The following is a 115343-nucleotide window of genomic DNA, read 5'->3' as shown; positions in this document are numbered from 1 at the left end:
CGGGTACGGCTGCCACGCCCCCGGGTCGGTGTGCGGCTGCCAGCGCAGCTGGTTCATCAGGTACCCCGCGCCCGGCACCGCCACCGTGTACCCGACCAGGCCGTGCAGCCCCGGAGGGGTGCCCGTCCCGACCGAGGCCAGCGAGGTCGCCGTGGTCGACGGGAAACCCGCGGTCAGCGGGCGGCCCGAGCCGCCCAGCGAACCGGCCGCCAACGAGGACAGGAACGGCGCGTACTCCGGGTGCCGCAGCAGCAGCTCCCAGCCCAGGCCGTCCACCAGGAACACCACCACGCGGTCCGCCGGGGCGATCGGCAGGGTGGCGGTGAAGCCCGGAACCCCCAGCCCCGCCGCCACCGAGGGCAGCAGGTCGCAGAGCGAACCGCTGCCGTACGGGGGCGCGGGAGCCGCGGCCGGGTCAAGGATCTCGAAGGCGTCGTAGCCGTCGGCGGGTGCGAAGGACATGGAACCGGATTCAGTAGCGGACGGAGGCGGCGGCGCTCAGACCCGCGGGCCGTTGCTGATCGTCGCGTCGGACAGCGCACGGGCGAACACCAGAGCCTGCGCGACCGTCTCCGGGCCGTCACCGGCCTCGCTCACCCGCAGTGAGAGGTCGTCAGCCGTCGCCGACCCCGTGTAGCCGTGATCCGCCTCGCAGTTCGGGTCCGAGCAGCCCGCCGGCTCCAGGTCCAGCCGCTGCACGGCACCCCAGCCGATCGTCAGCACCACCTCGCGCGGCAGCGTCCCCGGCGTGTACGTCTCCGGGTTCGCCACCATCCGGCTCAGCACGACCGAACCGATCCGGTCCAGCCGGACACTCTCCGTCGACGTCGTCGCGAACGGCACCGCCGGACTGCCGCCGTCCCCCGACTGCTCGTCGGTGTGGCTCACCACGAACCGGGTCGGGGTCAGCACCAGCACCGTCACGTGCCGGCGCACCTCGTTGGCGTCGAAGGTCGTCTCCTGGTGCACCAGGTACGAGCTGATCGGCTCCGGGCCCACCGCGGCCTCGACCGCCTCGGACACCAGGGCCGGGTAGTAGCCGCTGCGCTCGATCGCCGAGCGCAGGTCCTGAGTGGTGGTCGTACCGGTCTTCGCCATAACTCCATCCTGGCATGGTCCGCCGACGAAGCGGGCGGCACGGCGCCGAGCTTCGGACAACAGCGCCCGAGGGCCGGGCACAACCAAGGAAGGTTACAGGGTGCTCATGGCGCGCGGGCCCAGATCGCTGCGGACGGGCAGTGGCGCGAGCCGCACCCGCGCCCCCAGGATCGCCAGCCCGTACGGGGCCACGACCACCGGTTCGAGATCCACCGAGGCGACCTCCGGCACGTCGTCCACCAGCTGCGACACCCGCAGCAGCAGCTCCTCCAGCGCGCCCGTGTCCACCGCCTCCGCCCCCCGCCAGCCGAACAGCAGCGGCGCCGCCCGCACCTCCCGAACCAGCCCCGCCACGTCCTGGTCGGTGGCCGGAACCAGCCGGTGCGCCACGTCGCCCAGCAGCTCCGCCGGCGCCCCGGCCAGGCCGAACGACAGGATCGCGCCGACCGCCGGATCCACCGTGGCACCGATCACGGTGTCCACCCCGCGCGGCGCCAGCCGCTGCACCACCAGCTCCGCCTGCGCCGCACCGCCCAGCAACGCGTCCAGCTCGCGGTGCGCCCGGCGCAGACCCGGCTCACCGGTCAGGTCCAGCCGCACGCTGCCCAGGTCGGGGCGGTGCCGCAGGTGCGGGGCCGTCGCCTTCAGCGCCACCGGGTAACCGAGCGCCTCCGCCGCCCGCACCGCGGTCTCCTCGTCCGGCGCCGGCAGCGTCGGGGAGACGTCGATGCCGTAGCGGGCCAGCAGCTCACGGGCCCCGACGTCCGGCAGCGTGATCCGGGCGCCGCCCGGCTGGGTCCGCGCGGCGATCGCGGTCCGGGTGCTCAACGCCGCCTCGACCAGCGCACGGGCCCCCGGCTCGTCGATCCGGTCCAGCTCCGGCACCCGGGCCGTCTCCTCCGCCACCGCCGTCCGGCGGCGCCACTGCGCGTAGTGCACGGCGTTCGCCAGCGCGCGCACCGCCCGCTCGGGGGCCGCGAACGCCGGGACGCCGCCCGGACGCAGCCGGGCCGGCAGATCCGTCAGCGCCAGGTGCGCCAGCACCAGCGGCTTGCCCAACTCCCGCGCCCGCACCCCGGCTTCGAGCAGCGCAGTGGCGATCTCCGGATCGTCCGAGCCCATCTCCGGGTCGTCCGGGCCGGTCAGCCGACCGCCCATGAACGCGTGCGCGGACGTGCCGATCGGCGGGATCGCCACCGCGATCACCGCGTCCACCGCCGGGTCGCTCAGCGCCACGTCCAGCGCGATCCGGAAGTTCTCGCCGGTCGCCGCGGTGGTCAGGTCCACCGGGGTGCGCGGCCGCAGCCCCGCGCTCAGACAGGCGTCGTACGTCAGCAGTCCCATCGAGTCCGAGTTGCCGACCACCGCCACCCGGTCCCCCGGGGGCAGCGGCTGCAGGCCCAGCAGCTCCCCGGTGTCGTACAGCTCGGTGATCGTCTCCACCCTGATCACGCCCGCCTGCTCGAACAGCGCGTCCACCGTCGCGTCGCGCAGCCCGGTCGCGGTCGCCGGCACCGCGTGGCCCGGCGGCAGGCTGCCCGTGTGCCGGGCCCCCTTCACCACCACGATCGGCTTCACCGCGGCCAGCCGCCGCGCGATCCGGGTGAACTTGCGCGGATTGCCGAAGGACTCCAGGTAGAGCAGCACCACCTCGGTGGCGTCGTCCTCCGCCCAGTACTGCAGGAAGTCGTTGCCGGAGACGTCCGCCCGGTTGCCGACCGAGGCGAACGAGGACACCCCGAGACCCCGCCGGTGGGCGGCCTCCAGCAGCGCCACGCCGATCGCGCCGGACTGGCAGAAGATCCCGAAACCGCCGCGGCCCGGCAGGTGCGGCGCCAGCGAGGCGTTCAACGGGACGGCCGGATCGGTGTTGATCAGGCCGAACGCGTTCGGGCCGACCACCCGCATCCCCGCCGCCCGGGCCTGCCGCACCAGGGCGCGCTGGCGGTCCCGCCCGTCCACCCCGGTCTCCGCGTAGCCGGCGGTCACCACCACCAGGCCCTGCACCCCGTGCGCACCGCACTCCGCGACGGCCGCGGGCACGGCGCCCTCCGGGACGGCGATCACCGCGAGGTCCACCGGGCCGGGGATGTCCAGGACCGAGCGGTGCACCGGGACGCCGTCCAGCACCGTGCCGGGCGGGGCGTTGCGGTTCACCGCGTACACCGGGCGGGGCTGCGCCCCGACCTGCTGCTCCCTGCCCTGCTCTGCCCCGGCCTGCTGCTCCCCGGCGTCGGCCCGGTCGGCGGGCTCGGGGGCGGCTTCGGGGGCGGCTTCGGGGGCGGCGGGCTCGGGTTCGAAGGTGCCCAGCAGGTCCCGCAGGATCGCCCGCCCCACCGTCTGCGGATGGCGGGACGCCCCGATCACCGCCACCGACCGCGGCGTCAGCAACCGCTGTACCGACCGCGCCTCCGCGCGGTGCTCGCGGGCCCGCATCACCGCCAACGAGCGGTCGGTCTGCTCCAGGTCGAAGTCCAGGTGCACCACGCCGTCGGCGAAGCTGCGGCGCTGGGTGTAGCCGGCATCGGTGAAGACCTTCACCATCTTCCGGTTCTCCGGCAGCACCTCCGCCTGGAAGCGGCGGATCCCGCGCTCCTGCGCCACCGCGGCGATGTGCTCCAGCAGCGCCGAGGCCACCCCGCGGCCCTGGTGGGCGTCCTGCACCAGGAACGCGACCTCGGCCTCCGTACCGGTGTCGGACGGGCGGCCGTCGGCGTCGATCCGGTCGTAGCGGACGGTGGCGATGAAGTGGTCCCGGATCACCACCGCGAGGCCCACCCGGTTCACGAAGTCGTGGTGGGTGAAGCGGCGGACGTCCTTGTCGGACAGCCGGGGGTAGGGGGCGAAGAAGCGGAAGTACTTGGACTGGTCCGAGACCTGCTCGTAGAACTCCACGAGCCGCCCGGCATCGTCCGGCGTGATCGGCCGGATCCGGGCCGTGCCGCCGTCGCGCAGCAGGATGTCGGCCTCCCAGTGCTGCGGATAGTCCGGTTGCTCGGGGTTCGCCACCGCGGAGTCGTCCACATTCGTCAGGTTATCCGGCAGCGGGCCGAATGGCGCCGGACAGGCGCTCGCGGCAGGGTGGACAGGGCCACTGGCCGGGCCTTATGCCCCGAAAAGAAACAATCACAAGTCCTGAACGCGACGGTTCGCGGGGGCCGGCTGCGTGCAACACTGGTCTAGACAACATGGCCGTCCCCCCGCTCCTCCGAGCACGGCCGTGACCAGCTTCACCGGAAAGGCACGTCTCATGGCCGAGCGCCGCGTCACCATCGGTTGGGCCGAGGGCCTGCACGCCCGTCCCGCCTCGATCTTCGTCCGGGCCGTCACGGCCACCGGCGTGCCGATCACCATCGCCAAGCCCGGCGGCACCCCCGTCAACGCCGCCTCCATGCTCGGCCTGCTCGGCCTGGGCGCCCAGGGTGGCGAGGAGGTCGTCCTCGCCTCCGACGCCGAGAACGCCGACGAGGCCCTCGACCGCCTCGCCAAGCTCGTCCAGGAAGGCCTCGACGAGCTCCCGGCCGCGGCCTGAGCCCACCCCTCGCCCGACAGGGGTGCACCACCACGCGTGGTGCACCCCTGTCGGCGCTCATCGGCTGTCGGCGTTGATCAGCCCTTCACGCAGACGACCTGCTTGAGGTGCGCGACCACCTCGACCAGGTCCTTCTGCTGCTCGATGACCTTCTCGATGTTCTTGTAGGCGCCCGGGATCTCGTCCACCACGCCGCCGTCCTTGCGGCACTCGACGCCCTTGGTCTGTTCGACCAGGTCCGCCGTGCTGAACCGCTTCTTCGCCGCCGTGCGGCTCATCTTGCGGCCGGCGCCGTGCGAGGCGGAGTTGAACGACGCCTCGTTGCCCAGGCCGCGGACGATGTAGGAGCCGGTACCCATCGAGCCCGGGATGATCCCGTAGTCACCGGAACCGGCCCGGATCGCGCCCTTACGGGTCACCAGCAGGTCGACCCCGTCGTACCGCTCCTCCGCCACGTAGTTGTGGTGGCAGCTGATGACCTCGTCGAAGGCGACCTTCGCCCTGGGGAACTCACGGCGCACGACGTCCTGGAAGAGCGCCATCATCACCGCGCGGTTGTTCTTGGCGTACTCCTGGGCCCAGAAGAGGTCCTGGCGGTACGCGGCCATCTGCGGGGTGTCCGCGATGAAGACGGCGAGGTCCCGGTCGACCAGGCCCTGGTTGTGCGGGAGGGACTGCGCGACGCCCATGTGGTGCTCCGCCAGTTCCTTGCCGATGTTGCGCGATCCGGAGTGCAGCATGAGCCAGACCGAACCAGTCGTATCGACACATACTTCGATGAAATGATTTCCTCCACCCAGCGTCGCCATCTGCTGCATCGCCCGCTCGCGGCGCCACTTGACCTCCTCCGCCACCCCGTCGAAGCGGTGCCAGAAGTCGTCCCAGCCCGCCGCCCGGAAGCCGTGCAGCTTGGCCGGGTCGACCGGGTCGGTGTGCAGGCCGCGGCCGACCGGGATGGCCTGCTCGATCTCGGAGCGCAGCCGGGACAGGTCGTCCGGAAGGTCCGCGGCGGTGAGCGAGGTCTTCACCGCGCTCATCCCGCAGCCGATGTCGACGCCGACCGCCGCCGGGCAGACCGCGCCCTTCATCGCGATGACGGAGCCGACCGTCGCGCCCTTGCCCAGGTGGACGTCGGGCATCACGGCGAGGCCGTGCAGCCAGGGCAGCGAGCTGATGTTGCGCAGCTGCTGCAGGGCCTGGCCCTCGACCGTGGCCGGATCGGTCCACATCCGGATCGGGACCCGGACGCCGGGGACTTCGGTGTACGACATGGGTGAACGACCTCCAGGGGTCGGGTGGTCACGCGAAGGCGTGGTTCACGTGAAGGGTGGGGTGCCGCGCGAAGGATCCCGGTGCGGCTCGGGGAAGTCAGGGGTGGGGCTCAGCAGCCCTGGGCGGTACGGGGGAGGTACGGCCTTGGGGAGCGTCGTCGTATGGCTCGCTCGACCCGCATGGTGCCGCCTCCCTTCCTCCGTCGCCGTTCGCACGTCTGTGCCGGGGACGATTCACCCACGGAACGGCGTGGGCCCGCAAGGCATTTAACGACGCGACGGGCCCGGTGGAGCGGGTGCTCCACCGGGCCCGTGCGGGAGGCCGGAGGCGTCAGCTGACGACGGTGACCTCGCCGATGCCGAGGGCCCGCACGTCCTCGGCGATGGCGGCGGCGTCGCCGACCAGGACGGTGACGAGGCGGTCCGGCGGGAAGGCGGCGACGACGGCCTCGGTGGCGGCGGCCGTGGGCAGTTCGGCGAGCTGCCGGTAGACCTCGGCCTGGTAGTCGTCGGCCAGGTGCTGCTCGACCTGGTCGGCCAGCGTCCCGGCGACGGAGCCCGCGGTCTCGTACTTCAGCGGCGCCACGCCGACCAGGAACTGCACGGCCTCGTCGCGCTCCGCGTCGGTGAGGCCCTCGGCGGCGAGGAGGCGCAGGATCTTCCAGGTGTCCTCGAGCGCGGGGGCGGTGGAGGCGGTGTCCACCGATCCGCTGATGGCGAGCAGCGAGCGGCCGCTGCCGTCGGCGGCGGAGCGCAGCGGCTGGGCGAAGGAGCGGACGCCGTAGGTGTAGCCCTTCTCCTCGCGCAGGACGCGGTCGAGGCGGGAGGTGAGGGTGCCGCCGAGGCAGTAGGTGCCGAGGATCTGGGCGGCCCAGACGGGGTCGTGCCGGTCGGGGCCGATGCGGCCGATCAGCAGCTGGGTCTGGACGGAGCCGGGGCGGTCGACGATGACGACGCGGCCGTGGTCGTCGCCGGTGACGGGCGCGTGGACGGAGGCTTCGGCGGCGCTGCCGGTCCAGGTGCCGAGGGTGCTCTCCAGGAGGGCGGGCAGGTCGGTGCCGGTGAGGTCGCCGACCACCACGACGGTGCTGGTGGCGGGGCGCACGTGGGCGTCGTAGAAGGCCTTGACGGCGGCGCGGTCGATGGACTTGACCGTGTCGGCGGTGCCGCTGCGGGGCCGGGAGAGCCGGTCGGCGGCGTCGAAGAGCTCGGCGTAGAGGGCCTTGGCGGCGCGCCGGGCGGGGTTGGCCTGCTCGTGGACGATCTCGTCGAGGCGGTTGGCGACGAGGCGCTCGATCTCGTCCTCGGGGAGGGCGGGGGCGCGCAGGGCGTCGGCGAGCAGGGAGAGGCCGCGCTGCAGCCGGGAGGCGGGGACCTCGAGGGAGACCCGGATGCAGGGGTGGTCGGCGTGGGCGTCGAGGGTGGCGCCGGCGCGCTCGAGCTCGGCGGCGAACTCCTCGGCGCTGAGGGTGTCGGTGCCCTCGTTGAGGGCGCGGGCGAGGATGGCGGCGACGCCGTCGAGGCCCTCGGGTTCGGCGGCGAGCGGGACGTCGAGGAGGACCTCGACGGCGACGAGCTGCTGGCCGGGCCGGTGGCAGTGCAGCACGGTGATGCCGTTGCCGAGGGAGGCGCGCTCGGGGGCGGGGAACGCCCACGGGCTGGGGGTGCCGGGCCGGGGCTGGGGGTGGAAGGTCATCGCGGGGGCGTGGTCGGTGCTCATACGGCGGCACCCTCCTGGGAGGCGTCGGTGGCGGTGTCGTCGTCGGTGTCGTCGGTGTCGTCGGCCGTGGTGGGCTCGTAGACGAGGACGGCCCGGTTGTCGGGGTGGAGCCGGGCCTGGGCGACGGCCTGGACCTCCTCGGCGGTGACGTCGAGGACCTTCGGGAGGGCGTCGTTGAGCAGCTTGGGGTCGCCGAACAGGACGGCGTAGCGGCAGAGTTCGTCGGCGCGGCCGGCGACGGTGGTGAGCCGGTCGAGCCACTCGCGCTCGATCTGGGCCTGGGCGCGCTCGAGTTCGGCGGCGGTGGGGCCCTCGGCGGCGAAGCGGGCGAGCTCCTCGTCGACGGCGGCGTCGATCTGCGCGATGGTGGCGTCGCCGGAGGTCTTGACGTCGAGCCAGCCGAGGCTGGGGGCGCCGGCGAGGCGGAGCAGGCCGAAGCCGGCGGCGACGGCGGTGCGGTCGCGGCGGACGAGCCGGTTGTAGAGGCGGCTGGACTCGCCGCTGCCGAGGATGGTGAGGGCGAGGTCGGCGGCGTCGGCCTCGCGGGTGCCGTCGTGCGGGAGGCGGTAGGCGGCCATCAGCGCGCGGGAGGGGACGTCCTCGTGGACGGGCTCGCGCAGTTCGCGGCCGATCGTGGCGGGGAGTTCCCCGGAGCGCGGGGGCTGCTTGCCGTCGTGGCCAGGGATGCTGCCGAAGTACTTCTCGACCCAGGCGACGGTCTGTTCGGGGTCGATGTCGCCGACGACGGAGAGGACGGCGTTGTTGGGCGCGTAGTAGGTGCGGAAGAACGCGCGGGCGTCCTCGAGGGTGGCGGCGTCGAGGTCGGCCATGGAGCCGATGGGGGTGTGGTGGTACGGGTGGCCGTCGGGGAACGAGAGCGCGGTGAGCTTCTCGAAGGCGGTGCCGTACGGGACGTTGTCGTAGCGCTGGCGGCGCTCGTTCTTGACGACGTCGCGCTGGTTCTCCATGGACGTCTCGTCGAGGGCGACGAGCAGCGAGCCCATGCGGTCGGCCTCCAGCCAGAGGGCGAGCTCCAGCTGGTGGGCGGGCATGGTCTCGAAGTAGTTGGTGCGCTCGAAGCTGGTGGTGCCGTTGAGCGAGCCGCCGGCTCCCTGGACGAGCTCGAAGTGGCCGTTGTTGGACACGTTCGCGGAGCCCTGGAACATCAGGTGCTCGAAGAGGTGGGCGAGGCCGGTGCGGCCCTTGACCTCGTGCCGGGAGCCGACGTCGTACCAGAGGCAGACCGCGGCCACCGGGGTGAGGTGGTCCTCGGAGAGGACGACCCGCAGGCCGTTGGCCAGGCGGTGCTCGGTGATGGCGATGCCTCGGCTGGAGGCGGGGGCCGGGTTGGCCATGCGCTCGGGTCCTTCCCGTCGTCGATGTCGGGGTTGGTGTGGCGTCCCCCATTGTGGTGCAACGCGTGGGAGGCGCGTTTGTGTCCGCGCGGACGGGGCGTTCGCCAGGGGCGGAAGAGGGGCGCTGGCCGGGAGTGTCGGCGGGAGGGTCCACAATGGGGGCGCCGCGCCCTGTTGACGGGGGCCGGCGGATGGACGACAGAGCAGACCGAGACACTGCAAGCGAGACGTAAGGGAGCCCCGCCGCGATGGCCCGCCGCAGTTCGCAGACCCCGCCGCCCGGAGACTTCGAGGAGCGGATCCTCGACGTCGACGTCGTGGACGAGATGCAGGGCTCCTTCCTGGAGTACGCCTACTCGGTGATCTACTCGCGTGCGCTTCCCGACGCGCGGGACGGTCTGAAGCCGGTGCACCGCCGGATCCTGTACCAGGCCAACGAGATGGGCCTGCGTCCGGAGCGCGGGCACGTGAAGTGCGCCCGTCTGGTGGGCGAGGTGATGGGTCGGCTGCACCCGCACGGCGACGCGTCGATCTACGACTCGGTCGTCCGGATGGCGCAGCCGTTCTCGATGCGGTTGCCGCTGATCGACGGGCACGGGAACTTCGGTTCGCTGGGCAACGACGACCCGCCGGCCGCGATGCGGTACACCGAGTCGCGGCTGACGGCCGCGTCGATGGCGATGGTGGAGTCGATCCACGAGGACACCGTCGACTTCGGCCCCAACTACGACGGCAGCGAGCAGGAGCCGCTGGCGCTGCCGGCGGCGTTCCCGAACCTGCTGGTGAACGGCGCGACGGGGATCGCGGTCGGCATGGCGACGAACATGCCGCCGCACAACCTGTCCGAGGTGGTGGCCGCGGCCCGGCACCTGATCAAGCACCCGAACGCGGACCTGGACACGCTGATGCGGTTCGTGCCCGGTCCGGACCTGCCGACGGGCGGGCGGATCGTGGGCCTGTCGGGGATCCGGGACGCGTACGAGTCGGGCCGCGGCACGTTCAAGATCCGGGCGACGACGACGGTGGAGGCGGTGACGGCCCGCCGCAAGGGCATCGTGGTCACCGAGCTGCCGTACAACGTCGGCCCGGAGAAGGTCATCTCGAAGATCAAGGACCTGGTCAACGCGAAGAAGCTGCAGGGCATCGCGGACGTCAAGGACCTGACCGACCGCGAGCACGGGCTGCGGCTGGTGATCGAGGTGAAGAACGGCTTCGTGCCGGAGGCGCTGCTGGAGCAGCTGTACAAGCTGACGCCGATGGAGGAGACCTTCGGCATCAACAACGTGGCGCTGGTCGACGGCCAGCCGCTGACGCTGGGTCTGAAGGAGCTGCTGGAGGTCTACGTCGACCACCGCTTCACGGTGGTGCGCCGGCGCAGCGACTTCCGCCGCCGCAAGCGGGAGGAGCGGCTGCACCTGGTCGAGGGCCTGCTGGTGGCGCTGCTCGACATCGACGAGGTCATCGCGATCATCCGGTCGAGTGACAACGCGGCGCAGGCGAAGGAGCGCCTGATGGAGCGCTTCTCGCTGTCGGACACGCAGACGGCGTACATCCTGGACACCCCGCTGCGCCGGCTGACCCGCTTCGACCGGGTGGAGCTGGAGCAGGAGAAGGCGAAGCTGAACGCGGAGATCGCGGAGCTGACGGAGATCCTGGAGTCGGACACCCGGCTGCGCAGCGTGGTCTCCTCCGAACTGGGCGCGGTGGCCAAGCAGTTCGGGACGGAGCGGCGCACGGTGCTGCTGGAGGCCGGTGCGGTGCCGTCGGCGGCGCTGTCGGTGCCGCTGGAGGTGGCGGACGATCCGTGCCGGGTCCTGCTGTCGTCGACGGGCCTGCTGGCGCGGACGGCGGACGGCGAGCCGTTCGAGCTGTCGGAGTCGCGTGCGAAGCACGACGTGATCGTGTCGGCGGTGCCGGCGACGGCGCGGGCGGACGTGGGCGTGGTCACGTCGGCGGGCCGGGTGCTGCGGCTTCCGGTGATCGACCTGCCGGCGCTGCCGCCGACTCCGTCGCCGACGCTGGCCGGCGGTGCGGCGGTGGGCGAGTTCCTGCGGCTGGAGGCCGGGGAGCGGGTGCTGGCGCTGACCACGCTGGACGAGTCCTCGCCCGGGCTGGCGCTGGGCACGGTGCAGGGCGTGGTGAAGCGGGTGGTGCCGGAGTGGCCGGCGAACAAGGACGAGTTCGAGGTGATCGCCCTCAAGGAGGGTGACGAGCTGGTGGGCGCGGTCGAGCTGCGCACCGGCGACGAGGACCTGGTGTTCATCACCTCGGACGCGCAGTTGCTGCGCTACCCGGCGGGGCAGGTCCGTCCGCAGGGCCGCCCGGCGGGCGGCATGGCGGGCATCAAGCTGTCGGACGGGGCGCGGGTGCTGTCGTTCACGGCGGTGGATCCGGCTTCGGACGCGGTGGTGGTGTCGGTCGCGGGGGCGTCGGGGACGCTCTCCGGCGGCGAGCAGACGTCGTGGAAGGTGACGCCGTTCGAGCAGTACCCGCGCAAGGGCCGGGCGACGGGCGGCGTGCGCTGCCAGCGCTTCCTGCGCGGCGAGGACGCGCTGACCTTCGCCTGGGCGGGGGCGGCCCCGGCCCGGGCGGCCACCGACAAGGGGGCGCCGGTGGGCCTGCCGGAGCGCGACCCGCGCCGGGACGGTTCGGGTACGCCGGTGACGGGCGCGATCGCGGTGGTGGCCGGCCCGGCGTAGCGTCCGAGCCGCGCCGGAGCAGGGCCGGCCCGGCCTCTCCGGAGCAGGGCCCGGTCGATCCGGAGGGGGTGCCCGAGTGGGCGCCCCCTCCGGCGTTTTGGTGAGGGTAGCCTTGCCCGGGTGAGCACCTGTGCGACCGTGTCGCGTGAACTGTCGGAGCCGCTGACCGCCACGGCGGCGGTGGCGGCCACCTGGTTGCTGGTGGAGCAGAACGGGCCCTGGGGCGCGAAGGCGCTCGGGGAGAGCCACCTGGATCCGCGGGTGGGCCGGGCGCTGGAGGCGGCCGCGGCGGGCACCGGGGTGCGGGTGGCGCTGGTCCGGCGGCCGGGCCGGCACGCGGACTGCCTGCCGACGGCGCGCCGCGAGGTGATCGTGGCGCACACGGTGCCGGGTCGCGGCTGGGTGCGCCGGGCCGGGGTGGCGGATCCGGAGGAGCTGCTGGGGCTGGACTTCGCGGCGCTGGGCGTGGGTGACCACGGCGGTTTCGGGGCGGAGCACGTCGGCGGCCCGGTGGCGCTGGTGTGCACCAACGGGCGGCGGGACCGCTGCTGCGCGCTGCTGGGCCGCCCGTTGGCGGCGGAGCTGGCGGCGGCCGGGCACAGCGAGGTGTGGGAGGTGACGCACCTCGGCGGGCACCGCTTCTCCCCCACGATGCTGGTGCTGCCGTACGGGTACGCGTACGGGCGGCTGACGGCGGAGACCGCCAAGGAGGTGCTGGCGGCGACGGCGGCCGGGCACATGGTGCCGGAGTGGTCGCGGGGCTGTTCGGGCTGGGACCGTCCGGGCCAGGCGGCCGAGCACGCGGTGCGGCTGGCGACCGGGGAGACGAGGGTGGACGCACTGACGCTGGTGCAGCGGCCGGACGGCGACGGCCGCTGGCTGGTCGCGGTGATGCACGGGGACGGCCGTGCCTGGGAGGTGGACGTCCTGGAGGGGGCGAGCGAGCCGCCGCGTCCGGAGAGCTGCGGCAAGGCCGCCGGGTCGCCGTCGCGGATGGACGTGCTGTCGGTCCGGGGGCTCTGAACCGGGGTCGCCGCCGGTCCGTGGGCCCGCGGCACGGCCCCGGACCACACAGCACCGGACTGCGGGGCCCCGGACTGCGGGGCCCCGGACTGCGGGGCCCCGGACCACGGGCGCCCGATACGCCGCACCGGGCGCACCGGCCCGGGACGCGGCGCGGCCCCGCGCCCGTGGGGGTGGGCGCGGGACCGTGGCGCGTGGACGGCCCCCGGCCTGCTGTCCACGGGGTGCCGGGGCCGTCACGTACCGGTCGGGTCAGCCGGTGGCGGCCTTTCCGACGAACTCGGTGGTGTACGTGCGGGCGAGGTCGATGGTGCCCTCCTTGCCCTTGACGTCCGGGTGGAAGGCCGCGAGCACGGCGAGGACGGTCTTCGGGCCGTCGACGGGCATGACGCCGTCGGTGGTGAACATCGGCAGGGTGGCCTTGATGGCGGCCGCGTACTGCTCGACGCCGCCCTGCGCGTAGTCCGCGGGCATCTTCGCGGCGATCTCCTCGGGGCTGTGGCCGGACATCCACCGCAGGGTCCGGACGAAGGCGTCGGCGAGCTTCTGGGTGGTGCCCTTGTTCTTCTCCACCCAGTCGGTGTTCATGTAGAGCGACGAGGAGGGGTAGAGGCCGCCGAGCGCCTGGCGGGAGCCCTCGGGGGTGCGCATGTCGTAGAGGACCTTGCCGAGGCCCTTGTCCAGGATGGTGGCGACGGTCGGGTCGGTGGTCATCCCGGCGTCGATGCTGCCCTGCTGGAGCGCGGCGATGAAGGTCTGGCCGGCGCCGACGGCGATCGGGCTGAAGTCGCTGACGGCGGCGCCGTTCTTGACGGCGAGGTACTTGGTGAGGAAGTCCGTGGAGGAGCCGATGCTGGTGACGCCGAGCTTGCGGCCCTTGAAGTCGGCGCCGGACCTGATGGCGTCAGCCTGCTTCGTGGAGACGATCTCGACCTCGCCGGGGGCCTGCGAGAACTGCACGACGGACTCGACGATCTTGCCCTTGGCCTGCAGGTCGATGGTGTGGTCGTAGAAGCCGACGGCGCCCTGGACGTCGCCGGCGAGCAGGGCGGTGGTGGCGTTGACGCCGGCGGGCTCGCTCATCAGCTCGACGTTGACGCCGGCGTCGGCGAAGTAGCCGAGCCGCTGGGTGAGCATCGCGGGCAGGTAGATGACCTTGTCGAGGCCACCCACCATGATCTTGACCTTGGGTCCGTCGACCTGCCGGTCGGCCGGTGCGGCGGCGGCGCCGTGGGTGGAGGTGGCGGCGTCGTTGGCGCAGGCGGTGAGCGGCAGGAGGAGGGCGGCGGCGAGGGCGAGGGCGGTGGATCTGCGCATGGGTGGGGGTGCCTCTCTGGGGTGGGAGGGGGTCAGCGGCCGTCGCCCGCGTCGGCGGGCTTCCAGCGGAAGAGCTTCTTCTCGGCGAAGGTCAGCAGGCCCTCGGTGAGCAGCGCGACGACGGCGAGGATGGTCATCGCGGCGTAGACGCCGGCCGCGTTGAAGGTGCCCTGGGCGGCGGCGACGAGCAGTCCGAGGCCCTTGGTGGCACCGATGTACTCGCCGACGATGGCGCCGATGAGGGCGAAGCCGAAGCTGACGTGCAGGCTGGTGAAGATCCAGGTGGTGGCGGCGGGGATGACCACCTGGAGGGTGACCCTGCGGTTGTCGGCGCCGAGGATGCGGGCGTTGGCGACGAGGTTGCGGTCCACCTCGCGGGCGCCCTGGAAGGCGTTGAAGAACACCGGGAAGAACACCAGGACCACGGCGGAGGCGACCTTGGAGGCCGGGCCGAGGCCGAACCAGATCAGGAAGATCGGGGCGAGCACGATGCGCGGGATGGCGTTGAGCACCTTGATGTAGGGCCCGAACACGTCGGCCAGGAAGCGGATCCGGCCGAGCGCGATGCCGAGCAGCACGCCGCCGGTCACGCCGATCACCCAGCCGGTGAGGGCCTCGTAGAGGGTGTAGCCGATCTGCTCGCCGAGCGAGCCCTGCGCGGTGCCGTGGGTGACCCACTGCCAGATCTGGTCCCAGATCCTCGACGGCTGCGAGAAGTTGAAGGGGTCGATGACGTCGGTGCGGGCGCACAGCTCCCAGAGACCGAGGAAGGCGACGAGGACCGCGATGCGGGCGCCGTACACGGTGAGTCTGCGGTTGCGGGCGGCCCGTTCGCGGGCCTCGGTCCTGGTGGTGACGGCCGGGGCGGTGGCGGCGGCCGGTGCGCTCTCAAGCGGCACGACCCGCTCCTCTCTCCCTGGTGATGCGCACCTCTTCGCCGAGCGAGGCCCAGATCTCGCGGTACAGCTCGACGAACCTCGGCTCCAGCCGGACCGCCTCGACGGTGCGCGGCCGCGGCAGGTCGACGGTGAAGACCTCCTTGACGGTGGCCGGTCCGGCGGTCATGACGACGACCCGGTCGGCGAGCGCGATCGCCTCGTCCAGGTCGTGGGTGACGAAGACGACGGAGGAGCCCGTCCCGGCCCACAGCTCCAGCAGCTGGTCGGACATCAGGGCACGGGTCTGCACGTCGAGGGCGGAAAACGGCTCGTCCATCAGCAGGATGGCCGGGTCGTTGACGAAGGTCTGGGCGAGGGCGACGCGCTTGCGCATGCCGCCGGACAGCTGGTGCGGGTAGCGGTCCTCGAAGGCGGCGAGGCCGACCCGGCCGAGCCAGTCCCGGGCCCGTTCCCTGGCCTCGGCGACGGGCACCCCGCGGAAGCGCGGCCCGGCCATCACGTTGGACAGGACGGTGCGCCAGGGGAAGACGGCGTCCTGCTGGAAGACGAAGCCCACCTTGGGGTCGATCCCGCGGACGGGCTCGCCGTGGACCCGGACCTCCCCCTCGGTGGGCTCCTCCAGGCCGCTGACCAGGGTCAGCGTGGTGGACTTCCCGCAGCCGGTGGGCCCGACGACGGCGACGAACTCGCCCTGGGCGACGGTCAGATCGAGATCGTGGACGGCGGTGTGCAGGGCCCCGGAAGGGGTGCGGAACCGTTTCGTCGCGCCGGTCAGCTCGATCGCCGGGGTGTTGCTCATGTTTCCTCCCGGGTCTGTGCTTGCCCCAGGACGGTAGGAGCGGGCCCGGCCCCGGCGGGAGGCTTCTCGGCGTACTGCGGTTTCTCCGCATTGAGGGGTGTTCTGCTCGTTTTGCTTGCGCTACAACTGCGGGGACGCGGCTGACAGAAACAGGCCGGAAACATAGGGTGTCCCAACCCCCCACCCGGCCGGACCGCCCCGGCCGACTCGCCGCCCCGCTGCCCCGCCGCCCGACCCGCCCTGCCGAACGATCCGCCCTGCCGAACGATCCGCCGACGCACCGACCCGCTGCCCCGCCGCCGAGAGGAGGCCCGGATGAAGCTGCCCCACTGGCCCCGCCGGGTCTTCGCACAACTGCTGCTGAGCCAGACCGTCGTCACGGTCGGTGTCACCGCGGTGACCGCCGGGCTGTTCCTGGCCCCGGTCAGCAGCGAGCTGGACCACGACGCGATGCAGCGGGCGCTGTCGATCGCCCAGGCCACCGCCACCCACGAGGTGATCGCACGGGCCGCCGACGCCCGGGACTCGGCGACCGCCCAGCGCAACGCCGAACAGATCCGGCTGGCCACCGGCGCCAGCTTCGTGGTGGTCACCGACCTGGAGGGCATCCGGCTCTCGCACACCGACCCGGACCGGATCGGCCAGCGGGTCAGCACCGACCCGGAGCCGGCGCTCAGCGGGCGCAGCGTCACCGCGATCCAGCAGGGCACCCTGGGCCGCACCGCCCGCGGCAAGGTGCCGCTGCGGGTCGCGGACGGCCGGATCGTCGGCGAGGTGTCGGTGGGCATCAGCGACGACTCGATCCGCCGCCGGCTGCTGAAGATGCTCACCGGGATCCTGCTGTGCGCGGGGGCCGGCCTGGCCGCCGGGACGGTCGCGACGCTGGCGCTGGCCCGACGGCTGAAGCGGCGCACCCACAACATCGCGCTGGCCGACATCTCGGCGCTGCTGGTGGAGCGGGAGGCGATGCTGCACGGCATCCGCGAGGGCATGGTGGCGCTGGACGAGCGCGGGCGGATCCGGCTGGCGAACGACGAGGCGGTGCGGTTGCTCGGCCTGCCCGCGGACTGCACCGGCCGGCCGATCGACGCGGTGCTGCCGCCGGGCCGGCTGGCGGACGTGCTGGCCGGGCGGATCACCGGCACCGACCTGCCGGCCGTCCGGGACGACCGGGTGCTGGTGGTGAACCGGACGACCACGGCCGAGGGCGGCGCGGTGGTGACGCTGCGCGACCGCACCGAGCTGGAGTCGCTGGTCCGCGAGCTGGACACCACCCGTAGCCTGACCGAGGCGCTGCGGGCGCAGGACCACGAGCACGCCAACCGGATGCACACCCTGCTGGGCCTGCTGGAGCTGGGCCGCCACGAGCAGGCGGTGGCGTTCATCTCGGAGCAGTCGGGTTCGCACGCGGCGGTGGCCGCGCGGATCGCCGAGCAGGTGCAGGACCCGCACGCGGCGGCGCTGCTGGCGGGCAAGTCGGCGGTGGCGGGCGAGCGCGGGGTGCGGCTGGTGCTGGCCCCGGCGGCGCACCTGCCGGACGCGGTGGTGGACGCGCGGGCGCTGGTGACGGTGCTCGGCAACCTGATCGACAACGCGGTGGACGCGGTGGCGCCGGGCGGGGGCGGCCGGGTGGAGGTGACGCTGGCGGCGGCCGGCTCCACGCTGCTGCTGCAGGTCGCGGACAGCGGCCCGGGGGTACCGGAGGAGCTGCGCGAGCAGGTCTTCGAGGAGGGGTGGACCAGCAAGGACGCACCCGCGCACCGTCCGCGCGGGCTGGGCCTGGCGATGGTGCGGCGGCTGGTCGAACGGACCGGCGGCCGGATCGTGCTCGACGCGGGGCCGCTCGGCGGCGCCCGGTTCACCGTCGAGCTGCCCGAGGCCCTGCTCACCGCTCAGCTCGTGGAGGCGTGATGATCGACGTACTCGTGGTGGACGACGACTTCCGGGTCGCGGACGTGCACGCCGCCTACGTGGCCAGGGTGCCGGGCTTCCGGGTCACCGGCACCGCCCACTCGGCCGGGGAGGCGCTGGCCGCCCTGGAACGCCGCCCGGTGGACCTGCTGCTGCTCGACCACCACCTGCCGGACGAGACCGGCCTGGCCCTGGTGCGCCGGCTGCGGGAGCGGCAGGTGGCCTGCGACGTGATGATGGTGACGGCCGCCCGGGACGTGTCCACGGTGCACGCCGCGATGCAGCACGGCGCCCTGCAGTACCTGGTCAAGCCGTTCACCTTCGCCGGCCTGCGGGACAAGCTGGTCGCGTACGCGCAGCTGCGGCACGCGCTGGCCGCGCCGGCCCGGGAGGCGGGCCAGGACGAGGTGGACCGGCTGTTCGCGACCCTGCGCAGCGCGGCCTCCCCGGCCGGCCCGTTGCCGAAGGGCCATTCGGCGCCCACCACCGACCTGGTGCTGGGGGTGCTGCGGCAGGCGGGCCGGCCGCTGTCGGCGCAGGAGGTCGCGGAGGCCACCGGGCTGAGCCGCTCGACCGCGCAGCGCTACCTCAAGCAGCTGGAGCGGGACGCCCGGCTGCGGCTCACCCTGCGCTACGGCGACACCGGCCGGCCCGAGCACCGCTACGGCCTGGCCGCCCGACGGTGAACGGGCCCTGCCACCGGTGAACGACGCCGACCGCCCGGCGGTGAACGACGCCGGCCGCCCGGCGGCGGACAGGGGGGAACCCCGGCGGCCCCAGGCCCGCCGGGGTTCCCCGGGACGCGGCGCTCAGGCCGCGCCCGCACCGGTGAGGGCACGCACCTCCAGCTCGGCGAAGCGGTCCGCGTCGGCGGGTTCCGGCGAGGTGAGCGTCCCGATCCAGCCGGCCAGGAAGCCGAGCGGGATGGAGACGATGCCGGGGTTCTCCAGCGGGAACCAGTGGAAGTCCACGCCGGGGAAGAGCGCCACCTTGGTGCCGGACACCACCGGGGAGAACAGCACCAGCACGATCGCCGGGACGAGCCCGCCGTACACCGACCAGACCGCGCCGCGGGCGGTGAACCTCGACCAGAACAGGCTGTAGAGCAGCACCGGCAGGTTGGCGGAGGCCGCCACCGCGAAGGCCAGGCCGACCAGGAAGGCGACGTTCAGCTGCTGGGCGAAGAGGCTGATCGCGATGGCCGCGGCACCGATCCCGACGGCCGCGATCCGGGCCACCCCGACCTCCTGGTCGGTGGCCAGGTCGGTGGCCCCGTCACCGGCCGGCCCGGCGCCGGGCCGGGACGCCGGCACGGCCCCGCGCCGCAGCAGGGACCGGCGGCGCGGGCGGCCGCGCCAGGCGCCGGCCCAGATGTCGTGGGCGAAGGCCGCCGAGGAGGCCAGGGTGAGCCCGGCGACCACGGCGAGGATGGTGGCGAAGGCGATCGCCGAGATCAGGGCGAACAGCACGACCCCGCCGGTGCTGCCGTTGCCGCCGCCCAGCACCAGGGCGAGCAGCGGGACGGCGGTGTTCCCGGCCGAGTTGGCGTGCCGGACCTCGGCCGAGCCCACCAGCGCGGTCGCACCCAGGCCCAGGGCGATGGCCATCAGGTAGAAGCCGCCGACCAGGCCGATCGCCCACATCGTGGAGCGGCGGGCGGCCCGTGCGGTGGGCACGGTGTAGAAGCGGGACAGGATGTGCGGCAGCCCGGCGGTGCCGAGCACCAGGGCGAGTCCCAGGCTGAAGAAGTCGAGCCGGCTGGTGAAGGTGGCACCGTACTTGAGACCGGGTTCGAGGTAGCGGTGCCCGGCCCCGCTGTGCTGGGCGGCCTGGCGCATCAGCTCGCCGACGTCGCCGTGGAAGCGGACCATCAGCAGCACCGTGAGCAGCACCGAGCCGGCGATCAGCAGGACGGCCTTGACGATCTGGATCCAGGTGGTGGCCCGCATCCCGCCGACCGTGACGTAGACGATCATCAGGGCGCCGACGGCGACGATGGTCCAGGTCCGGGCGTGCGGGCTGCTGGTGCCGAGCAGCAGGGCGACCAGCGAGCCCGCGCCGACCATCTGGGCGACCAGGTAGAGCAGGGTGACGACGACGCTGGCGCCGCCGGCCGCGGCCCGCACCTTGCGGCGGCGCAGCCGCAGTGCGAGCACGTCGGCGAGGGTGTACCGGCCGGCGTTGCGGACGAGTTCGGCGACCAGCATCAGCACCACCAGCCAGGCGACCAGGAAGCCGATGCTGTAGAGCACGCCGTCGTAGCCGTACAGCGCGATCAGTCCGGCGACGCCGAGGAAGGAGGCCGCGGAGAGGTAGTCGCCGGAGAGCGCGAAGCCGTTCTGCAGCGGGGTGAAGTCGCGGCCGCCGGCGTAGAAGTCCTCGGCGGCGCCGCCCTTGCGGCCGACCCAGAGAGTGATCGCCAGGGTGACCAGGACGATGACCGCGAACAGCGCGATGGCGAGGTCGTGGTGGTCGCCGGTGGGGGCGACGGGGGGCGGGGTGGCGGTCGTCATCGCAGCTGGTCCTGGGTGTCCCAGCGCAGGCCCAGGGCGGCGCGGTCGCGCTTGGTCCGGGCGTTGCGGGCGTAGAGCCAGGTGAGCACGAAGGTGGTGGCGAACTGCAGCAGGCCGAGCAGCCAGGCCACGTTGACCGGGCCGGCCACCTGGCTGCGCATCACGCCGGGAGCGGCGGCCTGGGCGGCGACGTACATCAGGTACCAGGAGAGGAAGGCGCCGCTGACCGGGAAGACGAAGCCCCGGTGGCTGCGGCGGATGTCCTGGAAGGCGGCGCTGCGCTGGACGGCCCGGTACACCTCGGTGCTGTCGGTGGTGGTGGCCACGGCGCGGGAGGGCTGCGGCGCTTCGACCGGCCCGGCACCGGACGGCCCGGCGCCCGACGACCCGGCGGCGGTGGACGGCCCGGCGGCCGGGGCTGCGGCCGGGGGCACCGCCGGGGCCGGCGGGACCTCCCGTGCGGGGGTCGGCCGAACGGGTACCGCCGACTGGCCGGGTACCGCCGGTCGGCCGGGTGCCGCCGTCCGGTCGGAGGCGGTGGCGGCAGCCGGAGCGGCCCACCAGTCGAATCGCTGCCCCTGCCCGGGACTGCTGGTCTGCTGCTGTGGCACTGCTGCTCCTGGACCGGCGGGCACTCTGACCCGAACCATCATGGGGGCCACCGGGCAGCGCCTCTGACCATTGCAGATACGTTCACTCGATGAGGTGATCGATGATCCGACAGACACTCATCCGACTACTGCTGCGTACCGGTGATCCCGTGTCGGAACGCGTACGCGACGGCCTGCGCCCGGTCCCGCACCGCGGTCTTCGCGAACAGGTTGTTGATGTGCGTCTTCACGGTGGCCTGGCTGACGAACAGCCGCTGGGCGATCTCGGCGTTGGAGAGCCCGTCGGCGATCAGGGCGAGCACCTCGGCCTCCCGGGCGGTCAGCCCGTCCGGCAGCGCCCCGTGTCGGCCGACCGGCTCCCGGGGCGTCGGCGCCGGCGCCCCGGGGTGCTCCGAAAGCCTTTCCAGCAAACGGAGTTGGATCTGCGGCGAGAGTCCGGCCGCGCCCGAGCGGACGTCCGCGATGGCCCGGGCGATCTCCTCGCCGCCGGCGTCCTTGGTGAGGTAGCCGCGCGCCCCGGCCTGCAGCGCCGGGAACAGCGAGTCGTCGTCGGCGTAGGTGGTGAGCACCACCACCTCGGTCTCCGGGTGCGCGGTCCGGATCCGCCTGGTCGCCTCGACGCCGTCGCAGCGGGGCATCCGCAGGTCCATCAGCACCACGTCCGGGTGATGCCGCTCCACCAGGGCGACGGCCTCCTCGCCGTCCGCCGCCGCGCCGACCACCTCGATGCCGGGCAGCAGCCCGAGCAGCATCACGATGCCCTCGCGCACCACCGTCTGGTCATCCGCCACCAGCACCCTGGTCGTCCCCGTGCCGCTCATCCGCCCGTCCCGCCGCATCCCGTCGCCGCCCCGCGGCGCCCACGCCCTCCGCGGGCCGGCCCGCCCCGCCCGCTCACCCCGGCACCCGCAGCTGCACGCGCCACCCTCCGTCCTCGGGGCCCGCCAGCAGGGTGCCGCCGAGCAGTTCCGCGCGTTCGCGCATCCCCAGCAGACCGTACCCGCCGCCGCTGGCCGCGCGCCCTCCGGGCGTCTCGCCGCGCGGGGCCCTGGAGTTGCGCACCTCCAGCTCCACGGCGTCCGCCAGGTAGCGCAGTTCGACGGAGCACCGGGCGCCGGGCGCGTGCTTGCGGACGTTGGTCACCGCCTCCTGCGCGGTGCGCCGCACGGCGAGGGCCGGTTCCGCGGCGAGCGGCCGGGGGCTGCCGGTGACGGTCAGCGCGGCGCGCTCCCGCTCGGTCAGCTCCACCAGGAACTCCCCGACCGGGGTGAACTCGCCGCGCAGCGCCGACAGCGCCTGCCTGGTCTCGGCCAGCCCGTCCTGGGCCATCCGCCGCGCGGCGACGACCCGTTCGCGGACCTGCTCGCGGTCGGTGCCCGCGTCCAGCATCAGCCGGGCCGCCTCCAGGTGGACGAGCTGCGCGGACAGGCTGTGGGCGAGCACGTCGTGGATCTCCCGGGCGATCCTGGCCCGTTCGGCGAGCGCGGCGCTCTCCGTCTCGGCGGCCCGGGCGGCGCGCTCCTGGACCAGCAGCCGGCGGGCGGTGCCGCGCGCCTCGAGGTCCAGCCGCATCAGGTAGCCCAGCATGACCAGCCCTCCGACGGTCGCGATGATGCTCAGCCAGCTCGCCCAGCTGACGGCGGTGTACGAGCCGAGCGCGGCGGCGGCGACGAGGACCGCGGGCGCGGACGGCAGCCGGACCAGCGCGGTCACGGCGAGCCCGTACCAGAGCACGTCGGCGAGCAGGATGGCCCCGCCCCAGTTCGCCAGCCAGGCCGCGCCGACGACCGCCGCGGACAGGGCGAACGCGGGCACCGGGTGCTGCTCCCGGCTGGCGTGCAGGTAGCCGGCGCTGAGGCCGACGGCGGCGGCCAGCCCGGCCACCGCCACCACCACCGCCCAGCCCGCGTACCTGCCGTCGGCGAAGGTCCCCCAGCAGACGGTGATCAGCAGGACGGCCCGGCCGAGCCCGGTGAGCAGCCGGCGCGGTCCGCTCTCGGCGTCGCGCTCCAGCCCCTCGCGGGACGGCCAGCGGGTCCAGTACCACCCGGCCACGGGTTCCTCCTCGGAGCTCGGTGCGGTCGGTCAGCGGTCGGTCAGCGCAGCCCGGCGACCCGGTCCGGGGCCTCCAGCATCCGGGCCCTCCAGTTCACCACGAGCGAGCGCACCAGCAGCAGCACCGCCAGGCTGAGCAGCAGCGCGCTGCTCGCCTGGTGGACGTGCAGGACGGCGCCGGTCTCGTAGAGGCTGAGCCGGATGAAGATCATCCCGGCCCAGGCGGCCATCGTGGCCTTGGTGCCCTTGGCCCAGAGCGCGCCGTCCTCGGCCCGCCAGAGCCGGACGGTCCAGCCCCAGACGGAGCCCATCGCGAGCACCGCCGCGAGTCCGCAGCCGAGCAGGGTGGCGGAGAGCACGGTGTGCTCGTGGTCGATCAGCCGGGGGTCGCGCAGCGCGAGCGCGCCGAGGACCACCGGCAGCACCCAGAAGCGGCGGTCGCCGTCCAGCCGCTGCGGGCGCATCTGGCGCCGGATGACCAGGGCCATCACCGCGACGACCACGAGGAGGTTGACGAGGGCCGACATCGGACTACTCCGTCCCGGGGGGAGACTTGAACTGACCTCCCCGACGCTACGGATCCGGCACCCCGCGCTGATCGGAGCCGGGGTGGACCGCGGGTGGAACCGGCAGCACGAGGGCCCTCCACCCGGAGGTGGAGGGCCCTCGCCGCGCGGGGCGCGTCAGGCGTCGATGCGGGAGCGGTCCAGGGTGGCCGCCGAGTCCACGATGAACTCCTTGCGCGGGGCGACGTCGTTGCCCATCAGCAGGTCGAAGACCTTCTCGGCCTGCTCCAGGTCGCCCAGGTTGATCCGGCGCAGCGTGCGGTGGCGCGGGTCCATGGTGGTCTCGGCCAGCTGGTCGGCGTCCATCTCGCCGAGGCCCTTGTACCGCTGCACCGGGTCCTTCCAGCGCAGCCCCTTGCGCTGGAACTCCAGCAGGGTGGAGCGCAGTTCGGCGTCCGAGTAGGTGTAGTGGTACTTCTCCTGGCCGCGCTTGGGGTTGGTGAGCTCGATCCGGTGCAGCGGCGGCACCGCGGCGAAGACCCGGCCCTGCTCGACCATCGGCCGCATGTAGCGGTGGAAGAGGGTCAGCAGCAGGGTGCGGATGTGCGAGCCGTCGACGTCCGCGTCGGCCATGAAGATGACCCGGCCGTAGCGGGCCTGGTCGATGTCGAAGGTGCGGCCCGAGCCGGCCCCTATCACCTGGATGATCGCGGCGCACTCGGCGTTCTTGAGCATGTCGCTCACCGAGGCCTTCTGCACGTTGAGGATCTTGCCGCGGATCGGCAGCAGCGCCTGGAACTCGGAGTTGCGGGCGAGCTTGGCGGTGCCGAGCGCGGAGTCGCCCTCGACGATGAAGAGTTCGCTGCGGTCGACGTCGTCGCTGCGGCAGTCGGCCAGCTTGGCCGGCAGCGAGCTGGTCTCCAGCGCGGTCTTGCGGCGCTGGGCCTCCTTGTGCTGGCGGGCGGCGACCCGGGTGCGGGCGGCGGCGACGATCTTCTCCATGACCGCCCGGGCCTGGAGCTTGTGGTCCTTCTTGGCCGAGGTGAGGAAGGCCTTGAGCTCCTTGGCGAGGACGGCGGCGACGATCCGGTTGGCCGCCGAGGTGCCGAGCACCTCCTTGGTCTGGCCCTCGAACTGCGGCTCGGCGAGCCGGACGGTGACCACCGCGGTGAGGCCCTCGGTGGCGTCGTCCTTGGTGATGTCGTCCTCGGCCACGCGCAGCAGCTTGGCGGAGCGCAGCGCCTCGTTGACGGTCTTGGCCAGCGAGCGCTCGAAGCCGGTGACGTGGGTGCCGCCCTTGGGGGTGGCGATGATGTTGACGAAGGAGCGCAGCGTGGTGTCGTAGCCGGCGCCCCAGCGCAGCGCGATGTCCACGCCCAGGTGGCGGGTGACCTCGGTGGGGGTCATGTGGCCGAGCTCGTCGAGGACGGGCACGGTCTCCTTGAAGGTGCCCTCGCCGCGCAGCCGCAGCACGTCGCAGACCGGCTTGTCCGGGGCGAGGAACTCGCAGAACTCGGCGATGCCGCCGTCGTAGCGGAACACCGACTCCTCGACCTGCTCGCTCTCGGTGAGCCGCTCGTCACGCACGACGATGGTCAGGCCGGGGACGAGGAAGGCGGTCTGCCGGGCGCGGCTGTGCAGGTTCTCCAGGGAGAGCTTGGCGTCCTTGAGGAAGATCTGCCGGTCGGCCCAGTAGCGGATCCGGGTGCCGGTGCGGGTCTTCGGCACCTTGCGGCTCCGGGTCAGGCCGTTGGCCGGCTCGAAGGGGGCGTCCGGGCTGGTCTCGGTGAAGATGCCGGGGGTGCCGCGGCGGAAGCTGATCGCGTGGGTGTGACCGCTGCGGTCCACCTCGACGTCGAGCCGGGCGGAGAGGGCGTTCACCACGGAGGCGCCGACGCCGTGCAGACCGCCGGAGGCCGCGTAGGAGCCGCCGCCGAACTTGCCGCCGGCGTGCAGCTTGGTCATCACGACCTCGACGCCGGACAGCCCGGTCTTGGGCTCGACGTCGACAGGGATGCCGCGCCCGTTGTCGCGCACCTCCACGGAGGAGTCCGGGTGCAGCAGGACCTCGATGCGGTCGCAGTAGCCGCCCAGCGCCTCGTCGACCGAGTTGTCGATGATCTCCCAGAGGCAGTGCATCAGACCGCGGCTGTCGGTCGAGCCGATGTACATGCCGGGGCGCTTGCGAACCGCCTCCAGGCCCTCCAGGACGAGCAGGTGCCGAGCGGTGTAGTTGGAACCGTCGTCGCCGGCCAGCAGTGCGGACGGCACGGTCGTTTCGGCACTCACGCGGCACTCTCCTCGGTGAAGTTCTGTCTCATCGGTCACATCCGGCACGCGTCCGGCCCGCCCGCCAGTGCAGCACGCCGCACCGACAGTCGTCGCCCAGGGTGCCCGAACCCCTCCGGCGGGTGCCCAGCACGGCGGGCCGCCTCCGCGCAGCTTGTACGCGCTGCGCGAACAAGGACCGTACCGGCACCCGGGGCTCCGGGGCGCCATCTCCTCCCGGTACCACCGGTCCTGGCGGATCGTGGGGTCTGGTGCAGGCTCCGGAACTGCCGTTATGCAGGCTACCGGGGCCCGGGACGGGGCTTATGCTCCAACCCGGCAGAGGATTATGCTACGCGGACCTCGCACCCCGTCCCGATCGGGCGTTCGAGCGACGGGCGGATCCTGGGAACCGGCACGCATGAACCACCGGCCCCCGGGGCACGTCCTCATCAACACAGCAGAATCCTCAGAGAAGAAAAGCCACGAGCGGGAACGTTTTCGGCCTGGTTGGATGTTGACCCTGGTACGACAGCTCGTCGAGCTAGAGAAGAGGCGACGTGACTACTGTTCTGACACCTGCGAGCCCGCTCACCGCGGCTGACCGCTGCGACCGATGCGGCGCCCAGGCCTACCTGCGCGTCGTACTCGCCAGCGGCGGAGAGCTGCTCTTCTGCGCCCACCACGGCCGGAAGTTCGAGCCCGAGCTCAAGAAGATCGCCGTGGAGATACAGGACGAGAGCGGCCGGCTCGGCACCACCAACGCCACGGCCTCCGACGACGAGCGCTGATCCCGGGCGCCACACCAGCAGCCAGCGTCGAGCTGTGTCCGGCCATGCACCGCGCGTGACCGGTGAGCCGGGCGGCAGGTCCCCCTCGGGGGCCGGTCGCCCGGCTCTGCTGTTGCCCGGGGCAGGCACGCTGCGCACCGACGCCGCGTCAGAACGTGACCGGCCGGTCACCCGCGGCGCACGGCGCGCACCTCAGAGCACCGAGCGCACCGCGTCCGCGACCGAGGCCACCCTGGTGTAGACGCCGGGGTGGGCCGCCTCGGCGCAGCCCGTCCCCCAGGAGACCAGGCCCACCAGCCGCCCGGCGACGACCAGCGGGCCGCCGCTGTCGCCCTGGCAGGCGTCCCTGCCACCCTTCTCCTCGCCCGCACAGACCATGCCGCGGGCGTCGAACTTGCCGTCCTGTCCGCCCGGGTAGGCGTGCGCGCAGGTCTGGTCCGCGATGATCGGCACGTCCACCCCGCGCAGCACGGGCGAGTAGTTGCCCCTCCCGGTGGTGTCGCCCCACCCGAAGACCCGGGCCGTCGTGCCGGCCGCGTACGGCTCGGTCTCGCCCTGGCCGACCAGGTCGATCACCGGGCGGGAGCCCTGGGAGTCGGTCAGCGTGACCACCGCCACGTCGTTCATGTTGGCGCTGAAGGCGTAGTCGGGGTGGATCCACACCGACCGGACGGAGACTTCGCGCCCGACCGAGCCCCGCATGTCGTCCCGGCCGACGATGACCTTGAGGCCCGGCCGGTCCACCCTGGCACCCCTGGACTCGTCGTAGAAGCAGTGCGCGGCCGTCACCACCTTGGTCGGCGTGACCAGCGCTCCCCCGCAGAACTGACCGGACCGGCCGGCACCGAACTGCTGGCGGCTGGAGAGCGCCACCACCCACGGGTGGTCGGCGGTGCTCTCGGCGGCGCCCCCGACCACCCGGCGCTGCGCCCCGGCGGGCCCGGCCGTGCCGAGCGCGACCAGCGGGACGGGCACGGCGGCCAGCAGCGCCAGCACCGCGGCCCGTCGACGCCGGCCCGGACGGGCGGCGGCGGGGAGGGCGGCCGGCGGAAGGGCGGCGGCCGGACGGGCCGGGGGCGGGGCGGTGGTCGGCAGGACAGCGCGGTCCGGAATGGGCGGCACCGTGACTCCAGTCGGCTCGGCGGCAGGCAACCGGCACAGCGTAGGTGATCGACTACGCTCCGCGTCCGGTTCCCGGCACACCGCCACCCGGACGAGGGACAACCGGCACCCGGACGCTGACCCGCCCGGCCCGGGGAAGCACGGAGGCCCGGAGCCGTCCGGCTCCGGGCCTCCGCCACGCACTCACGGCCTCGTCGGCCGGGTCGGATCAGTCCAGGTAGTCGCGCAGCACCTGGGAACGCGACGGGTGGCGCAGCTTCGACATGGTCTTCGACTCGATCTGGCGGATGCGCTCACGGGTGACCCCGTACACCTTGCCGATCTCGTCGAGCGTCTTCGGCTGACCGTCCGTCAGGCCGAAGCGCATCGAGACCACGCCGGCCTCGCGCTCGGAGAGGGTGTCCAGCACCGAGTGCAGCTGCTCCTGGAGCAGGGTGAAGGAGACCGCGTCGGCCGGGACGACCGCCTCGGAGTCCTCGATCAGGTCACCGAACTCGCTGTCGCCGTCCTCGCCCAGCGGGGTGTGCAGCGAGATCGGCTCGCGGCCGTACTTCTGGACCTCGATGACCTTCTCGGGGGTCATGTCGAGTTCCTTGGCCAGCTCCTCCGGGGTGGGCTCGCGGCCCAGGTCCTGGAGCATCTGGCGCTGGACGCGGGCCAGCTTGTTGATGACCTCGACCATGTGCACCGGGATGCGGATGGTGCGGGCCTGGTCGGCCATGGCGCGGGTGATCGCCTGCCGGATCCACCAGGTGGCGTAGGTCGAGAACTTGTAGCCCTTGGTGTAGTCGAACTTCTCGACCGCACGGATCAGACCGAGGTTGCCCTCCTGGATCAGGTCCAGGAAGAGCATGCCGCGACCGGTGTAGCGCTTGGCCAGCGAGACCACCAGACGGAGGTTGGCCTCCAGCAGGTGGTTCTTGGCCCGACGGCCGTCCTCGGCGATGATCTCCAGCTCGCGCTTGAGCTTGGGGGCGAGCTTGTCGGCGGCCGAGAGCTTGTCCTCGGCGAACAGGCCGGCCTCGATGCGCTTGGCGAGCTCGACCTCCTGCTCGGCGTTGAGCAGCGGGACCTTGCCGATCTGCTTCAGGTAGTCCTTGACCGGGTCGGCGGTGGCACCGGCGACGGCGACCTGCTGGGCCGGCGCGTCGTCCTCGTCGTCGTCGGAGAGGACGAAGCCCTCCGACTCCTCCTCCGGGGCGCCCTCGGTCTCGGTACCGGCCTTGTCAGCCGGCAGCGCGACGTCCTCGAGGAGCTCCTCCTCGCCGATCAGCTCCTCGTCGCCCTTGCCGGCCTTGCCGGCGGCGGTCTTCTTGGCGGCGGTCTTCTTGGCGGGCGCGGCGGTCTTCTTGGCCGCGGCCTTCTTGGCCGGAGCAGCCTTCTTCGCCGCGACGGCACGCGCCTCGGCGACGACGGTGGTGCCCTCGGCGGTGATCTCGGCGGACACCGTGGGCGCGGGCGCCGCGGCGGCCGCGACGGCCGGGGCCGCGACGGGAGCGCCGGGCGCGATGCGCACGGGCGGCTTGGTCGGGGCCGACGGAGCGGCCGGGGTCCGGGTGGTGACAGCCTTGGTGGCGGTGCGCTTGGTGGGGCTCTTGGCGGCAACGCTCTTGCGCTTGGCGCCGGCCGGCTCGGCCGCGCTGACCATCAGGTCCACGCCCTCCTCAATCAGCACCTGATTGAGGCTGCGCATGACGTTCTTCCACTTGGTGACCGGGATCTGGTCCGCCTCGAACGCCTGGCGCACGTCGTCACCGGCGATCTGCCCCTGGGCCTTGCCCCGCTCGATGAGCGCCAGCAGAGCCGCGGACTCGGCGATCTCGGGGGGAAGCGAACGGGATGTGCTGGCCGACACGAACAACCTCTCGGACGATGAGTGGACTCGAACCCGTACCGGCCGCCCGAGCGGGCGGGGAAGGAGATCGCGCGTCGCACGCGCGGTGTCGATTCCGACCGACTCGGGCTTGAGGACTGGGTTTGCAGGACGGCAGCAGCGCCGCGGACCAACACAGCATTCTGACATGTTGGAGTATTCCGGAGCTGCTCCCGCTCAGGAGACATCGCTGCTACTCGTCAAGTGTTACGCATGGCCTTCGTGTCGCGGGTCACACCACTCGGCGTCCGCGGCCACCGGGCCGGAGTCCATCATCGCGCACTCGCGCCGAAACCTGTTGTCATGGGCGCTACATTTCGGGTTCCGGTCGGGCCACCGGTGTGCAGAGGCCCTCCGGCTGCACCGCACGGGCGCGGCCGGAGGGCTCTGGAGGAGCGGTGGACGCCCGGGGCGCCCCGGCTCGTCGGAACAGCCCGCTCAGTGCTCCCGGGGAGCCGGCACGGACGGCTCGATCTCGGGGTGCGCGGTGAGCAGCGCCCGCATCGCGACCTCGCCCGCGGTGCCGTCGCCGGTCCCCAGCGCGTCCACCAGCCGGGCGTGCAGGCTGACCGAGGCCTCGGACGGCCGCTCGCAGGAGGTGGCCGGACCGCCCGACACCTGCAGCGCGCCGGCGACGATCGCGGACAGGTGCTCCAGCATCCGGTTGCCCGCCATCTGCAGGACCAGGCCGTGCAGCTCGGCGTCGGCCCGGGTGTAGGTGGAGAGGTCCGCCTGGGCGGCGGCGTGGCCCATGATCTCGACCAGCTCGACCAGCCGCTGCTGGACGTCCTCCCGGCCGTGGCCGGCGGCGAGCCGGGCGGCCAGCGGGTCGATCGCCCAGCGGAGCTCGAACAGCTCCCGGCGCTGCTCGTCGCGCTGCGGGCCGAAGGCGCGCCACTCGATGATGTCCGGGTCCAGCAGGTTCCAGTCGCCCACCGGGCGGACCCGGGTGCCGACGTTCGGCCGGGCGCTGACCAGGCCCTTGGCCTCCAGCACGCGCAGCGACTCGCGGACGACGGTCCGGGACACCTCGAACCGCTGGCCGATCTCCTCGGGGACGAGCGGGCGGTCGGCGCCGAGGTCGCCGGAGACGATCATCTGGCCGAGCTGCTGGACCAGCTGGCCGTGCAGACCGCGGCCGCGGCTGCTGGTGGTCTTGCGGCCGACCCGCACGAGGTCGGACTCGGCGCCCTCCCAGCGGGGGGCCGGCGGGGTCGGCCGGTCGGCGTACGAGAAGCGGTCCAGATCGCCGGGGCCGTGGATGGGCCCTTCGGCGGAACGGGCGGGGGTCATGGTGGGGTGCGCAAGGGTACTCACAGCTCCTTTGTCGGCGATCGGCAGGCGCAGCTTGAGAATTCTCGTGAAAAGCACACGAAAGGGTGATCGACCGCGACTGGATAATTGACTTCTTATCAGGAAGAACCGCTCATTACGGTCACTGCTGGTCGATCTTGGTGCTTCGGTGCGACAGCCGTCCGGCGGACGGCGACGCCGGCCTCAGAGCGCTCGCCGCCGGACCTGGACCAGCAGGGCCGCCAGCAGCAGCACCACCGCGGGGGCGGCCACCGCCGCGAGCAGGGCCGGATCCGTCAACGCCGTGCCCCCGGCCGCGACCTCCCGGCCCCCGCGGTACACCCAGCCGTAGGCCCACTCGATGCCGGACTGGAACGGCAGCAGCCCCGCCGCGCGGGCCGGCCACGGCCGGCCGGTCTGCCGCAGCAGCAGCGCCACCCCGGACTCCAGCAGCGGGGGCAGCGCGCACAGCAGCAGCAGCAGCCCGGCCGCCGCGCTGCGGGTCAGCGAAGCCGTCAGCACCCCGGTCCAGCCCGCCACGACGGTCAGCAGGACGAACGCCAGCAGGGCGGCCGGCACGCCGTGGCCGACCGCCGGGCCGACCGGGGCGAAGACCCCCGGGAGGTCCGCCAGACCGTCCAGCCCGGCGGCGGCCAGCGCCCCGGACACCCGGCCCGACACCGCGGAGGGCTGCGCCCAGGCGGCCACCGTCACCCCGGCGGGCAGCGCGAGGTGCACGGCGACCGCGTCGAGCAGCAGGGTGGCGAGCGCCAGCAGCCCCGCGACCGGGCCGATCACCAGCAGCTTGACCAGCAGCAGCCGGACCCGGCGCGGGTAGGACACCAGCGAGGCCGGCAGCCCCGGGTGGCGCACCTCGTGCCCGTACGAGAGCGCGCCCAGCACGCCCGCGCCGAGCGCCGCGAAGGGCAGCGGGACCAGCGGCACGGCGGCGGTCAGCAGCCGCACCCCGGCGGCCGCGGGCAGCGGGCCGGCAGGGGTCTGACCCGCCAGGACGGCGGCCACGGCGGCGTCGCAGAGCAGCACGGCGGCCAGCAGCAGCCAGGTGGAACGCAGGCCGCGCAGGCGGCGCAGCTCGTAGGCCAGGACTCGCACGGTTCACTCGCTCCGGTGGTCGTCGGTGGTGGCGGGGGCGGCCGGCGCGGCGGGGGCCTCGGTGGCGGCCGCCTCCGGGGACCGGGCCGGGGGCGGGGTCAGGGTGAGGCGTCCGAGCCGGACGGTGTCCTCGGTCAGCAGGTCCGCGGCGTTGGCGCGGGCCGCGGCCGGGGTCGCGGCCGGGGTCGCCGGGAGGGGCGGCACGGGGTCCTCGGCCGACCCGTCGGCCCCGACCGATGCGGTGGGCTCGGAGCGGTCGGTGCGGTCGCGGCGGGCCGGACCGCCGGGGCCGTTGCGGAACAGCCGGTCCACGGCGACGGTCGGGGGGACGTCCTCGGGATCGGCGGAGTCGCCGGGCCCGACGGGCCCCGCAGGCTCGGGGGGCCCCGCCGGCTCGGCGGGTGCGGCCCGGCGGGCGGCGGCGAGGGCCGAGAGGGCCGTCGCGGCCGAGACCACGGGCAGTGCGCGGGTGGGCAGCACGGCCGCGTCCCGGTGCCGCGGCACCTCGGCGGCCGGGGCGGCCGGGGCGGTCGGGGTGTCCGCGGCGAGGGCGGGGCCCGGCTCGACGGTGGTCACCGGCCGGACGCCCGGGTGACCGGCACGGCCCGAGGCGACCGGCAGCACGGCCCGGGGGGCCGGCTGCTCGACCACCCGGTCGGCCAGTTCGTGCAGCAGGATGCCGTGGCGGTAGGCGAGTTCACCGATCTCGGTGCGCTCGACACCGGCCACCGCGAGCCCCGCGCCGCCGTCCCGGCGCACCTCGGCGCCCTGGCTGACCAGCAGGTCGGCCAGTCGCGCCATCTGCGGCCCGCGCACGGCGACTTCGGGGCTGAGGCGGGTCCGCCGGAACTCCGACACCGGCTGGTCGGCCACCAGCCGGCCGCGGTCCAGGGTGACGACCCGGTCGGCGAGCTGGGCGGCCTCCTGCGGGGTGCGGGTGGTCACCAGGACCGTCCCGCCGGCCACGGCGAACGAACGCAGGAAGGAGTGGAACCACTCGACGTTGCGCGGCGACAGGCCCTCGGTCGGCGCGTCCAGCAGGAGGGTGCCGGGGTCGCCGAGCAGCGCGGCCGCCAGGGAGAGCCGGCGGTGCATGCCGGGCGAGAAGCTGCGCAGCCGCTGCCCGGCGACGGCGGCCAGCCTGGTCTGCTCCAGCAGCTCGTCGGCCCGCCGGGCGGGGACGCCGACGGCCGCGGCGAGCATCCGCAGGTGGCCGTGGGCGCGGCGGCCCGGGTGGCCGGCGACCGCGGCCGCCCCCTGGCCGGGGCCCGGCAGCAGCACGCCGACCTGGCGCTCTGGGCGGCGCAGTCGGCGGTAGGTGCGGCCGCCGAAGAGCGTGACGCCCTGGCCGCGTTCGAGTTCGAGCATCAGCCGCAGCGCGGTGGACTTCCCCGCCTCCTCCGCGCCAAGCAGCGCCGTCACCAGGCCGGGTCGGGCGTCGAAGGTCAGGTCGAGGACGGCGGGCGGATCGCCCTTGCGATAGACCTTGGTCAGTCCGGTGATCTGGATCATCGCTGCCTGCTCCCATGCCCTCGGCCGGCCTGCTGGAAGCGGAGCGCCCCCGGTGCTGTCGGCCTGTGCCCGCACGGCTCCGCGCCAGCACACTAGGGGGAGGCGGCGGCGATTCCGGGCATTGCGGGAGCGGCGCGGGCCCGCCCGCCGTCCACCTCACCCGATCAGGGGACAATCCGATCCCGGGGCCCGCCGGGACCGTCCCGGCGGGTACGCCGCCCGGTGGGCGGCGCGGCGGGCCGGGCCGACGACAGGGGGCCGCGGCCGGGCCCGGTCAGGACTCCGGGCGCAGCATCGGCGGGTTGAGGACGGTCGCGCCGCCGGCGGTGAACAGCTGCGCCGGACGACCGCCCTGACGGGTCGTCGTGCCGCCGGAGGGCAGCAGGAAGCCCGGCGTGCCGGTGACCTTGCGGTGGAAGTTCCGCGGGTCGAGGGCCACGCCCCAGACGGCCTCGTAGACCCGGCGGAGCTCGCCGACGGTGAACTCGGTCGGGCAGAAGGCGGTGGCGAGGGAGGAGTACTCGATCTTGGAGCGGGCGCGCTCGACGCCGTCGGCGAGGATCAGCCCGTGGTCGAAGGCGAGCGGGACGCCGTCGGCCGGGCTCTGGCCGAGCAGTTCGACGACCGGCGCCCAGCGGGCGCTGCTGGCGTCGCCGCCGGCCCGCGGGGTCGGCAGGTCGGGCGCGAGGACCAGGTACGCGACGCTGACCACCCGCATCCTGGGGTCGCGCTGCGGGTGGCCGTAGGTGGCGAGCTGCTCCAGGTGCGCGCCGGCCGCGCCGGGGCCGACGGCCTCGTGGCCGGGGGCGGAGTGCGCGCGCAGGCCGGTCTCCTCGGCCAGCTCCCGGGAGGCGGCCTCGGCCAGGCCCTCGTCCGGGCGGACGAAGCCGCCGGGCAGCGCCCAGTACCCCTGGAACGGCGGCTCACCACGTCTGACCAACAGGGCGCAGAGCGCGTGGTCGCGCACCGTCAGAACCACCAGGTCAACCGTGACAGCGAACGGGGGGAAGGCCGACGGATCGTAGCGCGACATGGCGACGATCATAGTCGTCTTTCTGACGATAAGCACAGGCCCGTGCACGGACTGCGGCCGGGCGGCTACGCACCCGCCGGCCGCGGGCCGCTCCGCCCTCCGCCTCCCCTCACCTGGGCCCCGCCCCGCCCCGGCGACCGGGCGGGGCCGGTCAGCGGGCGACCAGCTGCAGCTCCGCCGAGGCCTCCTCGACCATCGCCACGCCGATCCGGCTGACCCGCACCGAGAAGGGCTCACCGGCGACCCGCAGGCCGGTCAGCTCCAGCTCGCCCAGCGGCGCGGTGCTGGCCGGCCGGACCAGCACCCGGCCGCCCGGGACGTCCGGACGGACCCCGGCGAGTGCGAACACCGCGTGGGCGGCGCCGGCCGCCGAGACGGCCGCGGGGCGGCACGCCGCCGGATGGGGCACCGGCGGGCAGCCGGCGGTGCGCTGCTCACCCGCGTACATCTCGGGCAGCCGGCCCTCGAAGTGGGCGGCGGCGGCGAGCAGCCCCTCCAGCAGGGCGCCGGCCTCGTTCTCGTGACCGGCCTCGGCGAGACCGGCGACCGCCAGCGCCGTCTCGTGGACGCGCACCGCGCCGCCGCGGTGGCCCAGCGGGTTGAACCGGGGGGACTTGGCGCTGAGCGTGCGCAGACCCCAGCCGCTGTCCAGCTCCGGCGCGGCGAGCCGCTGGGCGAGCAGCCTGGTCTGCTCGCGGTCCAGCAGGGTCTCGTGGCGGCCGCCGTCGGCGGCGAGCCCGGTGTCGAGCAGGTGGACCAGGGAGGAGGCGACGGCCGGCAGCGGCTGGCCGCCCGGGGCGAGCCCGGCGGCGGGCCGGCCGCCGGAGAGGTCGTCGATCCAGAACCGCTCGCGGAAGCGCCCGCGCAGGTCGGCGGCCCAGCTGCGCCACTCCTGCGCGCCGGGGCGGCCGAAGGCCTCCAGCAGGTCCGCGCCGTGCAGGGCGGCGCGGTGGGCCTGGGCCTGGACCTCGGTGCGGGCGGCCACCGGGTGCGCGGCGCGGTCCTCCGCCGGGCGGCTGAGGTCGGTGACGAAGCCGTCGACCAGGCCGTCGCGGAGCGCGGACAGGGCCCGCTCGGCGGCCGGGAGGAGGTCGGCCGTCTCCGCCCGGGGCAGGCCCCAGCGCCAGGCCTCGGCCAGCACCGTGACGAACAGCAGGGTGGCCTCGGTGGCGGTGCAGGTGGGCGGCAGTTCGGGGCCGCCGTGCCGGAGGGCGCCGGGCAGCAGGCCCTCGGTGCGGCCCGGGGCGGGGGCGAGCTGCTGACGGCGGGCCAGTGCCCGCAGGGTGCCGGCCGCGAGGCGGGTGCCGAGCGGCAGGGTGAGCCGGGCGGCCCAGAGCGCGTCGGCCGGGGCGAGGCCGAACCGCCAGGGCGCGCCGGAGGCCGGGTAGAGGTCGGTCGGGCGGTCCGGATCGGCGAACAGCAGCCCGCCGAGGGCGTCCAGCGAGCGGGTGACCAGCTGGGCGGCCCGGGCGTCGTCGCAGCGGACCCCGGGCTCCGCCCAGGGCAGCGGCACACCGGTGCCGCGGCCGCCGGGCGGGCGCGGGCCCGGGGCCGCGCTCTCCAGCTCGACGCGCAGCTCGACCGACCAGCGGGCGCCGGGCTGGACCTCCAAGTCCCACCGGAGCACTCCGGCGCCGGCCAGCACCGCGTGCGGGGAGGGCTTGGCGCTGACCACGGCGCTGTGCGCGGGGCCCGCCCAGCGCAGGCCGGCGGACTGCACCTGGCCGGGCAGGTCGGGCGGGCGGTGCCCGGCGGCGATCTCGGCGACCGGGCCGAGGTCGGTGCCGAGGGCGATCTCCATCGGCAGCCGGGCGGGCCGACTGCCGGTGTTGCGGACGATGACCGTCTCGACGCCGTCGGCGTGCCGCAGCCGCTCGACGGTGAGCGCCGGATCCGGGTCCGGGTCACCGGGCAGGCGCACGGCGCCGAGGAAGCGGGCCTGCGCCGTGCTGGTCGAGGTGCCCTGGAGCGGCAGCGGCTCCATGCCGCCCAGGCGCAGCTCCATCCGGGCGAGCACCCGCACTCCGTGCCGGTAGAAGCCGTGCAGGCCCTGGCCGCGCAGCTGGCCGTCCGGTCCGGAGGCGGCCATCCCGGGGGCGTTGACGCAGAGCACCGCGTGGTGGACGGCGGGCGGCTGCGGCCGCGGCGGGGCCGCGGGTCGGCCCGGCCCGGCGGGCGCTCCCGCCGGCCCGCCGGCCGGGACCTGGTCGGCGCGGCCGCCCGGTCTCGGCGGCGCGCCGACCACGCTCTCGGCCGGCATGGCCTGTGGTGGCCTCATGGCGGTCACCGGACTCTCCTCCCCTCGGCGGTCCGGTGGCCGGGTCAGGCCGGTGGGCCGCGAGCATGCTCGATCGCGTGCTGGTGGTGCGGGCCGACGGGGTGTCCCGTCGGCGGCTGTGCTTGTCCGGCCGTACCCGGTGCCGGGTCGTGCCAAGCGGTGCGCGGTACCGGACGGGTACCGGCGCGACGCCCCTCGCCCGCCCCGGCCCGCCACGGTGCCCGACGGGTCGTCGGTCCTGGCGCCCGGGCCCGCCGGGCGGCCGGGCGCAGGGCCCCCGGGGTCAACGCCGCGCACCGCCCCCAGGTCACGGCCGACACCGGGTGCGGCCTCTCACACCGGGCCCCTCGGGCGGTCGTACCACCGCTGTCGGGCCGTCACCGGCCGCACCGTCAGCGTCCGGCCGTCACCGTCGCTCCGCCGGGGCGGCCTCGTGGGTCCGCCACCGGGCGGCGGACGCCGCGCTCCGGCCCGTGGACCACGCCGGAGCCGGCTCCGGTGCGGTGCCGTACTCCTGGTCGAGTGGACGGCCGCCGTCGAACCGGCGCCCGACCGCGGCCAGGATACGGTGCGGAGGTCGCGGTGCCCGCACCCGGTGACCCCGTGAGCCGCGACCCCATCGCTGTGACCAGCAGAGACCGAGGAGTTGCATGTCCACCGTCAGCCGGCTGCCCGGGATTGTCACGACCGACCACGTCTTCCAGGTCCCGCTCGACCACGCCGCCCCGCAGGGCGAACAGATCGAGGTCTACGCCCGCGAGGTGGTCGCCGCCGGCCGCGAGCAGGCCGACCTGCCCTGGCTGCTCTTCCTCCAGGGCGGCCCCGGCGGCAAGGCCAACCGCCCGCTGGGCCGGGACGCCTGGCTGGACCGCGCCCTCGACGACTACCGGGTGCTGCTGCTCGACCAGCGCGGCACCGGGCGGTCCACCCCCGCGAACCGGCAGACCCTCGCCCGGCGCGGCGGCCCCCGGGCGCAGGCCGACTACCTGGCGCACTTCCGCGCGGACTCGATCGTGCGGGACGCCGAGCTGATCCGGCACCGGCTGCTCGGCGCGGAGCGGCGCTGGAGCCTGCTCGGCCAGAGCTTCGGCGGCTTCTGCACCCTCACCTACCTCTCCCTCGCCCCCGAGGGTCTGACCGAAGCCTTCATCACCGGCGGTCTGGCCGGACTCGGCAGTTCGGCGGACGACGTCTACCGCGCCGCCTACCCCCGGGTCGTCCGGAAGAACGAGGACCACTACGCACGGTTCCCGCAGGATGTCGAGGCGGTGCGGCGGATCGCGGCGCACCTCGCGGCCGCCCCGGCGCCGCTTCCCGACGGCGGCCGGCTGACCGTCGAGGCCTTCCAGGCCCTCGGGATGATGCTGGGCGGCGGCAGCGGCTCGGGCGCCCTCCACCACCTGCTGGAGGAGGCCTGGGTGGACGGAGTGGACGGCCCGGAGCTCTCCGACACCTTCCTGGCCGGTGTCCAGGCCAAGGCGTCCTTCGCCGAGGGCCCGCTGTACGCCGTGCTGCACGAGTCGATCTACGGCCAGCGCTCGGTGGACACCGGCGGCACCGCCTGGGCCGCCGAGCGGGTCCGCAAGGAGTTCCCGCAGTTCGACGCCCGGGCCGCGCTGGACTCCGACGCCCCGGTGCTGTTCACCGGGGAGATGATCTACCCCTGGATGTTCGACACCGATCCGGCGCTGCGCCCGCTGAAGGAGACCGCGGACCTGCTCGCCGCCCGCGCGGACTGGCCGGACCTGTACGACCCGGCGCGGCTGGCCGCCAACACGGTGCCCGTCGTGGCGGCGGTCTACCACGACGACATGTACGTGGACACCGCCGACTCGCTGGAGACCGCCCGCGCGGTGCGCGGCCTGCGGACCTGGGTCACCAACGAATGGGAGCACGACGGCCTGCGGGTGAGCGGCGGGAAGGTCCTCGACCGGCTGATCAAGATGGCGCACGGCGAGGCGTAGCGGCCCCCGGCCGAGCCGGGCGGCCCGGCTGCGGGCCGCCCGCGGCGGCCCGCAGCCGAGGTCACTGCGCACGCCTGACCCCCCTCGCCGCCCTCCGCACGCCCCGGCACCGGTGGCGCCCGCCGGCGTGCGGCGCGGCCGCCGACCCGCCCGCCGACGCCCGGCCGAGCCGCAGGCCCCGGGAGGACCTCTCCCGGAGTCCGCCCGGGGCGCGCCCGGGCACCGGGAGCAGGGCGAGCGCCCCCGGGCCCGCCTGCTCCGGCGCCGCCCCGGAGGGGCCCGGGTCGGGAGCGGACGGACCTGCGGCGCCGCGCCCGCCCTCCGTCGACGCGACCCGGGCGGCCCGACCGGCCCGGGCCGCCTTCCGCCTGGCGCCGCGGCGACCGCGCCCGGCACCCGAGGGACCGGGCCCGCCGCCCGGGCCCGTGGCGGCCGGCGGCTCCCCGTCGAGGTCCGGATCCCGGGCGGGTGTCGGCGCCGGCGCGGGGGTCCGCGCGGGCTCGCCGACCGGCGCCGGGGCGGGCCCGCCCGCCTCGCGCCGCCGGCGCTGCGCCTCGACGGCCGCGAGCAGGCCGTCGGGCGCCATGCCGTCGTTCAGGGACTCGTACAGCAGCTCCGCCAGTAGGTAGGAGGGGTCGAGCCGGAGGACGTGGCCGAGCACCACGCGGGCCGTCGCGGTGTCCCCCGCGACCCAGGAGGCCCAGGCCAGCAGAGTCAGCGGGGCCACCGCGCAGCCCTCGTAGGGCGGCACCGCGCGCCGGGCCAGGAAGCGCCAGAGCCGCTCGGCGGGCGCCAGCTCGGCGGGGCGGCTGTACTCCACACCGCGGTCCCTGGTGCGCCGGTCGCGCAGGGCGACCAGCAGCCGGGCCGCCCGCTCCTCGTCGACCTCGCGGGCGCCGGCCGCGAACTCGGCGAAGACCTGGTCGAGCAGCTCGCCGCCCCGCTCCCGGGACGCGGCAGCGGCCGGACCCCGGCTCTCACCGGCCGCGGCGGCCCCCGCGCCGGCCCGGGCGAGCGCCGCCCGCTGGGCCTCCGCGGCCGGCGGCCCGACCGGCGCCAGCCCGCCGATAATCGCCTTGCGGCTGCCGCGCGGGGCGAGTCCGGCGAAGGCCGCGGCGGCGGCCGCCGCGCCCGGGCCGGGCACCCGGTGGACCGGGTTGCCCGCCGGATCGCAGCAGCCCTCGCGGCGGCAGAGGAAGGACCACCAGCGGCCGTCGGAGACGCAGAGCGACTCCTTGACCGCCACTCCCCTGCGCGCGAAGGCCGCGCGCAGGGCGTCCGCCAACGGACGCAGGCCCTCCACGGCCGGCGGGGCGTGCGCGGCGGTGGAGTCCCGGCAGAGGTAGAGGAGCACCTGGTGCGGGCGGTCCCCGTGGCGCTCGGAGAGGGCGAGCAGGAGTGCGGCCGTCTCGTCCGCGGCCGCCGGCCAGTGCTCGGGCGAATCCGGCACGTCCGCCCGGATCACGCCGCCCTGGCGCAGGCCGGGGCCCTGGAGGCCGACCGCCACGATGCTGTCGTCGGGGTAGAACCCCAGGAGGTAGGGGAGCAGCTCGGCCATGTCGGCCGGGCCGCGCAGGGTGACCGGCCGGTGGCCGGAGGCCGGGCCGAGGGACAGGACGACGGGGTCGTTGTTCATGGCGTTCATGACCGGAAGGGTCGCGCAATCCGGAAGACCCGTCGGATCTTTCTCATTTCCTGTGGATAACTCCGCCCTCTTTTTTCGCTTCACTCATTCGGCGCTCATCGCGGCCACTCCTGCGGGTGAAAGTCAGCGCCCGTTCAGCGGAAGAGCGGATGAAATACATCCCGGCTCCACCACCTCCGCCACCCCGGCATTCGCCCCTTGTCGGCGGCTCGGGGTTACATGGACGCCATGCAGCAGCCCGAGAACCACACCACCGCCACCGCCGACGACCGCGCCGAGGTCCGGGCGCGGGCCGAGGCCGTCCTGCGCGAGCTCGCCGGGCCCGGGGCCGCCCTGCGCGAGGACCAGTGGACGGCCATCGAGGCCCTCGTGGTCGACCACCGGCGCGCCCTCGTCGTGCAGCGCACCGGCTGGGGGAAGTCCGCGGTCTACTTCATCGCCACCGCCCTGCTCAGGGCCCGCGGCGCGGGGCCCACCGTGATCGTCTCCCCGCTGCTCGCCCTGATGCGCAACCAGGTCGACTCGGCGGCCCGGGCCGGCATCCACGCCCGGACGATCAACTCCGCCAACACCGACGAGTGGGACGAGGTCCAGGCCGAGGTCTCCGCCGGGAAGGTCGACGTCCTGCTGGTCAGCCCCGAGCGGCTGAACAACCCCGACTTCCGCGACCAGGTGCTGCCCAAGCTCGCCGCCTCCACCGGGCTGCTGGTGGTCGACGAGGCCCACTGCATCTCGGACTGGGGCCACGACTTCCGCCCCGACTACCGCCGGCTGCGCACGATGCTCGCCGAGCTCCCGCCCGGCGTCCCCGTGCTGGCCACCACCGCCACCGCCAACGCCCGGGTCACCGCGGACGTCGCCGAGCAGCTCGGCACCGGCGGCACCGACGAGCGCGCCCTGGTGCTGCGCGGTCCGCTCGACCGGGAGAGCCTGACCCTCGGCGTCCTGGCCCTGCCCGACCCCGCGCACCGGCTGGCCTGGCTGGCCGACCACCTCGACCGGCTGCCCGGCTCGGGCATCGTCTACACCCTGACGGTGGCCGCGGCCGAGGAGGTCACGGCCTTCCTGCGCGAGCGGGGCTTCCCGGTGGCCTCGTACTCCGGCCGCACCGAGGACGCCGAGCGCCGCACCGCCGAGGCCGACCTGCTGGCCAACCGGGTCAAGGCGCTGGTCGCCACCTCCGCGCTGGGCATGGGCTTCGACAAGCCCGACCTCGGCTTCGTGGTGCACCTCGGCTCGCCCAGCTCGCCGATCGCCTACTACCAGCAGGTCGGCCGGGCCGGGCGCGGCGTCGACCGGGCCGAGGTGCTGCTGCTGCCCGGCCGCGAGGACGAGGCGATCTGGCGCTACTTCGCCTCGCTGGCCTTCCCGCCCGAGGAGCAGGTCCGCCGCACCATCGACGCGCTGGCCGGAGCCGGCCGGCCGCTCTCCACCGCCGCCCTGGAGCCCCGGGTGGACCTGCGCCGCACCCGGCTGGAGACCATGCTCAAGGTGCTCGACGTGGACGGCGCCGTCCGCCGGGTCAAGGGCGGCTGGACGGCCACCGGCCAGAGCTGGGCGTACGACACCGACCGGTACGCCAAGGTCGCCGCCTCCCGCGAGGCCGAGCAGCGGGCGATGCGCGAGTACGCGTCGACCACCGGCTGCCGGATGGAGTTCCTGCGCCGCCAGCTCGACGACGACCAGGCCCGGCCCTGCGGCCGGTGCGACAACTGCGCGGGGCCGCTGCACACCCCGGAGGTCTCGGCCGCGGCGCTGGAGGCGGCCCGGGCCGCGCTCGGCCGCCCGGGCGTCAGCTTCGAGCCGCGCCGGCTCTGGCCGACCGGGATGGACGCGGTGGGCGTGCCGCTGAAGGGCCGGATCCCGGCGGGCGAGCAGGCGGAGAACGGGCGGGCGCTCGGTCGGCTCTCCGACATCGGCTGGGGCACCCGGCTGCGCACCCTGCTCGCCGAGCAGGCCCCGGACGCGCCGGTGCCCGGCGAGGCGGTGGACGCCCTGGTGGCGGTGCTGGCGGACTGGGCCCGCGGCCCGGGCGGCTGGGCGGGGCCCGCGACGGCGGAGGGCACCCGGCTGGAACGGCCGGTGGGCGTGGTGACGATGGCCTCGTCCACCAGGCCCCGCCTGGTGGACAGCCTCGGCGCGCGCATCGCCGAGATCGGGCGGATGCCGTTGCTGGGCCGGATCGAGTACGCCGACGGCCGGCCGCCGCACGGCGCCCGCAGCAACAGCGCCCAGCGGCTGCACTCGCTGGCCGGCGCGCTGGTGCTGCCGCCGGAGGTCGCCCAGGCGGTGGCCGCGGCCGGCGGGCCGGTGCTGCTGGTGGACGACCTGGTCGACTCGGGGTGGACGGTCACGGTCGCCGCCCGGCTGCTGCGCCGGGCCGGGGCGAGCGCGGTGCTGCCCCTGGTGCTGGCCGTGCAGGGGTGACACCAGCGGTCGCCCACCGACACGCCCTCACTCGAATGGCCTAACGAAGGGAGAAAGTCGGAGCCTCACGGACCCGCCGGACGGCGTGATCGGAAAAAGGAGTGGTCACCGCACGGACGGCGGTCCACCGGGCGCTCACGCGACGCCCGGATCATGGTCCGGCGCCGCCTGAGCGAGGCTCGGGCCGCCCTGGAACATATCCGGCAGAACATGGGCTTTCGGGTGGCGTTCATCATTTCATCGTTGCCGCTCCGGCCCCACTACCGCGAGAATTGGCGCGTACCCGAAATCCGGTCCGCTGGACCCGGCCTTCGTCGTACCCAGGCGCCCGCATGCCCGTGGGTCAGGAAGGAGGATCGTGATCAACGGTATCGGCCGAGGTCAGCATCCCCTCGCCCGGAGTTCGTCGCCCAGACGGCTCCTGGACCTGGAGACCTGGAGCGCCTCGGGGATCCCGTTGCTGCGCGACCCGCGCGACTTCGTCCTGGAACTGCACCAGCGCCACCTGCCGCAACCGGGCACGGTCGTGGTCGCCGTCCTCGACGCGTTGCACCACCTGGCCGCCTCGGCCTCGTTCGCGCCCTGGCCGCACGACACCGACGGCTGGCAGCACCGCAACGCCCTGCTCACCCAGCTGCGCCAGATCACCCCGCACGACCTGCGGCTGGCCCGGCCGGCCCGCACGGCCGTACTGCTGCGCTGCCGCGAGGGCGCACCCGGCTGGACGGAGCAGGACGGCGCCTGGATGTGGGCGCTCCGCGACGCGTCCGCGCTGCACGGGCTGCGCTGCGGCTCCTACGTCGGCCTCACCCCGGCGGGTTGGCAGGTCCTCGGGGACGGCCGCAGCGGGCGCGATCCGCACGCGGGTTCATGGGCCGACGGGCCGGTGCACACCGTGACGGAGCTGCCCCCGCGCTCGGCCCTGGAGACGCCGCGCGCCCAGCGCGCCCGGCACCAGGCGCCCGAGCGGGCCCAGCGGAGCGACCGGTCGCAGCACTCCCGCCAGTCCGAGCACCCGTGGACCCCGGCGCGGGTCACCGCCGTCGAACCGGCCCGCCGCACCGGCACCCGCTGACCTCCCGACACCGCTCGCGCCGCCCCGGGCCGGCCGCCCGCGACTCCGGCGCGGCCGACGGCGCCCCACCCGACAGGACGACCGCGGCACGGCAGAGCCGACGGGGCGACGACGGGAGGGGGCGGTCCGCCACGGGCTCGGCCGGTCCGGGCGACGACGCCCGGTACGACGGTCCCGGAAGACGGACCCCGGGTACGACGGACCCCGGGTCCGGTGCCGTGCGGCACCGGACCCGGGGTGGATCGGTCGGTTCAGGCTCTGCCCGGGCGTCCGGCCGCGGCGGCCGGACCGGCCTCCCCGCAGACCACGAGCAGGGCGGTCGCGCGGCCGAGGGCCGCGGTGTAGGCCTCGGCGGCCCGGGCGGCCGGGCCGCCGTTGGCGACCAGGACGACCACCTCGCGGCTCACCGGCCGGGCCAGCCCGGCGTCGGCGTAGAACACGTCACCGCCCTCGGCGAGTTGCGCCCAGTAGCGCTCCTCTCCGAAGGAGAGCTCGTGCTGCTGCCAGGGGTGCGCCTCGCCGAGCGTCAGCACCAGGATCTGGCCCGGGTCGCGGCCGGCGTCCAGCAGCCGGTCGACGGCCTCGTCCGCGCGGTCCAGCGCCTGGGCCGGGGCCGCGGCGACCCGCTGGACCTCGACCTGCGGCACGGCCTCGGCGGGACGGCGCGGCGCCGGCCCAGGCTTGGGGATGAGCCGCGGCGGACCGGGGCGGTCGGAGCGCGAGGGTGCCGCGCGCGGCGGTGCCGGACGGGGGCCGGGCACCGGCACGGCGGCGACGGTGGTGGGTGCGGTGGCGGTGGCGCCGCTGCTGGCGGGCGTGTGGAGGGCTTGTGCGTCCGACTCGCGGGGGAAGGGAACGCCGGGGCCCGGGAGGCTCTCGTGAATCTCCGGCTCCTCGGGGAAGACAGGCATACCCGGATATCTATCAAATGCCGGTCGAACGCGCACGGGCGCCCCACCCATCGGGCACCACGGAGTCGGCACCCCCACCCGGGGCAATTCCGACGGACCGTCAGAAACCGAGCGTCAACTGTTCGTCGGCGGAGTCTTCGCGCGCACCCGGAACCTCCCGGACGCGCTTCAGGTGACGCCACTTCGGCAGCCCGTCCAGGTACGCCCAGGAGAGCCGGTGCTGCTCGGTGGGGCCGTGCTCCTCCAGGGCCGCCCGGTGCACCGGGGACGGGTAGCCGGCGTTGTCCGCGAAGCCGTACTCGGGGTGCGCCTCGCCGAGTTCGGCCATCAGGCCGTCGCGGTGGACCTTGGCGAGCACCGAGGCGGCGGAGACGCAGATGCAGGACTGGTCGCCCTTGATCACGGTGCGCACCCGCCAGGGGCCGCCCAGGTAGTCGTGCTTGCCGTCCAGGATCACCGCGTCGGGCTCGACCGGCAGGGCCTCCAGGGCCCGGACGGCGGCCAGCCGCAGCGCCGCCGTCATGCCGAGCTCGTCGCACTCCTGCGGCGAGGCGTGGCCGAGCGCGTACGCGGTGACCCAGTCGGCCAGGACCGGGGCCAGCGCGCGGCGGCGCAGCTCGGTGAGCAGCTTGGAGTCGGTCAGCCCCTCCGGGGCCCTGCGCAGACCGGTGACGGCGGCCCCCACGGTGACCGGGCCGGCCCAGGCGCCGCGCCCGACCTCGTCCAGGCCGACGACGATCCTGGCGCCGGCGCGGCGGAGCGAGCGCTCGACGGAGTGCGTCGGCGGGACGATGGGCATCGGGGGCTTCCGTTCGGCGGGAGGAGGGGTGGACGGGCTCGCCGGGCCGGACCCGACGAACGGACCCGCCGGGAGAGCGGACCCGCGGGGAGAGCGGGCCGCCGGGAGAGCGGACCCGCCGCGAACGACTCGTCCGCCCTGGCGACATCCAGCCTAAGCCCGCCGCAGGACCCACCGGCCCGCTGCTCCCGCTGCTCCCGCCGCTCCCACCACCCCCGCCGCCTGCCGGTCCCGCCCGGCCCGCCGGTCGCGCCGCTACACCCGCCGCTCCCGCCCGTCCCGCCGCTACTCCCGCTACTCCCGCTACCCCCGCCGTCCCCGCTCAGACCCGGATGATCGGCAGCAGCACGTCGTCCACCAGCCGGGCCACGTACTCCGGCCCGAGGTTGCGCCGACCGCAGATCTTCACCTGGTAGAGCAGCATCGCCGGGACGACGTCCGCGACGACCGGGGTGGCCGCGCCGGGCCGGACGTCACCGCGTTCGGCGCCCCGGCGCAGGATCGCCAGGATGGTCTCCGTGGTCGGCTCGATCACCCGCCGGGTGATGAACTCCTTGAACACCTCGGCCCGTTCATGGTCGATCTCGCCCATCAGCACCTGGATGGCGGCGCCCGGCCGCGAGCCCATCGCCCCGGTGAACCCCTCGATGAGCTGGAGCAATTCACGATGGGCGGACCCGAGGTCCGGGGTGTCGTAGGGGCGTGGCAGAGTGGCGTCCAGGGCGTCGATGACCAGCTCGTCCTTGGACGCCCAGCGCCGGTAGAGCGCGGCCTTCCCGGTCCGCGCCGCGCCGGCGACCCCTTCCATCGTCAGCCGCGCGTACCCGCCGGAGGTGAGCTGGTCGAGCGCGGCCTCGAAGATCGCGTTCTCCAACTCCTTCCCCCGCCGCCGGCCCGGCCGCGCGAGGGCCTCGCGGGCGACCTGAACCGGGCAGTGGGGCACGGGTACAGGGGCAGGCTGCGCCGCGGGCCGCGGGGGCGACTCCCCCGCCTCCGGCGCGCGGGAGCCCGCCCTCCCGGTCGCCCGGTCCGCCGTCAGGCGCCGCACAAGCCGCTCCATCGCCACCACCCTTAGAGAACGCTTGCGTTCACAATTGGAACCAGGATATCGTCCAGATTAGTGAACGATCCCGTTCCTTCCTAGCCCGCGCCAGCCCGCACCCAGAACGCGGGACACGCGGGACACGCCGGACCACTCGGTCCGCAGCGGACGCAGCACCCAGCACACAGCCAGGCACATAGCCAGCAGGGGGCAAACACGTGGCTATCTCCGACACACTCAGCAAGACCTCACCACCGCAGAGCGGGAAGGGCCGGGGCAAGGGCATCACCCTGACCGTCATCGCGGCCACCCAGCTGATGGTGGTGCTCGACGCCACCATCGTGAACATCGCGCTGCCGCAGATCCGGGACGCGCTGAACTTCTCCACCACCAACCTGTCGTGGGTCATCAACGCCTACACGCTGACCTTCGGCGGGCTGCTGCTGCTCGGCGGGCGCGCCGGCGACATCCTCGGCCGCCGCCGGGTGTTCATCTTCGGCACCCTGCTGTTCGGCTTCGCCTCCCTGCTCGGCGGCTTCGCCCAGGACGGCGGCATGCTGCTCGCGGCCCGCGCGCTCCAGGGCATCGGCGGCGCGATCTGTTCACCGACGGCCTTCGCACTGATCGCCACCAACTTCGAGGAGGGGCCGGAACGCAACAAGGCGTTCGGCGTGTTCTCGGCGGTGGCCGGCTCGGGCGCCGCGATCGGCCTGCTGGCCGGCGGTCTGCTCACCGAGTACCTGGACTGGCGCTGGGTCTTCTTCGTCAACGTGCCGATCGCGGCCCTGATCGCGCTCGCCGCACCCCGCTACATCGCCGAGTCCGAGCGCACCGCGGGCCGCTTCGACCTGCCGGGCGCGCTGACCTCGACGCTGGGCCTGGTCGGTCTGGTCTACGGGTTCATCCGGGCCGCCTCGGACGGCTGGTCGGACAGCGTCACGCTCGGCTCGTTCGCCGCCGGCGCCCTGCTGCTGGCCGCGTTCCTGGTGATCGAGCGGCGCACCGACCAGCCGATCACCCCGCTGCACCTGTTCGCCGACCGCAACCGCACCGGCGGCCTGGTGATGATGCTCTGCCTGGCCGCGGCCATGTTCGGCATCTTCTTCTACATCACGCTCTTCGTGCAGGGCCCGCTCGGCTACAGCCCGCTGAAGGCCGGCGTCTCCTTCCTCCCGATCAGCGTGGCGATCATCATCGCGGCGCAGCTCGCCTCCTCCCTCCAGGCCAAGTACGGCCCGAAGCCGTTCATGGCGGGCGGCGCGCTGCTGGTCACCGTCGGCCTCACCTGGCTCACCCAGATGAGCAAGGACAGCGGCTACGTCGACGGGGTGCTCGGCCCCACGGTGATCTTCGGCTTCGGCATGGGCCTGATCTTCGTCCCGGTGATGCTGCTCTCGGTCGCGGGTGTGGCCGGGGAGGAGACCGGCGCCGCGTCCGGTCTGCTCAACTCGATGCAGCAGATCGGTGGTTCGCTCGGCCTGTCGATCCTGACCACGGTCTTCGCGCACTACGCCACCGCCGAGGGCAAGGCCCAGGCGCCCGGCTTCATGTCGTCGGCCACTCCGGACCAGCTGGCCTACTTCCAGCAGCACCACGAGTTCCCGAAGGGCACCGAGGCCGCCAACTCCGTCCTCGCCCAGGGCATCTCGCACGGGTTCATCGTGGGCGCCGTGCTCGCCGGGCTGGCGCTGATCGTCGCGGTCTTCGTGATCAAGGCCAAGGCCAGCGACCTGCCCAGCCAGACCGCCGGCGTCGCGATGCACTGAGCCCCGCCGCACCGCACCGCGGGCCACCACCCGCCGCGGCACACCGCCACCGGGCCGGCCGGGAGCACCACGCTCCCGGCCGGCCCGGCCGTTTCCCCCACCCTCACCGGCGGTGCGGGCCCCGGCGTCAGTACCAGATGTCCTCGAACGGCATCCCGGCCTGCTCGCAGGCACTACGCCCGCCCGTCGGCCGCTCCACCGCGGGCCGCTGCGCCAGGATCTCCCGGGCCCGGGCGGCCGAGGCGCCGGCGGCGTACCAGGGCTTCGGGTGGTCCGCGAGGTCCGCCGCGATCACCTGCAGCGCGCAGGTCCGCTGGGCGCCGGGCAGCCGGTCCAGCGCGGGCACCGCGTCGGCCGAGAGGTCGCGGACGTTGCGCAGGTCGATCCGCGCGGTCTGCGGGTCGGCGGCGAGCGCCCGCTCGTACCGGGAGACGTTCTGCTCCGCGATGATCGCGTCCGGGCCGGCCAGCCCGTAGGCCGCGACCGACAGCATGCCGCTGAGGAGCACGGCGCGCGGCAGCCAGCCGGCCCCGCGGGTCAGGCCCGCGGTGATCAGCAGCAGGAAGACGACGCCGAGCCAGCCCTCCACCACCAGGACCCAGAGCCGCAGCCTGGTCAGCCCGGAGGCGTCGACGTAGAACCACATCCGGCCGAGCGCCGAGGCGACCACGACCAGGGCGAGCAGGCAGAGCGCGCCGAGCAGGATCCGCGCCACCCGCCGGTCGGCCGGGGTGGCGCGCGGCGCCCAGCGCTTGGCGACCGCCACCACGGCCAGGGTCAGCACGGTGATCGCGCTGAGCTGCCAGAAGCCCTGCCGGGCGTACTCGGAGCGACTCATCCCGGTGTTGCGCAGGACGGCGTCCGCACCGCCGAGCACGACCACGGCCTGGATCACCGCGAAGACGCCGAACATCAGGTTGAGCGCGACCAGCGGCAGGGCCCACTCCAGCCGGCCCCGGGCCCGGCCGGGCCGGACGACCGTGCGGTCCCAGCGTCGCGGGCCAGCCGCGATGTGGGCGAACCCGAGCGCGGTGAGCGCCCCGAGCACGAACAGCACGAAGCGCAGCGGCACCCGGTCGAGGTCGAGGCTGGGGCTGAGCCCGGAGAGCAGGTCCGCCATGGCGGCGTCGGCGCCCGCGAACAGCACGCCGAAGACGGTGAGCAGGACGGCGGCGACCGCGAGCGCCTTGAACACCGGCACGATCCGGCCGCGGCCGGGCAGGCTCCGGCCGCGCAGGCCGTCGACGAGCCAGAGCACCCCCGGCGGCAGCTGCCAGAGGATCGCGGGCAGCGGGAGCAGGACGCCCGGCCAGCGGCGGCCGCCGTGCAGCGCGAGCGAGGCCAGTCCGAGCGCGCACACGACGGCCAGCGTCACGGGCCAGCCCGCCTCCCAGAGCGCCGGGACGACGAGCAGGGCGGCGGCGAGCAGGCTCCACACGACCGTCCAGGGCCGGATGCGGCGGCCCGCCGCACGGGCGGCCAGACCCGCCGCGGCGGCGGTGCCGGCAGCGCAGACCAGCAGGTTGGCGCCGAGGCCGTCGTTCAGCAGCCAGGACGTCAGCAGCCCGGTGAGCAGCGCGAGGAGGAGGACGCGGGGCGTGGCGGCCGCCTTGCGCCCGGGGTCGCTCGGGCGCAGCCAGAGGGAGGAGGACGGGACGGGTGCGCCAGCCCCCCAGTGCGGGCCGGGCACGGAGGCGCCGACCGGGCCGGACGCCGGACCGAACGGCTGGTCGGGCTCGGACGCGGGCGTGGACGCGGACGGCCGGTCGGGCTCGGACGCGGGCGTGGACGGACCGGACATGAGTCCCCCTCAGTGGTCGGTGGGCATGCGGAAGCCGCCCCGGGGGCAGCCCGCCGGCGGCGCTCCCGGCACCGCGGATGCAGCCGACTGTAGACCATTCTGAACAAGTTCAAAAATCACTTCTGAACGCGTTCAGAACCCCCTGACCACCCGTCCGCCCCCGGCTACCCCTTGACCGATCCGGCCAGCAGCCCCCGGACGAAGTAGCGCTGCAGGCTGAAGAAGACGATCAGCGGCACGATGATCGACAGGAACGCCCCGGCCGTCAGCAGCTCCCAGCGCCCGCCGAAGGACCCGGACAGCTGCGCCAGCCGGACCGTCATCGGCGCCACCTCCGGCGTGCCGCCGGCGAAGGTGAGCGCGACCAGCAGGTCGTTCCAGACCCAGAGGAACTGGAAGATCGCGAACGAGGCCAGCGCCGGGGTGCAGAGCGGCAGCACGATCGACCGGAAGATCTTGAAGTGCGAGGCGCCGTCCACCACCGCCGCCTCCATCAGGTCGCGCGGCAGCTGGGCGATGAAGTTGTGCAGCAGGAACACCGCGAGCGGCAGCGCGAACATGGTGTGCGCCAGCCAGACCGGCGCGTAGCTGCCCTTCAGGTCCACCGCCGGGACCAGCGTCAGCGAGCCGAGGTGCGCGCCCCCGGAGAACAGCCGCAGCAGCGGGATCAGCGCCATCTGGATCGGAACCACCTGGAGCGCGAACACGGCGAAGAACACCGTGTCGCTCCCCCGGAACCTCACCCAGGCCAGCCCGTAGGCCGCCATCGCGGCCAGCACCAGCGGGAAGAGCGTGGCCGGGACACTGATCGCCAGCGAGTTGACCAGGAAGGGCATCAGTCCGGTCGAGACGCCGAAGCCGCCCTCGAACAGCACCGTGTGGTAGTTGTCGAGCCCGAGGTCCGGGTGGAGCAGGGCGTTCCACCAGCCGTTCGCGGTGACGTCCTGCTTGGGGCGCAGCGAGGTCACCAGCAGGCCCAGGGTCGGGATCGTCCACAGGACGGTCACCGCGATCACGAAGACCGAGGCCAACGGGCTGCTGAAGGCCTTCCGGACCGGGCTGCCGTGCGGGGCGCGCACGCGCTTGTCGGTGATGCGTCCGCTCATCGGACCCGACGCTCCTTCCGCAGCTGGACGATGTTGTAGGCCACCAGGGGCAGCACTGCGAGGAAGAGGATCACCGCCAGGGCGCCGCCCCGGCCGGTGTTGAACTGCACGAAGGACTGCGAGTACATCTCGTTGGCCAGCACCTGGGTGCCGAAGTTGCCGCCGGTCATGGTGCGGACGATGTCGAAGGCCTTCAGGGTGATGATCATGATGGTGGTCAGCACCACCACCAGCGTGGTGCGGATCATCGGCACGGTGACGTACCAGAACAGCCGCACCCCGCCCGCACCGTCCAGCCGGGCCGCCTCGGTCACCTCGTGCGGGATCGCCTTGATCGCCGCCGACAGCACCACCATCGCGAAGCCCGTCTGCACCCAGACCATCACCGCCATCAGCAGGAAGGTGTTCAGCGGCTGCGAGAGCATCCAGTTCGGCGGATCGTCCCAGCCCGCGGCGATCGCCAGCTGGCTGAGCAGGCCGATCTGCGGCTGCCCCGCGCCGCGCGACTCGTAGACGAACTTGAAGATGATCGAGGCGCCGACCAGCGAGATCGCCATCGGCATGAAGATCAGCGACTTGTACACCGCCTGGCCGCGCATCCGGTCCACCAGCAGCGCCAGCACCAGCCCCAGCCCGGTCGCCACCAGCGGGGCGACCACCAGCCACAGCAGCGTGGTGACCAGCACCTTCTGCACCGAGTCGGTGCTGAGCGCCCACCCGAAGTTCTCCCCGCCGACGAACCGGGTGCCGTCGTCGTTCTGCAGGCTCAGGTAGACGGTCCGGACCAGCGGCACCACCAGGCCCACCGACAGCAGCACCACGGCCGGGCCGAGGAAGACCGCCACCGCCAGCGGGCGGGAGAGCCGGCCCCGGGCCCGGCCGGCCGCGAGGAACACCAGCAGCAGGATGCCGAGGAAGCCCGCCACGGCGCCGAGGCTGTTGCCGAACTTGACCGCCGCGTCGCCCCACGCGCCGGAGGCGAGCGCGGCGGACGGTGACGGGGTTGCGGGTACGGACATGGCTGTGCGTCCCTCCTGGTGCTCGGGGAAGGGGGCGGGCGGTGCGGGTGGGTGGCCCCGCACCGCCCTCGACAGGTGGTCCTGGTGGCGCCCGGTCGGGCCGGCGCCGGTGCGGCCGCCGCCCGCCGGTGCGCCGGCGGTGCTGTGGCGGGACGCCGGTGTGGACGCCGGTGTGGACGCCGGTGCGGGACGCTGGTGCGGCGGCCACCACCGGCCTCCGCACCCCGGCGGCTACTGCGGCCAGGCGGCGTCGATGTCGGCCGCGGTCTTCTGGATCGACTGCCCCTCCGCGAACCAGGCCGTCAGCGACTTCCACTCCTGCCCCGCGCCGACGGCGGCCGGCATCAGGTCGGAGCCGTCGAAGCGGAAGGTCGCCGCCGGGTCGGTGAGCGCGTCCGCCGACAGCCGGTCGACCGGATCGGTGTAGAGGCTCTTGTCCACGCCCTGGTTGGCCGAGACCCAGCCGGTCGCGGTCCGCACCCGGCTGCTCGCCCACTCCGAGCTGGACAGGTAGTTCTGCACCGCCTGCACCTCGGGCCGGTTCGCGAACGCGGCCAGGAACTCGCCACCGCCCTCGACCGGGTTGGGGACGGCCGGGTTCACCGCCGGCAGCTGGAAGGCGAAGACGTCGCCGTCCGGGCCGACCTTGGTGTCCTTGGGCCACTGCGCCTTGTAGAACGAGGCCTGCTGGAGCATCGCGCACTTGCCGCTGAGGATCGGCGCGCCCGCGTCCTGGAAGGTCGTGGTGGCGATCGACTTGACGTCGCCGTAGCCGCCGTTGACCCAGGCCGGGTTCTGCATCCAGTCGGCCACGGTCCGCATCGCCGTGGTGATCTTCTCGTCGGAGAACTTCACCTTGTGGCCCACCCACTGGTCGTAGACGTCACCGCCGTACGTGCCCAGCACCACCTCCTCCAGCCAGTCGGTGGCCGGCCAGCCGGTCGCAGTGCCGGAGGCGATGCCGCCGCACCACGGCTTGGTGGCGCCGGCCTTGGCGATCCGGTCGCTGAGCGCCATCAGGTCCGCCCAGGTCTTCGGCACCTCGTACCCGGCCGCCCGGAAGGCCTTCGGCGAGTACCAGACCAGCGACTTCATGTTGGCGCTCATCGGCGCCGCGTAGAACGTGCCGTTGACCGAGCCGTAGGTCTTCCACACCGGGCTCCAGCGGTCCTCGTTGCTGACCGTCTGCGCGGGCGGCTTCACCACCTTGCCGCTCTTCACCATCTGCGCCAGCAGGCCGGGCTGCGGGACGATCGCGAAGTCCGGGGTGTTGCCGCCGGCCACCCGGACCGGCAGCTGGGACTCGAAGTCGTTCGAGCCCTCGTAGCTGATCTTGATGCCGGTGCATCTGCTGAACTCGGCCCAGGACTTCTCCAGGTTGTCCGACTCCGGGCTCAGGATCGAGGCGAACATCGTCACCGTGGTGCCCGAATGCCCCGCGTACGGCTGGTACTTGGCACAGTCGCCGGTCAGCGACGGGGCGGCTCCGTCACCGCCGCCACCCGAACCGCCGGAGCTGTTGGAGCAGGCCGCGGTCAGGGCCAGGGCCGCCAGCAGGGCGGGCACGGCGACCAGGCGGCGGCGTGAACTCGTGGACGGCGCGGTCGGGTTGAGGGTCAATGCGGTCCTCCTCGCCAGGGCGTGCTGCCGGGCTGTGGGCTGAACGACATTGCGCTGTACCGGAGATGGTTCCGCCGAGATCTCGGACGAGCGTCCGAGCAATCGATTCGACGACGTTAACGCAGCCACCGGCCCCCGCCAAGGTCCACGCCCGACCTTCACCCGGTCGTGACCACGACACGCCCGGCGGCACCCCCGGCGCACCAGCACCCCCGGGAACACCCGCGGCCCCGCCCGGGGACCCGGACGGGGCCGCTCGCGGCGCGCCGTCAGTACAGCCGGACCGGCAGCTCCAGCAGGCTGTTCACCACCAGCGACGGACTCGGCCGCAGCTGCTCGTCCGGGACCGCCAGCGACAGCCCGGGGAACCGCTCGAACAGCGCCGGCAGCGCCACCCCGGCCTCCAACCGGGCCAGCGGCGAACCCGGGCAGACGTGCGGGCCGTGGCCGAAGGACAGGTGGCGGATCGGGTCCCGGGTGACGTCGAACAGCTCCGCCGTGACCCCGTGCTGCGACGGGTCCCGGCCGATCGCGTTGTACGACACCAGCACCGGCTCGCCGGCCGGGATCACCACGTCGCCGACCGCGATGTCCTCCGCCGCGAAGCGGAACAGGAAGTTGCTGGTCGGCGGCGTCCAGCGGAGCGACTCCTCCACCACCGCGTCCCAGGACACCCGGCCCGAACGCACCAGCTCCAACTGGTCCGGGTGCGTCAGCAGGGCCCGCACCGCGTTGCCGATCAGGTTCACCGTGGTCTCGTGGCCGGCCGCGATGATCACCCGCAGGGTGGCCGCCGCCTCCGCGTCGGTCAGCGCCCCGCCCTCGGTGTCCGCCGCCAGCAGCACGCTCGCCAGATCGTCCCCGGGCACCGAACGGCGCTGCGCCACCAGGTCGTTCACGAAGGCGTTCAGCCCCGCGATGGTCGCCTGGATGCCCCCCGGGTCCGGCTTGATGCCGAAGAACCGCTCGTACAGGTCGCGCAGCACGGCGTGGTCCGACTCCGGAACGCCCAGCAGCGAGCAGATCACCGTCATCGGCAACGGGAAGGCGAACGCCGACTTGAGGTCCACCAGCGGCTCCCCCGCCGCCAGGGCGTCCAGCAGCGCGCCGGTGATCCGCTCGACCCGCGGGCGCATCAGCTCCACCCGGCGCGGGGTGAAGGCCTGCGCCACCAGCGCCCGCAGCCGCCGGTGCGCGGCGCCGTCCGTGGTCACCATGCTCGGACCCGGCACCGCCAGGCCGATCAGCGGCCAGGTCTTCGGGACCTCCCCGCGCTGGAAGGCCGCCCAGTGCGCGGCGTCCTTCACCAGCCGGGCGTCGGTCAGCAGGTCGCGGGCCTCGGCGTGCCGGGTCACCGCCCAGGCGGAGACCCCGCCGGGCAGCACCACCGGCGCCACCGGGCCGGCGGACCGCAACAGGGCGCCCTCGGTGGCGGAGTCACGGGCCAGCGGATCGAGGGCTATCGGGGCCGGGGCAGCGGTCATCGACGGGGATCTCCTTGACTGGGGCGGGACGTGGGGATGCGATCAGGCCGGATGGCCGGGGGTGAACGAGACCGGCAGCGCCACCAGCCCGCGCACCCAGGCCGACGGCCGCCACACCAGAGCGTGCTCGGCCACCGCCAGCCGGAGGTCCGGCAGCCGGTCCAGCAGCACCTCGATCGCCGTGGTGGCGATCACCTCGGCCGCCTCCTGCGCCGGGAACGGGCAGCCGTGCTCACCGTACGAGTAGCTCATGTGCGCGCGGTTGCCCTCGGCCGGGCGGCCGTCCGCCTGACGCACCGACGGGTCCGCGTTCGCCCCGGCGAAGCCCAGCAGGACCATGTCCCCCGCGGCGATCCGCTGACCTCCCAACTGGGTGTCCCGGACCGCCCAGCGGCCCGCGAAGATCTGCGTCGGGGTGTCCTCCCAGAGCGCCTCGTTCAGCGCCTGGCTGATGCTGCGCCGGCCGCCCGCCAGTGAGGCGGCGAACCGCTCGTCGGTGAGCATCAGCCGCAGCGCGTTGGAGATCCAGTACGACGAGGGCTGGTGACCGGCGATCAGCAGCACCCGCAGGTCGCGCATCACCTCCTCGTGCGTCAGCCCGGCCGGGTGCGCCAGCATCCGCGAGGCCACGTCCCCGCCCGGGTGCTCGGACTTCTCCCGCACCAGGTCCAGCATCAGCTCCAGCAGCCGCTGCGCACCCGCCGGGGCGTCCGGGCCGCCGTCCAGCATGGCCAGCAGCGCCGCGATCAGCTGCGGCGCCTGCTCCTCGTCCAGACCGAGCACCCGGCACAGCACCAGCAGCGGCATCCGGTGCGCGTACTCGGCGACCAGGTCGGCCTCGCCGCGACCGGCGAACCCGTCGATCAGCCGGTCCGCGATCTCCTCGGAGTGCTTGCGCAGCTCGTACGGGTCGACCTCGGCCAGCGCGTCGGTCACCGCCCGGGAGCGGCGCACGTGCTCCTCGCCCTCGGCGTACAGGATCGACGGCACGGGCGCCATCATCGGCTTCAGCGGCCAGTCCTCGGGCAGGGTCTCCCAGGCGTTCCAGCGGCTGGAGTCGCGGCCGAACAGCTGCGGCTGGCCGGTCACCAGCTGCAGCTCGCGGTAGCCGATGACCAGCCAGGCGGGCACGCCGCCGGCCAGCTCGACCGGGGCGACCGGGCCGTGCGCGGTGCGCAGCTCGCGGTACAGCTGGGCCGGGTCGGTCTGGAAGCGCGGCCCGTACAGCGGGGCGGCCCCGGCGTGCGCCGGGCAGCCCGGGGGCGGGGTGGCGGCGGGCTCGGTCACGGGGTGCTCTCCTCGTACTCCGGGGTGACGGGGGCTTCGGGGGCCTCGACGGCTTCGGCGGCTTCGGCGGCTTCCGCGGCGGGGGCCTCGCCGGCTTCGAGGCCGGCCGGGGCGCCGACCGGCACCGGGGGCTCGCCGGCGGCCTCCGCCAGGGCGGTCAGATGGCGGACCAGCGCGATCAGCACCTGCTTGCCGGACTCGCGGTCCCGGGCGTCGCAGTCCACCAACGGCACCTCGGCGGGCAGGTCGAGCGCCTCCCGGACCTGCTCCAGGGAGTGGGTCTGCTCGCCGAAGTTGTTGCGGGCCACGATGAACGGCGTGCCGTGGTGCTCCAGCCGGTCGATCGCGTACCAGGACTCCTCCAGCCGGCGGGTGTCCACCAGGACGACCGCGCCCAGCGCGCCGCTGAAGAGACGGTCCCAGAGGAACCAGAAACGTTCCTGCCCGGGGGCACCGAACAGGTACAGCACCTGGCTCGCCGACAGGGTGATCCGGCCGAAGTCGAACGCCACCGTGGTGGAGCGCTTGCCCCAGGCCCCGGCCGGGTCGACGCCCTCACCCGCCCTGGTCATGACCTCCTCGGTGTTCAGCGGACGGATCTCACTGACCGAACCCACCAGGGTCGTCTTGCCCACCCCGAACCCGCCGACCACGACGATCTTCAGCGCGTTGTCGGCCGTCGCCCGCAACGGGGTGCGACCGGCGCCGGGGGCCGGGTCCGTGCCCGCGGGGGCCGGGTCGGTGCCGGGGGCCGGGTCGGGGGCCGTGGGGGCCGTGGGGGCCGTGGGGGCCGTGGGGGCCGGGTCGGTGCCGGGGAGCACCGGGTCAGAGCCGTTGGAGGCCATGCAGCACCTGCTTCAACGTGTCGAGATCGGGCAGCCGGGCCTTGGTCGGCGCGAACCGGGGGTGGCGGGCGGTGACCGCCCCGGACTCCAGCAGGTCGCCGAGCAGGATCTTCACCACCGAGATCGGCAGCGCCAGCTCCGCGGCCACCTCCACCAGGGCCGTCGGGGCCTCGCACATCCGCAGGATCCGGGCGTGCTCCGACTGCATCCCCGGCGCCGGCACCCGCTCGGCGACGATCAGGGTGACCAGGTCGAAGGCGTTCTCCGGAGCACGGCTGCGCCCCCGGGTGATCGTGTAGAGGCGGTCCGGATCGTCGTCACGACCCGGCAGGACCGGCCCGGCGTTCATGCCCCGGCGCTCTCTTGCGGCACGGCGCCCACTTCCTCCGGCTCCGCCCCGTCACGGGCCGGGGCACTCAGGTGGACGCCGATCTGCTCGATCAGGCCGTGCATGTTGTGGCCGACCACGCCGACGTCCGCGTCGTCGTCCGTGACCACCGCGAGGTGCGCGCCCTCGCCCGCCGCCACGATGCACAGGATGCCGCCGTGGAACTCGGTCATCGACTGCCGGACGCCGCCGCTGCCGTCACCGAACTCGATCGAGGCGCCGTGCGCCAGGCTCTGCAGACCGGAGGAGATCGCGGCCAGCTGGTCGGCCTGGTCGGTGCTCAGCCCGTCGGTGTGGCAGAGCTTGAGACCGTCGGCGGAGAGCACCAGGGCGTGCCGGGTGCCGGGGGTCGCCGCCAGCAGGTTTTCCAACAGCCAGTCGAGGTCACGGTCAGTGGCGCTGCTCATCAGGAGTCCTTCTCGGTGACGGGGGAAGCGTCGGGCGTGGTGTCGGTGTCGGTGTCGGTGTCGGTGTCGGGGGCCGTGGGTGCCGGGGCCGCGGAGAGCTGGTCGGCGGCCTGCCGGGCGGCCTTGCGGAAGGCGCCGAACCTGGCCGCGGCGGTCGCCGCGTCGGCCGGCACGGGCTTCACCGCGGGCGCCGGGGCCACGGCGCTCCGGGCGGAGGCCCGGGTGGGGGTCGTCGCGGCGGCGGGGGTGGTCGTGGTGAGGGTCTGGCCGCGGCGGCGCTGCGGCAGACCGCTCTCGGTCAGGCGGGCCGGGGCGGCCGGCGCCGGGGCGCCCTGGGCGGGCACGGCGGGCACGGCCCCGACCGGCACCGCGACGGCAGGCACCGCGACGGCAGGCACGGGGACGGCCGGTACGGGCACGCCCACCGGGGCCGACGGCCCGGCCGGCACCGGCGGCAGCGGTGCGGGCGCCGGGCGCGCCGGGGTCAGCGCGGGGCGCACCTGCTCCCCGGCGGGCGGGCGGACCGCCACGGGCGCCGGCTCGGACGCCGGAGCCGGGTGCGAGACCAGCTGCTGCGGGATCAGCATCACCACCCCCGTACCGCCGCGCGCCGACGGCCGGAAGGAGATCTGCAGGCCGTGCTTGCGCGCCAGCGAGCCGACCACCGCGAGCCCCAGCCGGGTCCCGGCGGACAGCGTGGCCAGATCCAGGGGCTCGGCGGAGACGGCCCGTTCGGCCCGGCGCAGCCAGCTGTCGCTCAGCCCCAACCCGCTGTCCTCGACGGTCACCGCCAGACCGGCCGGCACCTCCTCGACGTACACGTGCACCTCCGCCGGCGGGGCGGAGAAGTTGGTGGCGTTGTCCAGCAGCTCGGCCAGCGCGTGCATCACGCCCTCGGCCGCGAACCCGGCCACCGCGGCCGAGCTGGCGTTGTGCAGCCGCACCCGCTGGTACGCGCCGATCCGGCCGAGCGCACCGCGCAGCACCGACTCCACCGCGATCGGCTTGGCCCAGCGCCGGCCCGAGCGGGCGCCGGTGAGCACCGCGATGCTGTCGGCCATCCGACCCGCCTGGGCGGTCGAGTGGTCCAGCCGCAGCAGGTCCCCGAGGACCTCCTCGTCGTGCCGGTGCTGCATCTCGCGCAGCTCGGCATGCATGCTCGTGGCCAGCGCCTGGACCCGGCCGGCAGCCGTCGCGCAGACCGCGAGCGCGGCGGCGCGCAGCCGCTCGCCCCGGCCGACCTCCTCGGCGACGGCGCGCAGCAGCGCGTGCTGGGGGTGGCCCCGGTGGGCGGCCAGCGCGCTGTCCACGGACGCGCCGCCGCGCAGCCGCTCCACCACGTCCGGCAGCACGCCCCCGGTCAACCGCTCCAGCTCGACGCGCTCCGCCTCGACCTTGTCCCGCTCAGCCTCGAAGCCGGCCCGCTCGGCCGCGATCTCCTCCCGCAGCCGGGTCAGTTCCCCGTGGACGGCGGTGACCTCGTCCTCGGCCCTGACCCGCTCGGCCCGGGCTGCGTCCCGTTCGGCACCGGCCGCTCCGGCCCGGTCCAGGGCCGCCACCTCGGCCTGTCGGGCGGCACCGGCGGCGACCAGCGCCGCCATCGTCTCCTCGTGCTGCGCGGCGAGCTCCTCGGCCAGTCGGCGGGAGCGTTCGGCACCGGCCGAGGCCAGTCCGACCGCGATCAGCCAGAGCACCGTGACCGCGGCCACCGCGAGGGCGGTGAGCGGCTGGTGCGCGCCCAGCGCCCGGGTGACCCCGACCGGTGCGGCGGCGACCGCCAGCAGGACGGCCGCCGCGGTCAGGGCGGCGGTGCGCGGCGCGGGCCGTCGGCTCGGCCGGCCGTCGGGGCTGGTGGCTTCTCTCATCGGTGCGATCCTCGGCAACGTCGGCGGCGGCGCGGGCGGCGGGTCGGCAACGGATACGGCCGCCGACTGCTGGTCGGGCGCATACGAGACCGCCCGGAGACGTCGCGAAACGTCTCCGGGCGGCTGATCGGTTCACGCTTTGGTCCGATCATATCGATTCAGACATTGGCCTCAACCGGCCAGTTGACGGCCAATCTCCTTCATTCACGTCGTACACACCGATTGGCGACGCAACCGACGCACCGTCGAAGCCCGCGCTTCACCCCAGCTCCGCCTCGACCGCCCGGCGCACCGCCCGCGGATCCAGCCCGTGGTCGACGATCACCCTGGCCCCGAAGCCCTCCCCCTCCCGGAGCACCCCGAGCAGCAGGTGCCCCACCGCGATCTGACCGGACTTCAGCCGCAACGACTCGCGCAGCGAGAGCTCCAGCACCTTCCTCGCCCGGGCGCTGAACCGGGCGCGGGCCGGCTTCGACTCCGCCGCCCTGAACCAGCCGCGGCGCCGCGGCCCGTCCCCGGCCGGCACGTCCAGCGCCCCCTCCCCGAACTCCGACTCCACCGCCGCCCGGACGGCGTCCAGATCCACTCCGATCGAGGCCAGCGCCTCGGCGTCGCCGCCCGGCCCGACCAGCCGCACCACCGCCCGCCGCGCCGTCTCGCGGTCCAGGCCCATCCCGATCAGGACGCCCGCCGCGGGGTCGTCCGGCTGCGCCAGGATCGCGAGCAACAGGTGCTCCGTCCCGACGACGGCGTGCCGCAGCTCCCTCGCCTCGCCCTGGGCCAGCAGCACCACCTGCCGCGCCGATTCGGTGAACCGCTCGAACATCTCTCAGCCTCCGTCCTCGCCCTTGCCGGGCCCGCGCCGGGCGTACTTCTTGTGCACCGCCTGCCTGGTCACTCCCAGGCACACCGCGATGTCCTGCCAGGACCAGCCCAGCGACCGGGCATTGCCCACCTGCAACCCCTCCAGCCGGTCCGCCAGATCACGCAGCGCACGGACCGCCCGGAGCCCCACCGCGGGGTCACGACTGCTCGCCGCCGCCGCGAGTTCTCCGCTCTCGCTCATACGTCAACTCTGGTTGACACCGCCGCCCATGTCAACCCCGGTTGACACCACCGCCCCGAAACACCTCCCCCACCCCCCGGGAACGACGAAAAGAGGCGGGGCGAGGACGTGAAGTCCTCGCCCCGCCTCAGCGGGTGCTCACCCCCGCGGGGTGGCGACCGGTGTCAGCTGCAGCCGCTGGTGGAGCCGCAGCCCTCGCAGAGGTAGCAGCTGCCGGCGCGGCGCATCTTGGTGCCGCAGGAGAAGCAGAGCGGCGCGTCGGCGTTGAGGCCGAGCTGGATCTCCATCAGCTCCGTGGAGTTGTGGGCCTGCTTCGCGGCCGGCTTGGGCGCCTCGACGGCCGGAGCCGGCTTGGCGACCACCGGGGCGGACTGGGCGAGCGACTCGGTGTCGAGCTCCTCCGCGTCCAGCGGCTCGTAGGACCCGGTCTCCAGGTGGCGCTGGCGCTCCTCGACGGAGTGGATGCCGAGCGCCGAACGGGTCTCGAAGGGCAGGAAGTCCAGCGCCAGGCGGCGGAAGATGTAGTCGACGATCGACTGCGCCATCCGGACGTCCGGGTCGTCGGTCAGGCCGGCCGGCTCGAAGCGCATGTTGGTGAACTTCGAGACGTACGTCTCCAGCGGCACGCCGTACTGCAGGCCGACCGAGACGGCGATGGAGAAGGCGTCCATCATGCCCGCGAGGGTCGAACCCTGCTTGGACATCTTGAGGAAGACCTCGCCGAGGCCGTCGTCCGGGTAGGAGTTGGCGGTCATGTAGCCCTCGGCGCCGCCGACCGTGAAGGAGGTGGTGATGCCCGGGCGGCCCTTGGGCAGGCGCTTGCGGACGGGGCGGTACTCGACAACCTTCTCGACCGCGGCGACCGGGGTCGCGGACGCCTCCTCGGACGTGGCCCCGGAGTCCCTCTTCTTCGCCGAGAGCGGCTGGCCGACCTTCGAGTTTTCCCGGTAGATGGCGAGCGCCTTGACGCCCATCTTCCACGCCTCGAAGTAGATCTCCTCGACGTCCTCGACGGTCGCGGCGGCCGGCATGTTGACGGTCTTGGAGATGGCTCCGGAGATCCACGGCTGGATCGCGGACATCATCCGCACGTGGCCCATCGGCGAGATCGAGCGCTCGCCCATCGCGCAGTCGAACACCTCGTAGTGCTCGGCCCGGAGGCCGGGGGCGTCGACGACGTTGCCGTGCTCGGCGATGTGCGCGACGACCGCCTCGATCTGCTCGTCCTGGTAGCCGAGGCGCTTGAGGGCGCGCGGGACGGTGCCGTTGACGATCTGCATCGAGCCGCCGCCGACGAGCTTCTTGAACTTGACCAGGGCGAGGTCGGGCTCGACGCCGGTGGTGTCGCAGTCCATCATCAGGCCGATGGTGCCGGTGGGGGCGAGCACCGAGGCCTGGGCGTTGCGGAAACCGTTCTGCGCGCCGATGCGCAGGACGTCCTGCCAGGTGTCGTTGGCCGCGGCCCAGACCGGGGCGTCCAGCTCGTCCAGCGAGACGGCGGCGAGCGAGGCGTCCGCGTGCTGCTTCATGACCCGCTGGTGCGGGGCCGCGTTGCGGGCGTAGCCGTCGTACGGGCCGACGACGCCGGCGAGTTCGGCGCCGCGGCGGTAGGCGGTGCCGGTCATCAGGGAGGTGATGGCGCCGGCCAGGGCGCGGCCGCCCTCGCTGTCGTAGGCGTGGCCGGTGGCCATCAGCAGGGCGCCGAGGTTGGCGTATCCGATGCCGAGCTGGCGGTAGGCGCGGGTGGTCTCGCCGATCTTCTCGGTGGGGAAGTCGGCGAAGCAGATGGAGATGTCCATCGCGGTGATGACCAGCTCGACGACCTTGGCGAAGCGCTCGGCGTCGAACGAGTCGTCGTCGCGCAGGAACTTCATCAGGTTCAGCGAGGCGAGGTTGCAGCTGGAGTTGTCCAGGTGCATGTACTCGGAGCAGGGGTTGGACGCGTTGATGCGGCCGGACTCCGGGCAGGTGTGCCAGTGGTTGATGGTGGAGTCGTACTGGATGCCGGGGTCGGCGCAGGCCCAGGCGGCCTCGGCCATCTTGCGGAACAGCTTCTTGGCGTCGACGGTCTCGATGACCTCGCCGGTCATCCGGGCGCGCAGGCCGAATTCGGTGCCGTTCTCGACGGCCGTCATGAATTCGTCGGAGACGCGGACGGAGTTGTTGGCGTTCTGGTACTGGACGGAGGTGATGTCGTCCCCGCCGAGGTCCATGTCGAAGCCCGCGTCGCGCAGGGCGCGGATCTTCTCCTCCTCCTTCACCTTGGTCTCGATGAAGGCCTCGACGTCCGGGTGGTCGACGTCGAGCACGACCATCTTGGCCGCGCGGCGGGTGGCGCCGCCGGACTTGATGGTGCCGGCGGAGGCGTCGGCGCCGCGCATGAAGGAGACCGGGCCCGAGGCGTTGCCGCCGGAGGAGAGCAGCTCCTTGGAGGAGCGGATCCGGGAGAGGTTGAGGCCGGCGCCGGAGCCGCCCTTGAAGATCATGCCCTCTTCCTTGTACCAGTCGAGGATCGACTCCATGGAGTCGTCGACGGCCAGGATGAAGCAGGCGCTGACCTGCTGGGGCTGCTTGGTGCCGACGTTGAACCAGACCGGCGAGTTGAAGCTGAACACCTGGTGGAGGAGGGCGTGGGTCAGCTCGTGCTCGAAGATCTCGGCGTCGTCCGGGTTCGCGAAGTAGCCGTGCTTCTCGCCGGCGGCGCGGTAGGTGAGCACCACGCGGTCGATGATCTGCTTGAGGCTCCACTCGCGCTGCGGGGTGCCGACGGCGCCGCGGAAGTACTTGGACGTGACGATGTTGACGGCGTTCACCGACCAGAAGTCGGGGAACTCGACGCCGCGCTGCTCGAAGTTGATCGACCCGTCGCGCCAGTTGGTCATGACGACGTCGCGGCGCTCCCAGCGGACCTCGTCGTACGGGTGCACGCCAGGAGTGGTGTAGATGCGCCCGATCCGAAGACCGCCCTTGGGGGCCTTGCCGGCACCCTTGGCCGCGGCCTTGTCGGACTTCGACCCGCGTGCGGAACCGCTCGTGGTGTCTGTCACTTCTTCCTCCTCCTGGGCAAACGCCCGAAGTGCCCTGAAAAGTCCGGGCACCGCTGGTTCGTTCTTCCGGTGTGCGGGCAGCGGGGAGTCCTCGCCTGCTTGCGCACGGTTTGTTGTGTTCTGCGCCCTTTTTCAGGGCGTGCGTGGGCCCCGGGGGGCCGGTGTGGTGCGGTAGGCCCGCTGGGGGCCGGGGTGCGGCGCCTCCTAGGGCGCGGCGGCGACGACGGGCACGCAGGTGCCGTCCGCCTCGGGGACGGGCCGCTCGGCGCGGAGCTCCGCGATGGCGGCCTCGAAGTCTTCCAGTCCGTCGTAGGCCTGGTACACGCTGGCGAAGCGCAGGTAGGCGACCACGTCGAGGTCCTTGAGCGGGCCGAGTATGGCCAGCCCGACGTCGTGGGTGGTCAGCTCGGCGTTGCCGGTGGCGCGCACGCACTCCTCGACCCGCTGGCCGAGCTGGGCGAGGGCGTCCTCGGTGACCGGGCGGCCCTGGCAGGCCTTGCGGACGCCGCTGATGACCTTTTCCCGGGAGAAGGGCTCGGTGACCCCGCTGCGCTTGATGACCATCAGCGCGGCCGTCTCCACGGTGGTGAAGCGGCGGCCGCAGTCCGGACACTGCCGGCGCCTGCGGATGGAGCTGCCGTCTTCGGTGGTCCGGCTGTCGACAACGCGGCTGTCGGAGTGCCGGCAGAAGGGGCAGTGCACCTGAGGATCCCTCCGTGGCAGAACGTGCGGACCTGTTGAGTCTATGCGATGCGACCCCGGCCTCGGCAAGCTGATCATGCACCGTAACCACTAGTACTGGGCCCAGAGAGGACTGTAGCCACTACATGTAGGTCTCCGGGGGGATGCGGCACCCCTGGCGTGTCGGCGCCGATTAGACTGCCGAAGTCGACGTCCGGTCGAACATTTAATCGATGTACAACAAAGCCTTGATCGAGTCAGCCAACTCCCGAATAATTCACTCGAACGTGTGTTTGGCGCAACCTTTCGATAGGAGGTGCGTTGGGCTGGAAAAGGGAGAGGACAGCCGTCGAGAGGGGCCGCCGTGAACACCATTGAAAGCAACACCATCCCGGTGCAGGAACACTCCCAGTTCAAGGTGGGGCAGCGCACCACGAATCAGCAGGGTGTGGACATCAGCATGGACCGTAGCGAAGACCACCGCCTCTCCGGCCCGGCAGTCTCCGGCGCGAGCCGCGTCCCCGACCAGCCGATCGAACACTCGCCCGCACTGGACGACGCCCATCCGTCGCCCACCCGCGCGATGCCCGGCCGCCCCCCCGGAATCCGGACGGACGAGGCCGGCCTCACCGAGCGCCAGCGCCGCGTGATCGAGGTCATCCGGGACTCCGTCCAGCGCCGGGGGTACCCGCCGTCCATGCGCGAGATCGGCCAGGCCGTCGGCCTGTCCAGCACCTCCTCGGTCGCCCACCAGCTGATGGCCCTGGAGCGCAAGGGCTTCCTGCGCCGCGACCCGCACCGCCCGCGCGCCTACGAGGTCCGCGGCGTCGAGGTGGCCCGTCCGAACACCGCCGAGACGGCCGGCCGGCCGTCCACCTCCTACGTGCCGCTGGTCGGCCGGATCGCCGCCGGCGGGCCGATCCTGGCCGAGCAGACGGTCGAGGACGTCTTCCCGCTGCCCCGCCAACTGGTCGGCGAGGGCGAGCTGTTCGCGCTGACGGTGCGCGGCGACTCGATGATCGAGGCGGCCATCTGCGACGGCGACTGGGTCACCGTGCGCCGCCAGCCGGTCGCCGAGAACGGCGACATCGTGGCCGCGATGATCGACGGCGAGGCGACCGTCAAGCGGCTCAAGCGCGAGGACGGCCGGATCTGGCTGATGCCGCACAACCCGGCGTACGAGCCGATCAACGGCGACAACGCGACCATCCTGGGCAAGGTCGTCGCGGTCCTGCGCCGTCTCTGAGCGCCCGCCGCGGCCCGCACCGGGAAGGGGCTCCACCGCACGACTGCGGGGAGCCCCTCCGGCGCGTCCGGGGCCGGGGTCGGCGTCGGGGCCGGGGCTGGGGACGGGCTCCGCGGCCCGGGCCGGCCGTCAGAACCCGCCCGGCCGACCGCACCGACCGGCCGACCGCACCGACCGGCCGGACCGCCCGAACCCAGCCCGGCGGCTCAGCCCCTCTTCACCACCGGCCGGACCGGCACCGCCGAGGCGTCGATGGCCGCCAGCGAGCGGCGCACCTGGTTGCGGTCCGTGGTGTACCAGAACTCCGGCATCGAGGACCGGAAGAAGCTCCCGTACCGCTTCGTCTCCACCCGTGGGTCCAGCACGGCCACCACGCCGCGGTCGTCCGCCGCGCGCACCAGCCGGCCCGCGCCCTGCGCCATCAGCAGCGCCGCGTGCGTCGCCGCGACGGCCATGAAGCCGTTCCCGCCGCGCTGTTCGACGTCCTTCTGGCGGGCGCTCATCAGCGGGTCGTCCGGCCGGGGGAACGGGATGCGGTCCATCACGACCAGCTGGCAGGCGGAGCCGGGCACGTCCACGCCCTGCCAGAGCGACAGGGTGCCGAACAGGCAGGTGGTCGCGTCCGAGGCGAACTCGCGGATCAGCTCGCCGAGGGTGTCCTCGCCCTGGAGCAGGATCCGGTTGTCCAGCCGCTCCCGCATCGCCTCGGCCGCCGTCTGGGCGCCGCGCATCGAGGAGAACAGGCCGAGCGTGCGGCCGCCGGCCGCGCCGATCAGCTCGGCCAACTCGTCCAGCATGTCGGGCCGTTCGGGGTCGCGGCCCGGTTCGGCGAGGTGCCGTGCGACGTACAGGATGCCCTGCTTGGGGTACTTGAACGGCGATCCGACGTCGATGCCCCGCCAGTGCGGGGCGGCGTCCTCGCCGAAGCCCGGCTCGGGGTTGTCCCCCTCGGTGCGCTCGTCCGGCAGCCGGGCCTCGGAGGGCAGGCCGACGGAGGCGGCGACGCCGTTGAAGTCCCCGCCGAGCTTGAGGGTGGCCGAGGTGAGCACCACCGAGCGCTCCTTGTACAGGCCCTCGCGGAGCAGCCCGGAGACGCTGAGCGGCGCGACCCGCAGCGAGGCGGTGCCCATCCCGAAGCGGTCGCTGCGCTCGATCCAGACCACGTCGTACTCGGAGTCCTCCAGCAGCCGCTCGGCCGTCTCGTGCAGGGACTCCGCGGAGGCCATCGCCTGCTTGCGGACGGCGTCCTCGTCGCTGAGCGCCTTGTCGCGGGTCTCACCGAGCGAGGTGATCACCTGGCGGGAGGCGTCCCGGATGGCGGTGACGGCGTAGGCCAGGTACTCGGGCAGTTCCTCGACCCGGCCGGGCTGGGCGGTCTCCATCAGGCCGTGGAAGTTCTCGGCCGCAGCCTGCAGGGCGTCCACGGCCTTCTCGTTGGCGAGCCGGGCGGCCCGCTTGACCGCCCGGTTGACGGCGCCGACCGTCAGCTCGGCGGTGGCCGCGCCGGTGACCCGGTTGACCAGCTCGTGCGCCTCGTCGACGATCAGCAGCCCGTGTTCGGGCAGCACCGGCGCGCCCTCGATCGCGTCGATGGCGAGCATCGCGTGGTTGGTGACCACCACGTCCGCCAGCTTGGCCCGCTCGCGGGCCTTCTCGGCGAAGCACTCCTGCCCGTAGGCGCAGCGGGTGGCACCGAGGCACTCCTTGGAGGTCACCGCCAGCTGGGCCCAGGCCTTGTCGGAGACGCCGGGGCTGAGGTCGTCGCGGTCCCCGGTCTCGGTCTCGTCGGCCCACTCGCGCAGCCGCAGGACGTCCTGGCCGAGCTTGCTGGCGGGCCCGCCGAGCACCTCGGCCGCGTCGAACAGGCCCTCGCCCTCGTCGCTCGGGGTGCCCTCGTTGGCCCGGTGCAGGCACAGGTAGTTGGAGCGGCCCTTGAGCATCGCGAACAGCGGCCGGCGGCGCAGCACCGGGTGCAGCGCCTCGACGGTGCGCGGCAGGTCGCGTTCCACCAGCTGGCGCTGGAGCGCCAGGGTGGCGGTGGCGACCACCACGCGGTCGCCGTGGGCGAGCGCGGGGACGAGGTAGGCGAGGGACTTTCCGGTGCCGGTGCCGGCCTGGACGAGCAGGTGCTCGGCGTTGTCGACCGCGTCGGCGACGGCCTCGGCCATCCGGGCCTGCCCGGGGCGCTCCACACCGCCGACGGCCGCGACCGCGGCGTGCAGCAGTTCGGGGATGCGGGCGCGCGGGACGGCGACGGCCTCCTCGGCCCCGGGGGCCTCGGAGGCGTCGGCGTCGTCCTCGTCGGGGAGGTCGGGGAGCTGGGATTCGGAGTCGTTCGTCATGACCCTCCCACCCTACGGGGCGGGGGTGACAATCCGGCTCCGTTGCCCGGGTAGATCCGCCTCCAGGGTCACCAGGGCGTTCGGGACGGTGCCGTACCGGGCGGCGTGCGGGCGGTGCGGGCGGTCCTGGTAGCCGTCGAGGAGCAGCCGGTTGCGGTTGAGGCAGAGCCGGTCGATCCGGGGCCGGAAGAGGTCGAACAGCTCGAAGCGCTCGTGCAGCCCGGGGAAGCGCTCCTGGTAGCGGTGGACCTCGGCGCGCAGCAGGGCCCAGAACTCGGTCTCGGGGAGTCCGGTCTGCGCCTCCAGCAGCGGGGCGAGGTAGCGCAGGACGCCGATGAAGAGTCCGGAGTGGAGGAACTGGCAGAGCCCCTGGGGGCCCTCCCGGAGCAGCACGTCGTCGACCTCGGGGGGCAGGTCGCGCAGTTCGGGCAGGTCCTGGTCGCTGAGGTTGACGTCGTCGACGAAGTCCTTCACCGCGAGCCTGGTCGGCCTCTCGCGGCCGTCGAAGACGACGATGGCGTTCTCCCCGTGCGGGGAGAAGACCAGCCCGTAGCGGTAGAGGAAGTGCAGCAGCGGCGGCAGCAGGGCGCCGAACAGCCGGGCGGTCCAGGCGGCGGGGGTGAGGCCGGAGCGGGCGATCAGTTCGGCGGCGAGCGCCCGGCCGTCGGAGCCGGTCTGCAGCAGGGCGGCGAGGGTGCGGGCCCGTTCGTCCGCGGTCAGGGCGGGGCCGAGGGGTTCGCGCCAGATCGCGCCGAGGAGCTCCTTGTACTGGTAGGGCGCCTCGGGCAGTTCGCGGTAGAGGGGGTGGTCGACGGTGACCGAGGCGATCTCGCCGAGGAGGATCACCCGGCACTCGTCGCGCAGGTAGGGGTCGGCGTCGCGCAGGCCGTGGATCCAGGCGGTGACGGCGGGCGCGGCGAGGGTGCGTTCGGTGGGCAGGCCGCGCCAGACCAGGGTGTTGAGGATGGCCAGGGGCAGTTTGACGGTGCAGCGTTCGGGGTGGGCGGTGTTGAAGAAGGAGCGGATGGACTGCTGGGGCAGTCGTGGGTCGCCGTCGGAGGGCAGCGGGACGATCTCGCCGGAGGCGATCCAGGGCGCGAACAGCGGGAGGACGGTCTCGTCCCACTGCCAGGGGTGGACCGGCAGCAGCAGGTAGTCGTCGGCGGCCGGTCCGAGGGCGGCGCGCAGTGCGTCCGGGTCGTCGAGTTCGCGGGCGTACAGCTGCTCGGGCCGTTCCAGGCCCGGTACGCCGCGGTACTGGGCGAGCCTGCGGTGGACGGCGATCCAGGGCAGCGGGCGCGGGGTGCGGGCCTCGGGGGCCCAGCGGGCGGTGTCGCCGGCGGAGAAGCCGATCCGGCCCTTGTTGGGGACGATCCAGGGGTGGCCGTCCTGGCGGCCCTCCAGGCCGGGGTGGTCGAGGTCGGCGAGTTCGGCGGCGGTGAGCGCGGTGGCGAGCTGGCGCGCGTCGGCGGTGAGGGTGGCGGTGAGTTCGCGGATCAGGTGGCCGGTGGTTTCGCCGCGCAGGCCGAGGGCGTGCCGGGCGTGCGGGAGGAAGCGCAGCGGGTCGAGGCCCTCGGGGTCGGTGCAGCGGACGGAGTCCGGGTCGACCCGCCAGCTGCCGTAGGCGCCCCGGCGGGCGGTGAAGCGGTACTCGGCCGCGGGCAGCGCCAGCAGGTACTCGTCGGCCGCGGTGCCGGGGGTGGGGGTGAGCAGTTCCTCGTAGGAGAACTCGCCGATCATCTTGGCCAGCAGGGCGCGGCCGGCCCGCCGCCAGTGCCCGGCGGTCAGGTGCGGGGGCAGGTAGAGCGGCGGTTCAGCGGCCGGCGGTTGCGGCACGGGTCAGCTCCTGGGGGCGGGGGACGGTGGTGGTCCCGGGGGCGGGGGTGCCGGCGGCGGGTCCGGGGGCGGGCGGTGCGAAGCCGGTCCAGGCGGTGCGGGTGGGCAGCCGGTGGACGGTGCGGCCGGTGACGGCGTTGAGGATGACGGCGGCGCGGTGGGCGCCGAGGCCGAGGTCGGGGGTGCCGACGCCGTGGGTGTGCAGTTCGGCGTTCTGGACGTAGAGGCCGCCGGTGAGTTCGGGCCGGGTGGCGACCCGGTGGTCGAGGTCGACCCGGTAGCGCCCGGCCCCGTCCCAGTCGATCAGGTGGGCGAGCGGTTCGAGGGCGGCCGGTCGGGCGGCCCGGTAGCCGGTGGCGAGCACCACGGCGTCGGTGCGCAGCACGTGTTCGGCGCCGGAGTCGGTGTGCCGGCAGCGCAGTTCGAGGCCTCCGCAGGGGCCGGGCCGGGCGTCGGTGACGGCGGTGCCGGGGGTGATCTCGAGCGGGGCGGTGTCGATGGGGTGGCCGATGGTGCGCTCGTAGAGGTGGTCGTGGATCTCGGCGAGGGTCTCGGCGCTGGCGGCCTTGTGCAGCTGCCACTGGGCGGTGACCAGGGTGTCCCGGACGGCTTCGGGCAGGCCGTGGAAGTAGCGGGTGTAGTCGGGGGTGAAGTGTTCCAGGCCGAGCTTGGAGTACTCCATGGGTGCGAGCGCCCTGGTCCTGGTGAGCCAGCGCAGCCGGACGGCGTCGCCGTCGTGGCGGCGGAGCAGGTCGAGGAGGACCTCGGCGCCGGACTGTCCGCTGCCGATGACGGTGATGTCGCGGGCGTCGGCGAGGTCGGCGCGGCGGTCCAGGTAGTCGGCGGAGTGGAAGGCCCGGGGGTGGCCGGCGAGGTCGGCGAAGGCCTCGGGCAGGACGGGCCGGGTGCCGACGCCGAGGGCGAGGTTGCGGGCCCGGACGGTGCTGCGCCGCCCGGTCGCGGTGTCAGTGAGTTCGGCGCGGTAGCAGTCGCCCTCCCAGTGCAGGGCGGTGACCTCGGTGCCGAAGCGGCAGTTGGCGAGGCGTTCGGCGGCCCACCGGCAGTAGTGGTCGTACTCGCGGCGCGGCAGTTGGAAGCGTTCGGCGAAGTAGAAGGGGAAGAGGCGGTCCTGGTCGCGCAGGTAGTTGAGGAAGGACCACGGGTTGGTCGGGTCGACGAGCGAGACCAGGTCGGCGAGGAAGGGCACCTGCATCCGGGCGCCGTCGACGAGCATGCCGGGGTGCCAGCGGAACTCGGACCGCTGGTCGCAGAAGAGGGTGCGCAGGCCGGGGACGGGGTCGGCGAGCGCGGCGAGCGAGAGGTTGAACGGGCCGATGCCGACGCCGAGCAGGTCGTACGGCGGCGGGGGTGCTGGGGTGTCCACGGGACTGTCCTAGGCGGGGAGTAAGCGGGAGCGGACCATCAGGGCGGCGCGCTTGTCGGGCAGGTCGAGTTCGGCGGCCGTCCGGAACCCGGCCCGTTCGAAGGCCCGGACGGAGCGGCGGTTGCGGACGTCCGGTTCGGCGAGGACCCGTTCGCAGCGGGGCCGCCGGTGCAGGACGAGGTCCGCGACGGCGGCCAGCAGGACGGCGCCGAGGCCCCGGCCGCGGCTCTCGGCGGGGCCGAGCAGCAGGTGGAGGCCGGTGTCGTGGGGTCGGGCCGGGTAGTGCCGGGCGAGCGGGTCGAGGTCGGCTCGGTAGACCTCCCAGTAGCTCATCGGGGTGCCGTCGAGCAGACCGAGGCAGGGCACGCTGCGGCCGTCGCCGTGGAGTTGGGCCCGGACGTGCCGTTCGGTGGTGGCGGGCGGTCCGGCGAGGTCCCAGAACGCGTCGACCTCGGGGTCGTTCATCCACCCGGTGAGCAGGTCGAGGTCGGCGGGCAGCCGGAGGGGGCTGAGCCGGAACGGGCCGGCCGGGGTGGGGACGGCACCCCATCCGGGCAGGTGGTCGAGCAGGGCGCCCGGTCCGGGCCGCGCCGGGACGGAGTGCACCGGGCGGGGCCGCGCGCCGGTGCCGGTGTCCTCGGGGTTCACGCGTGCCCCGTCCGCGACCGTCGTCCGCCCGCCCGGTCGGCCACCGGGTTGGGGATGTCCACGTAGACGGACTGGGTGGCGACCGGTCCGACGAGTTCGTCCAGGCCGTTGATCCGGGTGAGCAGGTTGGCCTTGCAGGGCAGGGTGGGTGCGTCGAGCAGCAGGGCGGGCAGGGCCGAGCCGGTGGCGGCGGCCCGCGGGCCGGCCAGGAACCGCCGCAGTCCGGCGAGCAGGACGGTCTCGTCGGCGAGTCCCTGGCTGCCGAGCGCGCCGACCAGGCCGAGGACGTGGTTGATGCCCAGGTAGTAGGCGAAGTGGTGGTCGATCACGTCGTCGGGCAGGAAGGTGTCGCTCCGGTCGCCGAGTCCGGGCAGGCGGGCGGTGAGCCGGTCGGCGGCGCTCTCCCGGTAGTAGTAGCCCTGGTTGTCGCGGTAGCGGCCGCCGTCGGGCCAGCCCTCGGCGTCGAGCAGGACGAGGCTGTTCTGCTGGTGCGCCTCCAGGGCGATGCCGGCCCGGCCGTCGAGCCACAGGACGGGCAGGACGACGGCGTCCAGGTAGCGCAGGAACCATTCGGCGGCGACGGTCCGCAGCGGGCGGGCGTGTCGGGCGGCGAGGGCGCGCAGGGTGTCGCCGAGCCGGGAGGGCACGGTGTCACCGGTGCCGAGGGGCTGTTCGGCGACGAGTCCGGCGAGGCAGTACGCGCGGTCGGCGGGGGCGAAGGGCTGGGCGCGCAGCACGGTGTCCAGGCCGCCCGGGTCCCCGAGCGCGGGGTGGTCGACGCCGATCCAGGCCGGGTCGCGGACGACGTCGAAGCCGGGGTGGGCGGCCCGCCACTCGGTGGCGAGTCCGCTCTCCAGCAGCCGGTGCACCTCGAGTCCGCGGTGGAGTTCCTTGCGCAGGTTCTCCCGGCGGGAGTTGGTGATCCGCAGGCCGAGCGAGAGCTTGAGCATCCACGGGGTGCCGGGCCGGTAGACGGTGCGCACGGAGGAGGTGGGGTACCAGGGTTCGCCGGCCGGGCCGAGGTCGTGCAGCAGTCCGTCGGCGAGGAGTTCGGCGACGGCGGGGCGGTGGGCGAGTTCGCGGGCCTGCCAGGGGTGCAGCGGCAGGGCGGCGGTGCCGGGCGGCAGGGCGGCGTGGTCGCCGAGCAGGCCGGCGGTGATCCGGTCGGCGCTCTCGTCGAGGGCGGAGCCGGCGGCGAGCAGCCGGCGGTCGACGGCGTACCAGTGGAGCCGGAAGGAGCCGTGCAGTTCGGGCGAGTAGGCGGCGCTCTGGGCCGGGCCGAGGCCGTCGCGGCTCTTCGGGGTGGGGTGCAGCGGGTGGCCGAGGAGCAGGGACTGTTCGGCGGCGAGGAAGTGCGAGTGCTCCGGTCCGCCGGCGGGCGCGGCGGTGCGGCGGTGGGCGAGGATCTCGGCGGTGCGCACGACCGAGTCGGCGACCCGGGCGGCGAGGTCGGCGACCTGTCCGGGGTCGGGCCGTTCGGCGGCCGCGGCGGCGAGCAGCGCGGCGGCGGTGACGGCGTCGACGGGCGCGGCGCCGGGTCCGGGGCCCTCCCCCGCGGCGGTGTCGTGGGCGGCGAGGACGGCGGGGCCGAACCGGTGCCAGCCGCCGGGAGACCAGTGGCGGACGGGGGCGGAGAGCAGGGCGGCGCCGCCGAGGACGGCGATCCGCAGTCGGCCGTCGGGGCCGGGCCGGGCTCCGGTCTCGCGCGTCCAGCAGCGCAACAGGGCTTCCAGTCCGGCCTGTTCGGCGGCGACGGCCGGGTCGGGGTGGAGCAGCGGGTCGGGGTGGAGCAGCGGCGCCGGCGGGCCCGGCTGGAGCAGCGGCGCCGGCGGGCCCGGCTGGAGCAGCGGGCCGGGCTGCGGCGGCGGGCCCGGATCGGCCGGCCGGGGCGCACCGCCCGACGCCTGCGCGTCCTCCGGGTCCCCGGGGGGCTCCGCCTGCAGCGGGGGGTCGGGCGGGGCTCCGGTGAGGGCGGTGCTCAAGGCTGCTCCTTGGGACGCGTGGGGGTGCCGACGCGCACGGGTGGTGGACGGTTCGGCGGGCACTCGCACCGCGGCGTCAGGTAAGGGTTACCTATCCCTGAGGGGTGATCACAAGAACGGCTCACTCGTCCGGGTGAAGATCCGGGATTGTTCACCGCCCGGGAGGACGGCCCGGTTGTGCCGCCGGGCGGGACGCCCCGGTGCGCCGCCGGGCCGGCGTGGGCCGCATCACGGATCGGTGACCTGTGGTCAGGAACGCAACCCGGGGGGCGGCCGCCGCCGTCCTGGTGTCCGGTGGAAGACTCCACAGCGGCGAGCCGCCGCACGACAGCCCGACCGAGCACAGGGGGAAGCGCACAGATGCCATCGATCCACCGGTCAGCCTTGGCCGCCGCCCTGGTCACCGGAACCCTGCTCGCGGCGAGCGCCTGCGGGCCGGACGGCCCGGCCGGCGGCGGGGGCGGCGCGGCGCCGCCGCCGGCCTCCGCGAGCAGCGCCTCCGCCGGCGGCGGACTGATCGGCGGGATCACCCTCCCGTCGGGCCTGCCGACCAGTCTGCTGGAGGGCCTGCCCAAGACCTGGGACGACCTGAAGAAGTGGCGCTTCGAGGACTGGGACAAGTGGGCGTCCCAGCACGTCTTCAACAACCCGGTGGTGAAGGACTTCTGGAACCCGGACAAGATGGGCGACTCCAAGCCCGCCGAGCCGGCCCCGCCCACCGCCAAGCCCGCCACCGACAACGGCGTGACCGATCCGGAGCCCGCCGCGGTCAAGGCCACCCCGGTGGCCCGCCCGTACACGAAGCAGCCCTCCGGGAAGGTGTTCTTCAGCGCCCAGGGCGGCCGGGGCAACTGCTCGGCGACGGTGATCACCGACCCGCAGCACCCGGGCCGGAGCAACCTGGTCTGGACGGCCGGCCACTGCGTGCACGCGGGCAAGGGCGGCGACTTCTTCAAGGACCTGGTCTTCGTCCCCGCCTACAACAACTCGGGCGCCTCCAGCGGCGGCAAGAAGGCCCCGCTGTCCGAACTGGCCCCGCTGGGCACCTGGTGGGCCGACCTCGTCACCACCTCGCCGCAGTGGATGGTGGAGGGCGGCGAGAGCGGTGACGCCGCGAACCAGTACGACTTCGCGATCATGCGGGTGCACAACCAGAACGACACCGGGAAGTCGCTGGAGGAGACGGTCGGTTCGGCCGTCCCGGTCTGGTTCGACGCCCCGCGGGACAAGGTGTCCGTCGCCGCGGTCGGCTACCCGCTCTACAAGCCGTTCGACGGCCAGGAGCTGTACCGGTGCGACGGCGGGAAGCCGACCCGGCTGTCGTTCGACGCGAAGCGCCCGTCGATGCTCACCATCGGCTGCAACATGACCCAGGGCGCCAGCGGCGGCGGCTGGTTCGCCACCATGCCGGACGGGCGGACCGCGCTGGTCAGCAACACCTCGATCGGCACCCAGGACCACACCTCGCTGAGCGGCCCCTACCTGGAGGCGGTCGCCCGGCAGGCGCTGGACTGGATCTCCAGGAAGCCGTAGCCGCACGGCCGGCGGAGACCGCACCCGGGGGACGATGCACCATGCCCAAGCACACCGGCCGCGCACCGCGGCGCCGGCCCGCGGCGGCCGGCGCCGCGGTGCTCGCCGCACTCGTGCTCGCCGCGACCGCCTGCGGCCCGGACGGCCCCGGCGCCCCCGCGCCGCCGCCCGCCGCGCTCCCCCGGGCGGTCCCCACCGGCCCGGACGACCTGGCGGGCTGGAAGCTGGAGGACTGGACGCGCTACGTCGCCGACAGCGGCTCCGCCGAGGAGGCGCCGCCGGGCGCCTGGACGGCCGGGCGGATGGCCGCCGCCAAGGGCCGGCCGACGCCGGAGTACCCGCTCGCCTCGGCGCCGGCGGGCGTCCAGCACGACGCCCCGCCGCCCGCCGGCCGGGCCGTCCCGCAGCCGCGCCCGTACGGCCCGGCCTCCGCCGTGGTCGGCCGGCTCTTCGCCGGCACGGCCCACGGCGACACGGCCTGCTCGGGCACGGTGGTCTCCGACCCGGCCAACCCGGGCCGCAGCAACCTCGTCTACACCGCCGCGCACTGCCTGCACGAGGGCGGGGGCGGCGGCTGGCTGAAGGGCGTCACCTTCGTCCCCGGCTACAACCGGGACGGCGGGGCGGTCCGCGGCCGGCCGGCCACCGAGCAACAGCTCGCGCCGTACGGCCGGTGGACGGCGGTGCGCGCGCTGGTGTCCCCGACCTGGCTGCGGGAGGGCGGCGTCGGCGCCCGCCACCAGTACGACTACGGGATCGTCCGGGTGCGCGGCGAGGAGGCCTCCGGGCCCTCACTGGAGGAGGTCGTCGGCGCCGCCGTCCCGGTCTGGTTCAACGCCCCGCGCGAGCAGGTCACCTCGGCCGCCGCGTACGGCTACCCGGCCGAGCGGCCGTCCGACGGGCTGGAGCTCGACCGCTGCGACGCCGCCACCGCACCCGGCCGGCTGTCCTTCGACCGGGCCCGCCCGCCGATGTACGTGATCGGCTGCCCCATGACGGGCGGCGCCGACGGCGGCGGCTGGTTCATCACCAAGGACGGCAAGCCGAACCTGGTCAGCGTGACCGCGCTCGGCGGCCGCACCCCGGACGGGTACCTGGCCGGCCCCGCCCTGCAGGACCAGGCGAAGCGGGCCTTCGACTTCTTCAGCAAGAGCACCAGGTGACGCACGGGCCGCGTCCCCGGGCCGTCCGGACGGCCCGGGGACGCGGAGGGCCCCGGACGCATCCGTCCGGGGCCCTCCGTCACCGTTCGTGCCGCACCGCGGCAGCGGCCTCAGCCCTGCAGCGCCACCGTGAAGCGCTCCAGTTCGGCGGCCAGCTCGGCCGGCACCTTGGCGTGCAGCAGGGTGCCCTCGCCGGTGTGCTCGGTGGCGAGCAGCTCGCCCTCGGCGTGCACCCGCGAGACCAGCCCGCCGTGGGTGTAGGGCACCAGGGCCCGCACCTCGACGGCCGGACGCGGCAGCTCGTCGTCGATGAGCTTCAGCAGCTCCTCGATGCCCGCGCCGCTGCGGGCCGACACCACGATGGCGTGCGGCTCGCGGCGCAGCAGGCGCTGCAGCACGTGCGGGTCGGCGGCGTCCGCCTTGTTGATCACCACGATCTCCGGCACGTTCTGCGCGTCGACCGAGACGATGACCTCGCGGACGGCGGCCAGCTGCGTCTCCGGCTCGGGGTGCGAGCCGTCGACCACGTGCAGGATGAGGTCGGCGTCGGCGACCTCCTCCATGGTGGAGCGGAAGGCCTCGACCAGGTGGTGCGGCAGGTGCCGGACGAAGCCGACGGTGTCGGCCAGGGTGTAGACCCGCCCGCTCGGCGTCTGGGCCCGGCGGACGGTCGGGTCCAGGGTGGCGAACAGCGCGTTCTCCACCAGGACGCCGGCGCCGGTGAGCCGGTTGAGCAGGGAGGACTTGCCGGCGTTGGTGTACCCGGCGATGGCCACCGACGGCACCTGGTGGCGCTTGCGCTCCTGGCGCTTGGTGTCGCGGCCCTTCTTCATCTCGGCGATCTCCTTGCGGAGCTTCGCCATCTTCTCGCGGATCCGGCGCCGGTCGGTCTCGATCTTGGTCTCACCGGGACCACGGGTGGCCATGCCGCCGCCGGACGAGCCGGAGCCGCCACCACCCATCTGCCGGGAGAGCGACTGGCCCCAGCCGCGCAGGCGCGGCAGCATGTACTGCATCTGCGCGAGCGAGACCTGCGCCTTGCCCTCCCGGGACTTGGCGTGCTGGGCGAAGATGTCCAGGATCAGGGCCGTCCGGTCGACGACCTTGACCTTGACCACGTCCTCCAGGTGGATCAGCTGCCCGGGGGTGAGCTCACCGTCGCAGACCACGGTGTCGGCACCGGTCGCGGCGACGATGTCGCGCAGTTCCTGGGCCTTGCCGGAGCCGATGTAGGTGGCCGCGTCGGGCTTGTCGCGGCGCTGGATGACGCCGTCCAGCACCTCGGAGCCGGCCGTCTCGGCGAGCGCGGCGAGCTCGGCCATCGAGTTCTCCGCCTCCTCCAGGGTGCCGTCCGTCCAGACGCCGACGAGGACCACGCGCTCCAGGCGGAGCTGGCGGTACTCGACCTCGGTGACGTCCTCGAGTTCGGTGGAGAGGCCGGCGACCCTACGGAGCGCGGCGCGCTCGCTGCGGTCGTACTGGTCGCCGTCGTAGTGGTGGCCGTGGTCCTCGTCGATGGCCGCGAGGTCCTCGTCCATGAGGGCTTCAGCCCGCATACCGTCCAGGCGGCGCGGGGCGTCGGCGTGGTCGCGGGTGTCGAACGTGGAGGTCATTCTGTCCTTTGGTCGCTGGTGCGGATGGCCTGTGCGGACGGCTCGCGCCGCCCACCGGGAGTCTGCCCAGCTTCCGCCCCGCTTACCGTCCGGGCGAGGTGAGCTACCCCTCGGGTCCTCGGGTGCCACCGGGGCTCCTGTGCCCTGTGAACGCCGCGGACCGGCCGTGAATTCCCCATGATGGTCGCACGCCCGGCGCGGGCTGGTCATCCCCATTTCCCCCGGGGTCGCGGGCGCCGCCGCCCTCGGGGGCGTGCGGGCGGCTCACGTCGTACACCCCGGACACCCGGAGCATCGCCCGCATCAGCGCGGGCAGCACGGCCGGCTCGGGCAGTTCCACCGTGTAGGTGTGCCGGACCCGCAGTTCCTGCGGCGGTTCGACCTCGGCGGAGACGATGCCCACGCCCTCGGCGGAGATCGCCGCAGTGAGGTCGGCGAGCAGCCGGGGGCGGTTCAGCGCCTCGGCCCGCAGGGTGGCCCGGTGGCCGGCCGCCGGGGCGCCCTGCGGCTGCCAGCGGACCTCCAGCTCCGCGCGGCCCGCCTCGCGCATCCGCTCCCCGGCCGGGCAGCCGGTGCGGTGCACGGCGACGGCGCCGCCGCGGATCGGGTAGCCGGCCACCTCGTCCGGCGGGACGGGCGTGCAGCAGCGGGCCAGCCGGACCGGCGCCCCGGGGTGCCCGGCCACCGCGACCGGCGCCGGGCGGCGTTCCGGGCGGCGCTGCGCGGCCGGGGCGGGCTGGCCGCTGGAGGGCCCGGTGCGCACCACGGGGAGCCGGGCCGGGTGGTCGGCGAGCCAGCGTTCGATGGCCAGCCGGGCCGCCGGGGTCCGGGCGTGGGCCAGCCACTCGGGGGCCGGTCCGGAGGGTTCGGCGGCGGGTGCGCCGGCCCCGGCGGGCGCGCTCCCGGCGGGCCCGGCCGGGGTGGGCGCGGTCTCGGTGAGCACGGCGAGCAGGTCGCCGTCCTGGAGCACGGTGGAGAGCGCGGTGAGCCGGCCGTTGACCCGGGCGCCGATACACCGGTGGCCGGTCTCCTCGCCGAGCAGGTAGGCGGCGTCCACGCAGGTGGCGCCGGCCCGCAGCTGAAGCGTTTCGCCGTCCTCGGTCACCACGGTGATCTCGCGGTCGCCGGCCAGGTCGGCGGTGAGCGCGGACCAGAAGGCGTCCGGGTCGGGCGTCTCCTGCTGCCACTCCAGCAGCCGGCTGAGCCAGCCGGGCCGGGCCGGGTCGGTGCGGTCGAGCTCGTCGGCGTCCTGGACGGCGCCGGCCGGCTCCGGGTCCCCGAGCGCGACCACCCCCGTCTCGGCGACCGCGTGCATCCGCCGGGTGCGCACCAGCACCTCGACCACCTCACCGCCGCCCAGCGCCACGGCGGTGTGCAGCGACTGGTAGAGGTTGAACTTGGGGGCGGCGACGAAGTCCTTGAACTCGCCGGGCAGCGGCGTCCAGCAGGTGTGCAGTTCGCCGAGCACGGCGTAGCAGTCGGCGTTCTCCTCGACGACCACCAGCAGCCGCCCGAAGTCGGCCGGCTGCGGCCCCTGCGGCCGCCCGTCCGGGCCGGGCGCGGCGGCCCGCTTGAGCAGCACCCGGTGCAGCGAGACGCAGTGCCGGGGGCGGACGGTGACCTCGGCGGTGACCCCGGTCTCGGCGAGCTGGCGGGCCAGCTGCCGGGCGAAGGGCTCCAGCAGCGCGTCGGGCTCGCCCTCGTGACCGGCCATCAGGGCCCTGGTGCGGGCGTGTTCCTCCGGGTGCAGGGTGGCGAAGACGATGTCCTCGAGCTCCGCCTTGAGCACCTGGATGCCGAGCCGCTCGGCCAGCGGGATCAGCACGTCCCGGGTGACCTTGGCGATCCGCACCTGGCTGGCCGGCTTCATGTGCCGGATGGTGCGCATGTTGTGCAGCCGGTCGGCGAGCTTGACGACCATCACCCGGACGTCGTCGCCGGTGGCGACCAGCATCTTGCGGAAGGTCTCGGCCTCGGCGGCGGCGCCGAAGTCGACCTTCTCCAGCTTCGTCACCCCGTCCACCAGGTAGGCGACTTCGGGCCCGAAGCCCTCGCCGACCTGCTCCAGCGTCAACTCGGTGTCCTCGACGGTGTCGTGGAGCAGCGAGGCGACCAGGGTGGTGGTCCCGGCGCCGAGTTGGGCCAGGATCATGGTGACGGCGAGCGGGTGGGTGATGTACGGCTCGCCGCTCTTGCGCTTCTGGCCGCGGTGGCTGGCCTCGGCGAGCCGGTACGCGCGGGCGAGCAGGCCGAGGTCGGCCTGCGGATGGTGCTCGCGGTGGACCCGGACGAGCGGTTCGAGGGCGTCCGGGACGGGCGGCCGGCCGGTGGCCAGCAGGGCGGCCCGGCCGGCCCGGCCGAGTGCGGCCCGGCCGAGTTCCCCCAGGGGCCGCCTGGCCCCGGCTTGCCGTGCGGACGTCGGCTGCCCCGTCAGGGACTGCCCGGCTTCGATGGTCATCGGCGCACCTCCGGCAGCGATCACCGGTTGCCCGCCTGCCCCTCTCGGGGGCGCTCGGCCCGGTGGTCCATGCTACCGAGCAGAGCACGTTCCGCGATGCGTTGCTTCCCGTCCGCGACCGGCATCACCCGAACGGGCGGATTCGCCGGCTCGCGAAGTGGGCAAACCGGGCCGTCAGCCGACGAGGGTCGCCCACCAGCGCGGGTCGATCTCGCCGCCCGCCACGATCACCGCGGGCCCGGTCATGTCGATCCGGCCGTCCGGGTGCTCGGTGACGACCACCCGGCCGCCCGGCACGTCCACGGTGTAGGTGGCGGGCTCCCCGGTGACCGCCGGGTCGACGCCGTCCCGGCGGATGGCGGCCACCGCGACGGCACAGGTGCCGGTGCCGCAGGAGCGGGTCTCCCCGGAGCCGCGCTCGTGCACCCGCATGGCGACGTGCCGCGGCCCGCGGTCCACCACGAACTCGACGTTGACGCCCTCCGGGTACACGCCGTCGGGGCTGGTGAGCGGGGCGGTGTACAGGTTCCCCGCGTGCTCCAGGCTCTCGACGAAGGCCACCGCGTGCGGGTTGCCCATGTTCACGTTCAGCGCGGGCCAGCGCCGGGCGCCGACCGCGACCTCGACGCCGTCCGGCCCGGGCAGCCGCGCCCGGCCCATGTCGACGGTGACCTCGCCGAGCGTGCCGTCCGCGGCGTCCTCGGCGACCCTCGCCCGCCGCACCCCGGCGCGGGTGGCGATCGCCAGCTCGCCCGGCTTCGCCAGCCCTGACTCGACCAGGAAGCGGGCGAACACCCGCACGCCGTTGCCACACATCTCGGCGATGCTGCCGTCGGCGTTGCGGTAGTCCATGAACCACTCGGCCCGGTCGGCCTGGTCCACCGCGGCCGGGTCGGCGGCGGAGCGCACCACGCGCAGCAGCCCGTCCCCGCCGATGCCGGCCCGCCGGTCGCACAGGGCGGCGACGGCCTGCGGGCCGAGCGCCAGTGCGCCGTCCGGGTCCGGGATGATGACGAAGTCGTTCTCGGTGCCGTGCCCCTTGAAGAAGCGGGGGCCGGCCTGCTGCGGGGAGGATGCGCTCACCCTCCCGATGGTACTGAGTCGCCGGGCCGGGGCCCGGGCCCGGTCACCGCAGGTAGGCGACCCGCCAGACGGCCAGCGCGCAGGCCGCCAGCGCGATCAGGGTGTAGACCACGATCGCCTTCCAGCCGGCCCGCTGCCCGGAGCCGCGGCGCGGCAGGCCGGGCCACTTGTAGCCGGCGTGCCGGGCGGCCATGGCGCCCCAGCCGACGGAGGCGGCGGTGAGCAGCAGCCCGAGCATGCCGACCATGGTCGCGCGGGCCCCGGCGGAGCCGAAGGCGAGCGGGAAGGCGAACATCAGCGAGCCGAGGGTGCCCAGCAGGGCGATCGGCAGGGTCTGCCACCAGCGGAGCCGGCGCAGCGGCCGGATCTCCCGCTCGTGCACCGCGCCCGCCGGGGTGCGGGTGTCCAGGGCGGGCAGCGCGGTGGCGTAGGAGGTGGGTGCGCCCAGGCCGGTCAGCACGGGCAGGTCGCCCATCGTGGACTCGTCGAACGCCTCGGCCGGTGCGGTGACGCTCCCGCTCTGGCCGGATTCGGGGCCGGTACCCGTTGACACACGGCCTCCCCTGACTGTTCGACACGAGCGGACTCGCGGCCGGGCACGGTCGGCCCGCGCGGGCCGATCCCTATGGCATCGATGATGGCATGTCCAGAGGTGCGTTCCGGGCCTGACCGGGGTCGACAAGTGATCCGTGGCCATCACGTGATCGGCCCGTGACCGCCGGTTCGTCCTGCACGGCCACCTGCGCGCGCACCTGCACCCGCCGGGTGGCCGGAACCCGCCTACGCGGCCGGAACCCCCTGACGGCCGATCAGTTCGAGGGATCGTTCCAGCAGCTCGACCGGGTCGGTCCCGGCCGGGCGGGAGAGCCAGTGGATCCGGTCGTCGCGGCGGAACCAGGACTCCTGGCGGCGGGCGAAGCGCTTGGTGGCCCGGACGGTCTCGGCCCGCGCCTCGTCCTCCGTGCACTCCCCGGCGAAGTGGTCCAGCACCTGCTGGTAGCCGAGCGCACGGGAGGCGGTGCGGCCCTCCCGCAGTCCGGCGCCCTCCAGCTCCCGCACCTCGTCCAGCAGCCCGGCCCGCCACATCCGGTCGACCCGCAGCGTGATCCGCTCGTCGAGTTCGGGGCGCGGCACGGCGACGCCGATCTGCACCGCGTCGTAGACGGCGGTGTTGCTCGGGAGGTTGGCGGTGAACGGCCGGCCGGTGATCTCGATGACCTCCAGGGCACGGACGATCCGCCGCCCGTTGCCGGTCAGGATCGCCTCGGCGGCGGCCGGGTCCAGCTCGGCCAGCCGCCGGTGCAGGGCGTACGGGCCGTCCCGGTCGAGCTCGGCCTCCAGCCGGGCGCGGACCTCCGGGTCGGTGCCGGGGAACTCCATCTCGTCGATCGCCGCCCGGACGTACAGCCCGGAGCCGCCGACCAGGACGGGCGTGCGCCCGGCGGCGAGCAGCCGGTCGATCTCGGCCCTGGCCAGCCGCTGGTACTCGGCGACGCTGGCGGCCTCGGTGACGTCCCAGACGTCCATCAGGTGGTGCGGCACTCCCCCGCGCTCGGGCAGGGTGAGCTTGGCGGTGCCGATGTCCATGCCCCGGTACAGCTGCATCGAGTCGGTGTTGATCACCTCGCCGTCGAGGGTGCGGGCGATGGCGACGGCCAGGTCGGATTTGCCGGCGGCGGTCGCGCCGACGACGGAGACCACGCGGGGCTGGGAGCTGCTCACCGCTCCAGTCTCGCAAAACCGGCGGGGTTGCCGTGACCGCGCTGCCCGACCGCCACCGGTGCGCGACGATATGACTGTTTCCGGCCGTTTCGGCGGTCGCGAACGCTTCGACCCCCCGGGACGTTGGTCAGGACACGGAGAGGAAGGGTGACGACACCATGGGTCTGATGGACAACCTCAAGGGCAAGGCCGGGGAGCTCAAGGAGCGGGCCAGCGAGCTCGCGGGAAAGCACGGCGACCAGATCGACCACGCGGTGGACCGGGCCGGCGGGGCGATCGACCGGGCCACCAAGGGCAAGTACAGCGAGAAGATCGAGCACGGCGCCAGCCGGGCCAAGGGTGCGGTGGACGACTTCGCCACCAGGCCCGGGCCCGCCTCGGGCGACGGCCCCGGCCCGGCCCCGCGGGGCTGAGGCTCCCGGCCGCCGCCCCGCACCGGGGCGCTCAGCTCCAGGACGCCACCAGGTACCCGACGCCGTACGGGGCGTCCTGGTAGCCGAGCCGTGCGGTGAGGCCGGCGCCCTCGGCGGCGCCGGCCAGCACCTGCCAGGGCGCCCGGCCCTCGGCCTGGAGCTCGGCGGCCAGCGCGGCGTCCAGCGCGGCGAGGGCGGCCAGGTCGGCGGAGCCCAGGGCGGCGGCCAGCGCGGCGTCGAAGCCCTCGGCCCGCTCGTCCAGGTAGCCGGGGGCCTTCAGCGAGCGGCACGCGCTGCCGTCCCCCAGCACCAGCAGGGCGACCCGGTCGGCGAGCCCGGCCAGGCCCTGGCCGAGGCCGAGCATCCGGTCGGCGGGGGCGTCGACCGGCACGGCGCAGGCGTGCGTCGGGACGTCCACGCCGGCGCGCTGCAGCAGCCAGGCGCCGATGGTCAGCGAGGGCGCCAGCTCCGGCCCCTCGACCCGGTCGCCGGGCAGCTTGGCCACCAGCGGCACCCCGTAGCGGTGCAGGGAGCCGGCCCCGCCCTCGGTCCACACCTCGGCCTGCGGGCCGGTGCCGACCACCACGACCAGCTGCGGCGCGGCCGCGACCAGCGCAGCCAGCGCCTCGTCGCAGGCGGCCCGCAGCCCGTCCAGCTCGGCGGCCGCCCCGGCGGCGACCTCCGGGACGAGCAGCGGCGGACAGGGGCACACGGCGGCGGCTACCAGCATGTGGATCACTCTAGGCCCTCTCCCGCCGGGAGGAGGGGGGCCGAAGCGGCCCGTCCGCACACGGACCCCGACGGGGAACGGACCCCGACGGGGAACGGACCCCGACGGGGAACGGGAGCCCGGCCGGAGAACGGGACCCAGGCCGGAGAACGCGCCGGGCGGGAAGCGCGACGGCCCGGCGGGACGCGGGTCCCACCGGGCCGTCGTGCGCGGCGCGGCGTCAGTCGCCGCAGCAGCCACCCGCCGGGGCGGCCGACGGCAGCGCGGCCGGAGCGCCGATGGTCGGCAGGCCGAGCATCACCCCGGCCGGCTTGGCCGCGGGCTTGGCCTGGCGCTTCTCCCAGGCGTCACCGGCCCGGGTGCGGCGCACCGCGAGGGTCGGCCCCTCGGCGAGCAGGTGGTGCGGGGCGGCGTAGGTGATCTCGACGGTCACCATGTCGCCCGGGCGCACCGGCTCGGCGGGCCGGGTGAAGTGCACCAGCCGGTTGTCGGGGGCGCGGCCGGAGAGCCGGTCGGTCTTGTCGTCCTTCTTGCCCTCGCCCTCGGCGACCAGGATCTCCAGGGTGCGGCCGACCTGCTTCTTGTTCTCGTCCCAGGAGATCTCCTCCTGGAGCGCGATCAGCCGGTCGTAGCGGGCCTGGACGACGGCCTTCGGCACCTGGTCCGCCATGTCCGCGGCCGGGGTGCCGGGGCGCTTGGAGTACTGGAAGGTGAAGGCGCTGGTGAAGCGGGCCTCGCGGACGACGTGCATCGTCTCCTCGAAGTCCTCCTCGGTCTCGCCGGGGAAGCCCACGATGATGTCGGTGGAGATCGCCGCGTCGGGCATCGCCTCGCGGACCTTCCGGATGATCCCCAGGAAGCGGTCCTGCCGGTAGGAGCGGCGCATCGCCTTGAGCACCCGGTCCGACCCGGACTGCAGCGGCATGTGCAGCTGGTGCATCACGTTCGGGGTCTCGGCCATCGCGGCGATCACGTCGTCGGTGAAGTCGCGCGGGTGCGGCGAGGTGAAGCGGATCCGCTCCAGGCCCTCGACCTGGCCGGCCGCCCGGAGCAGCTTGGAGAAGGCCTCGCGGTCGCCCAGGTCGGAGCCGTAGGCGTTGACGTTCTGGCCGAGCAGGGTCACCTCGATGACGCCCTCGTCCACCAGCGCCTCGATCTCGGCGAGGACGTCGCCGGGGCGGCGGTCCTCCTCCTTGCCGCGCAGCGCCGGGACGATGCAGAAGGTGCAGGTGTTGTTGCAGCCGACCGAGATGGCGACCCAGGCCGCGTACGCCGACTCGCGGCGGGTCGGCAGGGTGGAGGGGAAGGTCTCCAGCGACTCCAGGATCTCCACCTGGGCCTTGCGCTCGACCGCGGCCCGCTCCAGCAGCGCCGGCAGGTGGCCGATGTTGTGGGTGCCGAACACCACGTCGACCCAGGGGGCCTTCCGCACGATGGTGTCGCGGTCCTTCTGCGCCAGGCAGCCGCCGACGGCGATCTGCATGCCCTTGTGGCGGGTCTTGACCGGCGCCAGCTGCCCGAGGTTGCCGTACAGCTTGTTGTCGGCGTTCTCGCGCACCGCGCACGTGTTGAACACGACCAGGTCCGGGTCGCCGTCCTGGCCGGCCTTGACGTAGCCGGCGTCCTCCAGCAGGCCGGACAGCCGCTCGGAGTCGTGGACGTTCATCTGGCAGCCGTACGTGACGACCTTGTAGCTCTTCAATCCGCTCTCACCGCTCACCAGACCAGGGTACGGGCAGCCGCGAAGCGCTTTTCCCGGTCCCGCCCCGCCCGTGCTCCCGCCGTCCCGCCACCGCCCCCGCCCTCCCGCCCACCGCCCACCGCCCACCGCCCACCGGGCAGGCGCTCCGGTCCAGCCGGGAGCACGGGTGCCGGGCCGGGCCCGCGGTTCCCGTACCCCGTTCCCCCTCCCGTTCGGCCGGGGCGCCTGGCAGTATCCCTGCATGGCCCCCACCACTCCTCCACGCCTCGGCGCCGCCGCCCGCACCGCGGCCCGCAGCCCGCTGTGGCGGACGCTGCTGGCCCTGGTGCTGGTGCTCGCGGCGCTGGGCGGCTGGTGGCTGTCGGCGGGCCGCTCGCCCGGCTACCCGCTCGGCGAGACCCGCTTCGCCACCGGGGTCGAGCGCGGCGTGTACGACCGGTACGGGCAGCTGCTGGAGACCCACGTCGCCAAGGCGATGCCCGGTGTGCGGCTGGCCCTGGACAACTCCCAGGGCTCGATAGAGAACCTCACCCGGGTGACCGGCGGCCAGGACTCCTTCGCGATCGCCACGGCCGACGCGGTCGCCGACTACAGCGGACCGGGGAAGGACCGGCTGCGGGCGATCGCCCGGCTCTACGACGACTACCTGCAGCTGATCGTCCCCGCGTCCTCGCCGGTGCACCGCACCGCCGACCTCAAGGGCCTGAGGGTCGGCGTGGGGCTGCCGCAGTCCGGGGTGAACCTGGTGACCAGGCGGCTGCTGACCGCGGCCGGACTGGACCTCGACCGCGACATCGTCCCGGTGCCGGACGGTGTCGGCGCCGCCGCGGACGACCTGCGCGCGGGCAAGCTGGACGCCTTCTTCTGGTCCGGCGGCCTGCCGACCAGCGCCCTCACCGACCTCTCCGACCACGTGCGGATCCGGGTCGTGCCGCTGGGGGACCTCGCCGAGGCGATCCACAAGATGGAGGGCGGCGGCACCGACGCCTACCGGGCGGCCACCATGCCGAAGGGCACCTACCCGAACGCCGAGCCCACGGAGGCCGTCGCCACGGTGGCGGTGCCCAACCTGCTGATCACCCGGGACGACGTGGACCCGGGCCTGGTCGAGGGGATGACCCGGGCGGTGATCGACAGCCGCGACCAGATCGGCGCCCAGGTGCACGCGGCCCAGCTGGTCGACCTGCGCACCGCCGTCTACACCGACCCGCTCCCGCTGCACGAGGGCGCCATGCGCTACTACCGCTCCGTGAAGCCCTGAGGAGCCTGCGCTCCGCCCGTCGGCCGGCCCGCGGGGTCGCGCGGGCCGGCCCTCAGGCCTTCGCCGGCCTGGGCACGGCCAGCGTCACCGCGAGCCCGGTCGGCTTGACCGGCGCGAAGCCGAGCGAGCCGCCGCCGGCCGCCAGCAGGGTGCGGGCGATCGACAGGCCCAGCCCGGAGCCGTCCACGTTCTGGTGGCGCGGGCTGCGCCAGAACCGGTCCCCGGCGCGGGACAGCTCGTCCTCGGTGAGGCCGGGCCCGGCGTCCGTGACGGTCACCGCGACCTCGTCCTTGCGCACCGCGACCCGCAGCCGCACCCGGCTGTCGGCCGGGCTGAACTTGAGCGCGTTGTCGAGCACGGCGTCGAGGGCGGAGCCGAAGCCGATCGGGTCGGCCATGCCGAGCGCGAGCGCCGGGCCGTCCCAGCGCAGCTCGATGCCGCGCTGTTCGGCGACCGGCCGCCAGGCGTCCACCCGGGCCAGGGTGAGCGCGGCGAGGTCGGTCTGCTCGGGTTCGGGGCGGGCGTGCTCGGCGGTGGCCAGGCCGAGCAGGTCGTCGAGCACCCGGGCCAGCCGGACGCCCTCCTCCCGGACGCCGCCGAGCTCCTCCTCGTGCCCCTCGGGCAGTTCCAGGCCGAGCACCTCGACCCGCAGCAGCAGCGCCGCCAGCGGGTTGCGCAGCTGGTGCGAGGCGTCGGCGACGAAGGCCTTCTGCTGGTCCATGGCGAGCACCACGTGGTCGGCCATCTCGTTGAAGGAGCGGGCCAGCCGCTGCAGCTCGGGCGGCCCGCCGCCGGGCGCGACCCGGGCGGCCATCCGGCCGGTGGCGATGTCGTGGGTGGCCCGGTCGAGGGTGCGGACCGGACGCAGCACCCACTCGGTGAGCCGGACGGCCAGCAGCACGGCGACGATCATGGCGGCGGCCTCGCCCGCGCCGATCACCAGCCAGCTGTGCAGCATCCGGGTGCGCAGCGCCCCGGTCGGCGACTCGCTGAGCACCACCGCGACCACGTCGCCGTCGCGCACCACCGGGGTGGCGACGGTGAGGGTGCGGTCGCCGGTCCACGGCCACACCTGCGGCGGGTTGTGGCTGCGCCGCCCGTCCAGCGCCTCCTGGAAGGCCTGTGCGCCCCAGCCGCCGGCCGGCACCCGCCAGTCGGCGGGCGCGGCGGCTATCGGCTGGCCGTCGCGCTGGAAGATGCCCAGCCGGACGCCGTAGAGGTCGTGGTAGCGGCTGACCTCGGCGTCGATGGCGTGCCGGCGGCTGACGTCACCGGGGGCGGGTTCGAGGTCCCCCTTGAGCGCGGACTCCACCCCGGAGGCCCCGGAGGTGGGCAGGTCCTGGGCGAAGCGGGCGGCGTCGTCGAGCCGGTCCACGACCACCTTGCTCTGCTGGGCCGCCGCGACCGCCGCCGCGAGCGGCAGCCCCAGGGCGGCCAGGACGCAGAGCATGAGGGCGATCAGGATGCCGAGCAGGCGGGTGCGCACGTGCGGTCAGTGCTCCGCGGGTGCGGACGACGGGGCCTGGTCCGCGGCGGGCGCCGGGGACTCCGGGATCAGCCGGTAGCCGACGCCGCGGACGGCCTCGACCAGGCCGGGCAGGGCGAGCTTGTTGCGCAGCGAGCCGATGTGCACCTCCAGGGTGCGCCCGTTGCCCTCCCAGCCGCTGCGCCAGACCTCGCTGAAGATCTGCTCGCGCCGGTAGACCACGCCGGGGCTCTGTGCGAGCAGGGCGAGCAGGTCGAACTCCTTGCGGGTGAGCGGCACGTCCCGGCCCTCCACGCTGACCCGGCGGCGTTCCCGGTCGATCCGGATGCCGCGGGACTCCAGCGGGCCGCGCTGCTGCGGGACGGCGTCGGGCGCGGGCGCGGCGACCGCGGCGGGGGCGGCGCCGCGGCGGGCCACCGCGTGGATGCGGGCGAGCAGCTCGCCCATGTCGTAGGGCTTGGTGACGTAGTCGTCGGCGCCCAGGTTGAGGCCGTGGATCCGGGAGCGGATGTCGGCGCGGGCGGTGACCATGATCACCGGCACGCCGCTGCCGGCCCGGATCCGGCTGCACACCTCGAAGCCGTCGCGGTCGGGCAGTCCGAGGTCGAGCAGCACCACCCGGTACGGGTCGTTGCCGTCGGGCACCAGGGCGTCCAGCGCCTCGTGCCCGCTGCGGGCGTGCCGGACCTGGAAGCCGTGCCGGCCCAGTACCGCGACCAGCGCGGCGGCCACCCGTTCGTCGTCCTCGACGAGCAGCAGTCGCATCCTGTTCTCCTCCTTCCCCCACGTGATCACCGGACCGATCGGTCGGGTCCCGGTCCTGCGCAGTATGAGCCAGCGGACGGCCCGGCGCCAGGCTCGGCCGTCCACCAGGCTCCGGGGGGACGGGGAGCACCGGCGCGAACGCCCGATGTGACATGCCCCGTTGACGCACTCGCGAACAGTCCGCGAGCACCGTGTGGCCGTTTCGTGATCCTCAAGTTCCGCTCAGATCGGCTGACGGCGGCTCGTCATCGCTCCTATGGTCGGCCCACCGGGGGCTGCGGCTCCGCCGGTCGCGGCTCCCGGATTCGTACCACCATTGCCGCCCAAGGGAGTTCGGACTCCCGAGGGCCGACACAGAGGGAGCAGGCGCGATGACCGAGAACCCGGTCGCGGACTCCACCCCCGCAGCCGCCCCCCTGGTCGTGCTGAACGGTGTGAACAAGCACTACGGCGCCCTGCACGTGCTGCAGGACGTCGACCTGGAGATCGTCCAGGGCGAGGTGGTGGTCCTGATCGGGCCGTCCGGCTCGGGCAAGTCCACGCTGTGCCGGACGATCAACCGACTGGAGACCATCGACTCCGGCTCGATCACCATCGACGGCCGCCCGCTGCCCGCCGAGGGCCGGGAGCTGGCCCGGCTGCGCGCCGAGGTCGGCATGGTGTTCCAGTCCTTCAACCTCTTCGCGCACAAGACTGTGCTGGAGAACGTGGTGATGGGCCAGGTCAAGGTGCGCCGGGTCCCCCGGGCCGAGGCCGAGCGCACCGCCCGCGAGCTGCTGGACCGGGTCGGCGTGGGCGCCCAGGCGGACAAGTTCCCCGCCCAGCTCTCCGGCGGCCAGCAGCAGCGCGTGGCGATCGCCAGGGCGCTGGCCATGAAGCCCAAGGTGATGCTGTTCGACGAGCCCACCTCGGCCCTCGACCCCGAGATGGTCAACGAGGTGCTGGAGGTCATGCGCCGGCTGGCCGCCGAGGGCATGACGATGGTCGTGGTCACCCACGAGATGGGCTTCGCGCGCTCCGCCGCCAACCGCGTGCTGTTCATGGCCGACGGCCGGATCGTCGAGCAGAACACCCCGGACGCCTTCTTCACCGCGCCGCGCTCCGAGCGCGCCAAGGACTTCCTCTCGAAGATCCTGCACCACTGACGCTTCGGGACCACGCGGGGCCGCCGCCGGCAAGGGCGCCGGACGGCCCTGCCCGTGTACACAACTTCCAGACGCCAGAGCCCGGTTGAACCGTGGCCAAGCTCCCAGGAGAACACCCTCATGAGGACTCGTCGCACCCTCGCCGTCGCGCTCTGTGCCGTCGCGCTCACCGCCACCGCCGCCTGCGGCAAGGACGGCTCGCCCGGCTCCGCCGCGAGCTCCGGCAACGCGCCGGCGCTGCCGACCTACACGGTCAAGACCGACGTCAAGATCGACTCCGCGATCCTCGCCGAGGCCAGGAAGCGCGGCCAGCTGATCATCGGCGCCAAGGCCGACCAGCCGTTCCTGGGCTTCGAGGACGTCGCCAGCGGCGACCGCAGCGGCTTCGACATCGAGATCGCCAAGATGATCGCCGCCGACCTCGGCTTCACCCCGCAGCAGATCAAGTGGCAGACCCTGGTCTCCTCGCAGCGCGAGCCGGCCATCGCCAAGGGCCAGATCGACTTCTACGTCGGCACCTACAGCATCAACGACGAGCGCAAGAAGACGGTCTCCTTCGCCGGCCCGTACTACATCGCCGGCCAGGACCTGCTGGTGAAGAAGGACAACACCTCGATCACCGGCCCGGAGAGCGTCAGCGGCAAGAACGTCTGCACCGCCACCGGCTCGACCTCGATCAAGAACATCCAGCAGTACAACCCGAAGATCACCCAGTTCGACACCTACTCGGCCTGCGTCGAGAAGCTGCTCGCCGGCGAGGTCGACGCGGTCACCACCGACGACGCGATCCTCAAGGGCTACGCCTCCAAGTTCGCCGGCAAGCTCCAGGTGGTCGGCAAGCCGTTCACCAAGGAGAACTACGGCGTCGGCCTCAACAAGGACGACGCGGCCCTGCGCGGCGCCATCACCGACGCCGTCAAGGCCCACGAGGAGAACGGCGACTGGAAGAAGGCCTACGACGCGACGCTCGGCCTGTCCGGCTCCGCCGCGCCCGCCGTGCCCACCCTCGACCGCTACTGATCCGCACGCGGCGAACCGCCGCGGCCACACGTTCCCGACCCGACATCCTGAGAGGAGGGCCGCCGGATGGGGTTCCTGTTCGAGGACGACAACTTCGCGTTGTTCCGCGACGGCTTCCTGCAGACGATCGAGCTGAGCGCGCTCAGCGCCCTGCTCGCCCTGCTGCTGGGCACCCTGCTGGCGGCCTTCCGGGTCTCCCCGGTACCGGTGCTGCGCGCCTTCGGCACCACCTGGGTGACGCTGTTCCGCAACACCCCGCTGACGCTGCTGTTCTTCGCGGTCACCTTCGGGCTGCCGGCGCTGGGCGTGCACTTCAGCCACCTCGCCTTCGCCGTGCTGGCGCTCGGCGGGTACACCGCCTCGTTCGTCTGCGAGGTGATCCGCTCCGGCATCAACACCGTGCCGCTCGGCCAGGCGGAGGCCGCCCGCAGCCTCGGCATGGGCTTCGGCCAGACGCTCACCCTGGTCGTCCTGCCGCAGGCCGCCCGGACCGTCCTGGCCCCGCTGAGCAGCGTGTTCATCGCGCTGCCGAGGAACTCGGCGATCGCCGGCGCGTTCAGCGTCAGCGAGCTGTACAGCGCCCAGCAGACCTTCTCCGAGAAGGGCTACTCCATCTTCTCGATCTTCTTCTGGATCGCCTGCGCCTACCTGGTGATCAGCGCCACGGTCGCCGCGCTGTTCCGCTTCCTGGAGTCCCGACTGGCGGTGGCCCGATGAGCAAGACCTCCACCCGCGTCCCGACGGCCAGCGTCCTCTACGACGCCCCCGGCCCGCGCGCCCGCAACCGGTACCGCCTCTTCGGGGTGCTGTCGCTGCTCGGCGTCGCCGGACTGCTCTGGTACGCCTTCACCGCGCTCGACGACAACGGGCAGTTCGACCCCCAGCTGTGGGACGCCTTCCAGTACAACACCGTCCAGCAGTGGATCCTGGAGGGCCTGCTCGCCACCCTCAAGGCCTTCGGGCTGGCGGCGCTGTTCTCGCTCACGCTGGGCTCGCTGCTGGCCACCGGCCAGCTCTCCGACCACCGGCCGGTCCGCTGGCTCTGCGTCAGCTTCGTCCAGTTCTTCCGGGCGATGCCGCTGCTGATCCTGATCGTCGCGCTCTACTACGCGTTCTTCGCGAAGGAGCCGATGTGGGCGCTGGTGCTCGGGCTCACCCTCTACAACGGCTCGGTCCAGGCCGAGATCATCCGCAGCGGCGTCAACGCCGTCCCGCGCGGCCAGGCCGAGGCCGCCTACGCGCTGGGCATGCGCAAGACCCAGGTGATGGCCGGCATCCTGGTGCCGCAGGCCGTCCGCTCGATGCTGCCCTCGATGATCGGCCAGCTGGTCGTCACCCTCAAGGACACCTCGCTCGGCTTCATCATCACCTACCAGGAACTGCTGTTCATCGGCAAGAAGATCGCCAGCCAGCCGCTGAACGCCGCGGGCTTCCCCTACATCCCCGTGGTGCTGGTGATCGGCCCGATCTACATCCTGCTCTGCCTGCTGCTGACCGCGCTCGCCCGGTGGATCGAAGCACGCGGCCGTCGCGGCGCGAACCGGCGCACTTCGGCTGCTGCTTGACGGACACGCAGGTGAACTGTTGCATTGCTCTTCGTGACACCTCCCGGGAGCATCCACGCGGCATATGCGGCAGCGGTAACTGACGCCGGCCCATCGGCCGGTTCGTGCCCGGAGGTCACCGCATGGACCCGGTGATCGTGGTCGGGGCCGGACCGGTCGGTCTGGCCCTGGCCCTCGCCCTGGCCCGGCACGAGGTGCCGACCGTCGTCCTGGACGAGGGCTCCGGCCTCTGCCCCGAAGGCCCGCGCAGCGTCGTCCTCGGGGCCGACACCGCCGCCTTCCTCACCCGGATCGGCTACTCCCGGGCCGTCTCGGACTCCGCCCTCTGGGACTCCTTCGCCGTCTGGCGGCGCCGCCAGGAGGTGCTGCGGATCGACCTCACCGACTCCCCCACCTTCCACCTGCCCCAGCACCGGCTCCAGCGCGGCCTGCGGGACGCCCTGACCGGCACCCCGCTGGTGAGACTCGTCCCGCTGAGCCGGGTCGTCGAACTCGAACAGGACCGCGACGGCGTCAGCGTCCGCACCCACGGCACCCAGGACGGCTCCAGCACCTGGTGGCGCGGCAGCCACCTGGTCGGCTGCGACGGAGCCCGCTCCGCCGTCCGCAAGCTCCTGAAGATCCGCTTCCCCGGCCGCCCGGCCGTCGACCGCAACGCCATCGCCACCGTCCGCGTCGACCTGCCGTTCCACGAGGCCAGACTCCACCGCGAGCCCCCGTGGCGCGGCGACCGCGAGGCCTCCGCCCGCCCCCTGCCGGACGGCGTCTGGCGGCTCGACTGGCGGCTGCCCCCGGGACGGCCCGCCCCCACCGAGCCCGTCGACCCGCACGCCACCTGGCCCGGCATCGTCACCGGCGACACCCTGCTCACCCGGGTCACCGCCACCCTGACCGGCTGGTGCGGCGAACTGCCGCGCTTCGACCTGCTGGCCGCCGCCGACCACACCGCCCAGCAGCGCCTCGCCGCCCGCTTCCGCAGCGGCCGCTGCTTCCTCGCCGGCGACGCCGCCCACCTGCACGGCGCACTCGGCATGCAGAACCTCGCCGACGGGCTGCGCGACGCCGACAACCTCGCCTGGCGGCTCGCCCTCGCCTGGCACCTCCACTCCGGCGGCCCGCAGCCCGGCGGCTCCCTGCTGGACGGCTACGAGGTGGAGCGGCGCGGCGCGGTCGGCGCCCGGCTGCGCGCCGTCGACCAGGCCATGCCGCTGCTGCGCCCGTTGCGCGGCTGGCAGCAGACCAGGCGTTCGCTGCTGGTCGGGGGGTTCCGCAAGCACGCCCCGCTGCTCGCCGACGGACAGCTCGGCACCGGCCGCTTCGGCGGCGCGCCCGCCTACCCGGCGGCGCCCTCCGGCGTCCCCGGCCGGGTGCCGGTCCAGCGCGGTGCCCGCAGCACCACCTCACTCAGCGAACTGCTGCCCGCCACCGCGCCCGGCGTGCTCGTCCCGGACCTGCCGGTGCTGGCCGCCGACGGCACCCCGGACCACCTGCACGCCCGGCTCGGCGTCGCCTTCCTGCTGCTGCTGGTCGCCCCCGGCACCGCCGTCTGGTCCTCCGAGCACTGGCTGGGCGCCGGTCTGATGCCCCGGCTGGCCGAGGTCGCCGCCGCGCTGCCGGTGCCGGCCGAGGTGCTGGTCACCGAGGAGTACCCGGAGGCCGGGCCGCACACCGTGCTGCTGATCCGGCCGGACGGGCACCTGGTCGGCGTCACCCAGGGCGCCGCCGCCGAGGACCTGCTGGCACTGGCCGACCGGGCCCGCGGGGGGCCGGCCCCGCTGGCCGGGGCCGCGGACGCCGAGCCGGCCCGGGACCGCCCCGCCGAGGACAGCCCCGCCCAGGACCACCCCGCCCCCGAGCAGGTGGACTCGCCGAGCGCCTGAGCCCTCCCGGGCCCGCCCTCCCGGGGCGCGCGGCTACGTTGCGTCCTGCTCCTCCGACTCCAGCGCGCCGCGCACCACCCGGAACGCCAGCCCCTCGGAGTAGCCGCGGCGGGCCAGCATGCCGACCAGCCGGCGGGTGCGCACCTGGGCGTCCAGCCCCCGGGTGGCCCGCAGCTTGCGGTCGACGAGGGCCCTGGCGGCCTCGGTCTCGTCGTCGTGGTCGACCTGGGCGACGGCCTGCTCGACCAGGTCGGCGGCCACCCCCTTGGTGCGCAGCTCCTGGGTGAGCGCCCGCCGGGACAGGCCTCGGACGGCGTGCCGGGACTCCACCCAGGCCGCGGCGAAGGCCGCGTCGTCGATCAGCCCGACCTCTTCGAGCCGGGTGAGCACCTCGTCGGCGACGTCCTCCGGGATCTCCCGCTTGCGCAGGGCGTCGGCGAGCTGCTTGCGACTCTTGGCGGCGCCGGTGAGCAGCCGCAGGCAGATGTCGCGGGCGCGGGTCTGCGGGTCGGCCGATTCCTCGGCCCCCGCCCGTCGACGGGCGCCGGGCGCACGCCCCTCCTCCGGCTCCCCGCCCTCGGACCGCTCCGCCGCGCGCCGGGCCCGGCTCGCGTTCGTGCCGCCGCGCGGACCGGTGGCCGCTCCCCGGGGGCCTTCGGCCGGGGATCCGCCCGGCTCGTCGTCCGTCACGGCGCCGGTCGCGTCGGCCCGCTCGGCCACCAGGGCCGAGCGGCGCCGACGCCGGCCGGTGGGCAGCTCGGAGGCGGAGACGAGCCCCAGCTCGTCGACCGAGGGCTCCGCCGGTGCCGGCCCGGGCGCCGCGCCGCGCACCGCCCGGGCCGGCGCCCGGTCGAACTCCGGCTCCGAACCGGATGCCCACCGTGCGGCGGAGGACCGCTCCCGCCGCTGCCCCTTCCGGGGCCGTGACCGGGGCAGCGCCGCGGACGGCGGCTCCGGTTGCTCCGCGGGCGGCGGCTCCTCCGCGACCGCGGCGAACCAGTCCGGTGGTCCGTGGTCGTCGTCCGGGCCGCTGCCCGCCGCGTCGTGCTGTGTCAACGGCTCAGGCCTTGGCGGCCGCCGCCGTCTTCTTCGCCGCGGCCGTCTTGGCGGCGGTCGCGGTGATCGGCTTGGCCGCGCCGTCGGCGGCGGGGGCCGCCGCGTCACCCTCGGCCGGCTCCTCGACCTTGGGGCCGATGCCGAGCTTGCCCTTGATCTTCCGCTCGATCTCGTCCGCGAGCTGCGGGTTGTCCCGCAGGAAGTTGCGGGCGTTCTCCTTGCCCTGGCCGAGCTGGTCGCCCTCGTAGGTGTACCAGGCACCCGACTTGCGGATGAAGCCGTGCTCGACGCCCATGTCGATCAGGCCGCCCTCGCGGCTGATGCCGATGCCGTAGAGGATGTCGAACTCGGCCTGCTTGAACGGCGCGGCGACCTTGTTCTTGACGACCTTGACGCGGGTGCGGTTGCCGACCGCCTCGGTGCCGTCCTTCAGGGTCTCGATCCGGCGGATGTCCAGACGGACCGAGGCGTAGAACTTCAGGGCCCGGCCACCGGTCGTGGTCTCCGGCGAGCCGAACATGACGCCGATCTTCTCGCGGAGCTGGTTGATGAAGATCGCGGTGGTGTTCGACTGGTTCAGCGCACCGGCGATCTTGCGCAGCGCCTGGCTCATCAGACGGGCCTGCAGACCGACGTGCGAGTCGCCCATCTCGCCCTCGATCTCGGCGCGCGGGACGAGGGCCGCGACCGAGTCGATGATCACCAGGTCGATCGCGCCGGAGCGGATCAGCATGTCGGTGATCTCCAGGGCCTGCTCACCGGTGTCCGGCTGGCTGACCAGCAGGGCGTCGGTGTCCACGCCGAGCTTCTTGGCGTACTCCGGGTCGAGCGCGTGCTCCGCGTCGACGAAGGCGACCGTGCCGCCGGCCCGCTGGGCGTTGGCCGCCAGGTGCAGGGTCAGCGTGGTCTTGCCGGAGGACTCGGGGCCGTAGATCTCGATCACCCGGCCGCGCGGGATGCCGCCGACGCCGAGGGCGACGTCCAGGGCGGTGGACCCGGTGGAGATCACCTCGACCGGCTCGTTGGCCTTCTCACCGAGGCGCATCACCGAGCCCTTGCCGAACTGCCGCTCGATCTGGGCGAGGGCGGTCTCAAGGGCCTTCTCGCGATCCGTACCTGCCATGGCTTCCACCCTCGGGTTCTGTGCTGTGCGCTTCATCGTCCTCGACGCTAGCGCGTCCCACTGACAAACGAGCCCGACCCGGCTCCGCCTGTGGAGAACTCTTCGCCGGAGAGTACAAAGAACAACTGTTCGATTCAAGCTTCGCACGTCGGCCCGGCGGCCGGGTCACCCCCGCCGCTGCCCGGCCGCCGGATCACTCCCCGTCGCCGCCGACGATCCGCCGCAGCCGCCGCGCCGCCTCCCGGCGCAGCTCCCGCCGGGCCCGCCGCTGCTCGCCCCGGTCGATCCGCGGGTCGGTGGCCACCTCGTAGCGCCGCACGTACGTCCCGACGAAGCCCTGCAGGGTGGCCGCCGCCGGGATGGCGATCAGCGCGCCGACCGCCCCGAGCAGCGCCGCGCCCGCGATCACCGAGCCGAACGCCACCGCCGGGTGCACGTCCACCGTCCGCGCGGTGATCCTCGGGTGCAGCAGGTAGTTCTCGACCTGCTGGTAGACCACCACGAACACCAGCACCCAGAGCGCGTCCACCGGCTCCACGGTGAGCGCCACCAGCACCGGCAGCGCGCCGGCCAGGTACGTCCCGATGGTGGGCACGAACTGCGACATGACGCCGACCCAGACCGCCAGCGCGGCCGAGTACGGCAGGTCCAGCAGCGCGAACATCACCCAGTGGCCGGCGGCCGAGACCACCGCCAGCAGCGCCCGGGAGTAGAGGTAGCCGCCGGTCTTGGCCAGGGCGATCTCCCAGGCCCGGAGCACCTCGGCCTGCTTGGCCGGCGGCAGCACCGAACAGACCGTCCGGCGCACCCGGGGGCCCTCGGCGGTGAAGTAGAAGGTGAACAGCCCGACCGTGAAGGCCTGGAAGAGCCCGCCGATCACGGTGGAGGAGACGCCCCAGACGTTGTCGGCGGCCTGCTGGGCGTAGCTCTCGATCGCCCCGGAGTCCTTGAGCAGCTTCTTCTGCAGCTCGCCCAGCGACAGGTCCTGGTGGAACGTCCGGTTGATCCAGCCGATCAGGTTGTCGACCAGGTGCGGGAGGTCCCCGGCGATCTTCGCCACCTGGTCGACCAGCAGCGTGCCGAGCGCCGCGAGGAACCCGGCCACCGCGACCCCGACGGCCACGAAGACCAGGAAGGTGCCCACCCCGCGGCGCACCCCGCGCGCCGCCATCCGGTCGACGGCCGGCTCCAGCGCCAGCGAGAGGAAGAAGGCCACCAGCAGCATCACGAAGAGGTCGATCAGCTGGTGGAAGGCCCAGTCGGCGAGCTTGAACACCCCGACCAGCACGAGGGCCAGCACCATCGCCCGGGGAAGCCAGCGCGGCATCCCGCCGCTCCATTCGATCCCCCGGCCCGGCGGCCGCGCGGGTGCGGGCGGCTGGCCCGCGGCATCGTCGACGGCCTGCGCCGACCTGTCCGGTTCCGGTGCTCCTGCGCTGCTTGCCACCCCGATAGTCTCACCCATGCCCCGGGCCCGCCCGGGCGCGGGCACCCGTTCGGCCCACCGCCGGACGGGCCCGGCTCAGCGCAGCGCGCCGGAGACGCCCTGGGTCCGACAGACCACCCGCCAGACGTCCTTGGCCTCCCAGCCGGACTCCAGCGCCTGCCGCACCGTCCGCCCGCCGAGTTCGCTCATCACGTGGTCGGAGGCGAAGGACTCCGCGTACGCCTCGCCGAAGTGCGCGTACATCCGTCGCCAGAACTCCGTCAGCCTCATGCCCCCCAGTATCCCGGACCGCGCCCGCCCGCCCCGGCCGGTCCGCCGGCGCGGGCGGCCCGGGGCCGGCTCACTTCGGCAGCGCGAGCAGCCCCGCACCGGCGTACTGCCGCTCCCCGCAGGCGTAGGGCCCCGGCGGGCAGGCGGCGGCCGCCGTGCCGGCCAGCAGCGCGGCGAGCGCCCCCGAGCCGTAGTCCGGGTGCAGTGCGGCGGCCACCGCGACCGCCCCGGTGACGTGCGCCGCCGCCATCGAGGTGCCCGCGAGCGCCGCGTACTGCCCGCCGGGCCAGTCGGAGACGATCGCGCCCTGCGCGCCGCCGTCCGGGTCCCCGCCGGGTGCGGCCAGCGACACCCGGCCACGCCCGTAGTTGGAGTAGCCCGACGGGTGGCCGTCCCGGTCGACGGCGGTGACGGTGACCACCCCGGGCAGCTCGCCGGGCAGCCGGATGCACTCCGTCCCGAGGTGGCGGGTGCGGGCCGGGCCGGCGGTGCGGTCGTTGGGGCTGCGGTCGTCGGTCCGGGCCGCGCCGAGGTCCTGCCCGTCGTTGCCCGCCGAGGCGACCACCACGGCACCCCTGCGCTGCGCGTAGCCGGCGGCGCGGCCGACGGCGGCGACCAGCGCGGCCTGGTCCCGGTCCTCCGGGCAGTTGTACTTCCACGGGTCGGCGAAGTAGCTGTTGTTGATCGCCCTGGCGCCGTGGTCGGCGGCCCAGAGCATCCCGCAGACGATGTTCTCTGCGTAGTACTGGCCGAGCGGCCCGAGCAGCCGGACGGCGGCGATCCGCACGCCGGGTGCGACCCCGGTGACGCCGTGACCGTCCCGGGCGGCGCCGACGATGCCGGCGACGTGGGTGCCGTGGCCGCTCTCGCCGACGCCCGGGTCGGGCCGCCAGGCACCGGAGCGGGCGTCCGGGCGCCCGTCGGCGCAGGAGGCGGAGGCCTTCGGGTCGACGGCGGCCCGCAGGTCCGGGTGGGTGTCGTCGACGCCGGAGTCGAGCACCGCGACCAGCACCCGGTTCAGCGCCCCCGCGGTGGGCGCGGCGCCGGCCGCGGGGCCGCGCGGTGCGGCGGAGGCGTCGCCGCCCGGCGCGGGGGCGGCACCCACCAGGGCGAGGTTCCACGGGTCGCCCTCGGCCGGGTCGGGCACGGTGGGGGTGCCGCCGTCCGCCCGGTCGGCGCCGCGGGCGGCCGGGCCGGCGCCGGCCGCGAAGTCCCCGGCGCCGTCGAGCAGCCGGGGCGGGCTCACCACCGGCGTGGTGCGGGTGGCGCCGACCGCGGCGATCCCGGGGCGGGTGCGCAGCCGGTCGGCGAAGCCGCCGGTGGCGTACGCCAGGACGGCCCCGATCTGCGGGTACTCCTGGACCACCTGACCGCCCGCCGCCCGGCTCTCCGCCCCGGCCCGGGCGGCGCCGGCGGCGTCCTCCTGCTCGGCCAGGACCAGGTAGCTGAGGTAGGAGCGGCCGGCCCCCGAGACGGAGGGGACGGCGCCGCCGACCACCAGCGCGGTGAGCAGCATGGCGAGCAGCGCCCGGGCGGGCCCGCCGACCCGGCGCCGGGCGGCACGGACGGGCCCGCCGCACGGGTGCACCTGCGCCATCGCACGCTCTCCGCTCGTCGGTCCGGTGGGTCACGGGTCGATCACGGTCCTGAATCATCACCATATGAGCGGATTGCCCTTTTTGCTCCTCCACGGACACCCGCGCCCGCCGGCCCCCGGTTGTCGGTGCCACCCGGCACCATGGGGGCATGGCGCCCCAGCACCCGACCCCGCCCGACGACGACCCCCTGGCCGGCTTCGCCCCGACCACCCGGGCCTGGTTCACCGGCGCCTTCTCCGCCCCCACCACCGCCCAGTCCGAGGCCTGGCGCGCCATCCGGCGCGGCACCGACGTCCTGGTGGTCGCCCCGACCGGCTCCGGCAAGACGCTCGCCGCCTTCCTCTCCGCCCTGGACCGGCTGAGCAGCACCCCGCCCCCGGCCGAACCGGCCCGCCGCTGCCGGGTCCTCTACGTCTCACCGCTCAAGGCGCTCGCGGTGGACGTCGAACGCAACCTGCGCGCCCCGCTGACCGGCCTGCGCCAGGCCGCCGTCCGGCTCGGCCTGCCCGAACCCGAGGTCCAGGTCGCCATCCGCTCCGGCGACACCCCCGCCGCCGACCGGCGACGCTTCGCGACCCACCCGCCGGACATCCTGATCACCACCCCCGAGTCGCTGTTCCTGCTGCTCACCTCCGCCTCCCGGGACGCGCTGCGCGGCGTCGACACGGTGATCCTCGACGAGGTGCACGCGGTCGCCGGCACCAAGCGCGGCGCCCACCTCGCACTCAGCCTGGAGCGGCTGGACGAACTGCTGGAGCGCCCGGCCCGCCGGATCGGCCTGTCCGCGACCGTCCGCCCGGTCGACGAGGTGGCGCGCTTCCTCAGCCCGCAGCGCGGCGCCGCCGTCGTCCAGCCCGCCACCGCCAAGGAGTTCGACCTGTCGGTGGTCGTCCCCGTCCCCGACCTGGACGACCTGCCCGCCGCCCCGGCCACCGGCGGTGCGTCCGACACCGACCCGCAGCGCCAGACCTCGATCTGGCCGCACGTCGAGGAACGGATCGTCGACCTCGTCGAGGCGCACCGCTCGACCATCGTGTTCGCCAACTCCCGCCGCCTCGCCGAGCGCCTGTGCAACCGGCTGAACGAGATCGCCCACGAGCGCGCCACCGGCACCGCCGCCCCCGAGGCGCACGCCCCGGCCCAGCTGATGGGCGGCTCGGGGGCCGCCAGGGGGATCCCCCCGGTCATCGCCCGGGCGCACCACGGCTCCGTCTCCAAGGAGCAGCGGTCCCTGGTCGAGGAGGAGCTGAAGGCGGGCCGGCTGCCCGCCGTCGTCGCCACCTCCAGCCTGGAACTGGGCATCGACATGGGCGCCGTCGAGCTGGTCGTCCAGGTGGAGTCACCGCCCTCGGTCGCCTCCGGCCTGCAGCGGGTCGGCCGGGCCGGCCACCAGGTCGGGGCCGTCTCCACCGGCGTCTTCTTCCCCAAGTACCGGGGGGACCTCGTGCAGTCCGCCGTGGTCACCGAGCGGATGCGGGCCGGGCGGATCGAGGCGCTGCGCGTCCCGCGCAACCCGCTGGACGTCCTCGCCCAGCAGCTGGTCGCGATGACGGCACTGGACGCCTGGCCGGTGGACGAGCTGCTCACCGTGGTCCGCCGCGCCGCCCCGTTCGCCACCCTCCCGCAGTCCGCCTTCGAGGCCGTGCTCGACATGCTGGCCGGCCGCTACCCCTCGGACGCCTTCGCCGAGCTGCGCCCCCGGGTGGTCTGGGACCGCGTGGCCGGCACCGTGACGGGCCGTCCGGGCGCCCAGCGGCTCGCCGTCACCTCCGGCGGCACCATCCCCGACCGCGGCCTGTTCGGCGTCTTCATCGCCGGCACCGACCCGAAGAAGGGCGGCGGCGGGCGGCGGGTGGGCGAGCTCGACGAGGAGATGGTCTACGAGTCCCGCGTGGGCGACGTCTTCACCCTCGGCACCACCTCCTGGCGGATCGAGGACATCACCCACGACAAGGTGCTGGTCACCCCCGCTCCCGGCGTCCCCGGCCGGCTCCCGTTCTGGAAGGGCGACACCCTCGGCCGCCCGCTCGAACTCGGCCGCGCCCTCGGCGCGTTCACCCGCGAGCTGGGCGCCATGCCACCCGCCGACGCCACCGCCCGGCTCCGGCAGGCCGGCCTGGACGACTGGGCCGCCGCCAACCTGCTCGACTACCTGGCCGAGCAGCGCGCCGCCTGCGGCCACCTGCCGGACGACCGCACCATCGTGGTCGAACGCTTCCGCGACGAGCTGGGCGACTGGCGGATCGTCGTCCACTCCCCCTTCGGCGCCCAGGTGCACGCCCCCTGGGCGCTCGCCCTCGGCGCCCGGCTGCGCGAGAAGCACGGCCTCGACCCGCAGGTCATGCACGCCGACGACGGCATCGTGCTCCGGCTGCCGGACGCCGACCTGCTGTCCCCCGACTTCGACTTCGCGGGCCCCGCGGAGCCCTCCCCGGCGGACGAGGCCCCGGTCGGCGCCGACGCCGCCCTGTTCGACCCCGGCGAGATCGAGCAGCTGGTCACCGACCAGGTCGGCGGCTCGGCCCTGTTCGCCTCCCGCTTCCGCGAGTGCGCCGGCCGCGCCCTGCTGCTCCCGCGCCGCAGCCCAGGCCGCCGCACCCCGCTCTGGCAGCAGCGCCAGCGCGCCGCCCAACTCCTCGAGGTCGCCTCCGAGTACGGCTCGTTCCCGATCGTCCTGGAGGCCGTCCGCGAGTGCCTGCAGGACGTCTTCGACGTACCCGGCCTGGTCGAGCTGATGGGGGACCTCGAGTCCCGCGCCGTCCGCCTGGTCGAGGTCACCACCCCGGAGCCGTCCCCCTTCGCCCGCTCGCTGCTGTTCGGCTACGTCGCCCAGTTCCTCTACGAGGGGGACTCCCCGCTCGCCGAGCGCCGCGCCGCCGCCCTCTCGCTCGACTCCCGGCTGCTCTCCGAACTCCTCGGCCAGGCCGAGCTGAGCGAGCTGCTCGACCCGCAGGTGCTCGCCGAGCTGGAGGCAGAGCTCCAGCGCCTCACCCCGGAGCGCCGGGTCAGGGACGCCGAGGGCGTCGCCGACGCGCTGCGCCTGCTCGGCCCGCTCAGCGAGGCCGAGCTGACGGTGCGCGGCGCCGAGCCGCTCTGGGCGCTGGAGCTGGAGGCCGCCCGCCGGGTGATCCAGGTCCGGATCGCCGGCGAGCAGCGCTGGGCCGCGGTCGAGGACGCCGGGCGGCTGCGCGACGCGCTCGGCACCCCGCTGCCGGTCGGCGTCCCGGAGGCGTTCACCGAGCCGGTCAAGGACCCGCTGGGCGACCTCCTCGCCCGGCACGCCCGCACCCACGGCCCGTTCACCGCCGCCGAGGCCGCCGCCCGGTTCGGCCTCGGCACCGCCGTCGTCACCGGCACCCTGCACCGCCTCACCTCCTCCGGGCGCCTGGTGCAGGGCCAGTTCCGGCCGGTGGAGAGCCACACCGCCGGCGTCGAGTGGTGCGACGCCGAGGTGCTGCGCCGGCTGCGCCGCCGCTCGCTCGCCGCCCTGCGCCAGGAGGTCGAGCCCGTCCCGCCCCGGGCGCTGGCCGCCTTCCTCCCGCAGTGGCAGCACCTGGCCGGCCACCGGCTGCGCGGCCCCGACGGCCTGCTCCGGGTGGTCGAGCAGCTCCAGGGCACCGCCCTGCCCGCCTCCGCCCTGGAGAAGCTGATCCTGCCGGCCCGGCTCGCCGACTACTCCCCCGGCCTGCTGGACGAACTGACGGCCGCCGGCGAGATCGGCTGGTGCGGGGCCGGCGCCCTGCCCGGCAAGGACGGCTGGCTCAGCCTGCACCTGACCGAGAACGCCCACCTGCTGCGCCCCGACGCCGTCCCGCCCGCGCTGACGCCCGTGCACGACGCCCTGCTGCGGGCGCTGGCCGGCGGCTACGGCCTGTTCTTCCGCCAGCTCGTCCAGCAGCTCCCGGAGGACGTCCCCGAGCCGGAGGCGGTGGCGGCCCTCTGGGACCTCGTCTGGGCCGGTTACGTCACCAACGACACCCTGGCCCCGCTGCGCGCCCTGCTCGGCTCCGGCCGGACGGCCGGGGCCACCGCCCACCGCGCCCCCCGGGCGACGCCGCGCGGCCGCTACGGCGGCGCCGGCCGTTCCTTCGGCCGGGCGGGCGGCGCCCTGCGCAGCGGCCCGCCGACGGTGGCCGGCCGCTGGTCGCTGCTGCCCGCCCCGGCGGCCGACCCGACGCTGCGGGCCACCAGCCGGGCCCAGAGCCTGCTGGACCGGCACGGTCTGCTCACCCGGGGCGCGGTGGCGGCGGAGCGGGTGCCCGGCGGCTTCGCCGGGGTGTACCGGGTGCTCGCCGCGATGGAGGAGCGCGGCCGGGCCCGCCGGGGCTACTTCGTCGAGGGGCTGGGCGGGGCCCAGTTCGCCATGGACGGCGCGGCCGACCGGCTGCGCTCGGTGCACTCCCGACTGGAGCGGGCCCGGGGGGTCGAGTGGCCGGCCGCGCCGGCCGCGGAGCCCCCGCAGGTGCTGGTGCTCGCCGCCGCCGACCCGGCGAACGCCTACGGCGCGGCGCTGCCCTGGCCGGAGCCGCCGACCGCCTCCGGGGCGAAGGAGGCCACGGGTGCCGGGGGCACCGGGGAGGCGAAGGAGGTCCGGGCGCACCGCCCCGGCCGCAAGGCGGGCGCCCTGGTGGTGCTGGTGGACGGCGAGCTGGCGCTGTACGTCGAGCGGGGCGGCAAATCGCTGCTGGCCTGGCCGGAGGACGCGGCCACCCGGGCGCTGGCGGCGGGCGCGCTGGCGGGCGCGGTCCGCGAGGGCGCCCTGGGCAGCGTCACGGTGGAGCGGGCGAACGGCGAGCCGGCCCTCGGCTCGGAGCTCGGTGCGGCACTGGAGGAGGCCGGCTTCCACGCGACCCCGCGCGGTCTGCGCCTGCGGCCCTGACGGTGCCGTCGGCCCGGGGCCCGGCCCCCGTCGGAGCAGCAGAAGGCCGCGGGTCCACCGGACCCGCGGCCTTCCCGTCCACTCGTCGCGCCGGTACGACCGCGCTCACCCGTACGGGTGAATCAGCCGGTCGGCGGCGGTTGCGTCTCCACCCGGCCCGCGGCCCGTGCGGCCCGCGCCCGCGGGCGCCGCTGCGGTCCGGTCGCGCTCCGGTCTGCGTGCACCGGGATCAGACCGAGCCCCCAGCCTCCGGCCGCGAGCAACCCGAGGGCCGCACCGTCCGCCAGCTGGCCCCGGATCACCAGGAGCCAGCAGAGCAGGCCGGCGGTGAGGACCGCCAGGACCCGGCGGGCCGACCAGGGCACCACGTGCCGCAGCCGTATTCGGGCCTCCGTGCACACCGTCGACGCTCTTCGCACGACCGCCCTCCTTCGCTCGCCCCGGGCACCAGGAGCCCGGGAGTCGAGGCCGGGTTCAGGCGGCGACCACGTCCATCGCGGCGGCCTTGGGCGACATGTTCGCCCGGTCGGTGCCGGGGGCGGGCAGCGGTACCGGTTCGAGCACCGGCCTCAGCAGATCACCTTCGGAGAGGGTGGCCATCGCCGCAAGTTCGGCGAGCGAGAGTTCGTCGCTGACCTCGCGCATGACCTCGGACATCCGGACGTCGAGTGCGTCGCAGATGGCGGAGAGCAGCTCCGAGGAGGCCTCCTTCTGTCCCCGCTCGACCTCGGAGAGGTACCCGAGCGAAACCCGTGCGGCCGCCGACACCTCGCGGAGTGTGCGGCCCTGGCGCTGGCGCTGCCGACGCAGTACATCGCCCAGTAGGCGACGGAGCAGGATCATCGGTGCCTCCCTCCTCGGACTGCGGATCGAGATGTCACGCCCCCACCGTACCGCCTTGCCCGCTTCGCGTGCGGGGACCCTGGTCGTGTTCACTCTGGGCTGCAAGGCCGTCCCCCTCCTCGCGGCGGTGTCGTACCCGGGTCCGCGGGCCCCTCGTGGTACCCGTCGCGGCCCGCCCGGCCACCGTCACGCAACTCGTTCGCCACCTGGTTTCTGCCCAACCAGGGCCTTGGATGTAACACGATCCTCCAGCTGTCCCATACCCGTGCGCCGGATCGACGGGTCCCGGTCGGGTGGAGTTCTCCGCGACCGCGGCTCCACCAGGACTCCACCGGCGCCCGAGGCGCGGGGGCCGGGCCCACGAGGTCAGGTCGTGGGCGCACCGGCCGGGAGGCTCCCGACGAGCAGTTCCAGGGCGGTGGTCACCGCCCCGTGACGGATTGTGGCACGGTCCCCCGACAGCCGGGGCGAACTGACCAGAGTTCCCCCCGGGCCGGCCACCGCGAGGTGTACGGTGCCCACCGGCCGGCCGTCCTGCGGGTCCGGTCCGGCGACCCCGGTCGTCGCGAGGCCGTAGGTCGCCCCCAGCAGCCGGCGCACGCCCTCGGCCATCTGCCGGGCCACCACCGGGTGCACCGGCCCGTGGACGGCCAGCAGTCCCTCGTCCACGCCGAGCACCGAGGCCTTGAGGTCGGTGGCGTACGCGGTGACGGAGCCGCGGAAGGTCGCGGACGCCCCGGGGACGTCCACCAGCGCGGCCGCCAGCAGCCCGCCGGTCAGCGACTCGGCGACGGCCAGCGAGGCGCCCCCGGCGCGCAGCGCGGCGTGCGCCCGCGCCGCCAGGTCGTGCTGAGCCGGGTCGTGCTGAGCCAGGTCGTGCTGAGCCGGATCGCACCGGACCGGATCGCGCCGAGCCGGCTCGTGCCCCGCCGTGTCCTGCCGCGCCACCCGCGCTCCCCCCTCGTTCACCGGCCCGCGCGCTCCGCGGCCAGTCCCTCGCGGCGCAGGCGCAGCGCCTGTCCGACGTAGTCCAGTGCGGTGCCGACGGTCAGCAGCACCGCCAGGGCCATCAGCACGGCCCGCGCGGTGGCGAGCCAGCCGGTCAGCTCCAGGACGTACATGCCGACGGCGATGCCCTGGGTGAGCGTCTTGAGCTTGCCGCCGCGGCTGGCCGGGATGACCCCGTAGCGGATGACCCAGAAGCGCATCAGGGTGATGCCGAGTTCGCGGGCCAGGATCACCACGGTGACCCACCAGGGCAGGTCGCCGAGCAGCGAGAGGCCGATCAGGGCCGCGCCCATGATCGCCTTGTCGGCGATCGGGTCGGCGATCTTCCCGAAGTCGGTGACCAGGCCCTTGCGCCGGGCCAGCTCGCCGTCGAACAGGTCGGTGATCATCGCGACGGCGAACGAGGCCCAGGCGACGGAGCGCCACTTGGGGTCGTGCCCGCCGTCGGCGAACAGCAGCGTCACGAAGACCGGCACCAGCAGCAGCCGGAGCATCGTGAGCATGTTGGCGATGTTCCAGACACCCGGCGGCGGCGGTACCGCGGCCACCGGTCTGTCCGGGTGGGCCGCGGCCGGGGCGCCGGGCCCCTTGGTCATTCCCCGGCTCCCGGGGCCTTGGGGGCCCGCACCTGCTCCAGCGCCTCGGCGATCAGGTCGACGCCCTCGCTGGCCACCACGGTGGCCCGGTGGAACTGCCCCACCGCGGGGTCCTCGACGCCGAGCAGGGTGGTCAGGCCGTCGGTCTCGGGCGCCTGGTGGGCGGCCCGGCCCTCGACCACCCCGTCCTCGACCGACTCGATCAGCACCTCGACCTCGGTGCCGATCCGCTGTTCGGCCCGCTGGGCGGTCATCTCCTCGGCCAGTCGGCTCAGCCGGCTCAGGCGGTCGGCGATGACGTCCTCGGGCAGCTTGCCGTCGTAGGTGGCGGCCTCGGTGCCGTCCTCGTCCGAGTAGCCGAAGACGCCGATCGCGTCGAGCCCGGCGTGGGTGACGAAGCGTTCCAGCTCGGCGAAGTCCTCCTCGGTCTCACCGGGGAAGCCGACGATGAAGTTGGACCGGGCGCCGGCCTGCGGGGCCCGGTCGCGGATGGTCTTCAGCAGCTCCAGGAACTGGTCGGTGGAGCCGAAGCGCCGCATCCGGCGCAGCACGGCCGGCGCCGAGTGCTGGAAGGAGAGGTCGAAGTAGGGCACCACGTCGGTGATCCCGGTCATCGCGTCGATCAGGCCGGGGCGCATCTCGGCCGGCTGCAGGTAGGAGACCCGGACCCGCTCGACGCCCTCGATCGAGGAGATCTCGCCGAGCAGCGTCTCCAGCAGGCGGATGTCGCCGAGGTCCTTGCCGTACGAGGTGTTGTTCTCGCTCACCAGGACGATCTCGCGCACGCCCTGCCCGGCCAGCCACTGGGCCTCGTGCAGCACGTCGGAGGGGCGGCGGGAGATGAACGAGCCGCGGAAGGCGGGGATGGCGCAGAACGAACAGCGCCGGTCGCAGCCGGAGGCGAGCTTGACGGAGGCGACCGGGTTGTCGTCGAGCCGCTTGCGCAGGGTGCGCGGGCCGGAGGCCGGGGCGAGGCCGTCGGGCAGGTCGGCGATCGGTTCGGCGGGGGCCTCGGCGGCGCCGTGGCCGGGCAGCGCGACGGCCTCGGCGGCGGCCTGCCGTTCGGCCGGGCTGATCGGCAGGAGCTTGCGGCGGTCGCGCGGGAGGTGCGGGGCGTGGTGGCCGCCGGAGAGGATCGTCTGGAGCCGGTCGGAGATGTCGGCGTAGTCGTCGAAGCCGAGCACCCCGTCGGCCTCGGGCAGCGCGTCGGCGAGCTCCTTGCCGTACCGCTCGGCCATGCAGCCGACCGCGACGACGGCCTGGGTGCGGCCGTGTCCCTTCAGGTCGTTGGCCTCCAGCAGGGCGTCCACGGAGTCCTTCTTGGCGGCTTCGACGAAGCCGCAGGTGTTGACGACGGCGACGTCCGCGGCGGCGGCGTCGTCGACGAGCAACCAGCCGTCGGCCTCCAGTCGCCCGGCGAGTTCCTCGGAGTCCACCTCGTTGCGGGCGCATCCGAGCGTGACAAGGGCGACAGTGCGGCGTTCAGGCATAGGCCCAAGATTAACGCGCGGCCTCCGGTGCCGTTCGCCCCGGAGGCCGCGCGCCTCGGATTACCAGATCTTCACCAGGTCTCCGACCCCTCCACAGGCCTGCTCTGGTCAGCCCGCCTGCGGGTCGCCGGGGGTGTACGTGACGTGCACCACCTGGCCGTCCTTGCCGAGGAGACCGAGGTCCTTCCCGTTGACGTACGCGTGCACGGCCCCGCCGTTGCCGAGCACCAACTTGATCTGCTTCCCGTCGGTGAACGTCTGGTCCTGGCCGTCGCTGATGTTGTTCTGGAACAGCGACTTCCCGGTGCCGTCCACCGCGGACACCCAGCTGGTGCCCTCGGCGACCAGCTTCACGGTCACCTTGTCGGCCGGCACGGCGGCGATCGCGGCGGCGCTGGGAGCGGGTGCCGGGGGCTGCACGGTGGGCGAGGGGGCCGGGGCGAGGGAGCCGGTGCCGGAGCCGCTGGGCAGCGGCGCGCTGGCGGAGCCGGTCCCGGTGTGGCCGGTCTTGCCGTTCACCAGGTTGAAGCCGATCAGGGCGACCACGGCGACGATCGCGGCGACCATCGCCGCCGCCCAGTTCGGCCGACCGCGGCCGGGCACCTTGATCGGCCCGCTGTCGATCAGCTGGGTGGGGCGCTTGGAGGCGGGCGAGCCGCCGTGCGCGTCGTCGTAGCGGGCGACCAGCTCCTCGCCGTCCACGCCGACGGCGCGGGCGATCGAGCGGATGTGTCCGCGGGCGTAGAAGTCGCCGCCGCAGCGGCCGAAGTCGTCCTCCTCGATGGCATGGACGATCGGCACCCGTACCCGGGTCGCCGTACTCACCTGGTCCACCGTGAGCCCGGCCTCGATCCGGGCGGCGGACAGCACCCGGCCGATGCTCGGGGCATCGGCCGCCTGAACCGCGGCGTCGGACGGCTGCGCGGACGACGGGGCGTTCTCGCGGTCGGGGGACTTGCCGATGGTCACGGGGCACGCCTTTCGAGCGGATGGCCACCTGCTGGGGAACAGTCTAGGGGCGCGGGCGGATCGTTTCTCAAGCGGAACAGGACCGAATGCGCACACCCGCCCCGACCGGGGCCCCGCACCCCGCTGACCCGCTGTCAGCGGGCCCGCGCGGGGAACCCCGGGCTTCGCTTTCCGGCCTGTGACGCGGTGTACGCACGTTCGGTTCCCACCACGGCGCCTACCCCCCTCCGAACGAGTGACACCTCCCCGGGGGCACGGGTCCCGAGGGGCACCGGCCCCCAGGGGCGCCGGTCCGGGGGAGCGCCGGTCCCGGGGAACGCGGGTCCGCCGAAGAGACGCGTCCAGCGGGGGGAACGGGCCCGACGGGGGGACGGGCCGACGGAGGGACGGGCCGTCACCCGCGCAGGGTCACCAGTACCCCGTCCAGCTCGTCCGGCTTCACCAGCACGTCACGGGCCTTGGAGCCCTCGCTCGGCCCGACGATCCCCCGCGACTCCATCAGGTCCATCAGCCGGCCGGCCTTGGCGAAGCCGACCCGGAGCTTGCGCTGGAGCATCGAGGTCGAGCCGAACTGGGTGGAGACCACCAGTTCGGCCGCCTGGATCAGCAGGTCCAGGTCGTCGCCGATCTCCTCGTCGATCTCCTTCTTCGGCCCGCCGCCGACCGTCACGTCGTCCCGGTAGACGGCGGTGAGCTGGTCCTTGCAGTGCTGGACGACCGCGGCGATCTCCGCCTCGGTGACGAACGCGCCCTGCATGCGGATCGGCTTGCTGGCACCCATCGGGAGGAAGAGCGCGTCGCCCTTGCCGATCAGCTTCTCGGCGCCGGGCTGGTCCAGGATGACCCGGGAGTCGGCCATCGCGGAGGTCGCGAAGGCCAGCCGGGACGGCACGTTGGCCTTGATCAGACCGGTCACCACGTCCACCGAGGGCCGCTGGGTCGCCAGCACCAGGTGGATGCCGGCCGCACGGGCCAGCTGGGTGATCCGGACCACCGAGTCCTCGACGTCGCGCGGCGCGACCATCATCAGGTCGGCCAGCTCGTCGACGATCACCAGCAGGTACGGGTACGGCGTCAGTTCCCGCTCGCTGCCGAGCGGCGGGGTGACCTTGCCGGCCCGCACCGCGGCGTTGAAGTCGTCCACGTGCCGGAAGCCGAAGGCCGCCAGGTCGTCGTAGCGCAGGTCCATCTCGCGCACCACCCACTGGAGGGCCTCCGCGGCCTTCTTGGGGTTGGTGATGATCGGCGTGATCAGGTGCGGGATGCCCTCGTAGGCGGTCAGCTCGACCCGCTTGGGGTCGACCAGCACCATCCGCACCTCGTCCGGGGTGGCCCGGGCGAGCACCGAGGTGATCAGGCAGTTGATGCAGGACGACTTGCCCGCGCCGGTGGCGCCGGCCACCAGGATGTGCGGCATCTTGGCGAGGTTGGCCATCACGGTGTGGCCCTCGACGTCCTTGCCCATGCCGACGACCATCGGGTGGGTGTCCTCGGCCGCCGTGCGCGAGCGCAGCAGGTCGCCGAGGTTGACCATCTCGCGGTCCCGGTTGGGGATCTCGATGCCGACCGCGGACTTGCCCGGGATCGGGCTGATGATCCGCACGTCCGGGCTGGCCACCGCGTACGCGATGTTCTTGGCGAGCGCGGTGATCCGCTCCACCTTGACGGCCGGGCCGAGCTCGACCTCGTAGCGGGTGACCGTCGGGCCGCGGGTGAAGCCGGTGACCCTGGCGTCCACCTTGAACTCGGAGAAGGTGCCGGTGAGCTGGGCCACCACCTCGTCGTTGAGGGCGCTGCGGGCCTTGGCCGGGCCGCCGCGCTCCAGCAGGTCGAGCGGGGGGAGCGCGTAGGTGATGTCGCCGGAGAGCTGGAGCTGCTCCATGCGCACCGGCGCCGCGCCGTGCTCCTCGGGTGCGCCGGGGCCGCCGCTGCGGGCGGCCGGGACGGCCGCCTCCTCGGGCGGGGCGGTGCGGTCCTGCACCTGGTGCATCATGTCCGCCACCGCCGAGGAGGCGGGCACCCCGTAGACCAGCGCGCCGTCCAGGTCGGCGGCGGCGCCGGCGGCGAGGTTGCGGGTGGCGTACGGGTCCAGCGGCTCCTTGTCCAGGGAGACCCGGACGGCCTCCGGCCCGTCCTGCTCGGCCGGGTCCGGCTTGCGCCGGCGGCGGCGCCGGCGGGCGGCCACCTCGTCGCGCGGGTCCTCGCCGCCGGCGTCCACGGTGAACGGCAGCGCCGAGGGGTCGGCGTCCTCCGGCGGCTCGGTGGACAGCTCGCGCTCCGGCGCGCGCCCGTCGCGCGTCCCGTCCCCGGGCCGGGGCTCGACCACGCCGAGCCGGACGCCGGCCGAGCGCAGCCGCTCGAAGATGCGGTTGACCGGGGTGGCGGTGATCACCAGCACCCCGAAGAAGGCCAGCAGCAGGAGCAGCGGCACGGCCAGCGTCGGACCGGCGGCGGCCATCATCGGGGTGGAGGCGGCCCAGCCGATGATCCCGCCGGCCGCCCTTATCCGCGAGGCGCCGCTGCCCATCGTGGGGGCGCCGCAGCCGATGTGGACCAGGCCGAGGACGCCGACCAGCAGCGCGCTCAGCCCGATCATGATCCGCCCGTTGGCCTCCGGCAGCTCCGGGTGGCGCCAGAGCCGGATGGCGATCGCGGCGAGCAGGAAGGGCACCAGCACGTCGAGCCGGCCGAACAGCCCGGACACCACCGCGGTGGCCCCCTCCCCCAGCCAGCCCTCCGGGCTGAACCAGGTGCCGGCCGCGGTCACCAGGGCGAGCGCGAACAGCAACAGGCCCACGCCGTCCTTGCGGTGGGCCGGGTGGAGGTTCTTGGCGCCGTCGCCGAAGCCGCGGAAGACCGCGGCCACCGCGTTCGCCAGGCCGAGCCAGACGGCCCGCACGGCGCGGAAGAGGATCGGCCTGGGCGGGGGCGGCGGGGCGGGCTTGGCCGCCGCCGCCTTCTTCGCGGGGGCCGCCTTCTTGGTCGCCGCCTTCTTCGCGGGCGGCTTGCCCGGGGCCTTCGCCGCGGCCTTCTTGGACGGTCCCGGACCGGGGTTGCGTGCCGCGCTGCCGGGCGTACGTGTGGCCATGGGTCAGCAGCCTACCGGGGCGGGCGACCCCGGGACATGCGGCCGAGCCGGGCACGGGGACGTGTCGCAGACACACCGTCACGCTGATCCGGTTTCACCCGGCCGCCGCAGGAATTCACCCGGGGAGGTGAACCGGACCGGCGGTCACGGGCTCCCCGGCCGCAGGGCGTCCAGGGCCCGGCGCAGCCCGGCCAGCTTGCGCTCCAGGTGCCCCGCGGTGGCGGCCACCCCCGGGTCCTCGACGGCGTCCAGCTGCTTGCCCAGCGCCTCCGCCTGCTCCTCGACCGCAGCGAGCCGCGCGGACAGCTCGCCGAGCAGCGCGCCGCCGAGGGCCGGCTCGCCACCGCCCGCCTCCAGCTGCAGCCGCAGCAGCGAGGCCTGCTCCTTCAGCTGGCAGTTCTTGACGTACAGGTCGACGAAGACCGAGACCTTGGCGCGCAGCACCCACGGGTCGAACGGCTTGGAGATGTAGTCCACGGCCCCCGCCGCGTAGCCGCGGAAGGTGTGGTGCGGGCCGTGGTTGAGCGCGGTCAGGAAGATGATCGGGATGTCCCGGGTGCGCTCGCGCCGCTTGATGTGGGCGGCGGTCTCGAAGCCGTCCATCCCGGGCATCTGGACGTCCAGCAGGATCACCGCGAAGTCGTCGGTGAGCAGCGCCTTGAGCGCCTCCTCGCCGGACGCGGCGCGCACCAGCGTCTGGTCCAGCGCCGAGAGGATGGCCTCCAGCGCCAGCAGGTTCTCCGGCCGGTCGTCGACCAGGAGGATCTTCGCCTTCTGCATCAGGGCCCGCCCTCCTGTCGCCTGCCTGCCGCCCGGTGACGGCAACCGCGTACTGCCCACCGCTACCCCGGTCATGCTAGCCGCACCCCCTCGCCCGGCACATCGCCCCGTCGGGACCCGATCCGGAGCGGCGTGCGGACAGTGCTCCGGCGCACGCTCACCAGCGTGTCGCCGTCCGGTCACTGTTCGCAACGATCGGTGACCCTACCGGGTTCCCGGGCCCGACCGCCAGCAAACCGGTCCACCGGACGGGGGGGGCCCCCCGGGGGGGCCCCGGGGGGGGGCCCCCCCCGGGGGGGGCCCGCCGCCCGGGCGCCGCCCAACGGCCATAACCCACCCCAGGTGGTGGGGGTACAACCGCGGGGGTTTTTTTTGGGTGGGG

The 115343-nt window shown here is 74.3% G+C and carries 88 protein-coding genes (1 of these 88 only partly in view); 21 read left to right on the top strand and 67 right to left on the bottom strand.

Going from position 1 to position 115343, the window contains the following annotated elements; all coding sequences use genetic code 11:
- The 3 genes from ACFYUY_RS31670 to ACFYUY_RS31660 form a co-directional block, all read right to left on the bottom strand.
- On the bottom strand, positions 1–462 hold the start of the coding sequence (locus ACFYUY_RS31670; protein ID WP_360212236.1) for a nucleotide pyrophosphatase/phosphodiesterase family protein. 726 nt of this gene lie to the left of the window's left edge; the window shows 462 of its 1188 coding nt (coding positions 1–462); it begins with the start codon at positions 460–462; its stop codon lies beyond the left edge, outside the window.
- Positions 463–498: 36 nt separating this feature from the next.
- The gene (locus ACFYUY_RS31665; protein ID WP_360212238.1) at positions 499–1098 is read right to left on the bottom strand and encodes a DUF5998 family protein; all 600 of its coding nucleotides are present in this window, start codon (positions 1096–1098) and stop codon (positions 499–501) included.
- Positions 1099–1191: 93 nt separating this feature from the next.
- Positions 1192–4122 carry a GNAT family N-acetyltransferase gene (locus ACFYUY_RS31660; RefSeq protein WP_387905780.1) on the bottom strand — a complete coding sequence of 977 codons (2931 nt, stop codon included), beginning with the start codon at positions 4120–4122 and terminating at the stop codon, positions 1192–1194.
- A gap of 226 nt (positions 4123–4348) precedes the next feature.
- On the opposite strand from ACFYUY_RS31660, the gene ACFYUY_RS31655 reads away from it, so the two are divergent.
- Positions 4349–4630, top strand: a complete 282-nt coding sequence (locus tag ACFYUY_RS31655; RefSeq protein WP_360212242.1) for an HPr family phosphocarrier protein — start codon at positions 4349–4351, stop codon at positions 4628–4630.
- Between the two features lie 77 nt (positions 4631–4707).
- Here the strand turns inward: ACFYUY_RS31655 and ACFYUY_RS31650 are convergent, their stop codons facing one another.
- The 3 genes from ACFYUY_RS31650 to ACFYUY_RS31640 all read right to left on the bottom strand — a co-directional run bounded on the left by ACFYUY_RS31650 (position 4708) and on the right by ACFYUY_RS31640 (position 8976).
- Positions 4708–5901, bottom strand: a complete 1194-nt coding sequence (locus tag ACFYUY_RS31650) for an RtcB family protein (protein ID WP_387905778.1) — start codon at positions 5899–5901, stop codon at positions 4708–4710.
- A 331-nt stretch (positions 5902–6232) separates the two neighbouring features.
- Complete coding sequence (locus ACFYUY_RS31645) at positions 6233–7597, bottom strand: pitrilysin family protein (protein WP_360212337.1); 1365 nt, start codon at positions 7595–7597, stop codon at positions 6233–6235.
- 20 nt (positions 7598–7617) lie between these two features.
- The gene (locus ACFYUY_RS31640; RefSeq protein ID WP_360212246.1) at positions 7618–8976 is read right to left on the bottom strand and encodes a pitrilysin family protein; all 1359 of its coding nucleotides are present in this window, start codon (positions 8974–8976) and stop codon (positions 7618–7620) included.
- A 248-nt stretch (positions 8977–9224) separates the two neighbouring features.
- Here ACFYUY_RS31640 and ACFYUY_RS31635 point away from each other — a divergent pair, with 248 nt between their 5' ends.
- Together ACFYUY_RS31635 and ACFYUY_RS31630 are read left to right on the top strand one after the other, a co-directional pair.
- The gene (locus ACFYUY_RS31635) at positions 9225–11675 is read left to right on the top strand and encodes a DNA topoisomerase IV subunit A (RefSeq protein ID WP_360212248.1); all 2451 of its coding nucleotides are present in this window, start codon (positions 9225–9227) and stop codon (positions 11673–11675) included.
- 120 nt (positions 11676–11795) lie between these two features.
- Complete coding sequence (locus ACFYUY_RS31630; RefSeq protein ID WP_387905774.1) at positions 11796–12698, top strand: sucrase ferredoxin; 903 nt, start codon at positions 11796–11798, stop codon at positions 12696–12698.
- 252 nt (positions 12699–12950) lie between these two features.
- On the opposite strand, the gene ACFYUY_RS31625 is transcribed toward ACFYUY_RS31630, so the two are convergent.
- From ACFYUY_RS31625 to ACFYUY_RS31615, 3 genes are read right to left on the bottom strand one after another with little or no spacing between them, the layout of a single operon-like run.
- Complete coding sequence (locus ACFYUY_RS31625; RefSeq protein WP_387905772.1) at positions 12951–14015, bottom strand: ABC transporter substrate-binding protein; 1065 nt, start codon at positions 14013–14015, stop codon at positions 12951–12953.
- A gap of 32 nt (positions 14016–14047) precedes the next feature.
- Positions 14048–14914, bottom strand: a complete 867-nt coding sequence (locus tag ACFYUY_RS31620; protein WP_387905769.1) for an ABC transporter permease — start codon at positions 14912–14914, stop codon at positions 14048–14050.
- Positions 14904–15713 (bottom strand): ABC transporter ATP-binding protein, encoded by an 810-nt coding sequence (locus tag ACFYUY_RS31615; protein ID WP_387905766.1) that lies wholly within the window; start codon positions 15711–15713, stop codon positions 14904–14906. Before ACFYUY_RS31615 ends, ACFYUY_RS31620 begins: the two co-directional genes overlap by 11 nt.
- Before the next feature lie 315 nt (positions 15714–16028).
- Here ACFYUY_RS31615 and ACFYUY_RS31610 point away from each other — a divergent pair, with 315 nt between their 5' ends.
- Together ACFYUY_RS31610 and ACFYUY_RS31605 are read left to right on the top strand one after the other, a co-directional pair.
- Positions 16029–17624, top strand: coding sequence for an ATP-binding protein (locus ACFYUY_RS31610; RefSeq protein ID WP_387905763.1), 1596 nt, complete (start codon positions 16029–16031; stop codon positions 17622–17624).
- On the top strand, positions 17624–18310 hold the full coding sequence (locus tag ACFYUY_RS31605; RefSeq protein WP_360212259.1) for a response regulator: 687 nt from the start codon (positions 17624–17626) through the stop codon (positions 18308–18310). The genes ACFYUY_RS31610 and ACFYUY_RS31605 overlap by 1 nt, the downstream gene beginning before the upstream one ends.
- Positions 18311–18433: 123 nt before the next feature.
- On the opposite strand, the gene ACFYUY_RS31600 is transcribed toward ACFYUY_RS31605, so the two are convergent.
- The 6 genes from ACFYUY_RS31600 to ACFYUY_RS31575 all read right to left on the bottom strand — a co-directional run bounded on the left by ACFYUY_RS31600 (position 18434) and on the right by ACFYUY_RS31575 (position 25598).
- Positions 18434–20137 (bottom strand): cation acetate symporter, encoded by a 1704-nt coding sequence (locus ACFYUY_RS31600; protein ID WP_360212261.1) that lies wholly within the window; start codon positions 20135–20137, stop codon positions 18434–18436.
- On the bottom strand, positions 20134–20463 hold the full coding sequence (locus tag ACFYUY_RS31595; RefSeq protein ID WP_360212263.1) for a DUF485 domain-containing protein: 330 nt from the start codon (positions 20461–20463) through the stop codon (positions 20134–20136). Before ACFYUY_RS31595 ends, ACFYUY_RS31600 begins: the two co-directional genes overlap by 4 nt.
- Before the next feature lie 410 nt (positions 20464–20873).
- On the bottom strand, positions 20874–21569 hold the full coding sequence (locus tag ACFYUY_RS31590) for a response regulator (RefSeq protein WP_387905760.1): 696 nt from the start codon (positions 21567–21569) through the stop codon (positions 20874–20876).
- 73 nt (positions 21570–21642) lie between these two features.
- Complete coding sequence (locus tag ACFYUY_RS31585) at positions 21643–22803, bottom strand: sensor histidine kinase (RefSeq protein ID WP_387905757.1); 1161 nt, start codon at positions 22801–22803, stop codon at positions 21643–21645.
- A 41-nt stretch (positions 22804–22844) separates the two neighbouring features.
- Positions 22845–23330: a DUF1453 domain-containing protein gene (locus ACFYUY_RS31580; RefSeq protein WP_360212269.1), complete on the bottom strand. Its 486-nt coding sequence runs from the start codon at positions 23328–23330 to the stop codon at positions 22845–22847.
- Positions 23331–23486: 156 nt separating this feature from the next.
- Positions 23487–25598, bottom strand: a complete 2112-nt coding sequence (locus tag ACFYUY_RS31575; protein ID WP_360212271.1) for a DNA topoisomerase IV subunit B — start codon at positions 25596–25598, stop codon at positions 23487–23489.
- Positions 25599–26137: 539 nt separating this feature from the next.
- Between ACFYUY_RS31575 and ACFYUY_RS31570 the strand changes: the two genes are divergently transcribed.
- Positions 26138–26368, top strand: coding sequence for a hypothetical protein (locus ACFYUY_RS31570; protein ID WP_360212273.1), 231 nt, complete (start codon positions 26138–26140; stop codon positions 26366–26368).
- Between the two features lie 192 nt (positions 26369–26560).
- Here the strand turns inward: ACFYUY_RS31570 and ACFYUY_RS31565 are convergent, their stop codons facing one another.
- The 7 genes from ACFYUY_RS31565 to ACFYUY_RS31535 form a co-directional block, all read right to left on the bottom strand.
- Positions 26561–27364: a S1 family peptidase gene (locus ACFYUY_RS31565; protein ID WP_387905796.1), complete on the bottom strand. Its 804-nt coding sequence runs from the start codon at positions 27362–27364 to the stop codon at positions 26561–26563.
- A gap of 334 nt (positions 27365–27698) precedes the next feature.
- Complete coding sequence (locus tag ACFYUY_RS31560) at positions 27699–29345, bottom strand: RNA polymerase sigma factor (RefSeq protein WP_360212277.1); 1647 nt, start codon at positions 29343–29345, stop codon at positions 27699–27701.
- 456 nt (positions 29346–29801) lie between these two features.
- Positions 29802–30734 (bottom strand): FCD domain-containing protein, encoded by a 933-nt coding sequence (locus ACFYUY_RS31555; RefSeq protein WP_360212279.1) that lies wholly within the window; start codon positions 30732–30734, stop codon positions 29802–29804.
- Positions 30735–30860: 126 nt separating this feature from the next.
- Entirely contained in the window at positions 30861–31769 is a 909-nt protein-coding gene (locus tag ACFYUY_RS31550) for a hypothetical protein (protein ID WP_387905752.1), read from the bottom strand.
- Positions 31770–31772: 3 nt separating this feature from the next.
- Complete coding sequence (locus tag ACFYUY_RS31545; protein WP_387905750.1) at positions 31773–33281, bottom strand: ATP-binding cassette domain-containing protein; 1509 nt, start codon at positions 33279–33281, stop codon at positions 31773–31775.
- Positions 33282–33555: 274 nt separating this feature from the next.
- Complete coding sequence (locus tag ACFYUY_RS31540; RefSeq protein ID WP_360212284.1) at positions 33556–34314, bottom strand: NUDIX domain-containing protein; 759 nt, start codon at positions 34312–34314, stop codon at positions 33556–33558.
- A 151-nt stretch (positions 34315–34465) separates the two neighbouring features.
- On the bottom strand, positions 34466–36592 hold the full coding sequence (locus ACFYUY_RS31535) for a glycogen debranching N-terminal domain-containing protein (protein ID WP_360212339.1): 2127 nt from the start codon (positions 36590–36592) through the stop codon (positions 34466–34468).
- 650 nt (positions 36593–37242) lie between these two features.
- Between ACFYUY_RS31535 and ACFYUY_RS31530 the strand changes: the two genes are divergently transcribed.
- The gene (locus ACFYUY_RS31530) at positions 37243–38556 is read left to right on the top strand and encodes an alpha/beta fold hydrolase (protein ID WP_387905747.1); all 1314 of its coding nucleotides are present in this window, start codon (positions 37243–37245) and stop codon (positions 38554–38556) included.
- A 61-nt stretch (positions 38557–38617) separates the two neighbouring features.
- Here ACFYUY_RS31530 and ACFYUY_RS31525 read toward each other — a convergent pair whose 3' ends face one another.
- Complete coding sequence (locus tag ACFYUY_RS31525) at positions 38618–40201, bottom strand: DUF4192 domain-containing protein (protein WP_387905745.1); 1584 nt, start codon at positions 40199–40201, stop codon at positions 38618–38620.
- A gap of 228 nt (positions 40202–40429) precedes the next feature.
- Here ACFYUY_RS31525 and ACFYUY_RS31520 point away from each other — a divergent pair, with 228 nt between their 5' ends.
- Both ACFYUY_RS31520 and ACFYUY_RS31515 read left to right on the top strand, forming a co-directional pair.
- On the top strand, positions 40430–42628 hold the full coding sequence (locus ACFYUY_RS31520) for a RecQ family ATP-dependent DNA helicase (protein ID WP_360212290.1): 2199 nt from the start codon (positions 40430–40432) through the stop codon (positions 42626–42628).
- A gap of 358 nt (positions 42629–42986) precedes the next feature.
- Positions 42987–43703: a hypothetical protein gene (locus tag ACFYUY_RS31515; RefSeq protein ID WP_387905741.1), complete on the top strand. Its 717-nt coding sequence runs from the start codon at positions 42987–42989 to the stop codon at positions 43701–43703.
- 251 nt (positions 43704–43954) lie between these two features.
- Here ACFYUY_RS31515 and ACFYUY_RS31510 read toward each other — a convergent pair whose 3' ends face one another.
- The 3 genes from ACFYUY_RS31510 to ACFYUY_RS31500 all read right to left on the bottom strand — a co-directional run bounded on the left by ACFYUY_RS31510 (position 43955) and on the right by ACFYUY_RS31500 (position 46287).
- Positions 43955–44614 carry a hypothetical protein gene (locus ACFYUY_RS31510; RefSeq protein ID WP_387905738.1) on the bottom strand — a complete coding sequence of 220 codons (660 nt, stop codon included), beginning with the start codon at positions 44612–44614 and terminating at the stop codon, positions 43955–43957.
- Between the two features lie 100 nt (positions 44615–44714).
- Positions 44715–45413 (bottom strand): ribonuclease HII, encoded by a 699-nt coding sequence (locus tag ACFYUY_RS31505; RefSeq protein WP_360212294.1) that lies wholly within the window; start codon positions 45411–45413, stop codon positions 44715–44717.
- A gap of 322 nt (positions 45414–45735) precedes the next feature.
- Positions 45736–46287 (bottom strand): TetR/AcrR family transcriptional regulator, encoded by a 552-nt coding sequence (locus tag ACFYUY_RS31500; RefSeq protein ID WP_360212296.1) that lies wholly within the window; start codon positions 46285–46287, stop codon positions 45736–45738.
- Positions 46288–46673: 386 nt separating this feature from the next.
- Between ACFYUY_RS31500 and ACFYUY_RS31495 the strand changes: the two genes are divergently transcribed.
- On the top strand, positions 46674–48221 hold the full coding sequence (locus ACFYUY_RS31495; protein ID WP_387905735.1) for an MFS transporter: 1548 nt from the start codon (positions 46674–46676) through the stop codon (positions 48219–48221).
- A gap of 127 nt (positions 48222–48348) precedes the next feature.
- Here the strand turns inward: ACFYUY_RS31495 and ACFYUY_RS31490 are convergent, their stop codons facing one another.
- The 14 genes from ACFYUY_RS31490 to nrdR form a co-directional block, all read right to left on the bottom strand.
- Positions 48349–50022 (bottom strand): DUF4153 domain-containing protein, encoded by a 1674-nt coding sequence (locus tag ACFYUY_RS31490; protein WP_387905732.1) that lies wholly within the window; start codon positions 50020–50022, stop codon positions 48349–48351.
- 164 nt (positions 50023–50186) lie between these two features.
- Positions 50187–51128, bottom strand: coding sequence for a carbohydrate ABC transporter permease (locus tag ACFYUY_RS31485; RefSeq protein WP_360212300.1), 942 nt, complete (start codon positions 51126–51128; stop codon positions 50187–50189).
- Positions 51125–52147: a sugar ABC transporter permease gene (locus tag ACFYUY_RS31480; RefSeq protein ID WP_360212302.1), complete on the bottom strand. Its 1023-nt coding sequence runs from the start codon at positions 52145–52147 to the stop codon at positions 51125–51127. Before ACFYUY_RS31480 ends, ACFYUY_RS31485 begins: the two co-directional genes overlap by 4 nt.
- 231 nt (positions 52148–52378) lie before the next feature.
- Positions 52379–53767, bottom strand: coding sequence for an ABC transporter substrate-binding protein (locus ACFYUY_RS31475; RefSeq protein WP_360212304.1), 1389 nt, complete (start codon positions 53765–53767; stop codon positions 52379–52381).
- 269 nt (positions 53768–54036) lie between these two features.
- Positions 54037–55251: a cytochrome P450 gene (locus ACFYUY_RS31470; protein ID WP_387905730.1), complete on the bottom strand. Its 1215-nt coding sequence runs from the start codon at positions 55249–55251 to the stop codon at positions 54037–54039.
- A 42-nt stretch (positions 55252–55293) separates the two neighbouring features.
- Positions 55294–56538 (bottom strand): cytochrome P450, encoded by a 1245-nt coding sequence (locus tag ACFYUY_RS31465; protein WP_360212308.1) that lies wholly within the window; start codon positions 56536–56538, stop codon positions 55294–55296.
- Entirely contained in the window at positions 56535–57383 is an 849-nt protein-coding gene (locus ACFYUY_RS31460) for an ATP/GTP-binding protein (RefSeq protein WP_387905727.1), read from the bottom strand. The genes ACFYUY_RS31465 and ACFYUY_RS31460 overlap by 4 nt, the downstream gene beginning before the upstream one ends.
- On the bottom strand, positions 57364–57732 hold the full coding sequence (locus ACFYUY_RS31455) for a DUF742 domain-containing protein (RefSeq protein ID WP_360212310.1): 369 nt from the start codon (positions 57730–57732) through the stop codon (positions 57364–57366). The genes ACFYUY_RS31460 and ACFYUY_RS31455 overlap by 20 nt, the downstream gene beginning before the upstream one ends.
- Positions 57729–58178 carry a roadblock/LC7 domain-containing protein gene (locus ACFYUY_RS31450; RefSeq protein WP_360212312.1) on the bottom strand — a complete coding sequence of 150 codons (450 nt, stop codon included), beginning with the start codon at positions 58176–58178 and terminating at the stop codon, positions 57729–57731. The genes ACFYUY_RS31455 and ACFYUY_RS31450 overlap by 4 nt, the downstream gene beginning before the upstream one ends.
- Positions 58178–60043: an ATP-binding protein gene (locus tag ACFYUY_RS31445; RefSeq protein WP_387905724.1), complete on the bottom strand. Its 1866-nt coding sequence runs from the start codon at positions 60041–60043 to the stop codon at positions 58178–58180. Before ACFYUY_RS31445 ends, ACFYUY_RS31450 begins: the two co-directional genes overlap by 1 nt.
- 259 nt (positions 60044–60302) lie before the next feature.
- Positions 60303–60869, bottom strand: a complete 567-nt coding sequence (locus ACFYUY_RS31440; protein ID WP_387905722.1) for a Clp protease N-terminal domain-containing protein — start codon at positions 60867–60869, stop codon at positions 60303–60305.
- 3 nt (positions 60870–60872) lie between these two features.
- Entirely contained in the window at positions 60873–61109 is a 237-nt protein-coding gene (locus ACFYUY_RS31435) for an RNA polymerase subunit sigma-70 (protein WP_360212316.1), read from the bottom strand.
- 164 nt (positions 61110–61273) lie between these two features.
- Complete coding sequence (locus ACFYUY_RS31430) at positions 61274–64156, bottom strand: vitamin B12-dependent ribonucleotide reductase (RefSeq protein ID WP_387905719.1); 2883 nt, start codon at positions 64154–64156, stop codon at positions 61274–61276.
- A 204-nt stretch (positions 64157–64360) separates the two neighbouring features.
- Positions 64361–64858 carry a transcriptional regulator NrdR gene (gene nrdR / locus ACFYUY_RS31425; protein ID WP_387905717.1) on the bottom strand — a complete coding sequence of 166 codons (498 nt, stop codon included), beginning with the start codon at positions 64856–64858 and terminating at the stop codon, positions 64361–64363.
- A 562-nt stretch (positions 64859–65420) separates the two neighbouring features.
- Between nrdR and lexA the strand changes: the two genes are divergently transcribed.
- Positions 65421–66083: a transcriptional repressor LexA gene (gene lexA, locus ACFYUY_RS31420; RefSeq protein WP_224281048.1), complete on the top strand. Its 663-nt coding sequence runs from the start codon at positions 65421–65423 to the stop codon at positions 66081–66083.
- 206 nt (positions 66084–66289) lie between these two features.
- On the opposite strand, the gene ACFYUY_RS31415 is transcribed toward lexA, so the two are convergent.
- From ACFYUY_RS31415 to ACFYUY_RS31395, 5 genes are read right to left on the bottom strand one after another with little or no spacing between them, the layout of a single operon-like run.
- Positions 66290–68425, bottom strand: a complete 2136-nt coding sequence (locus ACFYUY_RS31415; RefSeq protein ID WP_387905715.1) for an ATP-dependent DNA helicase — start codon at positions 68423–68425, stop codon at positions 66290–66292.
- A 12-nt stretch (positions 68426–68437) separates the two neighbouring features.
- The gene (locus tag ACFYUY_RS31410; RefSeq protein ID WP_387905713.1) at positions 68438–70261 is read right to left on the bottom strand and encodes an IucA/IucC family protein; all 1824 of its coding nucleotides are present in this window, start codon (positions 70259–70261) and stop codon (positions 68438–68440) included.
- Entirely contained in the window at positions 70239–71645 is a 1407-nt protein-coding gene (locus ACFYUY_RS31405; protein ID WP_360212325.1) for a SidA/IucD/PvdA family monooxygenase, read from the bottom strand. The genes ACFYUY_RS31410 and ACFYUY_RS31405 overlap by 23 nt, the downstream gene beginning before the upstream one ends.
- A gap of 9 nt (positions 71646–71654) precedes the next feature.
- Complete coding sequence (locus ACFYUY_RS31400) at positions 71655–72293, bottom strand: GNAT family N-acetyltransferase (protein WP_387905711.1); 639 nt, start codon at positions 72291–72293, stop codon at positions 71655–71657.
- Entirely contained in the window at positions 72290–74275 is a 1986-nt protein-coding gene (locus ACFYUY_RS31395; RefSeq protein ID WP_387905709.1) for an IucA/IucC family protein, read from the bottom strand. Before ACFYUY_RS31395 ends, ACFYUY_RS31400 begins: the two co-directional genes overlap by 4 nt.
- A 360-nt stretch (positions 74276–74635) precedes the next feature.
- On the opposite strand from ACFYUY_RS31395, the gene ACFYUY_RS31390 reads away from it, so the two are divergent.
- Both ACFYUY_RS31390 and ACFYUY_RS31385 read left to right on the top strand, forming a co-directional pair.
- Positions 74636–75808, top strand: a complete 1173-nt coding sequence (locus ACFYUY_RS31390; RefSeq protein ID WP_387905706.1) for a trypsin-like serine peptidase — start codon at positions 74636–74638, stop codon at positions 75806–75808.
- Between the two features lie 41 nt (positions 75809–75849).
- Entirely contained in the window at positions 75850–76971 is a 1122-nt protein-coding gene (locus ACFYUY_RS31385) for a hypothetical protein (protein WP_360212331.1), read from the top strand.
- Between the two features lie 110 nt (positions 76972–77081).
- Here the strand turns inward: ACFYUY_RS31385 and hflX are convergent, their stop codons facing one another.
- The 5 genes from hflX to miaA all read right to left on the bottom strand — a co-directional run bounded on the left by hflX (position 77082) and on the right by miaA (position 83847).
- Positions 77082–78584: a GTPase HflX gene (hflX, locus tag ACFYUY_RS31380; protein ID WP_360222226.1), complete on the bottom strand. Its 1503-nt coding sequence runs from the start codon at positions 78582–78584 to the stop codon at positions 77082–77084.
- 103 nt (positions 78585–78687) lie between these two features.
- Positions 78688–81042: a RelA/SpoT family protein gene (locus ACFYUY_RS31375; protein ID WP_387905702.1), complete on the bottom strand. Its 2355-nt coding sequence runs from the start codon at positions 81040–81042 to the stop codon at positions 78688–78690.
- A gap of 174 nt (positions 81043–81216) precedes the next feature.
- Positions 81217–82125 (bottom strand): diaminopimelate epimerase, encoded by a 909-nt coding sequence (dapF, locus tag ACFYUY_RS31370; protein WP_387905699.1) that lies wholly within the window; start codon positions 82123–82125, stop codon positions 81217–81219.
- A gap of 43 nt (positions 82126–82168) precedes the next feature.
- Complete coding sequence (locus tag ACFYUY_RS31365) at positions 82169–82678, bottom strand: hypothetical protein (RefSeq protein ID WP_360222217.1); 510 nt, start codon at positions 82676–82678, stop codon at positions 82169–82171.
- Positions 82679–82905: 227 nt separating this feature from the next.
- A complete protein-coding gene (gene miaA, locus ACFYUY_RS31360; protein ID WP_387905697.1) occupies positions 82906–83847 on the bottom strand; it encodes a tRNA (adenosine(37)-N6)-dimethylallyltransferase MiaA in 942 nt (313 codons plus the stop codon).
- Positions 83848–84014: 167 nt separating this feature from the next.
- Between miaA and ACFYUY_RS31355 the strand changes: the two genes are divergently transcribed.
- Entirely contained in the window at positions 84015–84260 is a 246-nt protein-coding gene (locus tag ACFYUY_RS31355) for an antitoxin (protein ID WP_387905695.1), read from the top strand.
- 31 nt (positions 84261–84291) lie between these two features.
- On the opposite strand, the gene ACFYUY_RS31350 is transcribed toward ACFYUY_RS31355, so the two are convergent.
- Positions 84292–84990, bottom strand: a complete 699-nt coding sequence (locus ACFYUY_RS31350; protein ID WP_387905692.1) for a hypothetical protein — start codon at positions 84988–84990, stop codon at positions 84292–84294.
- 220 nt (positions 84991–85210) lie between these two features.
- Positions 85211–86710: a tRNA (N6-isopentenyl adenosine(37)-C2)-methylthiotransferase MiaB gene (gene miaB / locus ACFYUY_RS31345; protein WP_360222205.1), complete on the bottom strand. Its 1500-nt coding sequence runs from the start codon at positions 86708–86710 to the stop codon at positions 85211–85213.
- A gap of 223 nt (positions 86711–86933) precedes the next feature.
- Between miaB and ACFYUY_RS31340 the strand changes: the two genes are divergently transcribed.
- Positions 86934–87953, top strand: a complete 1020-nt coding sequence (locus ACFYUY_RS31340; protein WP_360222202.1) for a TAXI family TRAP transporter solute-binding subunit — start codon at positions 86934–86936, stop codon at positions 87951–87953.
- 52 nt (positions 87954–88005) lie between these two features.
- Here ACFYUY_RS31340 and ACFYUY_RS31335 read toward each other — a convergent pair whose 3' ends face one another.
- On the bottom strand, positions 88006–89439 hold the full coding sequence (locus tag ACFYUY_RS31335) for a HAMP domain-containing sensor histidine kinase (protein ID WP_360222199.1): 1434 nt from the start codon (positions 89437–89439) through the stop codon (positions 88006–88008).
- Between the two features lie 6 nt (positions 89440–89445).
- Positions 89446–90204, bottom strand: coding sequence for a response regulator transcription factor (locus ACFYUY_RS31330; protein ID WP_387905689.1), 759 nt, complete (start codon positions 90202–90204; stop codon positions 89446–89448).
- 371 nt (positions 90205–90575) lie between these two features.
- Here ACFYUY_RS31330 and ACFYUY_RS31325 point away from each other — a divergent pair, with 371 nt between their 5' ends.
- From ACFYUY_RS31325 to ACFYUY_RS31305, 5 genes are all read left to right on the top strand, one after another.
- A complete protein-coding gene (locus ACFYUY_RS31325; RefSeq protein WP_360222193.1) occupies positions 90576–91349 on the top strand; it encodes an amino acid ABC transporter ATP-binding protein in 774 nt (257 codons plus the stop codon).
- Between the two features lie 120 nt (positions 91350–91469).
- Entirely contained in the window at positions 91470–92369 is a 900-nt protein-coding gene (locus ACFYUY_RS31320) for a glutamate ABC transporter substrate-binding protein (protein ID WP_387905686.1), read from the top strand.
- Between the two features lie 66 nt (positions 92370–92435).
- Positions 92436–93086, top strand: a complete 651-nt coding sequence (locus tag ACFYUY_RS31315; protein WP_360222187.1) for an amino acid ABC transporter permease — start codon at positions 92436–92438, stop codon at positions 93084–93086.
- Positions 93083–93934 (top strand): amino acid ABC transporter permease, encoded by an 852-nt coding sequence (locus tag ACFYUY_RS31310; RefSeq protein WP_360222184.1) that lies wholly within the window; start codon positions 93083–93085, stop codon positions 93932–93934. The genes ACFYUY_RS31315 and ACFYUY_RS31310 overlap by 4 nt, the downstream gene beginning before the upstream one ends.
- Before the next feature lie 122 nt (positions 93935–94056).
- Positions 94057–95814: an FAD-dependent monooxygenase gene (locus tag ACFYUY_RS31305; RefSeq protein ID WP_387905683.1), complete on the top strand. Its 1758-nt coding sequence runs from the start codon at positions 94057–94059 to the stop codon at positions 95812–95814.
- 33 nt (positions 95815–95847) lie between these two features.
- On the opposite strand, the gene ACFYUY_RS31300 is transcribed toward ACFYUY_RS31305, so the two are convergent.
- From ACFYUY_RS31300 to ACFYUY_RS31280, 5 genes are all read right to left on the bottom strand, one after another.
- Positions 95848–96870, bottom strand: coding sequence for a regulatory protein RecX (locus ACFYUY_RS31300; protein ID WP_387905681.1), 1023 nt, complete (start codon positions 96868–96870; stop codon positions 95848–95850).
- Positions 96871–96874: 4 nt separating this feature from the next.
- A complete protein-coding gene (gene recA, locus ACFYUY_RS31295) occupies positions 96875–97993 on the bottom strand; it encodes a recombinase RecA (RefSeq protein WP_387905678.1) in 1119 nt (372 codons plus the stop codon).
- A gap of 193 nt (positions 97994–98186) precedes the next feature.
- Positions 98187–99320: an AI-2E family transporter gene (locus tag ACFYUY_RS31290; RefSeq protein WP_360221012.1), complete on the bottom strand. Its 1134-nt coding sequence runs from the start codon at positions 99318–99320 to the stop codon at positions 98187–98189.
- A gap of 195 nt (positions 99321–99515) precedes the next feature.
- Positions 99516–99710: a DUF3046 domain-containing protein gene (locus tag ACFYUY_RS31285; RefSeq protein ID WP_360221015.1), complete on the bottom strand. Its 195-nt coding sequence runs from the start codon at positions 99708–99710 to the stop codon at positions 99516–99518.
- Between the two features lie 70 nt (positions 99711–99780).
- Positions 99781–101307, bottom strand: a complete 1527-nt coding sequence (locus tag ACFYUY_RS31280; protein WP_387905675.1) for a S8 family serine peptidase — start codon at positions 101305–101307, stop codon at positions 99781–99783.
- Between the two features lie 149 nt (positions 101308–101456).
- Here ACFYUY_RS31280 and ACFYUY_RS31275 point away from each other — a divergent pair, with 149 nt between their 5' ends.
- Positions 101457–106187: an ATP-dependent helicase gene (locus tag ACFYUY_RS31275; RefSeq protein ID WP_387905674.1), complete on the top strand. Its 4731-nt coding sequence runs from the start codon at positions 101457–101459 to the stop codon at positions 106185–106187.
- A 122-nt stretch (positions 106188–106309) separates the two neighbouring features.
- Here ACFYUY_RS31275 and ACFYUY_RS31270 read toward each other — a convergent pair whose 3' ends face one another.
- The 8 genes from ACFYUY_RS31270 to ACFYUY_RS31235 form a co-directional block, all read right to left on the bottom strand.
- Positions 106310–106606 carry a hypothetical protein gene (locus tag ACFYUY_RS31270; protein ID WP_387905673.1) on the bottom strand — a complete coding sequence of 99 codons (297 nt, stop codon included), beginning with the start codon at positions 106604–106606 and terminating at the stop codon, positions 106310–106312.
- 55 nt (positions 106607–106661) lie between these two features.
- Complete coding sequence (locus ACFYUY_RS31265; protein WP_049660741.1) at positions 106662–107030, bottom strand: helix-turn-helix domain-containing protein; 369 nt, start codon at positions 107028–107030, stop codon at positions 106662–106664.
- Positions 107031–107396: 366 nt separating this feature from the next.
- Complete coding sequence (locus ACFYUY_RS31260) at positions 107397–107873, bottom strand: CinA family protein (RefSeq protein ID WP_360221048.1); 477 nt, start codon at positions 107871–107873, stop codon at positions 107397–107399.
- Between the two features lie 122 nt (positions 107874–107995).
- The gene (gene pgsA / locus ACFYUY_RS31255) at positions 107996–108634 is read right to left on the bottom strand and encodes a CDP-diacylglycerol--glycerol-3-phosphate 3-phosphatidyltransferase (RefSeq protein ID WP_360221027.1); all 639 of its coding nucleotides are present in this window, start codon (positions 108632–108634) and stop codon (positions 107996–107998) included.
- A complete protein-coding gene (gene rimO, locus ACFYUY_RS31250; RefSeq protein ID WP_360221030.1) occupies positions 108631–110124 on the bottom strand; it encodes a 30S ribosomal protein S12 methylthiotransferase RimO in 1494 nt (497 codons plus the stop codon). Before rimO ends, pgsA begins: the two co-directional genes overlap by 4 nt.
- Before the next feature lie 108 nt (positions 110125–110232).
- Complete coding sequence (locus ACFYUY_RS31245) at positions 110233–111093, bottom strand: RodZ domain-containing protein (RefSeq protein WP_360221033.1); 861 nt, start codon at positions 111091–111093, stop codon at positions 110233–110235.
- Between the two features lie 394 nt (positions 111094–111487).
- A complete protein-coding gene (locus tag ACFYUY_RS31240; protein ID WP_387905670.1) occupies positions 111488–114181 on the bottom strand; it encodes a DNA translocase FtsK in 2694 nt (897 codons plus the stop codon).
- A 144-nt stretch (positions 114182–114325) separates the two neighbouring features.
- On the bottom strand, positions 114326–114964 hold the full coding sequence (locus ACFYUY_RS31235) for a response regulator (RefSeq protein WP_360221051.1): 639 nt from the start codon (positions 114962–114964) through the stop codon (positions 114326–114328).
- Positions 114965–115343: the final 379 nt, after the last annotated feature.

The organism is Kitasatospora sp. NPDC004745 (assembly GCF_042873275.1).
GTDB lineage: Bacteria > Actinomycetota > Actinomycetes > Streptomycetales > Streptomycetaceae > Kitasatospora.
Note: the sequence above shows the minus strand (reverse complement) of the source record. Positions and strands in the feature narration are given on the sequence as shown.

Bases quoted from the DNA above. Each gene is read 5' to 3' on its own strand.
- ACFYUY_RS31665 (WP_360212238.1), bottom strand. From the start codon at position 1,098: ATGGCGAAGACCGGTACGACCACCACTCAGGACCTGCGCTCGGCGATC.
- ACFYUY_RS31655 (WP_360212242.1), top strand. From the start codon at position 4,349: ATGGCCGAGCGCCGCGTCACCATCGGTTGGGCCGAGGGCCTGCACGCC.
- ACFYUY_RS31650 (WP_387905778.1), bottom strand. From the start codon at position 5,901: ATGTCGTACACCGAAGTCCCCGGCGTCCGGGTCCCGATCCGGATGTGG.
- ACFYUY_RS31645 (WP_360212337.1), bottom strand. From the start codon at position 7,597: ATGACCTTCCACCCCCAGCCCCGGCCCGGCACCCCCAGCCCGTGGGCG.
- ACFYUY_RS31640 (WP_360212246.1), bottom strand. From the start codon at position 8,976: ATGGCCAACCCGGCCCCCGCCTCCAGCCGAGGCATCGCCATCACCGAG.
- ACFYUY_RS31635 (WP_360212248.1), top strand. From the start codon at position 9,225: ATGGCCCGCCGCAGTTCGCAGACCCCGCCGCCCGGAGACTTCGAGGAG.
- ACFYUY_RS31625 (WP_387905772.1), bottom strand. From the start codon at position 14,015: ATGCGCAGATCCACCGCCCTCGCCCTCGCCGCCGCCCTCCTCCTGCCG.
- ACFYUY_RS31615 (WP_387905766.1), bottom strand. From the start codon at position 15,713: ATGAGCAACACCCCGGCGATCGAGCTGACCGGCGCGACGAAACGGTTC.
- ACFYUY_RS31610 (WP_387905763.1), top strand. From the start codon at position 16,029: ATGAAGCTGCCCCACTGGCCCCGCCGGGTCTTCGCACAACTGCTGCTG.
- ACFYUY_RS31605 (WP_360212259.1), top strand. From the start codon at position 17,624: ATGATCGACGTACTCGTGGTGGACGACGACTTCCGGGTCGCGGACGTG.
- ACFYUY_RS31600 (WP_360212261.1), bottom strand. From the start codon at position 20,137: ATGACGACCGCCACCCCGCCCCCCGTCGCCCCCACCGGCGACCACCAC.
- ACFYUY_RS31590 (WP_387905760.1), bottom strand. From the start codon at position 21,569: ATGAGCGGCACGGGGACGACCAGGGTGCTGGTGGCGGATGACCAGACG.
- ACFYUY_RS31580 (WP_360212269.1), bottom strand. From the start codon at position 23,330: ATGTCGGCCCTCGTCAACCTCCTCGTGGTCGTCGCGGTGATGGCCCTG.
- ACFYUY_RS31545 (WP_387905750.1), bottom strand. From the start codon at position 33,281: ATGATCCAGATCACCGGACTGACCAAGGTCTATCGCAAGGGCGATCCG.
- ACFYUY_RS31540 (WP_360212284.1), bottom strand. From the start codon at position 34,314: ATGTCGCGCTACGATCCGTCGGCCTTCCCCCCGTTCGCTGTCACGGTT.
- ACFYUY_RS31535 (WP_360212339.1), bottom strand. From the start codon at position 36,592: ATGAGGCCACCACAGGCCATGCCGGCCGAGAGCGTGGTCGGCGCGCCG.
- ACFYUY_RS31530 (WP_387905747.1), top strand. From the start codon at position 37,243: ATGTCCACCGTCAGCCGGCTGCCCGGGATTGTCACGACCGACCACGTC.
- ACFYUY_RS31525 (WP_387905745.1), bottom strand. From the start codon at position 40,201: ATGAACGCCATGAACAACGACCCCGTCGTCCTGTCCCTCGGCCCGGCC.
- ACFYUY_RS31520 (WP_360212290.1), top strand. From the start codon at position 40,430: ATGCAGCAGCCCGAGAACCACACCACCGCCACCGCCGACGACCGCGCC.
- ACFYUY_RS31510 (WP_387905738.1), bottom strand. From the start codon at position 44,614: ATGCCTGTCTTCCCCGAGGAGCCGGAGATTCACGAGAGCCTCCCGGGC.
- ACFYUY_RS31505 (WP_360212294.1), bottom strand. From the start codon at position 45,413: ATGCCCATCGTCCCGCCGACGCACTCCGTCGAGCGCTCGCTCCGCCGC.
- ACFYUY_RS31490 (WP_387905732.1), bottom strand. From the start codon at position 50,022: ATGTCCGGTCCGTCCACGCCCGCGTCCGAGCCCGACCGGCCGTCCGCG.
- ACFYUY_RS31485 (WP_360212300.1), bottom strand. From the start codon at position 51,128: ATGAGCGGACGCATCACCGACAAGCGCGTGCGCGCCCCGCACGGCAGC.
- ACFYUY_RS31480 (WP_360212302.1), bottom strand. From the start codon at position 52,147: ATGTCCGTACCCGCAACCCCGTCACCGTCCGCCGCGCTCGCCTCCGGC.
- ACFYUY_RS31470 (WP_387905730.1), bottom strand. From the start codon at position 55,251: ATGACCGCTGCCCCGGCCCCGATAGCCCTCGATCCGCTGGCCCGTGAC.
- ACFYUY_RS31460 (WP_387905727.1), bottom strand. From the start codon at position 57,383: ATGGCCTCCAACGGCTCTGACCCGGTGCTCCCCGGCACCGACCCGGCC.
- ACFYUY_RS31455 (WP_360212310.1), bottom strand. From the start codon at position 57,732: ATGAACGCCGGGCCGGTCCTGCCGGGTCGTGACGACGATCCGGACCGC.
- ACFYUY_RS31450 (WP_360212312.1), bottom strand. From the start codon at position 58,178: ATGAGCAGCGCCACTGACCGTGACCTCGACTGGCTGTTGGAAAACCTG.
- ACFYUY_RS31445 (WP_387905724.1), bottom strand. From the start codon at position 60,043: ATGAGAGAAGCCACCAGCCCCGACGGCCGGCCGAGCCGACGGCCCGCG.
- ACFYUY_RS31440 (WP_387905722.1), bottom strand. From the start codon at position 60,869: ATGTTCGAGCGGTTCACCGAATCGGCGCGGCAGGTGGTGCTGCTGGCC.
- ACFYUY_RS31435 (WP_360212316.1), bottom strand. From the start codon at position 61,109: ATGAGCGAGAGCGGAGAACTCGCGGCGGCGGCGAGCAGTCGTGACCCC.
- lexA (WP_224281048.1), top strand. From the start codon at position 65,421: ATGCCCGGCCGCCCCCCCGGAATCCGGACGGACGAGGCCGGCCTCACC.
- ACFYUY_RS31415 (WP_387905715.1), bottom strand. From the start codon at position 68,425: ATGACGAACGACTCCGAATCCCAGCTCCCCGACCTCCCCGACGAGGAC.
- ACFYUY_RS31390 (WP_387905706.1), top strand. From the start codon at position 74,636: ATGCCATCGATCCACCGGTCAGCCTTGGCCGCCGCCCTGGTCACCGGA.
- ACFYUY_RS31385 (WP_360212331.1), top strand. From the start codon at position 75,850: ATGCCCAAGCACACCGGCCGCGCACCGCGGCGCCGGCCCGCGGCGGCC.
- hflX (WP_360222226.1), bottom strand. From the start codon at position 78,584: ATGACCTCCACGTTCGACACCCGCGACCACGCCGACGCCCCGCGCCGC.
- ACFYUY_RS31375 (WP_387905702.1), bottom strand. From the start codon at position 81,042: ATGACCATCGAAGCCGGGCAGTCCCTGACGGGGCAGCCGACGTCCGCA.
- ACFYUY_RS31355 (WP_387905695.1), top strand. From the start codon at position 84,015: ATGGACAACCTCAAGGGCAAGGCCGGGGAGCTCAAGGAGCGGGCCAGC.
- ACFYUY_RS31350 (WP_387905692.1), bottom strand. From the start codon at position 84,990: ATGCTGGTAGCCGCCGCCGTGTGCCCCTGTCCGCCGCTGCTCGTCCCG.
- ACFYUY_RS31340 (WP_360222202.1), top strand. From the start codon at position 86,934: ATGGCCCCCACCACTCCTCCACGCCTCGGCGCCGCCGCCCGCACCGCG.
- ACFYUY_RS31330 (WP_387905689.1), bottom strand. From the start codon at position 90,204: ATGCGACTGCTGCTCGTCGAGGACGACGAACGGGTGGCCGCCGCGCTG.
- ACFYUY_RS31325 (WP_360222193.1), top strand. From the start codon at position 90,576: ATGACCGAGAACCCGGTCGCGGACTCCACCCCCGCAGCCGCCCCCCTG.
- ACFYUY_RS31320 (WP_387905686.1), top strand. From the start codon at position 91,470: ATGAGGACTCGTCGCACCCTCGCCGTCGCGCTCTGTGCCGTCGCGCTC.
- ACFYUY_RS31315 (WP_360222187.1), top strand. From the start codon at position 92,436: ATGGGGTTCCTGTTCGAGGACGACAACTTCGCGTTGTTCCGCGACGGC.
- ACFYUY_RS31310 (WP_360222184.1), top strand. From the start codon at position 93,083: ATGAGCAAGACCTCCACCCGCGTCCCGACGGCCAGCGTCCTCTACGAC.
- ACFYUY_RS31305 (WP_387905683.1), top strand. From the start codon at position 94,057: ATGGACCCGGTGATCGTGGTCGGGGCCGGACCGGTCGGTCTGGCCCTG.
- recA (WP_387905678.1), bottom strand. From the start codon at position 97,993: ATGGCAGGTACGGATCGCGAGAAGGCCCTTGAGACCGCCCTCGCCCAG.
- ACFYUY_RS31290 (WP_360221012.1), bottom strand. From the start codon at position 99,320: ATGCCGCGCTGGCTTCCCCGGGCGATGGTGCTGGCCCTCGTGCTGGTC.
- ACFYUY_RS31285 (WP_360221015.1), bottom strand. From the start codon at position 99,710: ATGAGGCTGACGGAGTTCTGGCGACGGATGTACGCGCACTTCGGCGAG.
- ACFYUY_RS31280 (WP_387905675.1), bottom strand. From the start codon at position 101,307: ATGGCGCAGGTGCACCCGTGCGGCGGGCCCGTCCGTGCCGCCCGGCGC.
- ACFYUY_RS31275 (WP_387905674.1), top strand. From the start codon at position 101,457: ATGGCGCCCCAGCACCCGACCCCGCCCGACGACGACCCCCTGGCCGGC.
- ACFYUY_RS31265 (WP_049660741.1), bottom strand. From the start codon at position 107,030: ATGATCCTGCTCCGTCGCCTACTGGGCGATGTACTGCGTCGGCAGCGC.
- pgsA (WP_360221027.1), bottom strand. From the start codon at position 108,634: ATGACCAAGGGGCCCGGCGCCCCGGCCGCGGCCCACCCGGACAGACCG.
- rimO (WP_360221030.1), bottom strand. From the start codon at position 110,124: ATGCCTGAACGCCGCACTGTCGCCCTTGTCACGCTCGGATGCGCCCGC.
- ACFYUY_RS31240 (WP_387905670.1), bottom strand. From the start codon at position 114,181: ATGGCCACACGTACGCCCGGCAGCGCGGCACGCAACCCCGGTCCGGGA.